108 protein-coding genes, 1 tRNA gene, 1 rRNA gene and 1 riboswitch are annotated in these 113,551 nt (G+C 44.3%); of the genes, 71 read left to right on the forward strand and 39 right to left on the reverse strand.

The window, feature by feature from the left end:
• Window positions 1-54: 54 nt before the first annotated feature.
• Window positions 55-170: ribosomal RNA gene (gene rrf / locus RJ47_RS12195) — 5S ribosomal RNA — on the forward strand.
• Between the two features lie 105 nt (window positions 171-275).
• A tRNA-Ser gene (locus RJ47_RS12200) sits at window positions 276-366 on the forward strand.
• Between the two features lie 82 nt (window positions 367-448).
• Here RJ47_RS12200 and RJ47_RS12205 read toward each other — a convergent pair.
• The 6 genes from RJ47_RS12205 to glnA all read right to left on the reverse strand — a co-directional run bounded on the left by RJ47_RS12205 (window position 449) and on the right by glnA (window position 8,762).
• The gene (locus RJ47_RS12205; RefSeq protein WP_231565954.1) at window positions 449-1,258 is read right to left on the reverse strand and encodes a substrate-binding periplasmic protein; all 810 of its coding nucleotides are present in this window, start codon (window positions 1,256-1,258) and stop codon (window positions 449-451) included.
• Between the two features lie 110 nt (window positions 1,259-1,368).
• Window positions 1,369-3,900 (reverse strand): EAL domain-containing protein, encoded by a 2,532-nt coding sequence (locus RJ47_RS12210; RefSeq protein ID WP_039484103.1) that lies wholly within the window; start codon window positions 3,898-3,900, stop codon window positions 1,369-1,371.
• A gap of 156 nt (window positions 3,901-4,056) precedes the next feature.
• Window positions 4,057-5,460 (reverse strand): nitrogen regulation protein NR(I), encoded by a 1,404-nt coding sequence (gene glnG, locus RJ47_RS12215; protein WP_038192421.1) that lies wholly within the window; start codon window positions 5,458-5,460, stop codon window positions 4,057-4,059.
• A 39-nt stretch (window positions 5,461-5,499) separates the two neighbouring features.
• Window positions 5,500-6,564, reverse strand: a complete 1,065-nt coding sequence (gene glnL / locus RJ47_RS12220; protein ID WP_005472605.1) for a nitrogen regulation protein NR(II) — start codon at window positions 6,562-6,564, stop codon at window positions 5,500-5,502.
• A gap of 91 nt (window positions 6,565-6,655) precedes the next feature.
• A complete protein-coding gene (locus RJ47_RS12225) occupies window positions 6,656-7,249 on the reverse strand; it encodes a DUF4124 domain-containing protein (RefSeq protein WP_331415748.1) in 594 nt (197 codons plus the stop codon).
• A 103-nt stretch (window positions 7,250-7,352) separates the two neighbouring features.
• Complete coding sequence (gene glnA / locus RJ47_RS12230; protein ID WP_005472535.1) at window positions 7,353-8,762, reverse strand: glutamate--ammonia ligase; 1,410 nt, start codon at window positions 8,760-8,762, stop codon at window positions 7,353-7,355.
• Between the two features lie 476 nt (window positions 8,763-9,238).
• Here glnA and typA point away from each other — a divergent pair, with 476 nt between their 5' ends.
• The gene (typA, locus tag RJ47_RS12235; protein ID WP_005472550.1) at window positions 9,239-11,068 is read left to right on the forward strand and encodes a translational GTPase TypA; all 1,830 of its coding nucleotides are present in this window, start codon (window positions 9,239-9,241) and stop codon (window positions 11,066-11,068) included.
• Window positions 11,069-11,142: 74 nt separating this feature from the next.
• On the forward strand, window positions 11,143-11,679 hold the full coding sequence (locus RJ47_RS12240) for an AAA family ATPase (RefSeq protein WP_039484107.1): 537 nt from the start codon (window positions 11,143-11,145) through the stop codon (window positions 11,677-11,679).
• A gap of 30 nt (window positions 11,680-11,709) precedes the next feature.
• On the opposite strand, the gene RJ47_RS12245 is transcribed toward RJ47_RS12240, so the two are convergent.
• Complete coding sequence (locus tag RJ47_RS12245; RefSeq protein WP_005472618.1) at window positions 11,710-12,351, reverse strand: DUF2959 domain-containing protein; 642 nt, start codon at window positions 12,349-12,351, stop codon at window positions 11,710-11,712.
• 35 nt (window positions 12,352-12,386) lie between these two features.
• Here RJ47_RS12245 and RJ47_RS12250 point away from each other — a divergent pair, with 35 nt between their 5' ends.
• The 3 genes from RJ47_RS12250 to RJ47_RS12260 all read left to right on the forward strand — a co-directional run bounded on the left by RJ47_RS12250 (window position 12,387) and on the right by RJ47_RS12260 (window position 14,742).
• The gene (locus RJ47_RS12250) at window positions 12,387-13,334 is read left to right on the forward strand and encodes a virulence factor BrkB family protein (RefSeq protein ID WP_411572129.1); all 948 of its coding nucleotides are present in this window, start codon (window positions 12,387-12,389) and stop codon (window positions 13,332-13,334) included.
• Entirely contained in the window at window positions 13,306-13,740 is a 435-nt protein-coding gene (gene dtd / locus RJ47_RS12255; RefSeq protein ID WP_038140824.1) for a D-aminoacyl-tRNA deacylase, read from the forward strand. Before RJ47_RS12250 ends, dtd begins: the two co-directional genes overlap by 29 nt.
• 66 nt (window positions 13,741-13,806) lie before the next feature.
• Entirely contained in the window at window positions 13,807-14,742 is a 936-nt protein-coding gene (locus tag RJ47_RS12260; RefSeq protein WP_005472601.1) for a bifunctional GNAT family N-acetyltransferase/hotdog fold thioesterase, read from the forward strand.
• Here RJ47_RS12260 and RJ47_RS12265 read toward each other — a convergent pair.
• The 4 genes from RJ47_RS12265 to hslR all read right to left on the reverse strand — a co-directional run bounded on the left by RJ47_RS12265 (window position 14,700) and on the right by hslR (window position 20,027).
• The gene (locus RJ47_RS12265; protein ID WP_039484109.1) at window positions 14,700-16,658 is read right to left on the reverse strand and encodes an AsmA family protein; all 1,959 of its coding nucleotides are present in this window, start codon (window positions 16,656-16,658) and stop codon (window positions 14,700-14,702) included. The genes RJ47_RS12260 and RJ47_RS12265 overlap by 43 nt on opposite strands.
• A 109-nt stretch (window positions 16,659-16,767) precedes the next feature.
• Window positions 16,768-18,399 carry a phosphoenolpyruvate carboxykinase (ATP) gene (gene pckA, locus RJ47_RS12270; protein ID WP_038140826.1) on the reverse strand — a complete coding sequence of 544 codons (1,632 nt, stop codon included), beginning with the start codon at window positions 18,397-18,399 and terminating at the stop codon, window positions 16,768-16,770.
• Window positions 18,400-18,737: 338 nt separating this feature from the next.
• Window positions 18,738-19,613 (reverse strand): Hsp33 family molecular chaperone HslO, encoded by an 876-nt coding sequence (gene hslO, locus RJ47_RS12275; RefSeq protein WP_005472509.1) that lies wholly within the window; start codon window positions 19,611-19,613, stop codon window positions 18,738-18,740.
• A gap of 27 nt (window positions 19,614-19,640) precedes the next feature.
• Window positions 19,641-20,027 (reverse strand): ribosome-associated heat shock protein Hsp15, encoded by a 387-nt coding sequence (hslR, locus tag RJ47_RS12280; RefSeq protein ID WP_005472530.1) that lies wholly within the window; start codon window positions 20,025-20,027, stop codon window positions 19,641-19,643.
• A gap of 224 nt (window positions 20,028-20,251) precedes the next feature.
• Between hslR and gspC the strand changes: the two genes are divergently transcribed.
• The 12 genes from gspC to RJ47_RS12340 are packed head-to-tail and all read left to right on the forward strand — an operon-like array spanning window position 20,252 to window position 31,486.
• The gene (gene gspC / locus RJ47_RS12285) at window positions 20,252-21,142 is read left to right on the forward strand and encodes a type II secretion system protein GspC (protein WP_052125162.1); all 891 of its coding nucleotides are present in this window, start codon (window positions 20,252-20,254) and stop codon (window positions 21,140-21,142) included.
• A gap of 38 nt (window positions 21,143-21,180) precedes the next feature.
• Window positions 21,181-23,214 (forward strand): type II secretion system secretin GspD, encoded by a 2,034-nt coding sequence (gspD, locus tag RJ47_RS12290; protein ID WP_038140828.1) that lies wholly within the window; start codon window positions 21,181-21,183, stop codon window positions 23,212-23,214.
• Window positions 23,214-24,704 carry a type II secretion system ATPase GspE gene (gspE, locus tag RJ47_RS12295; RefSeq protein WP_038192411.1) on the forward strand — a complete coding sequence of 497 codons (1,491 nt, stop codon included), beginning with the start codon at window positions 23,214-23,216 and terminating at the stop codon, window positions 24,702-24,704. The genes gspD and gspE overlap by 1 nt, the downstream gene beginning before the upstream one ends.
• Window positions 24,704-25,927: a type II secretion system inner membrane protein GspF gene (gene gspF, locus RJ47_RS12300; RefSeq protein ID WP_038140832.1), complete on the forward strand. Its 1,224-nt coding sequence runs from the start codon at window positions 24,704-24,706 to the stop codon at window positions 25,925-25,927. Before gspE ends, gspF begins: the two co-directional genes overlap by 1 nt.
• Before the next feature lie 45 nt (window positions 25,928-25,972).
• Complete coding sequence (gene gspG, locus RJ47_RS12305) at window positions 25,973-26,416, forward strand: type II secretion system major pseudopilin GspG (protein ID WP_038140834.1); 444 nt, start codon at window positions 25,973-25,975, stop codon at window positions 26,414-26,416.
• A gap of 44 nt (window positions 26,417-26,460) precedes the next feature.
• Window positions 26,461-27,048, forward strand: coding sequence for a type II secretion system minor pseudopilin GspH (gene gspH, locus RJ47_RS12310; RefSeq protein ID WP_038213288.1), 588 nt, complete (start codon window positions 26,461-26,463; stop codon window positions 27,046-27,048).
• Window positions 27,032-27,388, forward strand: a complete 357-nt coding sequence (gene gspI / locus RJ47_RS12315; protein WP_038213286.1) for a type II secretion system minor pseudopilin GspI — start codon at window positions 27,032-27,034, stop codon at window positions 27,386-27,388. Before gspH ends, gspI begins: the two co-directional genes overlap by 17 nt.
• Window positions 27,375-28,031, forward strand: coding sequence for a type II secretion system minor pseudopilin GspJ (gene gspJ, locus RJ47_RS12320; protein ID WP_038213285.1), 657 nt, complete (start codon window positions 27,375-27,377; stop codon window positions 28,029-28,031). The genes gspI and gspJ overlap by 14 nt, the downstream gene beginning before the upstream one ends.
• Window positions 28,018-29,037, forward strand: a complete 1,020-nt coding sequence (gspK, locus tag RJ47_RS12325; RefSeq protein ID WP_039484111.1) for a type II secretion system minor pseudopilin GspK — start codon at window positions 28,018-28,020, stop codon at window positions 29,035-29,037. Before gspJ ends, gspK begins: the two co-directional genes overlap by 14 nt.
• The gene (gspL, locus tag RJ47_RS12330) at window positions 29,003-30,214 is read left to right on the forward strand and encodes a type II secretion system protein GspL (protein ID WP_038213280.1); all 1,212 of its coding nucleotides are present in this window, start codon (window positions 29,003-29,005) and stop codon (window positions 30,212-30,214) included. The genes gspK and gspL overlap by 35 nt, the downstream gene beginning before the upstream one ends.
• A 9-nt stretch (window positions 30,215-30,223) precedes the next feature.
• Window positions 30,224-30,715, forward strand: coding sequence for a type II secretion system protein M (locus RJ47_RS12335; protein ID WP_005472517.1), 492 nt, complete (start codon window positions 30,224-30,226; stop codon window positions 30,713-30,715).
• 3 nt (window positions 30,716-30,718) lie between these two features.
• Complete coding sequence (locus tag RJ47_RS12340) at window positions 30,719-31,486, forward strand: type II secretion system protein N (RefSeq protein WP_039484113.1); 768 nt, start codon at window positions 30,719-30,721, stop codon at window positions 31,484-31,486.
• Window positions 31,487-31,580: 94 nt separating this feature from the next.
• On the opposite strand, the gene envZ is transcribed toward RJ47_RS12340, so the two are convergent.
• Window positions 31,581-32,888, reverse strand: a complete 1,308-nt coding sequence (envZ, locus tag RJ47_RS12345) for a two-component system sensor histidine kinase EnvZ (protein ID WP_039484115.1) — start codon at window positions 32,886-32,888, stop codon at window positions 31,581-31,583.
• A gap of 68 nt (window positions 32,889-32,956) precedes the next feature.
• Window positions 32,957-33,676, reverse strand: a complete 720-nt coding sequence (ompR, locus tag RJ47_RS12350; RefSeq protein WP_005472616.1) for a two-component system response regulator OmpR — start codon at window positions 33,674-33,676, stop codon at window positions 32,957-32,959.
• A 171-nt stretch (window positions 33,677-33,847) separates the two neighbouring features.
• On the opposite strand from ompR, the gene greB reads away from it, so the two are divergent.
• Both greB and RJ47_RS12360 read left to right on the forward strand, forming a co-directional pair.
• The gene (gene greB, locus RJ47_RS12355) at window positions 33,848-34,330 is read left to right on the forward strand and encodes a transcription elongation factor GreB (protein ID WP_005472596.1); all 483 of its coding nucleotides are present in this window, start codon (window positions 33,848-33,850) and stop codon (window positions 34,328-34,330) included.
• Between the two features lie 55 nt (window positions 34,331-34,385).
• Entirely contained in the window at window positions 34,386-36,716 is a 2,331-nt protein-coding gene (locus RJ47_RS12360) for a Tex family protein (RefSeq protein ID WP_039484117.1), read from the forward strand.
• Window positions 36,717-36,798: 82 nt separating this feature from the next.
• On the opposite strand, the gene RJ47_RS12365 is transcribed toward RJ47_RS12360, so the two are convergent.
• Both RJ47_RS12365 and bioH read right to left on the reverse strand, forming a co-directional pair.
• Window positions 36,799-37,269: a hypothetical protein gene (locus RJ47_RS12365; protein ID WP_005472607.1), complete on the reverse strand. Its 471-nt coding sequence runs from the start codon at window positions 37,267-37,269 to the stop codon at window positions 36,799-36,801.
• A gap of 117 nt (window positions 37,270-37,386) precedes the next feature.
• Window positions 37,387-38,184 (reverse strand): pimeloyl-ACP methyl ester esterase BioH, encoded by a 798-nt coding sequence (bioH, locus tag RJ47_RS12370; protein WP_039484119.1) that lies wholly within the window; start codon window positions 38,182-38,184, stop codon window positions 37,387-37,389.
• Window positions 38,185-38,415: 231 nt separating this feature from the next.
• On the opposite strand from bioH, the gene RJ47_RS12375 reads away from it, so the two are divergent.
• From RJ47_RS12375 to cysQ, 4 genes are all read left to right on the forward strand, one after another.
• Window positions 38,416-38,961: a ComF family protein gene (locus RJ47_RS12375; protein ID WP_419831537.1), complete on the forward strand. Its 546-nt coding sequence runs from the start codon at window positions 38,416-38,418 to the stop codon at window positions 38,959-38,961.
• Between the two features lie 89 nt (window positions 38,962-39,050).
• Window positions 39,051-39,638: a Fe-S biogenesis protein NfuA gene (gene nfuA, locus RJ47_RS12380; RefSeq protein ID WP_039484124.1), complete on the forward strand. Its 588-nt coding sequence runs from the start codon at window positions 39,051-39,053 to the stop codon at window positions 39,636-39,638.
• A gap of 139 nt (window positions 39,639-39,777) precedes the next feature.
• Window positions 39,778-40,326 carry an ADP compounds hydrolase NudE gene (gene nudE, locus RJ47_RS12385; protein WP_005472520.1) on the forward strand — a complete coding sequence of 183 codons (549 nt, stop codon included), beginning with the start codon at window positions 39,778-39,780 and terminating at the stop codon, window positions 40,324-40,326.
• 26 nt (window positions 40,327-40,352) lie between these two features.
• Window positions 40,353-41,180, forward strand: coding sequence for a 3'(2'),5'-bisphosphate nucleotidase CysQ (gene cysQ / locus RJ47_RS12390; protein ID WP_038192387.1), 828 nt, complete (start codon window positions 40,353-40,355; stop codon window positions 41,178-41,180).
• An 80-nt stretch (window positions 41,181-41,260) separates the two neighbouring features.
• Here the strand turns inward: cysQ and recG are convergent, their stop codons facing one another.
• The 5 genes from recG to gmk all read right to left on the reverse strand — a co-directional run bounded on the left by recG (window position 41,261) and on the right by gmk (window position 47,388).
• A complete protein-coding gene (gene recG / locus RJ47_RS12395) occupies window positions 41,261-43,339 on the reverse strand; it encodes an ATP-dependent DNA helicase RecG (RefSeq protein WP_039484126.1) in 2,079 nt (692 codons plus the stop codon).
• Between the two features lie 80 nt (window positions 43,340-43,419).
• Window positions 43,420-44,103 (reverse strand): tRNA (guanosine(18)-2'-O)-methyltransferase TrmH, encoded by a 684-nt coding sequence (gene trmH / locus RJ47_RS12400; RefSeq protein ID WP_039484127.1) that lies wholly within the window; start codon window positions 44,101-44,103, stop codon window positions 43,420-43,422.
• Between the two features lie 74 nt (window positions 44,104-44,177).
• A complete protein-coding gene (spoT, locus tag RJ47_RS12405) occupies window positions 44,178-46,298 on the reverse strand; it encodes a bifunctional GTP diphosphokinase/guanosine-3',5'-bis pyrophosphate 3'-pyrophosphohydrolase (protein ID WP_039484130.1) in 2,121 nt (706 codons plus the stop codon).
• A gap of 41 nt (window positions 46,299-46,339) precedes the next feature.
• Window positions 46,340-46,612, reverse strand: coding sequence for a DNA-directed RNA polymerase subunit omega (gene rpoZ / locus RJ47_RS12410; protein ID WP_005472463.1), 273 nt, complete (start codon window positions 46,610-46,612; stop codon window positions 46,340-46,342).
• Window positions 46,613-46,764: 152 nt separating this feature from the next.
• On the reverse strand, window positions 46,765-47,388 hold the full coding sequence (gene gmk / locus RJ47_RS12415) for a guanylate kinase (RefSeq protein ID WP_005472456.1): 624 nt from the start codon (window positions 47,386-47,388) through the stop codon (window positions 46,765-46,767).
• Between the two features lie 296 nt (window positions 47,389-47,684).
• Window positions 47,685-47,784: riboswitch (purine riboswitch) on the forward strand.
• 66 nt (window positions 47,785-47,850) lie between these two features.
• Here gmk and RJ47_RS12420 point away from each other — a divergent pair.
• Together RJ47_RS12420 and RJ47_RS12425 are read left to right on the forward strand one after the other, a co-directional pair.
• Window positions 47,851-49,221, forward strand: coding sequence for an NCS2 family permease (locus tag RJ47_RS12420; protein WP_039484132.1), 1,371 nt, complete (start codon window positions 47,851-47,853; stop codon window positions 49,219-49,221).
• 106 nt (window positions 49,222-49,327) lie between these two features.
• Window positions 49,328-49,753, forward strand: a complete 426-nt coding sequence (locus RJ47_RS12425) for a phosphate-starvation-inducible protein PsiE (RefSeq protein ID WP_038213249.1) — start codon at window positions 49,328-49,330, stop codon at window positions 49,751-49,753.
• 82 nt (window positions 49,754-49,835) lie between these two features.
• Here the strand turns inward: RJ47_RS12425 and RJ47_RS12430 are convergent, their stop codons facing one another.
• Window positions 49,836-50,702: a YicC/YloC family endoribonuclease gene (locus RJ47_RS12430; RefSeq protein ID WP_039484134.1), complete on the reverse strand. Its 867-nt coding sequence runs from the start codon at window positions 50,700-50,702 to the stop codon at window positions 49,836-49,838.
• Between the two features lie 142 nt (window positions 50,703-50,844).
• Here RJ47_RS12430 and rph point away from each other — a divergent pair, with 142 nt between their 5' ends.
• Together rph and pyrE are read left to right on the forward strand one after the other, a co-directional pair.
• On the forward strand, window positions 50,845-51,561 hold the full coding sequence (gene rph, locus RJ47_RS12435) for a ribonuclease PH (protein WP_004410877.1): 717 nt from the start codon (window positions 50,845-50,847) through the stop codon (window positions 51,559-51,561).
• A 218-nt stretch (window positions 51,562-51,779) separates the two neighbouring features.
• Window positions 51,780-52,421 carry an orotate phosphoribosyltransferase gene (gene pyrE / locus RJ47_RS12440; protein WP_005472617.1) on the forward strand — a complete coding sequence of 214 codons (642 nt, stop codon included), beginning with the start codon at window positions 51,780-51,782 and terminating at the stop codon, window positions 52,419-52,421.
• A gap of 55 nt (window positions 52,422-52,476) precedes the next feature.
• Here pyrE and RJ47_RS12445 read toward each other — a convergent pair whose 3' ends face one another.
• The 4 genes from RJ47_RS12445 to coaBC form a co-directional block, all read right to left on the reverse strand.
• The gene (locus RJ47_RS12445; RefSeq protein WP_052237948.1) at window positions 52,477-53,394 is read right to left on the reverse strand and encodes a glycosyltransferase family 9 protein; all 918 of its coding nucleotides are present in this window, start codon (window positions 53,392-53,394) and stop codon (window positions 52,477-52,479) included.
• Between the two features lie 68 nt (window positions 53,395-53,462).
• Window positions 53,463-54,419: an LpxL/LpxP family Kdo(2)-lipid IV(A) lauroyl/palmitoleoyl acyltransferase gene (lpxL, locus tag RJ47_RS12450; RefSeq protein ID WP_038213241.1), complete on the reverse strand. Its 957-nt coding sequence runs from the start codon at window positions 54,417-54,419 to the stop codon at window positions 53,463-53,465.
• 5 nt (window positions 54,420-54,424) lie between these two features.
• The gene (gene slmA, locus RJ47_RS12455; RefSeq protein ID WP_038213240.1) at window positions 54,425-55,015 is read right to left on the reverse strand and encodes a nucleoid occlusion factor SlmA; all 591 of its coding nucleotides are present in this window, start codon (window positions 55,013-55,015) and stop codon (window positions 54,425-54,427) included.
• Between the two features lie 98 nt (window positions 55,016-55,113).
• Window positions 55,114-56,313 carry a bifunctional phosphopantothenoylcysteine decarboxylase/phosphopantothenate--cysteine ligase CoaBC gene (gene coaBC / locus RJ47_RS12460; RefSeq protein WP_038213239.1) on the reverse strand — a complete coding sequence of 400 codons (1,200 nt, stop codon included), beginning with the start codon at window positions 56,311-56,313 and terminating at the stop codon, window positions 55,114-55,116.
• A 225-nt stretch (window positions 56,314-56,538) separates the two neighbouring features.
• Between coaBC and radC the strand changes: the two genes are divergently transcribed.
• The 9 genes from radC (at window position 56,539) to RJ47_RS12505 (ending at window position 64,437) form a co-directional block, all read left to right on the forward strand.
• Window positions 56,539-57,207, forward strand: a complete 669-nt coding sequence (gene radC, locus RJ47_RS12465) for a RadC family protein (protein ID WP_072016679.1) — start codon at window positions 56,539-56,541, stop codon at window positions 57,205-57,207.
• 277 nt (window positions 57,208-57,484) lie between these two features.
• Window positions 57,485-57,721 (forward strand): 50S ribosomal protein L28, encoded by a 237-nt coding sequence (gene rpmB / locus RJ47_RS12470; protein WP_004743834.1) that lies wholly within the window; start codon window positions 57,485-57,487, stop codon window positions 57,719-57,721.
• A gap of 13 nt (window positions 57,722-57,734) precedes the next feature.
• A complete protein-coding gene (gene rpmG, locus RJ47_RS12475; protein WP_004410866.1) occupies window positions 57,735-57,905 on the forward strand; it encodes a 50S ribosomal protein L33 in 171 nt (56 codons plus the stop codon).
• Window positions 57,906-58,077: 172 nt separating this feature from the next.
• Window positions 58,078-58,560 carry a hypothetical protein gene (locus tag RJ47_RS12480; RefSeq protein ID WP_039484137.1) on the forward strand — a complete coding sequence of 161 codons (483 nt, stop codon included), beginning with the start codon at window positions 58,078-58,080 and terminating at the stop codon, window positions 58,558-58,560.
• A 23-nt stretch (window positions 58,561-58,583) separates the two neighbouring features.
• Window positions 58,584-59,393, forward strand: a complete 810-nt coding sequence (gene mutM, locus RJ47_RS12485; RefSeq protein ID WP_039484140.1) for a bifunctional DNA-formamidopyrimidine glycosylase/DNA-(apurinic or apyrimidinic site) lyase — start codon at window positions 58,584-58,586, stop codon at window positions 59,391-59,393.
• 175 nt (window positions 59,394-59,568) lie between these two features.
• Window positions 59,569-60,600 carry a glycosyltransferase family 2 protein gene (locus tag RJ47_RS12490; RefSeq protein ID WP_038140872.1) on the forward strand — a complete coding sequence of 344 codons (1,032 nt, stop codon included), beginning with the start codon at window positions 59,569-59,571 and terminating at the stop codon, window positions 60,598-60,600.
• Between the two features lie 8 nt (window positions 60,601-60,608).
• On the forward strand, window positions 60,609-62,036 hold the full coding sequence (locus RJ47_RS12495) for an ArnT family glycosyltransferase (protein ID WP_039484215.1): 1,428 nt from the start codon (window positions 60,609-60,611) through the stop codon (window positions 62,034-62,036).
• Window positions 62,023-62,412: a GtrA family protein gene (locus RJ47_RS12500; RefSeq protein ID WP_038140873.1), complete on the forward strand. Its 390-nt coding sequence runs from the start codon at window positions 62,023-62,025 to the stop codon at window positions 62,410-62,412. The genes RJ47_RS12495 and RJ47_RS12500 overlap by 14 nt, the downstream gene beginning before the upstream one ends.
• 45 nt (window positions 62,413-62,457) lie before the next feature.
• Window positions 62,458-64,437, forward strand: coding sequence for an LTA synthase family protein (locus RJ47_RS12505; protein ID WP_039484217.1), 1,980 nt, complete (start codon window positions 62,458-62,460; stop codon window positions 64,435-64,437).
• 50 nt (window positions 64,438-64,487) lie between these two features.
• Here RJ47_RS12505 and coaD read toward each other — a convergent pair whose 3' ends face one another.
• The 4 genes from coaD to RJ47_RS12525 are packed head-to-tail and all read right to left on the reverse strand — an operon-like array spanning window position 64,488 to window position 67,831.
• Window positions 64,488-64,973, reverse strand: coding sequence for a pantetheine-phosphate adenylyltransferase (coaD, locus tag RJ47_RS12510; RefSeq protein ID WP_038213226.1), 486 nt, complete (start codon window positions 64,971-64,973; stop codon window positions 64,488-64,490).
• Entirely contained in the window at window positions 64,963-66,003 is a 1,041-nt protein-coding gene (locus RJ47_RS12515; RefSeq protein ID WP_039484143.1) for a glycosyltransferase family 4 protein, read from the reverse strand. The genes coaD and RJ47_RS12515 overlap by 11 nt, the downstream gene beginning before the upstream one ends.
• Window positions 66,000-66,785 (reverse strand): glycosyltransferase family 2 protein, encoded by a 786-nt coding sequence (locus RJ47_RS12520; protein ID WP_038213220.1) that lies wholly within the window; start codon window positions 66,783-66,785, stop codon window positions 66,000-66,002. Before RJ47_RS12520 ends, RJ47_RS12515 begins: the two co-directional genes overlap by 4 nt.
• Window positions 66,782-67,831, reverse strand: a complete 1,050-nt coding sequence (locus tag RJ47_RS12525; RefSeq protein ID WP_039484145.1) for a glycosyltransferase family 9 protein — start codon at window positions 67,829-67,831, stop codon at window positions 66,782-66,784. The genes RJ47_RS12520 and RJ47_RS12525 overlap by 4 nt, the downstream gene beginning before the upstream one ends.
• Window positions 67,832-67,924: 93 nt before the next feature.
• On the opposite strand from RJ47_RS12525, the gene RJ47_RS12530 reads away from it, so the two are divergent.
• Genes RJ47_RS12530 through RJ47_RS12540 form a run of 3 tightly spaced genes read left to right on the forward strand, consistent with a single transcriptional unit; the run spans window position 67,925 to window position 70,925 of the window.
• Window positions 67,925-68,314, forward strand: coding sequence for a diacylglycerol kinase (locus RJ47_RS12530; RefSeq protein ID WP_039484147.1), 390 nt, complete (start codon window positions 67,925-67,927; stop codon window positions 68,312-68,314).
• Between the two features lie 19 nt (window positions 68,315-68,333).
• Window positions 68,334-69,044: a 3-deoxy-D-manno-octulosonic acid kinase gene (locus RJ47_RS12535; RefSeq protein ID WP_156143321.1), complete on the forward strand. Its 711-nt coding sequence runs from the start codon at window positions 68,334-68,336 to the stop codon at window positions 69,042-69,044.
• A gap of 48 nt (window positions 69,045-69,092) precedes the next feature.
• Window positions 69,093-70,925: a DUF3413 domain-containing protein gene (locus RJ47_RS12540; protein ID WP_039484149.1), complete on the forward strand. Its 1,833-nt coding sequence runs from the start codon at window positions 69,093-69,095 to the stop codon at window positions 70,923-70,925.
• Between the two features lie 37 nt (window positions 70,926-70,962).
• On the opposite strand, the gene RJ47_RS12545 is transcribed toward RJ47_RS12540, so the two are convergent.
• Entirely contained in the window at window positions 70,963-72,867 is a 1,905-nt protein-coding gene (locus RJ47_RS12545) for an acyltransferase family protein (RefSeq protein ID WP_039484151.1), read from the reverse strand.
• Between the two features lie 131 nt (window positions 72,868-72,998).
• Here RJ47_RS12545 and RJ47_RS12550 point away from each other — a divergent pair, with 131 nt between their 5' ends.
• Entirely contained in the window at window positions 72,999-74,105 is a 1,107-nt protein-coding gene (locus RJ47_RS12550; protein WP_038213209.1) for a glycosyltransferase family 4 protein, read from the forward strand.
• Window positions 74,095-74,709, forward strand: a complete 615-nt coding sequence (locus tag RJ47_RS12555; protein WP_052237950.1) for a YrbL family protein — start codon at window positions 74,095-74,097, stop codon at window positions 74,707-74,709. Before RJ47_RS12550 ends, RJ47_RS12555 begins: the two co-directional genes overlap by 11 nt.
• 10 nt (window positions 74,710-74,719) lie before the next feature.
• Here RJ47_RS12555 and RJ47_RS12560 read toward each other — a convergent pair whose 3' ends face one another.
• Genes RJ47_RS12560 through rfaD form a run of 6 tightly spaced genes read right to left on the reverse strand, consistent with a single transcriptional unit; the run spans window position 74,720 to window position 81,112 of the window.
• Window positions 74,720-75,961 (reverse strand): O-antigen ligase family protein, encoded by a 1,242-nt coding sequence (locus RJ47_RS12560; RefSeq protein ID WP_197058139.1) that lies wholly within the window; start codon window positions 75,959-75,961, stop codon window positions 74,720-74,722.
• A 20-nt stretch (window positions 75,962-75,981) separates the two neighbouring features.
• Entirely contained in the window at window positions 75,982-76,896 is a 915-nt protein-coding gene (locus tag RJ47_RS12565) for a hypothetical protein (protein ID WP_072036329.1), read from the reverse strand.
• Window positions 76,880-78,136 carry a lipid IV(A) 3-deoxy-D-manno-octulosonic acid transferase gene (waaA, locus tag RJ47_RS12570; RefSeq protein WP_039484155.1) on the reverse strand — a complete coding sequence of 419 codons (1,257 nt, stop codon included), beginning with the start codon at window positions 78,134-78,136 and terminating at the stop codon, window positions 76,880-76,882. The genes RJ47_RS12565 and waaA overlap by 17 nt, the downstream gene beginning before the upstream one ends.
• The gene (gene waaF / locus RJ47_RS12575) at window positions 78,133-79,170 is read right to left on the reverse strand and encodes a lipopolysaccharide heptosyltransferase II (protein ID WP_039484158.1); all 1,038 of its coding nucleotides are present in this window, start codon (window positions 79,168-79,170) and stop codon (window positions 78,133-78,135) included. Before waaF ends, waaA begins: the two co-directional genes overlap by 4 nt.
• Window positions 79,171-79,201: 31 nt before the next feature.
• The gene (gene lpxM, locus RJ47_RS12580) at window positions 79,202-80,158 is read right to left on the reverse strand and encodes a lauroyl-Kdo(2)-lipid IV(A) myristoyltransferase (protein ID WP_197058140.1); all 957 of its coding nucleotides are present in this window, start codon (window positions 80,156-80,158) and stop codon (window positions 79,202-79,204) included.
• A gap of 12 nt (window positions 80,159-80,170) precedes the next feature.
• The gene (gene rfaD, locus RJ47_RS12585; RefSeq protein WP_039484162.1) at window positions 80,171-81,112 is read right to left on the reverse strand and encodes an ADP-glyceromanno-heptose 6-epimerase; all 942 of its coding nucleotides are present in this window, start codon (window positions 81,110-81,112) and stop codon (window positions 80,171-80,173) included.
• Window positions 81,113-81,476: 364 nt separating this feature from the next.
• Between rfaD and RJ47_RS12590 the strand changes: the two genes are divergently transcribed.
• The 16 genes from RJ47_RS12590 (at window position 81,477) to RJ47_RS12665 (ending at window position 95,699) form a co-directional block, all read left to right on the forward strand.
• Window positions 81,477-82,499 carry a hypothetical protein gene (locus RJ47_RS12590; protein WP_156143322.1) on the forward strand — a complete coding sequence of 341 codons (1,023 nt, stop codon included), beginning with the start codon at window positions 81,477-81,479 and terminating at the stop codon, window positions 82,497-82,499.
• Window positions 82,496-83,401 (forward strand): hypothetical protein, encoded by a 906-nt coding sequence (locus RJ47_RS12595; protein ID WP_039484166.1) that lies wholly within the window; start codon window positions 82,496-82,498, stop codon window positions 83,399-83,401. The genes RJ47_RS12590 and RJ47_RS12595 overlap by 4 nt, the downstream gene beginning before the upstream one ends.
• A gap of 84 nt (window positions 83,402-83,485) precedes the next feature.
• On the forward strand, window positions 83,486-84,733 hold the full coding sequence (locus RJ47_RS12600; RefSeq protein ID WP_039484168.1) for an O-antigen translocase: 1,248 nt from the start codon (window positions 83,486-83,488) through the stop codon (window positions 84,731-84,733).
• Window positions 84,734-84,875: 142 nt separating this feature from the next.
• Window positions 84,876-85,283 carry a sugar 3,4-ketoisomerase gene (locus RJ47_RS12605; protein ID WP_038213187.1) on the forward strand — a complete coding sequence of 136 codons (408 nt, stop codon included), beginning with the start codon at window positions 84,876-84,878 and terminating at the stop codon, window positions 85,281-85,283.
• Entirely contained in the window at window positions 85,276-86,004 is a 729-nt protein-coding gene (locus RJ47_RS12610) for a class I SAM-dependent methyltransferase (protein ID WP_052237951.1), read from the forward strand. Before RJ47_RS12605 ends, RJ47_RS12610 begins: the two co-directional genes overlap by 8 nt.
• Window positions 85,997-86,539: a GNAT family N-acetyltransferase gene (locus RJ47_RS12615; RefSeq protein WP_052132394.1), complete on the forward strand. Its 543-nt coding sequence runs from the start codon at window positions 85,997-85,999 to the stop codon at window positions 86,537-86,539. The genes RJ47_RS12610 and RJ47_RS12615 overlap by 8 nt, the downstream gene beginning before the upstream one ends.
• Window positions 86,536-86,940 (forward strand): VOC family protein, encoded by a 405-nt coding sequence (locus RJ47_RS12620; protein WP_039484171.1) that lies wholly within the window; start codon window positions 86,536-86,538, stop codon window positions 86,938-86,940. Before RJ47_RS12615 ends, RJ47_RS12620 begins: the two co-directional genes overlap by 4 nt.
• Window positions 86,918-88,540, forward strand: coding sequence for an HAD-IIIC family phosphatase (locus RJ47_RS20700; protein WP_052237952.1), 1,623 nt, complete (start codon window positions 86,918-86,920; stop codon window positions 88,538-88,540). The genes RJ47_RS12620 and RJ47_RS20700 overlap by 23 nt, the downstream gene beginning before the upstream one ends.
• Window positions 88,533-88,745 (forward strand): acyl carrier protein, encoded by a 213-nt coding sequence (locus RJ47_RS12630; RefSeq protein ID WP_038213182.1) that lies wholly within the window; start codon window positions 88,533-88,535, stop codon window positions 88,743-88,745. The genes RJ47_RS20700 and RJ47_RS12630 overlap by 8 nt, the downstream gene beginning before the upstream one ends.
• Window positions 88,742-89,845, forward strand: a complete 1,104-nt coding sequence (locus RJ47_RS12635) for a DegT/DnrJ/EryC1/StrS family aminotransferase (protein ID WP_039484173.1) — start codon at window positions 88,742-88,744, stop codon at window positions 89,843-89,845. The genes RJ47_RS12630 and RJ47_RS12635 overlap by 4 nt, the downstream gene beginning before the upstream one ends.
• Before the next feature lies 1 nt (window position 89,846).
• Window positions 89,847-91,235, forward strand: coding sequence for a hypothetical protein (locus RJ47_RS12640; RefSeq protein ID WP_038213177.1), 1,389 nt, complete (start codon window positions 89,847-89,849; stop codon window positions 91,233-91,235).
• A 7-nt stretch (window positions 91,236-91,242) separates the two neighbouring features.
• Window positions 91,243-92,319 (forward strand): dTDP-glucose 4,6-dehydratase, encoded by a 1,077-nt coding sequence (gene rfbB / locus RJ47_RS12645; protein WP_039484175.1) that lies wholly within the window; start codon window positions 91,243-91,245, stop codon window positions 92,317-92,319.
• Window positions 92,319-93,191, forward strand: a complete 873-nt coding sequence (gene rfbA, locus RJ47_RS12650) for a glucose-1-phosphate thymidylyltransferase RfbA (protein WP_039484177.1) — start codon at window positions 92,319-92,321, stop codon at window positions 93,189-93,191. The genes rfbB and rfbA overlap by 1 nt, the downstream gene beginning before the upstream one ends.
• A gap of 13 nt (window positions 93,192-93,204) precedes the next feature.
• Complete coding sequence (gene rfbD, locus RJ47_RS12655) at window positions 93,205-94,092, forward strand: dTDP-4-dehydrorhamnose reductase (protein WP_039484179.1); 888 nt, start codon at window positions 93,205-93,207, stop codon at window positions 94,090-94,092.
• A gap of 3 nt (window positions 94,093-94,095) precedes the next feature.
• Window positions 94,096-94,641, forward strand: a complete 546-nt coding sequence (gene rfbC / locus RJ47_RS12660; RefSeq protein WP_039484180.1) for a dTDP-4-dehydrorhamnose 3,5-epimerase — start codon at window positions 94,096-94,098, stop codon at window positions 94,639-94,641.
• Window positions 94,641-95,699 (forward strand): DUF1972 domain-containing protein, encoded by a 1,059-nt coding sequence (locus RJ47_RS12665; RefSeq protein WP_039484182.1) that lies wholly within the window; start codon window positions 94,641-94,643, stop codon window positions 95,697-95,699. Before rfbC ends, RJ47_RS12665 begins: the two co-directional genes overlap by 1 nt.
• Window positions 95,700-95,721: 22 nt before the next feature.
• Here RJ47_RS12665 and wecA read toward each other — a convergent pair whose 3' ends face one another.
• Window positions 95,722-96,765, reverse strand: coding sequence for a UDP-N-acetylglucosamine--undecaprenyl-phosphate N-acetylglucosaminephosphotransferase (gene wecA / locus RJ47_RS12670; RefSeq protein ID WP_039484184.1), 1,044 nt, complete (start codon window positions 96,763-96,765; stop codon window positions 95,722-95,724).
• Window positions 96,766-97,350: 585 nt separating this feature from the next.
• Here wecA and wecB point away from each other — a divergent pair.
• From wecB to RJ47_RS12720, 10 genes are read left to right on the forward strand one after another with little or no spacing between them, the layout of a single operon-like run.
• On the forward strand, window positions 97,351-98,481 hold the full coding sequence (gene wecB, locus RJ47_RS12675) for a non-hydrolyzing UDP-N-acetylglucosamine 2-epimerase (protein ID WP_039484185.1): 1,131 nt from the start codon (window positions 97,351-97,353) through the stop codon (window positions 98,479-98,481).
• A 37-nt stretch (window positions 98,482-98,518) separates the two neighbouring features.
• Window positions 98,519-99,850, forward strand: coding sequence for a hypothetical protein (locus tag RJ47_RS12680; RefSeq protein WP_156143323.1), 1,332 nt, complete (start codon window positions 98,519-98,521; stop codon window positions 99,848-99,850).
• A gap of 2 nt (window positions 99,851-99,852) precedes the next feature.
• Window positions 99,853-100,980, forward strand: a complete 1,128-nt coding sequence (locus RJ47_RS12685; RefSeq protein WP_039484189.1) for a glycosyltransferase family 4 protein — start codon at window positions 99,853-99,855, stop codon at window positions 100,978-100,980.
• The gene (locus RJ47_RS12690; RefSeq protein ID WP_039484191.1) at window positions 100,973-102,310 is read left to right on the forward strand and encodes an O-antigen polymerase; all 1,338 of its coding nucleotides are present in this window, start codon (window positions 100,973-100,975) and stop codon (window positions 102,308-102,310) included. The genes RJ47_RS12685 and RJ47_RS12690 overlap by 8 nt, the downstream gene beginning before the upstream one ends.
• Complete coding sequence (locus RJ47_RS12695) at window positions 102,297-103,373, forward strand: glycosyltransferase family 4 protein (RefSeq protein WP_039484193.1); 1,077 nt, start codon at window positions 102,297-102,299, stop codon at window positions 103,371-103,373. Before RJ47_RS12690 ends, RJ47_RS12695 begins: the two co-directional genes overlap by 14 nt.
• Window positions 103,370-104,671 (forward strand): hypothetical protein, encoded by a 1,302-nt coding sequence (locus RJ47_RS12700; protein WP_039484195.1) that lies wholly within the window; start codon window positions 103,370-103,372, stop codon window positions 104,669-104,671. The genes RJ47_RS12695 and RJ47_RS12700 overlap by 4 nt, the downstream gene beginning before the upstream one ends.
• The gene (locus RJ47_RS12705) at window positions 104,671-105,948 is read left to right on the forward strand and encodes a polysaccharide pyruvyl transferase family protein (protein ID WP_039484197.1); all 1,278 of its coding nucleotides are present in this window, start codon (window positions 104,671-104,673) and stop codon (window positions 105,946-105,948) included. The genes RJ47_RS12700 and RJ47_RS12705 overlap by 1 nt, the downstream gene beginning before the upstream one ends.
• 8 nt (window positions 105,949-105,956) lie before the next feature.
• Window positions 105,957-106,871 carry an NAD-dependent epimerase/dehydratase family protein gene (locus tag RJ47_RS12710; RefSeq protein ID WP_039484199.1) on the forward strand — a complete coding sequence of 305 codons (915 nt, stop codon included), beginning with the start codon at window positions 105,957-105,959 and terminating at the stop codon, window positions 106,869-106,871.
• Complete coding sequence (locus RJ47_RS12715) at window positions 106,868-107,428, forward strand: sugar transferase (protein WP_039484201.1); 561 nt, start codon at window positions 106,868-106,870, stop codon at window positions 107,426-107,428. The genes RJ47_RS12710 and RJ47_RS12715 overlap by 4 nt, the downstream gene beginning before the upstream one ends.
• Window positions 107,429-107,473: 45 nt before the next feature.
• Complete coding sequence (locus RJ47_RS12720) at window positions 107,474-109,435, forward strand: polysaccharide biosynthesis protein (RefSeq protein WP_039484202.1); 1,962 nt, start codon at window positions 107,474-107,476, stop codon at window positions 109,433-109,435.
• Window positions 109,436-109,473: 38 nt separating this feature from the next.
• Here the strand turns inward: RJ47_RS12720 and birA are convergent, their stop codons facing one another.
• Together birA and murB are read right to left on the reverse strand one after the other, a co-directional pair.
• The gene (gene birA / locus RJ47_RS12725) at window positions 109,474-110,436 is read right to left on the reverse strand and encodes a bifunctional biotin--[acetyl-CoA-carboxylase] ligase/biotin operon repressor BirA (RefSeq protein ID WP_039484203.1); all 963 of its coding nucleotides are present in this window, start codon (window positions 110,434-110,436) and stop codon (window positions 109,474-109,476) included.
• Between the two features lies 1 nt (window position 110,437).
• Window positions 110,438-111,478 carry a UDP-N-acetylmuramate dehydrogenase gene (gene murB / locus RJ47_RS12730; protein ID WP_039484204.1) on the reverse strand — a complete coding sequence of 347 codons (1,041 nt, stop codon included), beginning with the start codon at window positions 111,476-111,478 and terminating at the stop codon, window positions 110,438-110,440.
• 59 nt (window positions 111,479-111,537) lie between these two features.
• Between murB and RJ47_RS12735 the strand changes: the two genes are divergently transcribed.
• Together RJ47_RS12735 and pssA are read left to right on the forward strand one after the other, a co-directional pair.
• Window positions 111,538-111,966 (forward strand): GNAT family N-acetyltransferase, encoded by a 429-nt coding sequence (locus RJ47_RS12735; protein WP_039484206.1) that lies wholly within the window; start codon window positions 111,538-111,540, stop codon window positions 111,964-111,966.
• Window positions 111,967-112,142: 176 nt separating this feature from the next.
• Window positions 112,143-113,483 carry a CDP-diacylglycerol--serine O-phosphatidyltransferase gene (pssA, locus tag RJ47_RS12740; RefSeq protein WP_039484209.1) on the forward strand — a complete coding sequence of 447 codons (1,341 nt, stop codon included), beginning with the start codon at window positions 112,143-112,145 and terminating at the stop codon, window positions 113,481-113,483.
• Window positions 113,484-113,551: the final 68 nt, after the last annotated feature.

A 113,551-nucleotide genomic window follows, 5' to 3' on the forward strand; every position in this document is an offset into this window, starting at 1 on the left:
ACTAGAACATTGAATGTGTAAGAACGCAAACAGCTTTCCGAATTAAAGAATTTGCTTGGCGACCATAGCGATTTGGACCCACCTGATTCCATGCCGAACTCAGAAGTGAAACGAATTAGCGCCGATGGTAGTGTGGGGCTTCCCCATGTGAGAGTAGGACATCGCCAGGCTTTAAATTTATTTTCACTTTTTAAAAAGTGAAGACAAAAAGGTATCGTTACCCGTAATACGTGTAACAACATCATCAGTGTACTAATCTGACGATGACAATTTGTGGAGAGATGGCTGAGTGGTTGAAAGCACCGGTCTTGAAAACCGGCATACGTTAATAGCGTATCTAGGGTTCAAATCCCTATCTCTCCGCCACATTGAAAAGCCTCGCTAGAAATAGCGAGGCTTTTTTCATTTCATCTCTGTATAAATTAGCCTTTCTGTCATCAGTGAGTGCTCAGTAGTATTGCTTGTAGATGGCGTCTGTTTCTCCACTCTCTTTCATTTCCTTTAATATCTTTTCAATCTGGAATGCTTTGGAATCTGTACTGAGCGTTACGGGAAAGTTGGTGGGACTCAACTCTTGGCTAGGATCAAAGTGGGGATTTGGGGCTTCCGAATAGTGCTCAGATTGACGAGAAAAGCCAAGGTAGATAGGCTCCACACCACCGCAGCAGTTAGGGTGGATCTTGATATCGCTACTCTTGTTCGTCCTCAGATAGTAGAGCAATGAAGCGCGGTTATAGATATAAAAGTCGCCTCGTTTTTTCCTCAATAGATTGACTGCTTTGTCGATAGTCATTTCTGGTACAGCATAGATGCGAATGTTCTCGAGATCTCGGACAAAGTCTGGAGAGCCCAGAGATTGAAGGATTGTTGCGCCTTCTAACTCTTCCAAATGATTTATATCAGCAAAGTCAGAGCGTGATATGCCTATTTCCCCTCCGGGAAATCCGTTTTCAATGTAGTAGGTGTACAGGGCTCTATACTCGTTGTAGTTAAAGCCTGGATAGAAGTCTATTTCACCATCTTCGAGCTGTTTCAGGATACGTTTCTTGGGTCCACGAATAATTTTTAATTCACAACCTAGATGATCCGCCATGGCTTGGTAGAAGTGTTGATAAAGACCACTGTTGTCAGGGGAAGCGGAAATCAGGGGGAGCCTTTCATTCGTGCGATAACCCATTTTTAAGATGCAGGTGTCGGCAGACCATGAACTGCTAGCGTACATGAGTAATGACCACCATATCCAAGCCTTCCATTGCATGCTGTACTCCTTCAAAATTATGTTGAGGGAACACATACAGTTTAGCCAACGTTGAGGGATATGGATCGTGTAGCTCTAGTTTGAAAACTGGGAGGGGGGATTGGTCCCAGTTAACCCAAGTTAGATGGCCACTCTTGGAAAGGGACAGGGCGACTATAAAGGAACCCTTGTGCTTGATGGCAGTTTAACTGTGCAAGCATCTTAGCCTGTTCTGTTGTCTCGACCCCTTCTGCGACAATGTCGACTTTCATTCCGCGCGTCATGTTGATGACAGCGGCAACAATTGAAGTATCGAGATCGTTGGGAGTTAACTTGTTGATGAAAGTTCTGTCTATTTTGAGGCAATCAAAGGGTAATTTATGCAGGTAGGCAAGAGAACTGTAGCCTGTACCGAAGTCATCTATCGCGATTTGCACACCTAGCTCTCTAATTGCCTGCATGTTTTGAATCGTCACTGGATCGTTGTCGACGATGCGAGACTCGGTGATTTCTAAGGTTAAGTTGCTCGGATTTAAATCTGAGATAGTCAGCACTTTTTGCAATGTCTCGATGAAGTCCGGTTGTGACAGTTGGTTCACCGAAAGGTTAACGTGTAGGTGGAACTCCGTATCCCACTTGCCTTCTTTTATGCCTTTTACGGCATCGTTACACGCCTGCATCAGAATTTGCTCACCTATTTGACCGATTAACCCGCTTTCTTCCGCGATTGGAATAAAGTCGAGTGGGGAAACGAGGCCTGAGCTCGGAGACTGCCAGCGAGCGAGTGCTTCTGCGCCTAGTACTTTGCCACTGCGGATATCAACAATTGGCTGGTAGAAAGGAATAAACTCTTTGTTCTCAATAGCCTCTCTAATTTTTGATAGCATCAGAGTCCGTTTACGTGACACATCGGCCATCTCTGGGCTGTAGTAACTGATTCGAGTGAGCTCTTGTTTCGCATTGCTCAGAGCAATACTGCCGTTTCTTAGCCATAGAGTCATATTTTGGTCTGGACCTTGAGTAACGATCCCTACTGAGATGCTCACCAAAATACTCTCGTACTCCATAACAAACGGAGAAGCAAAAGCCTGCAATACTCGATTCGCCGTTAAGCTATTTTGTTCTTTGTCTTGAGGACCAGGGATGTAGATCGCGAACTCATCACCGCCAATTCGAGATAAATAGCACTCATTGGAGAATACAGACCTCAAACGCTCAGAGATGATGACGAGAAGTTGATCCCCTTTGTAGTGGCCTAAGCTGTCATTGATGTCTCTAAACTTATTTATCCCAATAAGCATGAGTGTGCCATCGAGCTTATCAAGGGTGTCACAGGTATCGATCAAACCTTCACGACTGTAGAGTTTTGTCAGTGAATCGTAGAGCAATTGCGTGCGTAGGGCTCGAAAAGAGGCTTTGAGGTTGTTGGCCATTTCATTGAAAGCAAACACCAACATACTGGTTTCGTAGATGCTTCCAGGTTTTGGCATGTGACTATCCCAGTCCCCCTTCGCTAGATGTTTAGCTGCATCAGCGGTAGAGGTAATGGGTGCGACGATGCGATTGAAGGCGATTAAGCCAATGAAGATGCCAATTAAGCTGGCCACAATCCCCAAAATCCAACTGTGTCTTTGGCTCTCGGGAAGTTTACCGAGCAGGTCTGACTCAGAGATCGCCATGCCTATTTGCCAGTTCAAACCGTACTGATCAACATAAGGGGTGAGATGATTGAAGTAACGTTCACCATTAATATCGACAGTAAAGTGCTGGGTTTCTTGTTTCTCATACAGGCCCAATGACTCTGCATACTCTGCGCTTGAGTTGACGACAGGGTTCGCACTCTCTACTGCTAATAAACGGTCACCTTTTTTGCTATAGGGGGTACCCCAAGAGACAACACTGCCACCTGTGGAGTGAGCGACCAAGCGCTTCTTGTCATCGACAATAAAAACGACGGCATTGGTGTTTTGTTGAAGTTGGTTTAAGAAAGTATTGAAGGTATCAATTTTTACGTCTGTGACGACGACTCCTTGAAACTCATCGTCATGAAATACGGGGGTGAGCGCGGAGAGCGTAATTTCTTGACGCTCATCAGCGTTGGCATAAATCGACGACCACATAGGCACTTGGCGATCCGCTACAGGAGCGTACCAAGGGCGCACTCTAGGGTCATAGCCATGAATGACCGAACGCACATCTTCACTGATTACCTGACCGCGATATATCACCAGCTTTTGCTCTGTGCGGTCATCTTGAATCATTAGGGTGTAGCCTTTGTTCGCCTCTTTGCGAAAGCCAGTATATTCGGCATTCTCGCCGCCGAATCCAATCACATCGAGGTGAGGGATCGATTGATACAGATCTCTAAAGCTTGAAAGAAGAAAATGTTCAATCTGAGTCGTATTTCCGGGGGTGTAGAGTTGGTTGTAGCCAATACTATGACTGAGAGCGAGGCTCGCTTCGAAAGGTTTGGTTAAGAACTTATTGAGCTCTAGTGTCACATTGTCAGTTAACGAAGAGAGCTGCTTATCACTGATGTCAACCACCATCTCTTCATAGCTCTTTTTCTGAACAGCGATAATCACCCCAATTGTAATAATAAAAATCATTACGAATGGGAGGACAACGGCAGTTCGGAGCGTAATCTGTGTGGTCGTTGACATACTATTAATTCTATTAATGCAATATACTGGATTCTATATTCTTTAAATACAACGAGCGAGCCATTTTTGGTGAAAAAGAGACCACTGTGTTTTTAGAAGCGAGAACTTACGAGCGCTTTTTACGCCTCTTATTTGCATTACTGAGTATATCTTTCTTTAGTAAAGCTCTTTGAGTTTCCTAGTGAGTGTGTTGCGTCCCCACCCCAAAACTTTTGCGGCATCTTGCTTATGACCGTTCGTATGTTCGAGTGCTACTTCCAAAAGTATACGTTCAAATTCAGGAAGTGCGTAAGAAAGTAACTCGGTATCTCCTTGGGTGAGCGACTTTTTTGCCCACGTCGCGAGCTGTTTTTGCCAAGTCGTGTCGCTATCAAAACCTAAATGAGGCTTCTCTTCAATCAATTCTGCAGGTAAGTCATTTGGTAAGACTTCACTACCACTTGCCATAACGGTTAGCCAACGGCAGATGTTTTCTAGCTGACGTACGTTGCCTGGCCACTCGAGGTTATTGAGGCGCTCTACCGTTGAAGGATGCAGCGTTTTTACATCGACGCCCAATTCTTCCGCGGCAAGAGCCAGAAAGTGTAAAGTGAGTTTTTCGATGTCTTGTCTGCGCTCTCGTAGAGCTGGGATTTGAATTCGAATGACGTTCAAACGGTGAAAAAGGTCTTCACGAAAATCCCCTTGATGCACCAGTTTTTCCAAGTTTTGGTGAGTCGCTGCCACAATTCTCACGTCGACTTTGATGGGAGAGTGCCCCCCCACTCGATAAAACTGACCATCAGCGAGCACACGCAGCAGTCGGGTTTGAATATCGAGTGGCATATCGCCAATTTCATCGAGAAACAGTGTTCCGCCATTGGCTTGTTCAAATCGCCCTTGTCTCACGGTATTCGCACCAGTGAACGCGCCTTTCTCATGACCGAATAACTCCGACTCGATCAAATCTTTGGGAATTGCGGCCATATTGAGTGCAATAAAGGGCTTGCTCGCTCGAGGGCTGTGTCGATGCAGTGCATGTGCGACGAGTTCTTTACCCGTCCCCGACTCGCCATTTATTAATACAGAAATTGAAGAGCGAGAGAGGCGTCCAATCGCGCGAAATACCTCCTGCATGGCCGGTGCTTCACCTATGATTTCTGGCGCACTGTAATCGCCTGTGTCGGCATTGGCTTGTTCTCGGCGTTGTTCGTGGCTGTGTGTAATCGCTCGTTCAACCAGGGTCAGTGTTTCATCAACATCGAATGGCTTTGGTAGATATTCAAATGCCCCTTTTTGGTAGGCATTCACAGCTGCATCCAAATCAGAGTGAGCAGTCATAATGATGACTGGTAAATCGGGTGATCGCTCATGGACTTGGCGTAATAACTCTATACCATCGATGCCAGGCATACGGATATCCGATACCAAAACATCGGGGCTTTCGCGCTCTAACGCCAGCAGAACGCTTTCGGCATCGGAAAAAGTATCGCATTTAATGCCTGCTGAAGAGAGGGTTTTCTCCATTACCCAGCGGATGGAACTGTCATCGTCGACCACCCAAACGTATCCTTTACTCATATTCTGGTTTCCTCACAGCAATGCAAATAGTGTGTAATATTAAATTGGCAGGTAAATTGTAAATATGGTTCTGCCTGGCCAGCTTTCGACATCAATCTTGCCTTGATGCTGATCGATCAGGTTTTGAGAAATCGATAGCCCTAAGCCTGTCCCGCCTTCTCTACCGCTGACCATCGGGTAGAAAAGGGTGTCTTGTAAATCGGCTGGAATGCCGGGGCCGTTATCCATGATCTCTATGCGAGCGGCGAGCTTGCAGCGCTGACCATGAATGTTGGCTTGATGCACTGTTCTGGTGCGGATGACGATCTTACCGTTTTCTTGGCCTTGTAGGATTTGCCCCGCGTTGCTAACGATATTGAGTAGTGCTTGCTCTATTTGATCGGCATCCATTAAGAACTCCGGTAGGCTCGGGTCGTAGTCGCGTTCGATGACGATCGATTGACCAATCTCAAGCTCGACCAGTTGGCGAACTTTTTCCAAGATTAAATGCAGATTTTCGTGCTGCTTTTTCCCTGGCTTTTGTGGCCCCAGTAGTCGGTCGACCAAATTTCTAAGGCGATCGGCTTGCTCAATAATGATTTGAGTGTATTCGGTTAATGATTGATCGGGCAGCATACGCTCCAGCAGCTGAGCCGCTCCTCTCAGACCACCAAGCGGGTTTTTGATTTCATGGGCTAAGCCTCTGACCAGCAGTTTGGCCGCTTGTTGCTGCGCATGTTGGTTGAGCTCTTGAGATAGACGTCGTTGTTGACCGATTTTGCGCATTTCCACTAACAGCATCAGTTCTCTGTGCCAGGAAATTGGGCTCACCGTGACCTCAAGCATTAAGGGTTTGCCATCGACGACAAAAGTGACGTCGCTATCGGTGATACTTTGTCCGCTTTGCAGTGGCTGAGAAAGTAACGCGAGGTCCATCGAGGCGTGTTGGATGAGCTTGGACAAAGGTTGTTCGACAATGCGTTTTGCACTTTGTGAAAACAATTGCTCCGCTGAAGGATTGGCATATTTGACTTGCAGTGTTTCATTCATCACTAAAATCGCGGTGACTTGGTGATTTAAAACAATCGTATCGAGCTCGCTACTCACAAAAAACCTCTCATCCATGAACTTAAAATGTGCATTGCACCATTGTGGTGCGACGATTCTTTCAAGTATGGCGCATGATTAGGCGTAGCAGAAGAAAAAAGTCACCAATTTACTGAGCTTTGACTGGAGAGACTGCTTTTTGCTGGCTACTGCGTAGTAGATGCACCGTTATAGGACTTGATGATGCAATAAGCTTGCCGTCTCTATAGGCTTGAATAACAAAGGTATGAGTTCCACGATCGATGTTTCTTAGTTCCCATAGAGGGCGAGTCGTAGGAGCGTGATAATTGGCACCATCCATCTGGAGTTGGAGGGTCTCATCAACAGAGAGTTTACGATTAAGTTCGGCTCGTATGGTGATCATACCGGCATTGCTACGTAAGGCTTGATCATGCTCAGGGGCGGTTATCGTGATTTCAAGGGAGGACAAGGCTGTTGGTTGGTTATCTTTTTTGTCTGACTTAGGATCAACTTTTGTTTCAGCTTCAAAAGCAGGGGGCGGGGACGGCTGATGATAGTCAGGCATTTGGATTGCTTTGACGTTTTTACCACTCGGAGTGTCACTGAAATGAATCACGCCATTGTTGTCTGTCCACGTATAGACAGTTTGAGCGAAAGCTAAGCTGGATATGGTGAGCAGTATGCTTAGAAGAGTGATCACTTTGTGCATCTTGTTCTCCGGATGGATTATCGTGGACAGCATGATACTAAAGGGTCTCGGTCAGGTGACAAATATGAAAAAGGCCCGCCTGCGAGGCGAGCCTTGAATTTGTGCAACAAAGCGTTTTGTTGCTTACGTAACCTGATTAAACAGAGTAGTAAAGTTCGAACTCTAGTGGGTGAGTTGTCATGTTCACTTTCTCTACATCTTGAGACTTAAGGTCGATGTAAGAGTCGATGAAGTCGTCCGAGAAAACACCACCAGCGGTTAGGAACTCACGGTCAGCGTCTAGACACTCTAGCGCTTCTTTTAGTGAGTAAGCCACTGTTGGGATTTCTGCTGCTTCTTCTGCAGGTAGGTCGTAAAGGTCTTTATCCATCGCTTCGCCTGGGTGGATCTTGTTCTTAATACCGTCAAGACCAGCCATTAACATTGCTGCGAAACATAGGTATGGGTTCGCTGATGGGTCACCGAAACGTAGCTCGATACGACGTGCTTTAGGGCTTGGTACCACAGGGATACGGATAGAAGCAGAACGGTTACGTGCAGAGTATGCAAGCATAACAGGCGCTTCGAAGCCAGGTACAAGACGCTTGTACGAGTTCGTTGATGCGTTAGCAAATGCGTTGATTGCTTTAGCGTGTTTGATAACACCACCGATGTAGTAAAGTGCCATTTCAGATAGGCCGCCGTACTTGTCACCCGCGAATAGGTTAACACCGTCTTTCGCTAGAGATTGGTGAACGTGCATGCCGCTACCGTTGTCGCCAACGAGTGGCTTAGGCATGAATGTCGCTGTTTTGCCGAACGCGTGAGCAACGTTATGAACAACGTACTTGTAAACCTGAATTTCATCAGCTTTAGCTGTTAGCGTGTTGAAGCGAGTAGCGATTTCGTTCTGACCCGCAGTTGCAACTTCGTGGTGGTGCGCTTCTACAACTTGGCCCATCTCTTCAAGGATTAGACACATTGCAGAGCGGATGTCTTGAGAAGAATCCACTGGTGCTACTGGGAAGTAACCACCTTTAACGCCTGGGCGGTGACCTTTGTTACCACCTTCGTAGTCAGAACCTGTGTTCCAAGCTGCTTCTACGTCGTCAATTTTGAAGAAAGAACCTGACATGTCAGTTGCGAACTTAACATCGTCAAATAGGAAGAACTCTGGCTCTGGACCAACAAGAACAGTATCAGCGATGCCAGTTGCACGTAGGTAGTCTTCAGCACGTTTAGCAATAGAACGTGGGTCACGATCGTAGCCTTGCATTGTTGCAGGCTCAAGAATGTCACAACGGATGTTTAGCGTTGCGTCTTCTGTGAATGGATCAAGAACAGCAGATGCTGCGTCAGGCATCATTACCATGTCAGATTCGTTGATACCCTTCCAGCCAGCAACTGAAGAACCATCGAACATCTTACCTTCTTCAAAGAAGTCTGCGTCCACTTGGTGAGCAGGGATAGATACGTGCTGCTCTTTACCTTTTGTATCTGTAAAACGTAGGTCAACAAACTTAACTTCGTTTTCTTGGATCAGCGATAGAACGTTTTCTACTGACATCTTGGATAACCTCCAGTGTTATTAAAGCGGTTTAGCTCGATTGGTTTCATAATCCAGCATTGATTAACTTCGTTTCAATCGTATTAATCGATGCTGAATTTAATAAAGCTAAAACCGTGCCAAAAAAATTAATCCATTAATTTCAATAAATTAGCGGGCTTGATTAAACTTGGTGCAGAAAAGTTGCACCAAAATGATCTTGTTTTGCACTAAAGTGGTGCGTTTGTATCTGTGTTGCACCAAGAGTAAACAAAATCGTACTCCATTCAGCCTAGTTTTACCCCTTATGTCAATGAGGTTTTCGCTTATCGGACAAGGAACTTGGGTGTGGTCATCAAATATCTGCTGAAAAGAAGCGGAACAGATCACATATTTCTGGGTTTTTCGCTAAAATCTGGTACATTATGGCCGTTTTTTTAATCAAATAAGTTCGCGGAGATTCTCGGCGGGCTTCTTATATCGAGTGAATCAAATCCATGGCTACTCCACAGATTGATAAATTAAGAAATATCGCGATCATCGCGCACGTTGACCACGGTAAAACTACACTGGTTGATAAACTACTACAGCAATCAGGTACTTTAGAGTCTCGCGGCGAAGCAGAAGAGCGCGTCATGGACTCGAATGACATCGAAAAAGAGCGTGGCATTACCATTCTTGCTAAGAACACAGCAATCAACTGGAATGACTACCGTATCAACATCGTAGATACTCCGGGACACGCGGACTTCGGTGGTGAAGTAGAACGTATCATGTCGATGGTAGATTCAGTACTACTTATCGTTGACGCAGTAGATGGCCCAATGCCACAAACGCGTTTCGTAACACAGAAAGCTTTTGCTCACGGTCTTAAGCCTATCGTTGTTATCAACAAGATTGACCGCCCAGGCGCGCGTCCTGATTGGGTTATGGATCAAGTCTTCGATCTATTCGATAACCTAGGTGCAACTGACGACCAGCTAGACTTTAAAGTGGTTTATGCTTCTGCACTAAACGGTTGGGCTTCTCTAGAAGAAGGCGAAACTGGCGAGAACATGGAACCTCTATTCCAAACTATCGTTGACGTTGTTGATGCGCCAAATGTTGACCTTGAAGGTCCACTGCAGATGCAAGTTTCTCAGCTAGACTACAGTTCTTACGTTGGTGTTATCGGTGTTGCGCGTGTAACTCGTGGCTCTGTTAAGCCAAACCAACAAGTAACAGTTATCGGTGCTGACGGTAAGACTCGCAACGGTAAAGTAGGCACGGTAATGGGTTACCTTGGCCTAGAACGTCACGAAGTTGAGCAAGCAAACGCGGGTGACATCATCGCAATCACTGGTCTTGGTGAGCTGAAAATCTCTGACACTATCTGTGCACAAAACGCAGTAGAAGCGCTTCCTGCATTGTCTGTAGATGAGCCAACAGTAACCATGACGTTCCAAGTAAACACGTCTCCATTCGCGGGTAAAGAAGGTAAGTTCGTAACGTCACGTAACATCCTTGAGCGTCTTGAGAAGGAACTGGTACACAACGTTGCACTACGTGTTGAGCAAACTGATGATCCAGACAAATTCCGCGTATCAGGCCGTGGTGAACTTCACCTATCTATCCTGATCGAAAACATGCGTCGTGAAGGCTTCGAGCTAGCAGTATCTCGTCCAGAAGTTATCATCAAAGAAGAAGATGGTCAGCTAATGGAACCGTTTGAAACGGTAACTATCGACGTGATGGAAGAGCACCAAGGTGGCATCATGGAGAACATCGGCCTACGTAAAGGTGAGCTGACTGACATGTCTCCAGATGGTAAAGGCCGTGTACGTATGGACTTCATCATGCCATCTCGTGGTCTGATTGGTTTCCAAACTGAATTCATGACGCTAACGTCAGGTTCTGGTCTTCTTTACCATACATTTGATCACTACGGTCCACACAAAGGCGGCGAGATCGGCCAGCGTATCAACGGTGTACTTATCTCTAACGGTATGGGTAAGGCGCTTACAAACGCACTATTCAACCTACAAGAGCGTGGCCGTATGTTCATTGGTCACGGTGTTGAAGTATACGAAGGCATGGTTGTTGGTATCCACAGCCGTGACAACGACCTAACTGTAAACGTACTGAAAGGTAAGCAGCTAACCAACGTTCGTGCATCAGGTACGGATGACGCGCAGGTTCTTACTCCGCCAATCGTGATGACGCTTGAGCAAGCTCTAGAGTTCATCGATGACGACGAACTAGTAGAAGTAACGCCGGAAAGCATTCGTATCCGTAAGAAGTTCCTAACAGAATCGGATCGTAAGCGTGCGTCTCGCGCTGCAAAATAATCTGCGTTAACAGATTAGAATCATTAAAGCCCCGAGCATTGCTTGGGGTTTTTTGTATTTGAAGGAATAACACTATGAAGCCAATTGTCATTACTGGTGGTCCAGGGGCAGGCAAAACCACCTTGCTCAACGCGCTTGGAGAATTAGGCTACGCGACGTTTGCTGAAGGTTCACGCACCTTGATTGAACAGCAAAGCCAACTCGATGAGGGGATTCTGCCTTGGACGAACTTGCCTGAGTTCGCCAACTTGTGCCTTGAGCTAATAGGAAATCAGAAGCGAGAAGCAGAGAACCACAAGGTCGCGTTCGTTGACCGCGCTATCCCAGATATTGTGGCGTATCTTCAGGTGGGGGGCTGTAAGGTCGAGCCAAGGTTTATCACTGAGAGTAGGGGATACCACCCTCAGGTACTTGCTTGTCGACCAGAAGTCTCTATCTATGTTCAAGATGAAGTGCGCCCACACAGTTTCGAAGAAGCGCTGCAAATTCATCAAACCCTAGTCGAGACTTATGCAGAGCTTGGCTATCACGTGGTGGAAGTACCTTGGGGAAGTGTGGCGGAGCGAGTGGACTTTGTTCGAATAACGTTGGGGCTTGAGAGGGAAAGCTAAAACCTCCCCACAAGGAGGAGGTGAGTCTGTTTACTTTTGGTTGAGCTTTTGCAAGAACTTGTCCGATTCCGCTATCGCGGCATTCATTTGTTTGATTGCGAACTGAATGTCTTGCTCGAGATTCGAAAACTCGCCTTGTAGGGAGCCAATCGCACTCGCATTGAGGTTATGTTTCAAATAGAGCGTATTGTCGCGCAGAGTATTTAGGACTGGCGTCATTTTCTGCTCAGCACGCTTCATCGCTTTCAGCATGGTGGCATATGACGATTTGGTGTCACGTAGCTTCTGTTCGCTCGCACGACGCAGTTTTGAGCTGGTATAGAGTTCTAACTCATCTTGCCACTCGGCAAAGAGAGCGTCGGACACATCTTCAATCGCCGCAATACGTGAACGTACATCTTCTGCTGCTTTTTCGCTGTCTTGGTATTTGTCGTTAATCTGGTTATAGACGCTTTCTAACTCGCCACCATCAAAGTTGGTGAGTGCTGAGAGCGCGTCCAGTGCACTCGTGAACTCTTGCTGTGCTTCTTGTTGTGATTTTTTGGCTTCTTCAACGCGATCCACCATAATGTCACGTTTGTGGTAGCCTACTTGTTCCATGGCTGAGTAGTAGGCGGACTGGCAGCCTGTTAGAGTAAAAATGGATAGTACCAAAGCCAGTATGTACGGCATGATTGTGTCCTTTCTTTTAGAATTACGATGTTAGGATGGCTGAGACGGTCAGGAGATACAAGTTGAAATTAGAGCAAACTCTTAAGCAAAGTCTGATTTTTGGGCAATATTTGATCGCCCGAATGGCGCATGATCGCGTCAACGTCAATGCGGGCTACCTTGCGTATATTACTTTATTGTCGATCGTACCCATGTTGACGGTGTTGTTGTCTGTTCTGTCATCGTTCTCCATTTTTGAAAACGCGGGTGACGCGATTCAAGACTTTGTGATTACCCACTTCGTCCCTGCGGCGGGTGATGCAGTGAAAGGAGCATTGCTCGAGTTTGTTTCAAATACTGGCAAGATGAGTGCGGTCGGTGGTGGCTTTCTGTTTGTGGCTGCGTTGATGTTGATCTCTAACATTGATAAGAATTTGAATTACATTTGGCGAGTCAGACGCAAGCGCAGAGCGGTGTTCTCGTTCTCGATGTATTGGATGGTACTGACTTTGGGGCCGATTCTGGTTGGAGCCAGTATTGCTGCGACCTCATACGTGACTTCGCTGAAAATTATAGAAAGTGAAGCGGTATCGGGTGTGTATAACTTATTGTTGCGCTGGTTACCGTTTTTGCTCTCCCTGTTTGCCTTTGTTGGCCTCTATCTTTTGGTTCCCAACAAAAAAGTACACATTTCTCATGCTTTAATTGGTGCTGTTGTTGCGGCCATTTTGTTTGAAGCGAGTAAGAAAGGATTTGCGGCTTACATTACCCAGTTCCCTTCGTATCAATTGATTTATGGCGCGTTAGCCGCTATCCCAATCTTGTTTGTTTGGGTCTATTTGTGCTGGCTGATTGTGCTTGTTGGCGCCGAAGTGACGGCGGCGCTCGGGGAGAAAGAGCACTGGAGCAAGCCGCAAGAAATGGTACACTCGCCTGAAAACTTAACGCAATCAACATCTAAGAAAGGAAACCACAGTGATAGCCCTGATCCAGAGAGTGAGTGAAGCCGCCGTTCGTGTCGACGGTGAAGTCGTTGGCGAAATTGAGCACGGCCTTTTGGTGCTATTGGGCGTTGAAAAAGATGACGACGAAGCAAAAGCGAAGCGTCTCATGGAGCGAGTCACTACCTACCGTGTGTTTGGTGATGACGAAGGCAAAATGAACCTCAATGTCAAACAAGTTGAGGGCAAGGTCTTAGTGGTGTCGCAGTTTACGTTGCCCGCTGATACCAAGAAGGGAACACGCGCAGGGTTTTCTCGTGGTGCTCACCCTGCAGACGCTGAGCGCTTGTACGAATACTTTGCCGATCGCTGTGCAGAGGTATTACCCACAGAGCGAGGCCAGTTTGCCGCAGATATGAAAGTGTCGCTGGTGAATGACGGACCCGTGACATTCTGGCTACAAGTTTAGCCACACTATAATGAAAGACAAAGGCTAGAAGGGAAGAGCGGCGCTCTTTCATAAAAAAGGACTTTTATGTTTAAGCTGATTACGCCAAAAACGGAAAACCAACTGAATAAGTACTATCACTTTCGTTGGCAAATGCTGCGTGAGCCTTGGCGCATGCCGCTTGGTTCAGAGCGAGATGAGTACGATCCAATGAGTCACCACCGCATGATTGTCGATGGCCGTGGGCGACCTATGGCGATTGGGCGTTTATACATCACCCCTGATAGCGAAGGTCAGATTCGCTATATGGCGGTAAAAGGTGCTCGCCGAAGCAAAGGGATGGGGTCGCTCGTGCTCGTTGCTCTTGAATCCTTGGCTCGCCAAGAAGGGGCAAAGCGCTTGGTGTGTAATGCTCGTGAAGATGCGATCGCCTTCTATGAGAAAAACGGCTTTGAGAGGCGAGGTGAGCTGACGGATGAGCGTGGCCCTGTTCGCCATCTACAGATGGTTAAACCCCTTGATCCAATGGCCAATGTCCTTCGCAAGCCGGAGTGGTGCACGGAGCTGCAAGAGCGTTGGGAAAATCAAATTCCCATCAGTGACAAAATGGGCATCAAGATTAACCAATACACGGGTTATCAGTTTGAGTGTAGTGCCCAATTAAACCCCAACCTAAACCCACACAATACGATGTTTGCTGGCTCGGCCTTTACGCTGGCGACCTTAACCGGATGGGGCATGACATGGTTATTGATGAAAGAGCGTAATCTTACCGGAGATATCGTGCTGGCAGACAGCCAGATCCGCTATCGTCATCCAGTGACCCAGAATCCAGTTGCATCGACATCTCTTGACGGCATCAGTGGAGATTTAGACCGACTCGCGTCTGGCCGCAAAGCGCGGATTGTCATTCATGTGACTATCTACAGCGGTGATGACGCCGCCGTTGAGTTCATTGGCACCTACATGCTGCTACCCAACTACAAGGCGATTTTGCCGGAAGAGTCAGACGCCTCTTCTTGATGTTGCACGCCATCAGCATGGGCTGGTGGCGCGACCTCTACCTCTTGGCAGGTTTGTTCAATTACATTGGTTAAACTGAAAATATCCGACCACAACCGCTGACATGGGGTTTGAGTGCGAAAGAGTAGCGTCGCAAATTCCGGCTTTAGCATATCAATATGCCCTGTCAGTTCGGCTTCTTCTCCTTTGGAAGAAAGGCTCAGCCGCCCTCGGTCGGCCTGAATCGAAATCGTCTCTAATGGCCATTCCTGTTCGAAACTGGTTCCACCGTCGGCGCTCTTTGCTTTGAGCGTGGTTTGATGCAGTTGCAGTTTGGCATCGCCGGACAGGCTATGAGCAAACATGGCGTAATCACCAGATAAACCGGATAGATCAAGCTCAACTTCTGCCATCCCTTGCAGGTGAAATGGCAGCTGTGCATCAAACAGTGGTAAGTCGGCAGGTACGCCATCGGCATGCAGGGTTAGCCTCCACGGAGCGCTGATGCTGCTACGATCCCACTGGCCATTGGCTTCGATGTAGCCAGCCTGAAGCGGGAAGAAGGCGCGCTCCAGATTCAGGTTCCCTTGCTCAGCTTGCATCTCCACAACCAACTGAGTGCTCAATAGGTTATCTAGGCTGGCGTTACTAGCGCTTAGCTCAATCTTGCCGTTCAGTAACCCCGTTTGCTGGGGATTGATGAACTCAAGGTCACGCCCTTCGATACTCAGTCCTGATACCTGCCAATAGGGGCGTTTTTCCACTTGAATAAATTGACTGTTACGCACGTCGAGCTCTTTGATGGTCAGAGAGTTGAGCGATAAAGCCAGCGCCTTTAACTCGCTGCTCATTTGAGGCAGGTCTTCAAGCCACTTCACGCCAGAGGCTCTGAGTTCATCAAGCGCAATGCGTTCTTGGGATAGTTTGCCTTTAAATTGCAGCCAGCCTTGTTTGAAGTCGGCGTTAAACAGCTCAACGTTAATGTCATTTTGCCCAAATCCAAGCTCGGCCGTTGGGTTAATAAACCTTAACTCTTGGTGAGTGAGCAGTTCGGCATCAAACGAGAAGTAGCCATTTTCCTGCTGCCAAAGCGACTGATTGAGATAAAGATTCTCGATTGAGGCATCCAACTGTTCAAAATGCCAACCTTGGTAGTTAACGTTGCTTCGCAGTATATCAAGGCTGTTGATGTGGTAGACCGGAAACTCTAGAGAGTTCAATGTGTTGATCAGTTTTGTGGCCGGGGCAACGCTGTCGAGATTGAGATCAAAAATCGTCACATTGATGAGTGACCAGCCTTGTTGAAATTGCTCTGCTTGACCAGAGAACTCAGCACCATGCCATTTGAATGATGCGCCATAGAGAGTGCTGTTCTGAGGTTTGTATTGAGCATCAACCAAGACGTCGTTCAGGGCTTCGCCACGAACATAAAGCTGTTTTGCTGAAAATTGAATATCGCCAAAGGGCAGGGCCTGATTGTTTTGCTTCCATTCAGGATTCTCGACCTGCAAATTGACCTCTCTCGCTGACCATTGGTCCGAAGTAAGATCGACATGCTGAAGCGCCACTTGGCGAAGGGTAATGCCGTCCAGCATCGAAGCGTAATTGTGGCTAAGGTCGAGTGTTGCGCCTTCAACGAGTAATGAATCGAAAGCGAGCTTGCCATTTTGCCAGAACGACTGACTGAGCCATACGGTCAGCTTTGGAATGCGTGCTTGTTGTTGTTCTCGTTCGACAACTACATCTTGTAGAGAAAGCTGGAGTGGTGGTGTGTAGGTAACTTGCTGGGTATTTACTCGGTAGGGGGTGAGTTGCTCCAACAAATAGCTAACCACTTGCGGCGCGTGGCGTGTCTGCAGTATGGCAAACAACGATAGCAACGAAAGGCAAATTAGGCTTATCAGGATGATGGTGGTCAGTATCAGCGGTTTCTTCACAGCACGTATTCCCTCGCTTTAGTGCTGTTAGCTTGAAACATTTTTGACCATCAGGCAACAAAAAGCCCCTCAAAAGAGGGGCTTAGATTACGATTTGATGTCGATATCACTAATCAAGCTGAGGGCCAGCTGCGACTAATGATTTACCTTCATCGTTGTCGGTGTACTTATCAAAGTTATTGATAAAGCGGCTCGCAAGATCTTTTGCCTTACTTTCCCATTGAAGTGGGTCAGTGTAAGTATCGCGAGGGTCGAGAATGGTTGGATCCACATCGTGTAGCGCGGTTGGCACTTCTAGGTTGAAGATCGGAATGTGCTTCGTTTCCGCTTCTTCGATAGAGCCATCTAGGATTGCGTCAATGATGCCGCGCGTATCTTGGATAGAGATACGTTTACCGCTGCCGTTCCAGCCCGTGTTGACAAGGTACGCTTCTGCGCCTGCCGCTTCCATACGCTTAACCAATACTTCAGCGTATTTGGTTGGGTGCAGTGTCAGGAATGCCGCGCCAAAACATGCTGAGAACGTTGGTGTTGGCTCTGTAATACCACGCTCAGTGCCCGCCAGTTTTGCGGTAAAGCCTGATAGGAAGTGGTACTTAGTTTGTTCCGGAGTCAGTTTCGATACTGGTGGAAGTACACCAAACGCATCTGCTGATAGGAAGATAACCTTGTTAGCATGGCCTGCTTTAGACACCGGCTTCACAATGTTCTCAATGTGCTCGATTGGGTAAGAGACACGCGTGTTCTCTGTTTTAGAACCGTCATCAAAGTCAATAGAACCATCATTACGTACGGTGACGTTTTCTAGCAGCGCATCACGGCGAATCGCGTTGTAGATGTCCGGCTCAGCTTCTTTCGAGAGCTTGATTGTCTTCGCATAACAACCGCCTTCGAAGTTGAAGATACCGTCGTCGTCCCAGCCGTGCTCATCGTCGCCGATTAACTCACGTTTAGGGTCTGTCGATAGGGTTGTTTTACCCGTACCAGAAAGGCCAAAGAAGATCGCCACATCGCCGTTTTCTTTGCACTTGTTCGCACTACAGTGCATTGACGCGATCCCTTTAAGTGGCAGGAAGTAGTTCATCATGGCGAACATACCTTTCTTCATCTCGCCGCCATACCAAGTACCGCCGATTAACTGCATGCGCTCAGTTAAGTTAAACACGGTGAAGTTTTCAGAGTTCAGACCGTGCTCTTTCCACTTCTGGTTGGTGCATTTCGCGCCATTCATGACCACGAAGTCAGGTTCAAACGTTGCAAGCTCTTCTTCTGAAGGACGGATGAACATGTTTTTCACGAAGTGCGCTTGCCATGCCACCTCGGTGATAACACGAATGCTCAAACGAGTATCAGGGTTTGCACCACAGTAACCGTCAATGACAAACACGCGCTTACCAGAAAGCTGGTTGGTCACGAGCTCTTTAAGATCATTCCATACCGCTTGATCGATTGGCTTGTTGTCATTTTTAACGGCGTCAGAGGTCCACCACATATGCTCTTCTGTGGTTGCGTCTTTGACGATGTACTTATCTTTCGGTGAGCGGCCAGTAAAAATACCGGTATCAACTGCAACAGCGCCTAATTCGGTAACTACACCTTTTTCGTAGCCTTCCAGATCAGCACGAGTCTCTTCTTCGAACAACATTTCGTAGCTTGGGTTACGAACAACCTCTTTTACGTTTTGCAGCCCATGTTTAGTAAGATCAATTGTTGCAGCCTTTGTATGTTCCATAACGGTCATAGGTGCTCCTTATCGGAATATTTGTAGGGATTTTGTAAGAATTTTTGTAATTTTTATCTGCTCACCATGCTAGCAATGGGCTTGCGAGAAAACAGGGATATAGCTCAAAAAATATCCATGATTTTCGTGGGGTTTTAAGCGACTCATCACATATTGGCTGGGATAGTTTATCGTGTGCGCAAAGCATTGCGCTAGGGCAAAAGAATTAATAATTGATTAAAATTAACCAGTTGTTTTATTACAGTTCAGGCTAGGTGTAGCGGGCTTTTGATCACAAAAAGGCCTGCGTGGTGCAGGCCTTTTGATAGGAAAATTACGTGCTTGATAAGCTATGAAAATTAATGCAGGGTTTTATTGCCCGAATTTGCTTCAATAAATAGCTCAGAGACCTCTGCTTCGTCATACGTATATGTCGTGCCGCAGTAATCACAATGTAAAGAAATTGAACCAAGCTCGGCTAAAATGTCGTTCACTTCTGCTCGATCGATCGTCACGATCGCGGCACCGCTGCGTTCACGTGAACAGCCACAGTGGAATTCAACAGGTTGTGGTTCAAATAGACGAACTTTCTCCTGGTTGTATAAACGATATAGCAGCTCATTGGCTTCAAGCGTGAACAACTCTTCGTTTTTGACGGTGTCCGTCAACTGCTCGAGGTGCTCAAAGTCCTCTGGTGAACCTGTACCGTCTGGCATTACCTGAATAAGCATACCTGCAGCGTGCTTCTTGCCGTCGATCTCGCCATTGCGGATCCAAATGCGCGTTTTAAGCTGCTCAGAGTTGGCGAAGTAACCTTCTAGGATTTCTGCCAGATTGTCGCCTTCTAGCGCAACAATACCTTGGTATCGCTCACCTTTTTTCGGCTCAATCGTAATGACAAGATAACCTTTACCCATCATGTCATGGATTGACGCGTCTTCAGCGATGTCACCTTCCCAGCGTGCAACGCCACGGATCTTTTGGTCGTGATCACCGTTGATAACCGCCAGTGATACCGGTCCATCACCTTGAAGTTGCATGGTAATGGAACCTTCGAACTTTAGTGTTGCCGTAAGAAGGGTCGTTGAAACGAGTAGCTCACCAAGCAGCTTTTGCAGTGCAGCTGGGTATTCCTTGCTAGAAATAATACGTTGGTATGCTTCATCCAATTGTACCAACTCACCACGTACAGAGAGATCTTCGAAAAGGTAGCGGTTTAATACGTTGTTTGACATGGAGTGGTTTCCTCGTACGTATGGTACTTACTGATGTTTAAACTTGATGATGTCGCGACGCTGTTTCTTATCGGGGCGACGATCAGGGCTAGGATTGTGAGCATGAAGTTTTCGCTGCATGGCGTTTTCTTCACGCTTATTTACGCTTTCGGCGGTTTCACTGTATAGGGTTTGAGCTTCTGGGGCGCCACGGCGTTGATCAGAAATCTTTTCTATTACAACGGTTTTCTCTTCGTGACCTTGACGAAGGGTAATGATGGCACCGAGTTCAACAGCCTTACTCGGCTTGCTTCGTTGGCCATTATAGTGAACTTTGCCGCCATCGACCATATTTCGAGCAATGGAGCGAGTCTTATAAAAGCGCGCGGCCCAAAGCCATTTATCGAGTCTGACTGCTTCTGTTTGGGAACCCATTGGGAATAGTGACCTCTAAGGATGGTGGATGTGGATGCCAATATGTTGAAGTAACAATGGTGACATGCCGCCCATTTTTCAAGCGAGAGTTGCAAAAATGTCTTTTGCAAGGCTGTACAAATAGAGTAAACGGTTTAGCTTGTTTCATATTTTGGTACAATGATTGGCTGCCCTTTTGATTATCGGGCGCCATTTTTACTCAGCGCAAACGAGAAGGATATTCAGTGAAGCAACAAGGCGTAAGCGCACTTTATAAGTTGGGCGAGTCAGTAAAAGAAGTTCAAGTGCAGCAGCGTATTAGCTTTACCTTAATGACGTTGTTGCTCGCGTTGAGTGCGTGGATTTTAGGACAACTGATTTGGCAACCTTTAGTGTCTGATAGCGTGACTAAATGGCAACCTGTCCTCGCCTCGTCTGGGAAGCCTACCGCCTCACAAACCGTCAACTTGTCAGAGCTGCAGAATAGTCACTTATTCGGTGAATATCAGGAGCAACGTCAAGTTGTTACACAACCAAAAGTCGAAGATGCTCCGAAAAGCCGTTTGAATGTGGTATTGGTGGGCGTGGTTCAGAGTACAAACTCTAATAAGAGCCTCGCGGTGATCGCCAATCGAGGCAAGCAAGCCACCTACGGGATTGGCGAAGTTATAGAAGGCACGCGAGCGAAATTATACCAAGTACAGGTTGACCGTGTGATTATCGACAATGCTGGTCGCAACGAGACGGTCATGTTGGAAGGCTTGAAGTACACCAAACCCCAGCCGACACCAGACACTTCACCTGTTCGTCAACCTGCTCAAGTCTCAGAGCAAAAACTCGAGCAGATACGCCAAGAAATCCAACAGGACGCGAAGCAAATCTTCCAATATGTCCGAATGTCACAGGTGAAGCGAGATGGCGACGTCTTGGGCTACCGACTGACACCGGGTAAAGATAAAGCGCTGTTTGACTCTGTCGGTTTAAAACCGGGTGATGTCGCGACACAAATAAATGGATTGGATTTAAAAGACTCAGCGGCGATGGGAGAGATTTTCCAAACCATCTCTGACATGACTGAGTTGACTCTCACGGTTGAGCGAGATGGCCAACCCTACGAGATATACATTGAATTATAAAACAGCGTTGGCTTTGTTCATCGCATGAGGAGTAACGAGTGAACCATTGGCTCAAGAAAAGCGCATGGCTTTTAGCAGGAAGCTTACTGACCGCACCTAGCTTAGTCACGGCGAACGAAAACACGTTCAGTGCCAGCTTCAAAGGCACAGACATTCAAGAATTCATCAATATTGTTGGCCGTAACCTAGATAAAACCATCATTGTTGACCCTTCCGTTCGCGGCAAAGTTGACGTGCGTAGTTACGATATGTTGACGGAAGAGCAATACTACAGCTTCTTCCTCAATGTATTGGAAGTGTATGGTTATGCCGTGGTTGAAATGGACAACGGCGTTGTTAAGGTCGTTAAGTCGAAAGACGCCAAAACTTCTGCGATTCCAGTGGTGGGCGACGGCTCGGTAAAAGGCGATGAAGTCGTGACGCGAGTGGTCGCGGTGCGCAACGTTTCTGTCCGTGAGCTTTCTCCTCTATTACGCCAGTTAAACGACAATGCCGGTGCGGGTAACGTCGTGCACTACGATCCGGCAAACATCATCTTGATTACTGGCCGTGCTGCGGTTGTGAACCGTTTGGCTGACATCATCAAGCGTGTCGACCAAGCGGGTGACAAAGAGATCGAAGTGGTTGATCTTGATAACGCATCAGCCGCTGAAATGGTGCGAATCGTTGAAGCACTTAATAAAACCAATGACAGCAAAAACACCCCTGCTTTTCTACAGCCTAAACTTGTGGCTGACGACCGAACAAACTCAATCCTCATCTCTGGTGACCCTCAAGTGCGCCAGCGTTTACGTAAGTTGATCAAGCAGCTTGATGTAGAAATGGCATCGAAAGGCAACAATCGCGTTGTGTATCTAAAATATGCCAAAGCAGAAGAATTGGTTGATGTGCTAAAAGGCGTGTCAGACAACCTTCAAGCTGAAAAGTCCGCGGGAAGCAAGAGCAGTTCAAGTGCCAAGCGTGGTGAAGTGATGATCGCAGCGCACCCAGATACCAATGCGTTAGTACTGACTGCGCCGCCAGATATCATGAATGCACTTCAAGATGTGATTTCTCAGCTAGATATTCGCCGAGCTCAGGTATTGATTGAGGCACTTATTGTTGAGATGGCAGAAGGTGACGGTATTAATCTTGGCGTGCAATGGGGTTCGTTAGAGACGGGTGCCATGATTCAGTATGGCAACGCAGGCGCACCGATTGGCAAAGTGATGGTCGGTCTAGAAGAAGCTAAGGACACTGAGACCACGAAAGCGGTTTACAACTCTGATGGTGATTTCCTTCGAAATGAGACCACGACAGAAAAAGGTGATTACTCGACATTAGCTGCGGCCTTGGCTGGCGTAAACGGCGCAGCGGTGAGCTTAGTGATGGGTGACTGGACGGCGTTGATCAGTGCCGTGTCGACTGATTCAAACTCAAACATCCTGTCCTCTCCAAGCATTACTGTTATGGATAATGGTGAAGCGTCGTTCATTGTTGGTGAGGAAGTACCTGTACTTACAGGCTCTACCGCCGGCTCAAGCAATGACAACCCATTCCAAACGGTTGATCGTAAGGAAGTGGGCATCAAGCTTAAAGTGGTTCCACAAATCAATGAAGGTAACTCTGTTCAGCTTAACATTGAGCAAGAAGTTTCTAACGTCTTGAGCCCTAATGGTGCAGTGGATGTTCGTTTTGCTAAACGTCAGTTGAACACGTCGGTGATGGTGAATGACGGCCAAATGATTGTGCTGGGTGGATTGATTGACGAGCGAGCGTTAGAAAGTGAATCAAAAGTGCCGTTGCTTGGCGATATCCCTGTGCTAGGGCATTTGTTTAAGTCGACCAGCACTCAGGTTGAAAAGAAAAACCTCATGGTATTTATCAAGCCAACCATCATTCGCGATGGCATGACGGCCGATGGTATTACCCAGCGTAAGTACAACTTCATCCGAGCGGAACAGCTCTATAAAGCCGACCAAGGTTTGAAATTGATGGATGATGGTCATATTCCAGTACTGCCGAAATATGGGGATGACATTCGCCACCCTGCCGAAATCCAAGCATTCGTTGATCAAATGGAAACCAACTAATGACTATGGAAGCGGTAACCACGGTGCGTCGTTTGCCTTTCAGCTTCGCTAATCGTTTTAAATTGGTTCTAGAGCCAAGCGAGCGCGGGGCAGTACTCTATTACATTGCGCCTCTCGCAGTGCCAGCGCTGCTTGAAGTGCAGCGCGTGGCTGGGCAAAACATCACCCTAGAAGAGCTCACGAAAGAGGCGTTCGAACACAAGCTCACGCAGGCGTATCAGCGTGACTCGTCGGAAGCTCGCCAGTTAATGGAAGACATTGGTGCCGACAATGACGATTTCTTCTCGCTTGCAGAAGACCTTCCTCAAGATGAAGACTTGCTCGAGTCAGAAGACGATGCGCCAATCATCAAGTTGATCAACGCGATGTTGGGTGAGGCCATCAAAGAAGGCGCCTCTGATATTCATATTGAGACGTTTGAAAAGAGCCTAGCGATTCGATTCCGTGTTGATGGCGTGCTTCGTGACGTCTTGTCTCCAAGCCGTAAGCTGTCGCCCCTATTGGTTTCTCGTGTGAAGGTCATGGCTAAACTGGATATTGCAGAAAAACGCGTGCCACAAGACGGCCGTATTTCGCTGCGTATCGGTGGCCGAGCGGTGGATGTGCGTGTTTCAACCATGCCTTCATCCCATGGTGAACGCGTGGTAATGCGTCTGCTAGATAAAAACGCGACCCGCTTAGATTTACACAGCTTGGGCATGACAGAGCGCAACCATGATCACTTCCGGACCATGATTGCGCGACCGCACGGCATCATTTTGGTGACCGGTCCAACTGGCTCGGGTAAGTCGACAACCTTGTACGCAGGCTTACAAGAGCTCAACAGCAACGAGCGAAATATCCTGACTGTCGAAGATCCGATTGAATTTGATATCGATGGAATTGGTCAAACGCAGGTCAACCCGAAGGTCGATATGACCTTTGCTCGCGGTTTGCGTGCTATTTTGCGTCAAGACCCAGATGTGGTGATGGTCGGAGAGATTCGTGACTTAGAAACGGCGCAAATCGCAGTCCAAGCCTCGTTGACAGGTCACTTAGTGATGTCGACGCTGCACACCAATACTGCGGTAGGTGCCATTACACGTCTTCGTGATATGGGCATTGAACCCTTCCTGATTTCTTCTTCATTACTTGGCGTGCTGGCTCAGCGACTAGTCAGAACGTTGTGCTCGGACTGTAAAGAGCCTTATGAAGCAGACAAAGAGACTAAAAAGCTGTTTGGCCTGAAGAAGAAAGAGGACCTGACTCTCTATCGCCCATGTGGTTGTGAGACGTGTAACTACAAAGGTTATCGCGGACGTACCGGCATCCATGAACTCTTGGTGGTGAACGAGCAAGTCCAAGAATTGATTCATGGCGAAGCGGGTGAACAAGCGATTGAAAAAGCGATTCGTGAGGACGTGCCGAGTATTCGTGAAGACGGTTTATCCAAAGTACGCAATGGGATCACCTCTCTTGAAGAAGTGATGCGAGTGACTAAGGAAGGGTAATGGCAGCATTTGAGTATAAGGCTCTCAATGCCAAAGGTAAGACTCAGAAAGGCGTGATCGAAGGCGATAACGCCCGTCAGGTCCGTGCTCGTCTTAAAGAGCAAGGGCTGGTGCCGGTTGAGGTGAACGAAACTCGTCAGAAAGCCAAGAAGCAGAGTAGCCAACCGAGCCTGAGTTTTAAGCGTGGTATCAGTACGCCGGATTTAGCGCTGATCACTCGTCAACTTGCGACCCTAGTTCAATCCGGTATGCCGCTGGAAGAGTGCTTGAAGGCGGTTTCTGAGCAATCCGAGAAGCCACGTATTCGCACCATGTTGCTCGCGGTACGCTCAAAAGTGGTGGAAGGTTATACCTTAGCCGACAGCTTAGCGGACTACCCGCATATCTTTGACGAGCTGTTTCGTTCGATGGTTCAAGCGGGCGAAAAATCAGGTCACCTTGATGGCGTACTGGAGCGTCTAGCTGACTATGCGGAAAATCGTCAGAAGCTGCGCTCAAAGTTGCAGCAAGCGATGATTTATCCGGTAGTGCTGGTGGTGTTTGCTGTTGGTATCGTGGCGTTCTTGCTTGCGGCAGTGGTGCCAAAAATCGTCGGTCAGTTTGTGCAAATGGGCCAAGAGTTGCCTCAATCAACGCAGTTTTTGTTGGCGTCCAGTGATTTTATTCAGCATTGGGGCTTGCAACTGCTGCTTGCGATTATCGTCTTGGTTTACGCGATCAAGATGATGCTGCGCTCGCCAAACGTGCGATTGAATTGGGATCGCCGTGTCGTCCGTTTGCCTCTGATTGGTAAAATATCACGCGGGCTCAACACCTCTCGATTTGCGCGAACGCTCTCTATTTGTACCTCGAGCGCAATCCCGATTCTGGATGGGATGAAAGTGGCGGTGGATGTTATGTCCAACCATTTTGTTAAACAGCAAGTGATGTTGGCGCGAGATAATGTCCGTGAAGGGGCAAGTTTGCGCAAAGCTCTCGATCAGACCAAGTTGTTCCCACCGATGATGCTGCATATGATTGCCAGTGGTGAGCAAAGTGGTGAACTGGAAGGGATGCTGACCCGTGCAGCGGACAACCAAGACGCTAACTTCGAGTCGACCATCAATATTGCTTTAGGAATTTTCACCCCTGCGTTGATTGCTTTGATGGCGGGGTTAGTACTGTTCATTGTGATGGCGACCTTGATGCCAATCCTAGAAATGAACAACTTAATGAGTGGATAACGTAGAGGACACTCGTGTACCTCAGATTTTGGTTTGGAGAAAATAATGAAAAATAGAACTAAGAAACAGTCTGGCTTTACCTTACTGGAAGTCATGGTTGTTGTTGTTATCTTAGGCATTCTGGCGAGCTTTGTTGTGCCTAACTTGTTGGGCAACAAAGAGAAAGCCGATCAACAAAAAGCGATCACGGATATCGTGGCATTGGAAAATGCGCTAGACATGTACAAGCTTGATAACAGCGTGTACCCGAACACCGACCAAGGGTTGGATGCACTAGTCACCAAACCATCTAGCCCAGAGCCACGCAACTATCGCGATGGTGGTTACATCAAGCGCCTACCGACAGACCCTTGGGGTAACGACTACCAATACCTAAGCCCGGGTGACAAAGGGTCAGTGGACATCTTCACGCTAGGTGCTGATGGTCAAGAAGGCGGTGAAGGTGCCAATGCTGATATTGGTAACTGGAACATTCAAGACTTCCAGTAACCACTAATCTTTGCAAAGGGGGCAGCCAACTGCTCCCGATTCTTATGCTCAGCCGTAAAGGGTTTACCCTCATTGAGATCTTATTAGTACTTGTGCTGCTTTCAGTTGCATCGGTCGCTGTCATCTCAACATTACCGCAGAAAAGCTCAGACGAAGCGAAAAGTCAGGCGCTCTCCCTTTATCATCGCTTACAACTTCTCAATGAGGAGGCGATTTTGAGTGGCCGAGATTACGGTGTGCGCTTTGACGAAAAACGCTCGAGTTACCTTTTAATGGCACTTGAGAGCGAAGGTTGGAAAAAACTCGACGATGAACAGATTCCGGAACAAGCACAACTACCAGATTCACTGGCGATGCTCCTTGAGTTAGGTGGAAACAGTTGGAAAGACGAAGATCGACTTTTCAAGCCAGGTAGCCTGTTTGATGAGGAGATGTTTGCCGATGTTGAAGAAGAGAAAAAGCTCAAGCCGCCGCAAGTGTTTATTATGTCGAGCGGAGAAGTGACCCCATTTTCTATTGCCATTTATCCTCAAGAGCGAAGTGTCGAAAAGGATGCATGGCGAGTAGTGGCAAAAGAAAATGGCCAAATCATTGTTCTAGCCCCGGGAGAGAGCGATGAAGAAGATCAATAAAGGTTTCACCTTATTAGAGGTGTTGGTTGCACTGGCGATTTTCGCCACCGCTGCCATCGCTACGATTCGTTCAGTGAGTCAGCACATTAATACGCTCAGCTACCTAGAGGAAAAAACCTTCGCTTCAATGGTGGTGGATAATCAAATGGCGAAAGTGATCTTGTCGGGTCGCAAACCCACCAAGAAACAAGGAAGCGAAGAGTTGGCTGGTCGAGAGTGGTTCTGGACAATCGAGCCTGTTTCGACAACTGGTGATTTACTGCAGGCTTTTGATGTCAGTGTGTCAGACAAAAAAGGTGGCGCCTCCATCGTGACGGTAAGAAGCTATGTCGCCAAATAAGCGTTTCCAGCGCCGCCAGCAAGGCTTTACCCTTATTGAGGTTTTGGTTGCGATAGCTATTTTCGCCAGCTTGAGTGTCGGTGCGTATCAAGTGCTAAACCAAGTTCAGCGCAGTAATGAGCTCTCTTTGGAGCGCAGTGAGCGGCTAAAAACCTTGCAGCGCGCCTTGGTCTTTATGAACAATGACTTTCGCCAAATGGCTCTCAGACAAACACGCACCCAAGGTGAGGTGCCGTCATCACAGCTTGTTCACTGGCAAGATTATCTGCTCGACTCAGACACCAAAGGGGTGATGTTTGCCCGTAGTGGCTGGCATAACCCACAGCAGCAGTTTCCTCGTGGAGAGGTAACCAAAGTGGGGTATCGAATCAAAGATGAACAACTTGAGCGTGTGTGGTGGCGATACCCTGACACACCAGCAGGGCAAGCGCCTGTGGTGATGCCATTGATTGATAAGGTCGAGAGTTTTGATTTGCGCTTTTTTGATGGTCAAAACTGGCAACAAACGTGGGAAAAGAAAAACGCTCTGCCTCAAGCCATCACGGTCATTTTGGAGCTTAAGGATTACGGGCGCATTGAGCGAATTTATCTCACCAATGGTGGAGAGTTGACGCCGACCGGAGGTACCGATGAGTCGAGTTAAGCCTCAGCGCGGTGTTGCCTTGATCGTGGTGTTACTCCTTCTGGCGGTTATGGTCAGTATTGCCGCGAGTATGGCCGATCGCCTATTTGGTCAGTTTAAGCGAGCTACCAATCAAATTAATTACCAGCAAGCCTACTGGTACAGCATTGGTGTCGAAGCCTTGGCTAAGGTCGGTATTGAGCAGAGCTACAAAGATGCGGACACCATCAACCTGTCACAGCCTTGGGCGCTTGAAGAGCAGACTTACCCACTTGATTACGGCACCCTAAAGGGGCGATTGGTGGATCAGCAGGCTTGTTTTAATCTCAACGCCTTAGTGGATGCGAAGCAAGATGCTGGCTCAGATAAAGTGCCGTATCTAGTCGAGAGCCTACAGAACCTGATGGAACAGTTAGACGTTGAGAATTACCAAGCAGAAGCGGTTGCCCAGTCCGTATGGGAATTTGTTGACCGAAATACCACGGTTAACTCCGTTTCTGGCGTGGAAGACAGCTACTACGAGTCAATGACGCCTGCCTACTTAGCGGCTAACGGCTTACTGGCAGACAGTTCTGAATTGCGCGCAATCCACCAAGTCTCTGGCGAGGTGATGAAGACCTTAGCGCCTTACGTTTGCGCCATACCCACGACGGAGTTTCGATTGAACGTCAATACCGTTCGCCCAGAGCAAGCAGAACTCCTGAGTGCGTTATTCCAGCCCCACATCAGTGTCGACCAAGCCAAGCAGGTATTGGAAGATCGACCGTTTGACGGCTGGGCAAGCGTCGAAGACTTTTTGAATGAAGGTGCGTTTGCAAGTATCAAACAAGAAACATTGAAACCCATCAAAGGTTACCTATCGGTTGATAGTAAATATTTTGAAATGGATGCAGAAATACTAGTAGGGGATTCGCGAGTGCGGATTCGTAGCCTGCTATTTAGTGATAATCGAGAAACTGCCACGGTAATTAGCCGTCGCTTTGGAGGTATCGGTGAGCGAGTTTCTGATCGTTCGACTGAGCAATAATACCAACGCCGCCATTCAATGGTTGGTTTGGGCTGAGCAGCAAAAGGAAGTGATCGCGAGCGGAGAGCTGGCGAGTTGGGAGCATCTCTCTGATCTGACCGATTATGCTGACAACCGTCGCACCATTGTGCTGCTATCGACGGCGAGCATTGTTTTGACTGAGGTTGAAATTCCCGCGGGTGGCAGCCGCCAATTTGAAGCCATGCTGCCATTTATTGTTGAAGATGAATTGGCTCAAGATGTAGAGCAGCTTCACTTTACCATTTTGGGCAAACAGGCTGGTCACGCTCAAGTGTGTGCGGTTGAAAAAAGTTGGTTGAAGCAGATTCTTCATGGGTTGGCTGAGGCAGGCTGTCAAGTCCAAAAGGTGATGCCTGACGTGCTGGCGCTACCAACGCAAGAGGGCATCAGCGCGGTTGAGTTAGACGACATGTGGCTACTGAAAAAAGGGCCGCATCAAGGCCTTGCTATTCACTCAGATTGGCTAGGCATGGTGGCGCAATCGGACTGGGTTAAACAGCAAGATGACTACTTGCCGTTAACCGCGTACTCAACGTTGCCTGAGCTTACCTTAGCTGACGGGCAAGAGTGGCACAATGGTGAGCCAACGCTCGTGATGCAGATGCTGGCGCAAGAAGCGGTTGGCAGCAAAATTACGTTGCTGACAGGTGAGTTTAAGGCAAAGTCTTCGCTAGTCCGTTATTGGAAGGTGTGGCAAAAGGTGGCGGTCGCGGCTGTGGTTCTTATGGCGGTGGTGATGGTCGACAACCTGCTGCAGATTCAACGCTATGAAGCGCAAGCTGCCGCTTATCGCGCCGAGAGTGAACGCATTTTTCGCCAGTCTTTACCGGGAAAAAACAAGATTCCAACGGTGAGTTATCTCAAACGAGAAATGGATCGCGAAGCCAAGCGATTGTCTGGCGGGAGTGTCGATGAATCCATCTTAACTTGGATGACGGGTTTCCCGGCACTACTAAAACAAGTACCTGGTTTGACGTTAACGAGCTTTAAGTTTGACGGTGCTCGTAAAGAAGTTCGAATTCAAGCACAAAGCAAAGACTTCCAAACGTTTGAAAAAGCGCGGGAGTTGTTTGCAAGTAAATATCAGGTGGAGCAAGGTCAGTTGAATCGTTCAGGCACATTGGTGAACGGTTCTTACGTACTGAAGCCATTATAAGGAGCGCACATGAACGCATTATTAGCCCCGCTCCAAACTTGGTGGAGCAAAATAACCCCACGCGAGCAGCGTTTAGTGATGATCTGCTCGGCGTTTATCGCATTGGGTAGCCTTTATTGGGGCGTGATTCAGCCCGTGTCTGAACGCGCAGAGGCTGCGCAAATGCGTATCCAAAGTGAAAAGCAGTTGCTGTCTTGGGTAAAAGAGAAAGCAGATGAGATCAGCCAGTTGCGCAGCCAGACGGGTAAAGTCGTTTCTGGTCAGCCTCTCAATCAAGCCGTATCTTCGTCCGCTCGTCGCTACAAGGTGGAACTGGTTCGAGTCCAGCCTCGTGGTGAACAGTTGCAAGTGTGGATTGCGCCGATGCCTTTTAACCAGTTTGTTGAATGGATTACGGCCTTGCAGGAAGATCACGGTATTTTGGTTAGCTTCCTTGATATCGACAAAGGCGATCGCGAAGGGATGGTGGAAGTGAAGCGTTTACAGTTGACCAAGGGGTAATGTGTGAAAAAAGTAATCTTACTCACTTTGTTACTGGTTGTGATTTTTGTCACCAGTGCGGTTGTACACCTTCCAGCGCAGTTGGTTGTGAAATACGCACCACTCCCGAGCGCTTTGCAGTTAAATGGCGTTGAAGGAACGCTATGGAATGGCCGCGCGCAGAGCGTGAGCTGGCAACGAGATAACTTTGGTCAAGTTCAGTGGCAGTTCCAACCAAGCAAGTTATTCTCAGGGAAAGCGGAAGCACAAATCCGTTTTGGTCGTGGCAGCGATATGCAGCTGACGGGTAGAGGTGTTGTTGGTTACCGTTTGTCGGGCGCCTATGCAGAGAACCTCATTGCCTCTTTGCCTGTTGAGCAGGTGCTAGCATTCGCACCTCGTTTGCCGATTCCGCTCGAGTTAACTGGGCAAGTTGAGCTTAGTGTGAAACACCTGACTTACGCAGCGCCGTATTGCCAAACAGCAGAAGGCAGTGTGGTGTGGAACACGGACACAATTGGCACGCCAGTGGAAGATCTGCAAGTCGGCCCGATTGTGGCGAATTTCACCTGCAGTGATAGCACCGTTACCATCAAAGGGGACCAACGCAGTTCTCAGGTTGAAAGTGCCGCCGAAGTGGTTGTTCAGCCAAATCACAATTACCAAAGCAGCGCTTGGTTTAAGCCGGGAGAAGAGTTCCCAGCGGCGTTTCGTGAGCAGTTAAGTTGGTTACCTACGCCCGACGGGCAGGGGAGATATCGCTTCAACTATAATGGACGCTTAAGACTCTAAATCTCATCAACAACAAAGGCCGCGTGAACAGCGGCCTTTTCTTATGCTCTCGAAAAGCGTATCAGGTCAGAGCGTGACATGAGCACCTGAAAAACTATTTCATAACAGGAAAGCTGATTTGTACTTTTAACCCACCGCCGCTGCGGTTGTTTACAATGACGGAGCCGTTGTGCTGGCTAACGATGCGCTTCACTATCGCTAAACCTAAGCCCGTCCCTTCACTTCCGCGTGCCGTGTCGCCTCGTGTAAAGGGTTCAAACAGTTTACCGATCTGGCTTTGTTCAATACCGGGCCCGTTATCTTCTACGCAGACCCAAACCAGTTTGCTGTCGGCAGTAATACCTGTGCTCACCTTGACCCATCCGTTGCCATAACGCAGAGCGTTCACCACCAAGTTGCTTACCGCGCGCTTAATAGCAATCGGGCTTCCGAGGGTTTCTTTCATCGGCTGGTAGAGCTGCGTTTCTATTTGCACTTCATAACCGCCTTCCGATGAGGCGACATCATCTGCAATGTCGTTCAAATCGACCTCAATAAACGACTGTTTGTTTACAGGTTTAAGGTAGTCCATAAATTGACTGATGATTTCATTACATTCTTCGGTATCGCCAATGATGCCCTCGGCCAGATAACTGTCTTCTGGCGACATCATTTCTGTTGCGAGGCGAATGCGAGTTAGCGGCGTTCGAAGGTCATGGCTGATCCCCGCCATCAGCAGTGCGCGATCTTCTTCGAGCGCTTGAATGCCTTTCGACATTTGGTTAAAGGCTCGAGTCACCGAACGAATTTCTGACGCGCCTTTTTCAGGAATCGGAGGGGGTATTTCTCCTCGGCCGACGCCTTTCGCTGCCCGTTCAAGCGCGATAAGAGGGCGATTTTGCAATCGGATAAACAGCCAGCCTCCGGCAATGATCAGCAATGCCATAATTAAGCTATTGCGAAACAGCGGCGTAAAGTCTTCCTCTTGCAGTTCTGATAAAGGAATGCGCAACAAGGAGCCGGGAAGGGAGTCTATTTTCATCCACAAGACGTAGCTTTCCGAGCCCAGCATCATGCGTACATCGGTAGGAGAGCCAAGTTCGTTGCTCATCTCTTCACTCATGAGATCGATACTTACCGCGTGGTAATACTCATCGGCGATGGCGCTATCTTCCGCGTGAATGGTGACACCTAGTTGCTCTAATACTCGACGGCGTAGAGGTGCATCCAGCGCCAGTTCATCCTCAAGATTGGCAGAGTCATCAAGCATTAAGTTGATTTCGTGGCTGAGGATTTTATTGAACTGCTGCAAGCTCGGCATGAGGGCGTAGTTAAACACCGCATAGTAGGAATAAATTTGGCTAGCGATCAGCAGTGTAAGGAAAATGACGATAGATTGAGTAAATGAGCTGCGAATACGCATATCAACAACCTTGCTAGTAGGAAAACAAAAAGTGCGAGACAATGTCTCGCACTTTAGCAGAATTCAAATTAGGCTTCTTTGCCATCGGGGACAAAAACGTAACCTAGCCCCCAAACGGTTTGAATATAACGCGGCTTGCTTGGGTCGACCTCAAGCATACGACGTAGGCGCGAGATTTGGACGTCGATGGAGCGCTCCATCGCAGAGTATTCTCGGCCGCGCGCCATGTTCATCAATTTATCTCGAGACATTGGCTCACGCGCATTGGTGACCAGTGCTTTGAGTACTGCAAACTCACCGGAAGTCAGTGGCATCGCTTCTTCTCCGCGGAACATTTCACGTGTCCCTAGGTTTAAACGAAAATCGCCAAACTCGACCACCGACTCTTCACTGCTTGGTGCGCCTGGCAGCTCTGTCGTTTGGCGACGCAAAACCGCTTTAATGCGCGCCAGCAACTCGCGAGGGTTAAATGGTTTTGGCAGGTAATCATCGGCACCCACTTCAAGACCGACGATACGATCCACTTCGTCCCCTTTGGCTGTAAGCATCAGGATTGGCAGCATGTTATTTGCATTGCGCAGGCGGCGACAAATCGATAAGCCATCTTCACCCGGAAGCATCAAATCGAGCACCATAAGGTGAAAGTTTTCACGGGTCAGTAGTCGGTCCATCTGCTCGCTATTGGCAACGCTGCGTACCTGGAATCCCTGCTCAGACAAGTAACGCTCTAGCAGTGCACGCAGGCGTGCATCGTCATCAACGACTAAAATCTTGTAATTTTCTTGCATGTAGTGATTCCACCTATCAAATACGCTTAGCGCTCAGGACCGGGCTCAGTTGCCCTTTTTTAACCGTCAAAATGTAACACTGTTCTGACTAAAGTGGCGCAAAGAATTGTTAACGTTTATTTCCTTTTTAGCTAATGTATACGTCATATTCAATTCAATATCGTCAGAAACATGAAAACAAACCTAATTACGCGTGAAGGCTTTGATCGACTTAAGAAAGAACTCGATTTTCTGTGGAAAGAAGAACGCCCAGAGGTGACGAAGAAAGTGACGTGGGCCGCCAGCCTAGGCGATCGCAGTGAGAACGCAGATTACCAGTACAACAAGAAGCGTCTGCGTGAAATCGACCGTCGTGTTCGATATTTACGTAAGCGTTTGGAACAAGTCAAAGTGGTGGATTATTCGCCTCAGCAAGAAGGCAAAGTCTTCTTTGGCGCTTGGGTGGAGATTGAAAACGAAGATGGCGATGTAAAGTCGTTTCGAATCGTTGGCCCTGATGAAATCTATGGCGATGCGAAAGGCTATATTTCTATCGACTCGCCAATGGCGCGTGCGTTGCTTAAAAAAGAAGTAGACGACGAGTTTAGCGTTAAAACGCCAGACGGCTTCAAAGATTGGTTTGTCAATCGTATCGACTACAAGGCGTCACTTTAGATTTTGCCTGCCTGCCCCCATATAGACCCGAAACATAAAGAAAGAGATTCAACGGATGAGCCAAGCTATCTGTCATATGATTGCTCAAGAACTGAATGTTCGTACTGAGCAAGTTACTGCTGCTGTTAACTTGATTGATGATGGCAACACAGTCCCATTTATTGCTCGTTACCGTAAAGAGGTGACGGGTGGGTTGGATGATACCCAACTGCGTAATCTAGATAGCCGTTTATCTTACCTGCGTGAACTGGATGACCGTCGTCAGACGATTCTCAAGTCGATTCAAGAACAGGGTAAATTGAGTGCGGAACTTGAAGCGGAAATCAATCAAGCGGACAGCAAAACTCGCCTTGAAGATTTATACCTGCCTTACAAGCCTAAACGCCGTACTAAAGGCCAAATCGCGATTGAAGCGGGTCTAGAGCCTTTGGCGGATAAGCTATGGAATGAACCGCAAACCGACCCAGATAGTGAAGCTGAGCGCTACATCTCTGCTGACAAAGGCGTGGCAGATGCCAAAGCGGCGCTCGACGGTGCCCGCGCGATCATCATGGAGCGTATTGCAGAAGACGCCAACCTGCTAGAAAAAATTCGCCATCACCTTAATCGCAATGCTGAGCTGGTGGCTCGTGTGGTTGAAGGCAAGGAGCGTGAAGGCGAGAAGTTTAAAGACTATTTTGAGCACAACGAAGCCTTGAGCAAAGTCCCTTCGCACCGCGCTTTAGCCATGCTACGCGGCCGTAACGAAGGCTTCCTTACTTTGTCGATGAATGCGGATCCTGAGCAAGAAGAGGGCGTTCGCCAATCGTACTGCGAAACCATCATCGCGGATCATTACGGCATTTCATTGAGTAGTGCGCCGGCGGATGGCTGGCGTAAACAGGTCATTAGTTGGGCATGGCGCATCAAGGTTTCAATGCATATGGAAACCGAGTTGATGGGCGCTATGAAAGAGCGCGCTGAAATTGAAGCGATTGAAGTGTTTGCTACCAACTTAAAAGACTTGTTGATGGCAGCGCCTGCTGGCCCGCGTGCAACTCTGGGTCTTGACCCTGGTTTGCGTACTGGGTCGAAGATTGCGGTGGTGGACTCGACAGGTAAAGTTCTTGCCACTGAAACCATCTACCCACATCCACCGCAAAATCAGTATGACAAATCTGCCCAAGTGGTCGCCGCTATGGTTAAGCAATTTAATGTTGATCTGATTGCGATTGGTAATGGTACCGCTTCGCGTGAAACAGACAGTTTTGTGGCTGATCTTATTAAGCGCAATAATCTCAAAGTGCAGAAGATCATGGTCAGCGAAGCGGGCGCATCGGTTTACTCTGCGTCTGAGCTTGCTGCGAAAGAGTTCCCAAATCTAGACGTGTCATTGCGCGGCGCAGTATCGATTGCTCGTCGTCTCCAAGACCCTCTAGCAGAGCTGGTTAAAATTGACCCGAAATCAATCGGTGTCGGCCAATACCAACATGATGTTAGCCAATCAATGCTGGCAAAACGTCTTGATGCGGTGGTTGAAGATTGTGTAAACGCGGTGGGTGTGGATGTGAACACCGCCTCTCCAGCACTACTGACTCGCGTGGCGGGGCTCTCTAGCACTATCGCGCAAAACATCGTGGATTACCGCGATGAGCATGGCCGTTTTGAAGCACGCACCACATTGAAGAAGGTCGCTCGTCTTGGGCCTAAAGCGTTTGAGCAGTGTGCGGGCTTCTTAAGAATTATGGATGGCAAAAATCCGCTTGATGCCTCTTCGGTTCACCCAGAAGCGTACCCTGTGGTGAAAGCGATCGCAGAGAAAAACAGTAAAGATGTGAAATCTCTGATTGGCGATACTCAATTCTTACGCGGTTTACATGCGGTTGATTACACAGATGATAGCTTTGGTTTACCAACGGTAACGGACATCATCAAAGAGCTCGACAAGCCAGGTCGAGATCCGCGTCCTGAGTTTAAAACTGCGACCTTTGCTGAAGGGGTGAACTCTATATCCGATTTGGAGCCGGGGATGGTGCTGGAAGGGGTGGTGTCCAATGTGGCGAATTTCGGTGCATTCGTGGATATTGGCGTCCATCAAGATGGCTTAGTGCATATTTCGGCACTGACCGACAAGTACGTTGCTGACCCTCGTGAAGTGGTTAAAGCGGGCGACATTGTTAAAGTGAAAGTGATGGAAGTGGACGTGCAGCGTAAGCGCATTGGTCTTTCGATGCGTTTAACGGATGAGCCGGGGCAAGACAATCGAGCGCAACGTTCATCGGCGCCTCGTGGTCAGCAGCGCCAAACGCACAACAAGTCTGGCGGTCAACGTCGCCGTGATGAGTCAAGTGGCAACAGCGCAATGGGGGGCGCATTTGCAGCGGCCTTTGCTAAGGCGAAGCGCTAACCGATAAGCTCAGATTTAAAAACAAATCCCCGTCCTTTCAGGAGCGGGGATTTTTTTCGGTATTTCCTAACTGATGTAGGTACTACAACACCGCTATGACATCAGAAGGCGTATTGGGAGCAACGGCGTGACCATAGTGAAACTTAATCACGGTTCGTCGTTTTTCCATTTTGCCCTCTGTTATCGCCGCATCGATGATGCGTTTGGGTAACCGAAAGCGCATTGCGTAGCCTTTGCCTTGAGTTTCACTGTAGCTATTCAGGGCAAGCAGTTGAAAGATTCGCTCGAGTGTATCTTGCGGGGCTTCCTGAATCGCAACACCCACCTCATCTTGCTCTCCCGCATCGTAGCCTGGATGCTCCGCAGGATCCCAAGAAGATTGTTTGCGCCGCTTATCGTCTGCTTTGACTTGTCGCTCTGCATTACTTTTAGCCAATGCAATCGTCGCTGGGACAGGTTCGCGCACTTTATTGTCGCGTGCTGTCTGCTCCGTTTGAACATTCACCGATGGGGCGATTAGCGGCACACTTACGTTAGTAGGTGATACGAGCATCGCTTTACCTCCTCACGCCCAGCCCGTACTGATAACGCGTTGTGGCGCTATTTTCTTGGCTTGCTTATTTATCGACCAATGGAGTCAAAAATTTAGCGTATCGAGTGTAATAAATTGTTATTTCTCACTGATGAAGCGACTAACTTGCTGACAAAACTCATGAAGTTCTGTCATGAAGGGGGCGTGAGATGACGCGCCAAACATATAACTCTCACTCAGAGGCATGATTTTATCGACATCGCTCGCCACTTTAGCAGGTACCAGGCCATCCAATCGTCCGTACAGACGTAAGGTCGGGATTTCGATACTAGAGAGCAGATCGCGATAATCGATGTCTGCCAGCAAGTTTAAGCCCGCGAGCAATGACTTAGGGTTGGGCGTTGGTCGTGATAATACCGCTTTTTTTAGGGCTTTCACGTCCTGACGTGCTGAGGGGCTCCCCATCGCTTGAAGTGCCATAAACCGCTCAATCGTCAGTTGAAAATCTTCGACCAATTGCTCTGTGAATGCTGACAATACGTTGGGTTGAATGCCTCGCCACGGACGTTCTGCGGCAAATTTTGGAGAGCTAGCAACGGTAATCAGCTTGGTAACTCGCTCTGGGTGATGCGCGGTGATGTGTGTTGCGAGCAAACCACCCAGTGACCAGCCCAACCAAACGGCTTGCTGCGGGGCGTCGGTAAGGACCAGTTCAGCCATCTGTTCAATGGAATCAAAATGGTGCTGGTGGCTATGACCAAAACCAGGCAGGTCGACGACATGGACGCGATAGCACTGGCTGAGCTCTTCCACGGCCTGATGCCAAACTGCGCCGTTCATCCCCCAACCGTGGAGTAACACCAAATCTTGGCCTTCGCCAGAACTTTGCCAATGCAGAGACGTTGTTGTGCTCTCAGTCTGTACCACTTTTCTCATCCTTTTGCTGTGCTCAATCGGGCCACAATAGCACGACGTATTGCCGACAAATCGTGCAGAAAGGCTATGTTATCGCATTGGAGAAAGAAGTACATAACAGACCTGTTGCCTGTGCAATGTGAGGTGTGTGGCCTCAGGGTTGTCGGTGAGCAAAAGCTCTCTTGGTTGTGCGAGCATTGTTTGGCGTACTTTGCGCCTCAACCTCGGTGTCAGCGGTGCGGGTTGCCAACGGTGTCTGACGTTCTTGAGTGTGGTCGCTGTTTAACATCACCGCCACTTTGGTCAAAACTGTACTGCGTGGGTGACTATCAAGCGCCCTTGTCTCGCTATGTTCATCAACTTAAATACGAGCGTCAGTTTTGGGTGGCGGAAAAACTAGCAGAACTGTTCGTTCCAACAGTGAGTGACCCTGCACCTCTTATTACGTCGGTGCCCTTACATTGGCGACGTCATGGTCATCGTGGTTTCAATCAAAGTGAGTTATTGGCGATGGCGATTGCTCGTCAACTGAAGGTGTTGTATTCCCCTCTCTTTAAGCGAGTCCGCGCGACATCCCCTCAGCAGGGGAAAAATCGTCAGCAGCGTATGGCGAACTTGCATCAAGTTTTTACACTCAAAGGTGGGGGGGCAGCAAAACGTGTTGCGATTGTTGATGATGTTCTCACCACAGGCAGTACGGTGCATCATTTATGCAAATTACTGCTTGATGCGGGCGTCGAAAGCGTTGATATTTACACGATATGCCGTACTCCTGAACCAGCAGATAAGAGCGACTAGACGAGTTTTCGTCGTCAAGGGCTAGATCTTGGCAAAATCAGGAGTAGAATGGTGACCAAATATCCTACAAATTTACTCAGGTATTCGTCGTGTCAAATCCTATTACAATTACAGAAAATGCACAGTCGCATTTTGCTAATCTTCTGAGCCAACAGCCAGAAGGTACTAACATTCGTGTATTCGTTGTGAACCCAGGAACTCAAAACGCAGAGTGTGGCGTTTCTTACTGCCCACCGGAAGCGGTTGAGTCAACGGATACTGAGCTGACATACGAGCACTTTTCTGCGTTCGTTGATGAACTTAGCCTGCCGTTTCTTGAAGACGCTGAAATCGACTTTGTGACAGACAAAATGGGCTCTCAGCTGACGTTGAAAGCACCGAATGCCAAGATGCGTAAAGTGTCTGACGACGCACCTTTGGTAGAGCGCGTTGAGTATGTGATTCAAACTCAAGTGAACCCTCAGCTTGCAGGTCACGGTGGCCACGTTAACTTGGTGGAAATCACTGAAGAAGGCATTGCTATCGTCGCGTTTGGTGGTGGTTGTAACGGCTGTTCAATGGTTGATGTGACACTAAAAGAAGGCATCGAAAAAGAGCTCCTTCAACAGTTTGAAGGTGAGCTAACGGCTGTCCGTGATGCAACAGAGCACGATCGTGGTGAGCACTCTTACTACTAATATCGTGTGGTGCATGAGCGTTCATGTTTAACCATATGCAATACAAAGGGTTGACGGAAAAGTCAGCCCTTTTTTTGATTTCAAACGAGAGCAATTTCTCATATATTAATAGCTTCATCTTATGCTAAGGAGCGCGTTCATGGCGAAACGGAACCCACCAGAAATTCTGGCTAAACAAGCCGTTGCACAATCACGATTGTTTACCATTGAGGCGATGGATTTGCGTTTTAGTAACGGTGAAGAACGCACTTATGAGCGTATGAAGCCCAGTGGTCGCAATGCCGTCATGATGGTGCCTGTGACAGAGCAGGGTGATTTACTCTTGGTGCGAGAGTATGCTGCGGGAACCGAGCGTTACGAGTTGGGGTTCCCTAAAGGTCTGATTGACCCAGGAGAAACGCCGTTTGACGCGGCTGATCGAGAGCTTAAAGAAGAGATCGGTTTTGGCGCACGTAAGCTGACGCCACTGAAAGATGTGGTCTTAGCACCGTCTTATTTCTCCAGCAAAATGACCCTGTTTATTGCAGAGGATCTATACTCAGAACAGTTAGAGGGTGATGAGCCAGAGCCGCTAGAGATCATTCGTTGGCCTCTTGCGCAAGCCGAAGAGCTCCTCACTCATCTCGATTTTTGCGAAGCGCGCAGTATTACCGCGTTGCTACTCGCTCTGCGTACCTTAAAACCATAAATAAAGCAGAGTGATAAGGATGGATTATGCCAATGACAGAAGACCTTTCCCATCATTTGCCTGCAGTGATTGAAGTCGCCCGTTCAGCCGGGCAGCTTATTCTCGATATCTATGAGAAAAAAGAGTATCAAGAGTACACAAAAAGTGATGAGACCCCCGTTACCAGTGCTGACATCGCGGCACACAAACTGATTGTTGAGAAACTGTCAGAACTGACGCCTGATATTCCTGTGTTATCGGAAGAGGCGGCGGATATTAGTTTGGAGCAGCGCTCACAATGGAGTCGCTATTGGTTGGTGGACCCGCTGGATGGCACTCAAGAGTTCATTGCACGCAGTGGGGACTTTGCGACCATTATTGCCTTGGTTGAAGACAACAAACCTGTGATGGGTGTGGTGTACGGCCCCGTTTCTGGGGTCACGTATTATGCCTATCAAGGAAAAGGGGCTTGGAAAATCCCTGACATGAGTGAGAGTGTGAGCATCAATACGCATCAGCATGATGGACAGGCGCACCCTATTGCCATTGCGATTAGCCGTCGTCAGGACATTAATCGCATTACAAACCGTATGAGCAGTGCGTGGAATTACGACCTGGTTCCTTTGGGCTCGGCGGCGCTAAAAGCGTGTTTGGTTGCGGAAGGAGCGGTGGATTGCTACCTTCGTTTGGGCCCCACTGGGGAGTGGGACACCGCGGCGACGCAGTGCATTGTGGAAGAAGCCGGAGGTCGAATCCTCAGTACACAACTTGCGCCACTCTCATACAACGAGCGTGAGTCACTGGAAAACCCAAACTTTATCGTCTTGGGTGATGAAACCTTACCTTGGGACGAGATTCTTAAGGTCAAAGATTAGCGGCTAGCGCGAAAGCAAAAGGAGACACTTGTTAAGAGTGGCTCCTTTTTTGTTTCTTCGTATCTGGTATCGCTTTCTTGCTACGCTTTGGAGTACACGTCCCTATCACCTAACCAGCGGTCAATAATCGCTGCAGCGTTGTCGGGGTAATGATCGTGTATATGGCGAGCGATACGTTGCACTTCAGGGATTAAGCGTTGATCGCGCACTAAGTCTGCAATCTTAAAATCCGCCATGCCCGTTTGTTTGGTGCCTAATAACTCACCTGGGCCTCGAATCTCTAAATCACGCTGTGCAATCACAAAGCCATCGTTACTTTCACGTAGCACGGCTAGGCGCTTTTGCGCGGTTTTCGATAGGGGTGAATGGTAGAGCAGCACACAATGGCTGGCAACGCTGCCTCGACCTACACGACCACGCAGCTGGTGCAACTGCGCCAAACCCAAGCGCTCGGGGTTTTCGATGATCATCAAGCTAGAGTTAGGCACATCAACGCCAACTTCAATGACCGTTGTGGCAACCAGCAGGTGCAGTTTGTTGTCTTTGAAATCCTGCATCACAGCTTGTTTCTCTGCCGGCTTCATGCGGCCGTGGACCAAGCCAATCTTCACGTCTGGCAATTTACGTTGTAGCTCCTCGGCGGTATCAGCAGCAGCTTGAGCCTCTAACACCTCAGATTCATCAATTAATGTGCACACCCAATACGCTTGCTTACCCTCGTTGAGGCAGGCATTTCTGACTCGCTCAACAATATCGTCTCGTTTTGTATCGGGAATGGCGACGGTTTGAATTGGCGTCCTGCCTGGTGGGAGCTCGTCAATGACTGAGGTTTCTAGATCCGCATAAGCGGTCATCGCCAAGGTGCGCGGGATCGGTGTCGCTGTCATGATCAACTGGTGTGGGTAGGTCCCTTGTTTTTCGCCTTTTTCACGCAGTTCAAGACGTTGATGAACACCAAATCGGTGTTGTTCATCAATGATGACTAACGCGAGATGATCAAAAGCAACATGTTCTTGAAAGAGCGCGTGAGTGCCGACCACCATTTGCGCTTCGCCGCTGGCAATGCGAGCTAACTCGGCCTCTTTGGCTTTGCCTTTTAGTTTGCCCGCCAGCCAGCCAACCTTGATGCCCATGGGTTCAAACCAGTTAGCAAAGTTGATTGCGTGCTGCTCTGCGAGAAGCTCAGTTGGCGCCATAAGAGCGACTTGATAGCCGTGCTCAAGAGCGCGCACTGCAGCTAAAGCAGCGACTAAGGTTTTACCTGAGCCAACGTCGCCTTGCACCAAGCGCATCATCGGGTGGGGCTTAGCCAAATCTTGTTCTATCTCGCCCACGACTCGTGCTTGAGCATTGGTTGGCGTGAACGGCAATTGGTTGAGCAGTTGCTGTTTGAGTTTATGTGACTCACCCAGAGGTAGCGCTGCGTCTTGTTGGCCCTTACTGCGAACCGACAGCATCGAGAGATTTTGTGCCAGTAGCTCTTCCATGATCAGGCGAATTTGCGCTGGATTCTTCCCTTCATCAAATTGGTCTAAATCCATGTTGGGTGGTGGGCGATGAATGGTATGTAGCGCCTGCCCGAGTGTGATTTGGTGATCGTATAACCCTGCAGGAAGCAGCTCTTGCACGGCTGATTTATCCAGTAGTGCCAAAGCTTGCTCTGTCAGATTACGCAGAGTGATCTGGCGTAATCCTTCTGTGGTTGGGTAGACCGGCGTCAGTGTTTCCTCAACGTCGGTTTTCTGATTTGGGGCGTAAAACTTGTAGTCTGGATGGACAATCTCTAAACCAAAGCCACCGCGTTTGACTTCTCCATAAGCATGAACAGTTTTGCCTTCTGCGAAATTGTTCTTCATTGCAGCGGTAAAGTTGAAAAAGCGCAGCGTAATCGTGCCGTTGCCATCGCTCAGTTTCACTGTCAGCATTTTTCGCTTACCGAACAGCGTATCGACGGCCATTACTTTGCCTTGGACCGCCGCCCATAGGCCCGCATGCAGTTTGGCGATTGGGTAGATTCGAGTCCGGTCTTCGTAGCGCAGTGGAAGATGGAAAAGCAAGTCTTGGACGGAGTGAAGCCCAACTTTTGCCAGTTTCTCAGCCACTTTTGCTCCCACACCGGTGAGAGAAGTTAATGGAATCGCAGATAGCAGTTGGGACATAGCAAGGCTCGGTCAGTCATTCAATCTAATCTAGATAGTTAACCACCGAGCTGTGTTTTTGTACAGGGATTTTTGGCTGGTTACTTCTTCTGCATTTCAGCCCACCAAGACTCATCGGCGACGATTTGGCCTTGGTCATCGAGCGGTGGGTAGGCCAGGCCTTTGCGTTTGGCGACTTTCGCCAGAACAGGATGACCGCGTTCAAATAGGGTTCGATGGATGACTTCTTCAGGAATGGCGCTGACTTCGTTGTCGTACATACCTGCGGCTTCACGTTGGCGCTGCGCTTCATACAGGATGACCGCGCTTGCCACAGAGACGTTGAGTGATTGAACCATGCCAATCATAGGGATGATGATATCTTGATCGGCCAGTTGTTTCGCTTGCTCGGATGCGCCCGTCTTTTCGCTGCCTAAAATGATCGCGGTCGGTTTGGTGTAATCAATCTCGCGAAAATCGACTGCGGTTTCGGACAAGTTGGTCACAAGGACTTGCATGCCTTGTGCTTTCAGCTCATTGATGGCGTCTTCGATAGAGTCATGGGTTTCAACGTCGACCCAATTGCGCGCGCCTGCTGAAGTATGGCTGAGTGTGCGCATTTCATTTGGCCAGACCGCATGGACTTTATGAACTCCCGTAGCATCGGCAGTGCGAATAACGGCAGAAACATTGTTTGGCTTATGCACTTCTTCCAAGCAGAGTGTGAGGTCTGCTTGGCGAGCTTTAAGGACTTCTTGGATTCGGTTGTAGCGTTCTAAATTCATAACAATTACTTACTTACAAAAATGTCCCTGAAACCAGTGGCTTCAAGGACATTTAGATTCAACGAGTGAGTTGATTAATTCTTACGACGGCGAACCTTGAGTGTCTGCGGCATAGCTTTAATCTTGCGCATGATGCCAGCAAGGTGAACACGATCTTTGGTGGTCAGCAGTACCGTCACGGTATAGAGTCGGCCGTCTCGCTCTTCGGTCGACAAACCATGAATGTTGGACCCTGTCTTGGAGATAACATTGGTTAGCTCTGCCAGTGCACCTTGACGATTTTGCACATCGACTCTTAATTCAGTAATGAACTCTTGGTCGTATTCGGCAGACCATTCTACCGCCATGTACTTGTCAGGCTCTTTTTGGTAGCCGCGCACGTTAGGACAGGTTTCACGGTGAACCACTAAGCCGCGACCTGGAGAGACATGGGCAATGATGTGGTCATCTGGAATTGGGTGACAACAGTTAGCGAAAGTGAGGAGTAAACCTTCTGCTCCACGGATCGGCAGTTTTTTCTTCGAGTTGTCATCGGGTCCTGCGACCTCGGTGAGTTCATCTGCATCACCGAGTAGGCGGCGTGCAATGACAATACTCATCAATTCGCCTAAGCCAATATCGGCCAGCAAATCATCAATCGATGCGACTTTCAGATCGCTGAGGACGTGAGCGATGTTCTCTTCGCTAATGTCTGAAAGCGACAATTCACCCAGTGCGTGGTTGAGCAGACGACGACCCAGTGTGATGGACTCTTCGCGGCGCATGGTTTTCAGTACTTGACGAATTTTGGTACGAGCACGCGATGTCACGACATAGTTGAGCCATGCTGCGTTCGGACGAGCGCCCGGCGCGCTAATGATCTCGATGGTCTGACCGTTTTTCAGTGCTTTGCTCAAAGGGTAAGGGTTGCGGTCAACGCGCGCGCCCACACAGGTGTTACCCACATCGGTATGCACGGCGTAAGCAAAATCAACGGCGGTTGCACCGACGGGCAGTTCTACAATTCGACCTTTTGGCGTGAAGACGTAAATCTCATCAGGGAAGAGATCGGATTTTACGTTTTCGATGAACTCAAAGGAGTTGCCTGCACTTTGTTGAAGCTCGAGTAGGCTCTGCATCCAACGCTGCGCTTTGACCTGAGCCGTTGTACCAGAGCGATCGCCGTTGCCTTTATATGACCAGTGCGCAGCGACACCTTTGTCCGCCATTTGGTCCATGTCTTCGGTACGGATTTGTACTTCAACAGGCACGCCATGAGGGCCAACCATTGAGGTGTGCAGAGATTGGTAGCCGTTAGCCTTAGGCACGGCGATGTAATCTTTCATGCGACCTGGACGCGGCTTGTACAAACTGTGTACTTGACCTAACACTCGGTAACAGGTGTCTGCGCTTTCTACGACGACCCGGAACGCGTAAATATCCATAATGGTATGGAAGCGTTGCTCTTTGGTCTTCATCTTGTTGTAGATGGAGAACAAGTTCTTTTCGCGACCAAACACGCGAGCCTTGAGACCAACTTCTTCTAGTCGACCTTCAATCTCAGTGTGAATGCGCTGAATCATCTCTTTTCGGTTACCACGAGCCGCCTTAACCACCTCTTTGAGGACGCGATAGCGATTAGGGTAGAGGGCTTCAAAGCCAAGCTCTTCTAGCTCAGTTTTGATGTTGTGAATACCGAGGCGGTGAGCCAAAGGAGAGTAAATTTCGAGAGTTTCGCGGGCGATTCGACGCTTTTTGTCTGGACGAAGTGCACCTAACGTACGCATGTTGTGTGTACGGTCTGCAAGCTTAATGAGGATAACGCGGATGTCTTGCACCATGGCAAGGACCATCTTACGAAAGTTCTCGGCTTGAGCCTCTTTGCGATCACGAAATTTAAGCTTATCCAGCTTAGATACACCATCCACTAGTTCAGCAACGGTATTGCCAAATTGCGCTTCCAACTCTTCTTTGGTGACTTCGGTGTCTTCAATCACATCGTGGAGAAGTGCCGCTTGGAGAGTCTCAATATCAAGGCGCATTTCAGCCAAAATACGAGCAACAGCAACGGGGTGGATAATGTACGGTTCACCGCTAGAGCGGGTTTGCCCTTCATGGGCGTCTTTCGCTACCACATAAGATTGACGCAGAGCCTCAATTTGAGGCTCTGTTAGGTATTCTTGGGCAACGTCTTTGAGGCTATCGAATAGATACAAACTTTAGGCCCGAAAAGATAGTTGTAGTGAAGAGAGTCAGATTAGCGGTTGTGAGCGATGCTGCTTACTGCTGCTAATTCTGCTGCTTCTTGCTCTTGCTGTTCCTGACGCTCACGAGCATCTAGGATCTCTTTAGTGATAAGGCTTTCTTCGATTTCGCGTAGAGCGATAACCGTTGGCTTATCGTTCTCTTCTGGCACTAGTGAATCTTTACCGCCAGTTTGCATTTGACGAGCGCGGCGAGCCGCAATGAGAACTAGGTCGAAACGGTTGCCAACTTTTTCAACAGCGTCTTGAACAGTTACGCGTGCCATGAGGACTCCAAATAGTTAACTAAAATTTTGTATGACGAGAAATTATACAGGCTGACGGTTCCTAGTGTCTAGACTTATGTATCTAGCCAAGCTAGGAAAGATCATCAAAAGATCCTCAGATCGTTTGTCGGTTCAGCCTGCAAAAATAGAAATTACTCTGCTAACAGAGCGTCAAGCATGCCTTTATATTTAGCAGCTTGCTTGTCTTGCTTCAATCTTTCTGCACGGATGATGGCTTTGAAGTCCATAAGGGCATTGTCAAAATCATCATTAACGATCACGTAGTCGTACTCGTTGTAGTGTGAAATTTCTGATTTGGCTTCAGCCATGCGTTTGGCAATGACGGCCTCGCTATCTTGGCCTCGAGCATTCAAACGACGCTCAAGTTCACCATTTGATGGTGGCAAAATAAATAGGCTTTTCGCTTGTGGCATTTGCTCACGGATTTGGCGTGCGCCTTGCCAGTCGATGTCTAGGAATACGTCGATGCCTTTATCTAGGTTCTCTTCAATCCAAATACGTGATGTACCGTAGTAGTTACCGAATACTTCGGCATACTCAAGGAAGGCGCCTTGCTCAATCAGCTCTTCAAAGTGTTCTTTCTGCACGAAATGGTAATGAACACCATCTTGCTCCCCAGGGCGCATGCCGCGAGTCGTATGCGATACAGACACCTTCATTGCGTAAGTAGGGTTGGTTTCTAGCATTGCTGAAATCAAGCTCGATTTTCCCGCGCCGCTTGGTGCAGATACGATATAAAGAGTGCCTTTGCCCATAGGTACAATTCCACGTTTGGTTTGATGTTATCGATGAGAAAGTATCGACGTATTTTAAAGATAGCACTGACCGTACTTGATCGCCGAGATGGTGAAAATTAGGTCAGAAAAATGGAGGCGAAGAGTAGCACAAATCGTCAATTTAGAACAACTACAACCCATCTTAGTGTGAACATCAGAACGGGGCTTGTGCTTCGGTGAGTGACTTACGGGAATTATTGATCGATAGCAAACGTTTGCTTGGTTTTGTGATTTCTATCAGAAAGGCGTTGAGTTTTTACTCGGGATTCGTACAATTCGCGCAAACGATTAAATGCTGTATATGTCTAGTGAATTGGATTAGACGTTTCTACCACCGAGCCTATCTTGGTGACTACAGTTTTTGTCTTGATGGTGGCAAGTCTATCCGCTCATTCAGCATTTGATACCGATAACGTCTATTCAATCATTTAAGGTTTCCTTGTGAGTCTCGATACTGCCATCAAAGCCCAAAACAATCCGGGTATTCTTGAGTCCATCTTTAAGATTTCAGCGCGTAAAACCACGGTCAGCACCGAGCTGTATGCGGGTTTTATTACTTTCCTCGCCATGAGCTACATTCTGGCCGTGAACCCTGCGATTCTAGGTGGGATTCCAGGCATGGATAAAGGCGCAGTTTTTACGGCGACAGCATTGGCTGCTGCCGCTGCGACACTCATAATGGGAATTTGGGGTAACTACCCAGTGATGCTTGCGCCAGGCATGAGCATGAATGGCTTTTTCAAAGGCATGTTGCTGAGCGGCTCTGTGGCTTTGGTATGGAATGAAGCCCTGTTTGGTATCTTTTTGTCAGGCGTGCTGTATTTGCTGCTTTCTCTGACCAATATTCGTAAGTCGTTGATTGAATCCATTCCTGAAGATCTGAAAAACGCGATTACGGTGTCGTTGGGGCTCTTTATTGCTTTCTTGGGTTTAAAAAACGCTGGCATCATCGTTGACAACAAGTTTGTTCTGGTGGGGATGGGCGATATTGCTAACCCTCAAGTGATCATTGCTTATATCAGTATATTTATCGCCCTTGGCTGCATGATCCGCGATATTAAGTTAGCGACTTTTATCTCTTTCGTGTCTGCCATTGTGCTGACGGTGATCGCTGATATGGTGATGGGCACGAATAATGCGCCACTGCCTGAGCAAATCATTACCGCGCCACCAAGTATGTCTGGCAGCTTTGGTGCGATTTTCGACCTGTCTGGGTTAACTACAGAGAAGATGTTTGATTTACTGTTTATTGTGGTGATCTTCCTGATTGTCGACTTCTTTGATGGTATGAGTACCATCGTTGGTGTTGGCCGGGATGCGGGCATCATCGACAAAGATGGCAAGGTGCCCAATGCACGTTCGGCACTGGTCGCCGATGCCGGCGGTACTGTGATTGGTTCAGTCTTGGGTACGACATCCATTACCGCTTTTTCTGAGTCAGGCATCGCCTCTTCCCAAGGTGCCAAAACAGGTCTGGCTGCGGTAGTGGTTGCAGGCTTGTTCCTCGTATCGCTATTCCTATATCCGCTGTTCTCTATCTTCTCAGCTGCGATGGTTGCGCCAGCGATGGTTGTGGTCGGTATCTACATGATTGGCCGTCTTGGTCAAATTCAATGGGAGAAGAAAGAGTCACGCATTGCGGCCTTCTTTACCATTATGTTTACCGTATTGAGCTTTTCACCAGCGAACGGCATGGCGATGGGCTTTATTAGCTACGCGTTCTCAATGGTAGTGGCGGGTAAAGGCAAAGAAGTACACCCTGTCATCTATGTTTTAGGTGCTGTGTTCTTAAGTTATCTGATTCTGCTTTAATCGCAGTTCGACTTATTGCTAATGGCTCTACATCGGTAGGGCCATTTTTTATTTCTTACGCCGTGTTACACTGAGGCCACTATCATATGGCAATGGAATCAAGGATATGCCATCTCATTTACCTCAGGGTTTTAGCCGCCCATTTCTTAAGATTTTTCATGCGTTAGAAGCGTTGCTCTTGGTCGCCATCACGTTAGCCACCCTGTTTGCGATGGTGGAAGAGTTCATCCATGTCTTTGAACAGAAGAGGGTGCTACTGACGGATATTCTATTGATGTTTATCTACTTAGAAGTACTCGCCATGGTGCAGCAGTTTGTGATGAACGGAAAAATCCCCGTGCGTTACCCCATCTATATTGCGATGATGGCCATTGCTCGTTACATCACTCTAGGTATGAAAGAGATGGATGCGATGTTGGTGGTTTGGCTGTCAGTAGCGGCATTTATTCTTGCCGCAGCCACGCTACTGATTCGTGTTGGTCACCATTACTGGCCATATGTTGATAGAAATACGCTGGAAAAAGATGAATAACCGGCGGAGTGATAAAGGTTAAAAAGAAAGGGGCGATAGATATCGCCCCTTTTTACGTCTCTTGAGATGTCACCGACAGTGACTATTCAATATTTTGGATCTGCTCACGCATTTGCTCAATCAGAACTTTCAGCTCAACACCAGATGCGGTGATGTCTGTGCTGATTGACTTAGAAGCCAGTGTGTTTGACTCGCGGTTAAACTCTTGCATCATAAAGTCTAAACGGCGACCGACCGCGCCACCTTTCTTCAAGATATTAGTGGTTTCTTTGACATGAGAGTCTAGGCGATCAAGCTCTTCAGCAACGTCTGATTTTTGTGCTAGTAGAATCAGTTCTTGTTCAACGCGTGAAGAGTCTAATTCAACTTTTGCGTCTTCAAGCTTAGTGAACAGACGCTCACGTTGCCATTCTAGAATCTCAGGCATGCGCGCACGCACTTTCACCACTTCTTCTGTGATGGCATCTAAGCGCTGAACGATAAGCGCTTTCATGTTTTCGCCTTCACGGCCACGCGCTTCGATAAACTCGCTAAGCGCAGCATCAAAAGCGGCCAGCAAATCTTTATTGACGGCGTCCATGTCTTGCTCTGGTGTTTCCATCACACCTGGCCAGTTCATGATTTGGAATGGGTTAAGACGGCTCTCATCACCAGACAATGCCATTACCTGATTTGCCGCGCTGATGACTTGTTTCGCCAAGTCTTCGTTGATGGTCAATTCGCCTTTTGCTGCTGGGTTGGCTTCAAAACGGAGCGCACATTCAACCTTACCGCGAGCAAGGCGCTTGCGAAAACGCTCACGCAATACTGGCTCTAGGCCGCGGAATTGCTCTGGCAAGCGGAAGTAGGTTTCCAGGTAGCGTTGGTTAACACTACGAATTTCCCATACGGCGCTGCCCCAATCGCCTTTTGCTTCTTTACGAGCATAAGCCGTCATACTGTAGATCATCGAATTTTCCTGTTTAATCATCTTTGAAAATAACGCGAGGCAATAGTAGCACAGATCTGAGACGGATAGCTTTGAAGAGCAAACTTCGCTATAATCCTGCTCCAACCAAAAACGTCTCCCCCTTCATATAAGGTAGATGCCAATGCGTCCAAACGATCGCAAGGCGGATCAAGTTCGCCCAATCAAAATTACTCGTAACTACACAGCTTATGCAGAAGGTTCTGTATTGGTCGAATTCGGCAATACAAAAGTACTTTGTAATGCGACCGTTGAAGAGAACGTTCCGCGCTGGCTAAAAGGTCAGGGTAAGGGCTGGGTAACCGCTGAATACGGCATGCTTCCACGCTCTACACATTCGCGTATGCGTCGTGAAGCGGCAAGCGGCAAGCAAGGTGGTCGTACGATGGAAATCCAACGTCTGATTGCTCGTAGCTTACGCGCGGTAGTTGACCTAGAAGCGATGGGCGAAATCATGGTGACGGTAGACTGTGATGTAATCCAAGCGGATGGCGGTACGCGTACTGCGTCTATCTCTGGTGCGAGCGTTGCGATGGCAGATGCATTCCAACACTTAGTAGAGAAAGGCAAGCTAAAAGCGAACCCAATGAAAGGCCATGTAGCTGCCGTTTCTGTGGGCATTCTAGGCGAAGACATTCTTTGTGACCTTGAGTACACAGAAGATTCAGCAGCCGATACCGACATGAACGTAGTGATGACTGAAGATGGTCGCATGATTGAAGTTCAAGGTACGGCAGAGGGCGAACCGTTCACCCACGCTGAGCTGATGAAGTTGCTGGAGTCGGCGACCAAAGGTATTACCGAGATCGTCGCGGCGCAGAAGGCGGCGTTAGAAAATTAATTTTTAGATAGCTCCCAATTGGGGGCTATTTTTTTATTTTCGTCATAGATAGCATTGCAGCGTTGTTAACTGCACGCTTTCCACCTAATCACATAGGTTCCCTATGCTCATAGGGCTGAAAGCGCTTGTTGCCTAGCTGCCAAGCCATCTATTTAGAAAATGTTTCTTTATGTTATGAACCGTCTAGAAAACTAGACCTTTTATTTAGAGAGAAAGTAATGAAAGCATACCAGCGTGAATTTATTGAGTTTGCACTAGAGAAAGAAGTCCTAAAATTTGGCGAGTTTACCTTAAAGTCTGGCCGTAAGAGTCCGTACTTCTTTAACGCTGGTCTTTTCAATACGGGTCGTGACTTAGCGCGTCTAGGTCGCTTCTACGCAGCAGCGCTAGCGGATTCTGGCATTGAGTTTGATGTGCTATTTGGCCCTGCGTACAAAGGCATCCCAATTGCGACGACGACAGCGGTTGCACTAGCGGATCACCACGATGTAGATACGCCATATTGCTTTAACCGTAAAGAAGCGAAAGATCACGGTGAAGGTGGCAACCTAGTGGGTAGCGCACTGGAAGGTCGTATCATGCTGGTGGATGACGTGATTACTGCGGGTACGGCAATCCGTGAGTCAATGGAAATCATCCAAGCAAATGGTGCAGACCTAGCGGGTGTTTTGGTTGCGATTGACCGCCAAGAGAAAGGCAAAGGTGAGCTGTCTGCAATCCAAGAAGTTGAGCGTGACTTTGGCTGTGCAATTATCTCAATTGTTAGCCTAACTGACTTAGTGACCTTCCTAGAAGAGAAAGGCACTGACGCAGAGCACCTAGAGGCAGTCAAAGCCTACCGCGCTGAGTACGGCATCTAAGTTGTTGAACCACTGGTAAGACTAAAAAGGCATCCTGTTGGATGCCTTTTTTGTTTTAACTAAGAGTTAATAGTTGTGTATGGGCTAGTCGATACACTTTATCCACGCTGATTGCGTCGATGGACTTCTTTTGCTCTGGTGGCGTGACAGTCCACGAGTGTTCATGGCTATAGAACCATTCCTGCATTGTTTTGTAGGGTGAGTTTTTCTCATTACTCCATCCCCAAACTGTGATAACCGGAGTTCCAACCATCTGGAAAATATGTCCGGGGCCACAATCATTGGTCACAGATAAGCAAGACGTCTTCGCGATGTTTATCAATTCTGGGACGCTCGGGCAAACATAGATATTTACGTCTTTCCTATTCATTTTTTTAGGGATATCCTTCTCTAGTACCGCCTCGTCGGGCCCGAGAATGATATTCACGCGATGGATGGTATCCGATGTTTTGGTTAGCTTGTCTGCAAGTTCCAAGTAATTGTTTATTGGCCACTTCTTGAAGTCACCTGCACCTCCACAAGGCAGTAAGGTAAGCGCGTCTAATCGACCATCTTCATTACTTTCTGTCAGTGTGCCAATGACTTCCGGTATAAAATTTGTGCCATGTACATTGTTTAAAAGTGATAGATGAGAGTTGGCAATGTACTGCAAGCCTTTAGAGATTTTAAAATGCTTGTCATAAAAAAAACGATGGTAGCTCTTGTCGCTGTGACCATAGGTTTTCTTGGTTTTACACAGCGCCATCGCTAAGTGCACTTTTTCTGAGCCGGAGTACAAGTTATAAATGTGGGTGTAATTATGCTTGTTTAACTGGCTGACAATCTTTGGCAGATTAAATGATTTATAGTTAACAAATTCATCGACAACACCCAGTGACGCAAAGTGTTTGCTGTTTTCCACTTTTGTCCATATTGATACCTTGGCATCAGGATAGACGGTTTTTAAACACGTGAGAAAAGGAATTTGCGTCATTACGTTTCCGAAGTGACGACGACTCGGAACAAATACGGCAATATTAGTCATACACTGTAATAGATAGCTTAAGTTAAGTTTTTATAGCGAACACCTTTTTCCAAAGATGCGTCCTGCATGGTTTTAAATCGTTTGTGTACCCACATCCATTGATCGAGTCCTCTTAAGATGACTTTCTCGATGGCTTGGTTCATCACAATTGCTGCACCTTCCGCATCCTTGCGCGGAAACGCAGCGCTAAACTCATCATCAACTTGAAGAGTATAGCTTGCTCCTTTTCTAAAGCTTGATGCTGTCACGACCGCGCATTTACTGGCATCTATGAGTACGCCAGTGCCAGATGTGGTACACGCATCTTCTACTGCAAAGAAAGGGACGAAAACGGAGTTACGACGGCCATAATCATGATCGGGCAAATACCACAAGCGGTCGCCTCTGCGTAATATTTTCAGCATACCTTTTACGTTCTTACGGTCTACCATTTTATTACCGCAACGTGTTCTTCCCCAGGTTTGGATAAAATCATACGCGGGGTTGTCATGTGGTCGATAAACGCCATATCCGGGTGCAAAGGTAGCGAATGCTCGGGCGGTTATTTCCAAATTAAGCGCATGTGTGCAAACAACTAAGACCCCTTTTTTGTTCTGATCCAACTCTATGATTGGTTCAATGTTTTGAAATTTGATAAGACGCTTGAAACGCCATTCAGGCCAAAACCATGCAATACCCGTCTCTATTAATGCCATGCCGGTATTTTTAAGGTTCTCTTCGGCCAGTTGCTCTCGCTCGGACTTATCCATTTCTGGAAATGCCAGCTCTAAGTTACGTCTAACAATGGCAACACGTTTTTTCGCAAACCTTGGTGCCAGTGAGCCAATACCACGACCGATGGCTAACAAGAGTCGGTATGGAAGCACAGTGACGACGAACGCGAGTAGGCCAAAGCTAAGCCAAACCCCCCAAAACTTAGGCAATAAAAAGTGTTTAGAGAATTGAGGTGAATAGGTCGTATTATCTTGATTCATAGTGGTTACTTAATCTGCGCACTAAGTAGTGCCCAATATTCTTCGAAATTAGCCGTCGGCTGATATTTAAAGTCAGAGCGAACAAAGCGATTCAAACTGCCCTCGACCTGACCTAGCAATTGAGCCGCCAAGATTTTTTCATCGACAGGGAAAGATTTACCTTCGCGTAGTTTTCTTTCACGAAGGATCTGACGCAATGACGTTTCGATACGCTCGTAGAGTTGGTTAATGCGCTCACGTAGTCGTTCGTTTTCAAACATCAGTGCGTGACCAGAGAGAATTCGACTTAAACCAGGGTTGCGCTCTGAGAAGGCTAAAATCAGCTGGAGTACAAGGCGAATGCGGGTTAGCGTGTCTTTTTCTTCATCTAAAATACGGTTGATACGCGACATTAAAGACTCTTCGATAAATTCGATGAGACCTTCAAACATGCGTGCTTTGCTAGGAAAGTGGCGATACAACGCAGCTTCAGAGACTCCCACCTGCTTGGCGAGTTTTGCCGTTGTGATGCGAGACGCGCCTTCATTGGACTCCAGCATCTCTGCAAGTGCCTGTAAAATTTCTTCTCGGCGGTTGGTTTTTCTTGTGCCTGCCATGAATACTTTCCTTTTTTACCCGTACTGAATAACGACTATAGGCTCGCCTAAACGAGCCTAAAGTCAAACAACCTTTGTGAAATGCTTTATTTTTTTGCTTATAGCTTGCCAGCGATGGTCATCATAATTTGACGAGCAATGAGCTGTTTGCTGGCAAGAGTAAGTGATTGCTCACCATCTTTCCAGTATACGGTGATTGCGTTATCGTTGCTATTAAAGCCTTGGCCTTCAAGCGAGACATCGTTAGCACAAATCATATCCAAATTCTTCTTGGCGAGTTTTGTGCGTGCGTAATGAGCGACGTCTTGTGTTTCTGCTGCAAAACCAACCGTAAACGGGCGAGATACTTCGAGCGCAGCTACCGACGCAATAATGTCTGGGTTTTTCACCATAGTGACGGTCATTTTGTCACTGTCATCGGTTTTTTTGATTTTCTGCTCAGCGATACTGTCAGGTCGATAATCAGCAACCGCTGCGCAGCCAATAAAGATATCGTGCTTGGTCGCTTGCGTCATTGCTGCCGTATGCATAGCTAGGGCGCTGTCTACGTTAATACGCTCAACGCCAAATGGGGTAGGTAAAGCAACGGGCCCTGCGATCAGGGTGACATTGGCGCCAAGTTGTTGCGCAGCCTGTGCTAGAGCAAAGCCCATTTTCCCTGAGCTATGATTGGAAATGTAGCGTACAGGATCAATCGCCTCTCGAGTTGGTCCGGCGGTAATCACAACAGATTTGCCCTCTAAAGGCTTGTCTGAGAAAAACTGCTCACAATGCTCAACCAGCTGCATGGGTTCTAACATGCGACCTGGACCGACATCACCACACGCTTGTTCACCCGCCGCTGGGCCCCAAATTGCCATACCACGACGTTGTAAGGTCGCGATGTTTTCTTGAGTTGCGATGTTTAAGTACATCTGTTGATTCATGGCCGGAGAGACAGCAATCGGTGCGTCGGTCGCTAAAACCAGTGTCGTTAGCAGGTCATTCCCCATGCCAGCAGACATACGAGCGATGAGATCCGCCGTTGCAGGTGCCAGCAAGACTAAGTCAGCCCATTTGGCGAGCTCAATGTGACCCATCGATGCTTCAGCCGCAGGGTCGAGTAAGCTGTCTGAGACGGGACGCCCAGAGACCGCCTGCATGGTCAGCGGAGTAATAAACTCTTTGGCTGCCTTGGTCATAACGACTTGTACTTCGGCTCCGCGCTCGATAAGACGACGAGTGAGCTCTGCACATTTATACGCCGCGATTCCGCCGCTGATGCCCAGTAGGATCTTTTTTCCCGCTAATGTTTGCATGAGGATCTCCGTAAATTTTGCTGCGCGATAAGATAACACGCCTCATGTTTATGTGCCTAGTGAGTGATTGGTGCACAATGTGGTACTGGTCACCAATACTACGACTTAGTGAGTAGTGACCGAAGGTGGGGAGTTTATATTGCCTCGCATTGACGATTATTGATCAGGATCTGTGGATGGTTTTACGAAACTCTGTAGCTCTGTTTTGTTATTGCCGAGCCAGTTATGCGATCCCTACCTTCTGAATCTATGCCGCGAGAGAAGTTGATTTCTCATGGCCCCCACGCTTTGACCGATGCGGAGTTACTCGCCATTTTTCTGCGAACAGGCACTAAAGGAATGAATGTTATTGAGCTATCGGACTTTTTGCTCAAAGATTTTGGCTCGCTACGTAAGTTGTTTGGCGCAAGCAAAGAGGAGTTTTGCCAACACAAGGGGTTGGGCACGGCGAAGTACGTTCAGTTACAGGCGGTGTTAGAGTTAACGCAGCGCTATCTATCTGAAACTTTGCAGAGAGGCGATGCATTAACCAGCCCTGAGCAAACCAAACTTTACTTATCAGGGCTGCTTAGAGATAAGCAAAGGGAAGAGTTTTATGTTCTCTATTTAGACAATCAGCATCGCGTTATTGTTGGAGAGTCGCTATTTCAAGGGACAATCGACGCAGCATCAGTTTATCCAAGAGAGGTGGTCAAACGCGCATTGGAGCACAATGCCGCAGCTTTGATTCTAGCCCACAATCACCCGTCAGGCGTTGCGGAGCCTAGCCAGAGCGACCGACGTATTACCCGGCGAATCAGTGACGCTTTGGCGCTGGTGGACGTTCGAATCCTGGACCATTTTGTCGTTGGTGATGGGGAGATTGTTTCCTTCGCAGAACGTGGTTGGATTTAAATCACATTTTTAGTTGTGAGTTCGCTGAATTCTGCTACAATCGCCCGACATTTTTTAGCACATAAATCAGCTCTGCCTAAAAAAGATCACGAAAACCTGTAAAAAGGATCTGTTCGGGTCTTGAGCAATGCTACTCAAGTTAGTATAATGCGCGACCTTTGATAGCCTTGTATGGGTTTCCATAGCGGTATAAGACCTCGACATTCTTCTTAGAGAACTAGAGAGGTTCGGCCACCAAGGTTGATATCGAGCTGAAACGATTTTGGAGAAGACATTCATGTCACGAGTATGCCAAGTAACTGGTAAGCGTCCAGTAACGGGTAACAACCGTTCACACGCACGCAATGCTACTAAGCGTCGTTTTCTGCCGAACCTACAAACTCATCGTTTCTGGGTAGAGAGCGAAAAACGTTTTGTTAAACTACGTCTATCTGCTAAAGGTATGCGTATCATCGACAAGAAAGGCATCGATGCTGTTCTTGTTGATATCCGTGCAAACGGCGTAAACGTTTAAGAGGAAATAGACAATGGCAAAGAAAGGCGTACGTGAGAAAATCCGTCTAGTATCTTCTGCAGGTACTGGTCACTTCTACACGACTGATAAGAACAAGCGTAACATGCCAGGCAAATTTGAGATCAAAAAGTTTGATCCAGTAGTTCGCCAGCACGTTATGTACAAAGAAGCGAAAATCAAGTAATTGATGCTTTTTTGAACTTCCCTCGGGAAGCGTGAATAGAAACCCAACCATAGCAATGTGGTTGGGTTTTTTATTATCTGCTGTTTGCTGATGGTAAGGAAAGCCGGCATCTCGCCTGATCCCCTCTTTTCTGCTATTTTTGAGTCAATTAACAGCAGAGAGCAAAAATAAAATGCGAGTTTCCCCTTCACGGCGCAGACGCTGGAACAATATTCTTATTCTGGGCATCATTGCATTTATTGGTTTGCTCAACTTACCTACGTTGATTAAAACCTACCTTATCGATGAGCCAGTGGTCGTAAGTTCACACCCTTATTTACTTAACCCTTCAGCAGACTTGCAAGCCTTACACTTTTCCAATTGGTCACTAGAGAAAAGCCAAGGTGAATGGAGAAGCTCTGTAGTTAGTGCTATCCCCCCGCAGGAGCTAGCGCAGCGTTGGCAAGGGTTGATTGGCACAGAAATTAGCCAAGATAACTTCGACAGTTTGAAGCCTCAGTTGAGTCAACCTCAATCCATTGAAGTGTGGTATGTCGATCAGGAAGAACCACAAAGGATCACGTATTATCAGACACCACAGTTTTGGCTGCTCAAAAGCTGGCAAGATAAGTGGATAGCCATTTCCGTTGATACTCGTTACCTTATGCCTGAGTAAAAGAGAACCCACTAGGAACTACAATGCCTGAATTACCAGAAGTCGAAGTGAGCCGAATGGGGATATCCCCACATCTTGTTGGAGAGACAATAGCAAAGCTGACTTTTCGCACACCTAAGCTTCGTTGGGACATCCCTCAAGAGTTGAAACAGCTAGAAGGTCAGCAGATCCGTAGCATTACCCGTCGAGCGAAATACCTTCTTATTGAAACGAATGCAGGATCAGCGATCGTTCACTTGGGCATGTCTGGCTCACTGCGAGTGCTGGATGCAGAGATCAAGCCGGGTAAACATGATCATGTGGATCTAAAGCTCACCAATGGAAAGGTACTGCGTTATAACGATCCAAGACGTTTTGGGGCATGGCTTTGGACGGAAGATGGTCATCACACTGTTCTTGAAAATGCAGGTCCTGAGCCGTTAACCGATGAGTTTAACGCAGACTACATTGCGTCAAAGGCGGTCAATAAGAAAGTGTCGGTAAAACAGTTCATTATGGACAATAAAGTGGTGGTTGGCGTGGGTAACATCTATGCCAATGAATCACTATTTAGTGCCAGAATCCATCCCACCAAGCCTGCTGGCAAGTTAACGAATAAGCAGTGGGCTTTGCTTGTGGTGGAGATAAAACAGGTTCTGGATACTGCCATTAAGCAAGGCGGGACCACACTTAAGGATTTTGCTCAAGCGGATGGTAAGCCCGGTTACTTCGCCCAAGAACTGCAAGTATACGGTAAGAAAGGGGAACCTTGCCCGGTTTGTGGTGGTCCAATCGAAGAGCTAAAAATAGGACAGCGGAATACCTTCTTTTGTCAGCAATGCCAGAAAAAGTAGAATAGAATCCGTTGCTTTTCGTAACGTTTTTAACGCCATTCAGACAAGGTTCATTTACTTTCGCCTATCCTAGGCTTGGGCGAATAGTGTAGAATATAGCCCCTTTTTGTGGTGAGTTGTGAGCAGTCACTGACACAACTCATCTATAGTGAAATTCGTACATAAGGTACCCTCCATGACAGAGCTTTCATCTGCGGTAACTTGCCCACATTGTGGACCATCAACAGAGAGTCAATCTGATGTCTTACTCTCTGTCCTTGTTCCTTATTTTAATGAAGAGGAAGTATTACCGGCTTTTCATGAAAGGCTAATGCCCGTATTGGATAGCATCGATGGATTGTGTGAGGTCATCTACATTGATGATGGCAGTAGTGACAAGAGTCAGAGCATTGTGGCTGGTTTTGAAAGCGAGAACAGCAACATCATCAGCCTGAATCTGAGTCGCAACTTTGGTAAAGAAGCCGCCATGAGTGCGGGTCTAGAGTATAGCCGTGGCCAGGTTGTCACTATCTTGGACGCGGATTTGCAAGATCCACCAGAATTGTTGCCAGAAATGCTTGAGAAATGGCGTGAAGGCTATGACGTTGTGAACATGCAGCGTAAAGAGCGTCATGGCGAGACTTGGTTTAAGCAAAAATCGGCGGCATGGTTCTATCGCGTCATGAATTCAGTATCGCAGATGGATGTCCCAGAGAACGTTGGTGATTTCCGTTTGCTAAGCCGCCGTGTTGTGGAACACATTAACCAGCTGCCAGAGCGTAATCGCTATATGAAAGGGCTGTTTTCATGGCCTGGTTTCAATACGATAACATTGCAATTTGAGCGAGACCCTCGCCTGGTGGGGGAAACCAAGTGGAATTACCTTAAGCTGATTGGTTTGGCGATTGACGGGATTTCATCTTTCTCTATTCGCCCATTGCGCCTTGCAACGCTGCTTGGTGCATTGATGGCGGTCGTGGCCTTCTTATACGGCTTTATCATTATTTGTAAAACCATTTTCTTGGGCGAACCCGTTGTCGGTTACCCATCAATGATGGTTGTTCAGCTTGGTTTAGGCGGTATTCAATTACTCTGTATTGGTCTAATGGGTGAGTACATTGGGCGAATTTTCATTGAAACCAAACGCCGACCACTTTACATCGTTCAATCGAACATTGAGAAAAAAGCGCAAGCATCACTGCAGAAAGATCAACCTGAGGAAAAATAACAGTGAATATTAAGATCACCGCCAAGCACCTATGGGGCTTATTGGCTGTCGCGTTACTTTTACGTCTGATTTCTTTGGGGCTTTATCCATTAATGGATACAACCGAAGCGCGTTATGGCGAAATGGCGCGACTTATGGTGGAAACAGGTAACTGGCTGACACCTCAGTTTGATTATGGTGTCCCTTTCTGGGGCAAACCGCCACTGTTCACTTGGATGAGTGCGACTGGCGTTGAGTTATTCGGCTTAAGTGAGTTCTCTTTGCGCGCACCACACTGGCTTGCCGCTGTTTTTGTTATCGCTTTAATCGGTTACATGGCTAAGCGTGAAGGCTTTAACTGGCTAGTTGCGTCTATTGTACTTGCGACGTGTGGTATTTTCTCAATTGCTGCTGGCGCGGTCATGACTGACATGGCATTAACGCTTGGTATGACGATGGCAATGGTCGGTTTTTACTACTGCTGGTTAGAAAAAGAGAAGGGCGGTATTAAGGATCATTGGGCCTATTTTGCCTTTGTTGGTCTAGCGATTGGTCTGCTTGCAAAAGGCCCTGTTGTGATTGTTATCATGGGCTTAGCCGTATTCCCATGGCTAGTTTTACAGCACGGTTTTATTGGTGCGTTTGTCCAACTATGGCAACGTTTCCCTATCGTTAAGGGCGTATTACTGATGCTCGCGATCGCGATGCCTTGGTACATTTTGGCTGAACGTGCAACACCAGGCTTCATTGATTATTTCATTGTGGGTGAGCACTTTAAGCGCTTTGTTGTCAGTGGTTGGGAGGGTGACCTGTACGGTAGTGCCCATGATGAGCCACGAGGCATGATCTGGTTATTCTGGCTGCAAAGTGCGGCGCCTTGGTCAATCGCGCTGCCGATTCTGGCGTGGTTCCGTCGTGCTCGCATTAAAGAGACCAATCAATCGAACAAAGGGCTGTTCTCGTTCGCGATTTTTTGGCTAATCTCGCCACTGCTGATGTTTACAATGTCAGGTAACATTCTTCCTGCATACGTGCTTCCTGGTATCCCTGCATTGGGGCTTCTTGCTGCGATCATGGTGATGGAAAAAGATTGGAAGTGGTTCAGTGTGGTGTCTCTGATTCTGCCTATAGTGCTATTCATTGCACTTATCCTGCTCAATACAGGGATGGAAAATAACAAGAGCGATCGTGCTTTCTATCAGGCGCAGACTGAGCAGCTAGATACCTACTATGCTCTGAGTCGTCCTTTCTCTGGACAATATTACAGCTTTGGTAAGGCTATTAAAGCTGAGAAACCAACAGAGATAGAAGCAACCGACTTTTACCTTATTGGTCGTGATAATCACGTTGGTGCCTTCATTAATTACCCTGGGTTTGATTGTCAGGTTGAGCTCGCACCAGTGAAATCACGCCGCAAAATGTACCGTTGTAGTACAGTGACAAATGAAACTAATTAAGTTTGCTTTTGTTGGAGGTATCGGCTTTGTTGTCGATACCTCTATTTTCACCTTATGCCTCCATGCGTTTGAATGGCCTTTGATGACGTCTCGCTTTATCGCATTCTTCTGCGCAGCGACGTCGACTTGGTTAGGTAATCGCTATCTGACTTTCTCTGCAACTTCGCAGCATGGTTCTAAACGTAAGCAATGGTTGAAGTTTATGACTTCAGCCTGTATTTCCGCTATTCCCAACTTCATTACCTTTAAGCTGTCATTAGAATTTTTCGGCAGCGAAGGGATATGGGCTTATGTTGCATTAGTGCTGGGTATTTTAGTGGGGATGATCAGTAACTATTTACTCAGCGATAAGTGGGTATTTAAGGCCAAATCTTAATTGAGTCTGCCTATGCGTAGACTCAATCAATTCTACTGGGACATTATGGTATCTTTTCAGCATAACTACCGATCTCTGATCCGCATTATTCTTTGGGTGAATTTAGCTGCGATTGCTTTGCTGGCTTTATCTCGTGGCTTATTTTTCACGTTGGCCGTAGAGCCTGAACGGTTAGCGGGCTTAAGTGCGGATGTTGGCCGTGCGTTTTGGGTCGGTGCTCGTTTTGATGCCAAGGTTGTCTTTATCGGCTTTGCACCTGCATTGCTTGCTGGTTTGCTGCTGGCTAAAACTCGTCTATTTACTTGGTGGCAGAAAATTACGCCTTGGTATGCCGCTCTGATCTTCTTCCTGCTGTGTAGCTTCTCGATTGGTAATTATTACTACTATGTCACTTACGGCAGTTACATCGATGTATTTGTCTTTGGATTGTTTGACGATGACACTAAAGCCGTACTCGACAATGCATGGCAAGACTACCCAATACTACGTTCATTCTTTACAGCAGTTTTAGCGGCTGTGCTTGGCTTTTTATTTACTAAAAAGTTAATCCAGCGCTCAGAATCTTGGCAATGGTCTCCGCGCCATTGGGCATTGACGACAGTGTCAGTGGTGCTAACCATAGTGGTGTATGTGATTGTCGCTCGCGGCTCTATTGGTAGTTTGCCGCTTAAACGCTATCACGCCAACGTTTCTCAGTATAAGCCGCTGAATGTGATTACACCGAACGCGTTTATGGCCTTAAGCTGGGCTAACGGCGATTATAAGAAACAAGCTAAGTTTGAGCCAATTTCACAACAAGCGGTGACGGAGCAGATGATTAAGGTGCTTGGTCAGCCAACGCCTGAATATCACACCGATAAAAATGATTACCTAGCCGATAACCCTCCTCATGTAGTGATGGCGTTAATGGAAGGCATGGGTACCAATGTACTGATCGAAGATGACCCAAAGCACAACGATCTATTGGGCAGCTTGCGTCAAGCCTTTGATGAAGACTTTGTTTTTGAACGCTTTATGGCAGGGACTACAGCGACTATCGACAGTATAGTAATGATGCTGCTTCACAGTGATGTGCCGACTATTAGCCATACCGGCGCGCAAAAAATTGCGCTGCCAAGCTCTGCGGTATTGCCGTATAAACGTGCTGGATATGATGTGGTGTTTGTTTACGGTGGTAACAGCATGTGGCGCAATTTGGCGAATTATCTGCCACTGCAAGGCTTCGATACTGTATATGATGAGAACAGTATTAAGACCGCGTTCCCTGAAGCGAAAGAGCATGCCGATACTTGGGGCGTGGCGGATGAGTTCACCTTTAAGTTTGCTCGTAAGTTGTTGGATGAAGCGACCAAACCGACGCTGATTTACATTATGACGGTGACCAACCACTCACCATATCGCCCGCCTAGTGACTATCAGCCTAAGGTGACTCGCATCAGTGAGCGTTTATTGGATGTGGTCGGCAGTGTTGCAGGTCAAGAGACTAAGTTATTGCAGGTGTATCAGTATGCCAATGATTCATTGGGCCAATTTATTGCGGGCATCAAACAGTCTAACTTGGCTGACCACACGCTAATCGCCGCTTCCGGAGATCACCGAGTTCGCTCTATTTCAACCAAGAACCTCAACGAGTTTGCGGTCAGCTTTGCTGTACCATTCTATTTGTATGTGCCCGATGTGATTCTTGAGCACAGTCAGTTCCAGTATCAACCAGAGAGAATAGGCTCGCATCGAGACATCTTTCCAACCTTGTACCATTTCAGCTTGTCAGATCAGAATTACATTAGCTTAGGTGGTGAGAACTTGTTGTCAGTAGATGGAGTCAGTAACCGAGGTTATAACAAGGTACGCAGCATTAACCAATGGGGTGCGTATGACAATGACAGTTCAGCGAGGTTGTACGCTTGGGACAACGGGGTAATGACGCAGACAGAGCCAACGAATAACCCTGAGCCTAACTGGGCTAAAGAGTACCATAAGCTGCAGAATTACTATTTACGCTCTCAAATCGTAGGTGAGCAGTAGCTAACGTCCTAAGTTGAATAAAAAATAGTGAGGTTAACCTCACTATTTTTTTATGCGTGTTTTTTATCTTTCAGTGCTTCTGCCACGGCGACAGGAACGAGGTCGGTGACGTTTCCACCGTGCAGTGCAACTTCTCTGACAATGGTCGATGATAGGAAAGCGTATTCATCGGAGGGAGTTAAGAAGATACTTTCTAAGCTTGGAAGCAGTTTCTTGTACATACTGGTTAAGCCAAATTCGTACTCGAAGTCGACCGTGGTTCTTAAGCCTCGGATCAGTATGTTGGCATTCACTTCTTTTGCGAAGTCCACCATCAGGCCACTAAACCCTTCTACGGTGACGTTACTGAGGTGTTGAGTCACCTCTTTGGCGAGAGCAACGCGCTCTTCTAACGTAAACATGGTGTTCTTGCTTGGACTTGCGGCAACAGCAATAACAACTTCACCAAACATTGCGGATGCTCGCTCGATGATATCAAGGTGCCCGTTGGTAATGGGATCAAATGTTCCAGGATAGATGACTTTCTTAAACGCCATGGTTGCTGACCTTCTGGTAAATTTTTTGATACTGGATGGCAGTGTGCTCAATATCGAACTGGGCTAATTTTTGCTTGCCACCTAAGTGTAAGGTGTCGCGTAGCGATGAACTCTCAGCGATCTGAATGATACTGTGAGCAAGTGCGTTTGCGTCACCAGGCTCGACTAATAGCCCGGAGTGATTGTGTTCGATGATGTCTGGGATTCCGCCCGCATTAGAGCCAATCACCACAAGCTTGGCATTGATGGCTTCTAAAATAACAGAGCCTAGCCCTTCAGAGTATGACGGGTGAATCAATAAATCGGCAGCGGCAAACCAGTTGCCCATATTGGTCTGTTTACCTTCAAAGCTGATATTGGCCAACCCTTTGGCTTGCTGTTCTAATGCTTCACGTTCCTTGCCGTCACCTAAAATCGCGATATGAATATCAGGATGAGTGCTGGCTATCAGTTTTGCGGCTTCAATGGTGACGTCATGACCTTTATGAGCCAGCAAGTTGGCTGCTTGAATCACTAAGAACTTGCCCTTGAATTGTTTTTTGATTAGCTGCACATCGGCGTCATTAAACGGGTAACTGACAGGGGAGCTTGGAATAATTTCCGTCTCTTGGTCTGGGTGTCTCAGGAGCACTTGCTTGTTGATTTTACGACTCAGTCCAACGACTGTTGACGCATTCTCATAGGCGATTTTAGATAACCACTTATCTTTCAGTGGGTTGTCAATTCTGCGAGTAACGATGTATGGGATGTGATGCATTTTCGACTGAATTAAAGCCCAGTAAATCGCTCGACCTTCATGCACGTGGATAAGCTGGCACGCTGACGTGACGTCTTTGCTATGACTTTTAAGAAAGTGGCTGCTTGGCACTAGCTTGCAATCGAGTTGCGCTACTTCTGTATAAAGAGGGCTTTTAGGATTAGCTACCACGGTGAGCTGGTAGCCCATGGTGAGTTGCTGCTTTATTAACTCCAGCGTTTGTCTTTCTCCACCACTAAAGCCAGAGGCTAGATTCACATGACATATATTCATGATTGCTTGTCACTTTTCTGTTTGGTGTAATCGCGGATCCACAGGTCTGCGTAACGAGTGAAGGTGGTATTGGCGCTTAAAATAGCCAGTAATAGTCCGTGTCGACCATCTAAAAAGCCACGCTTAAGTATGTACATTTTGAAAAAGCGGAAAAACCCATGCAGTATCGCACTGGTTATTCCCACCTTCTTTTTACCCTCACGTTGGTCTGCCCAAGACTTCATATACAGTGCGGTTTTATTTGTGTATTGGCTTAGGGAGTCAAACGTGTAGTGGAGTAAATCACCATTTAGATGTTTGCGTGTAAAGTCATCCGGCACTTCGACACTTTCATGGACTAAGGCTGAGTTATATTGCACTTCGTTGCGTCGGTATAAGCGCACAATGGTGTCTGGATACCAACCTGAGTGGCGAATAAACTTGCCTAACGCATGACTTAGGCGGTTAAGCGTATAAACCGTTTTGTGTGGATTTTGCTTGAGGACATCGAGGATCGAGGCTTTTAGCTCATCGCTGACTCGCTCATCCGCATCTAGCGGGAGCACCCAGTCCGTGGTTAAGTAGGATTGCGCCAGTTGACGCTGCTTGCCAAAGCCTTGCCAGTCAGTATTGGTGTAAAACTTATCGGTAAACTGGCGCGCAATGGTTTCAGTGTCATCACTGCTACCAGAATCGAGTACGACAATTTCATCGACCCACTCTTTGACGGTCTCTAAGCATGAGGCTAAGTGTTTAGATTCATTTTTGACGATCATTAAAACGCCAATCGTAGCTTTGCTCATGACTGTTTACCTTTCAGTAGTGGTTCAAGTTTAGCCGTCACCATCTCTAACGAGATTGACGCCATGATGTGCTCGCCTTTCACTCGGGTACTCCAAGGCAGTTGTTCTGCTGGCTTACCTTGCTGTTGTTCAACAAAAGTCTCGTAGACACTCACCACAGATTGAATGCTGTGATAAGGCCCTGTGCGCTTAGGATTGCTGTGGCCATATAATCCAACCACAGGGGTTCCTTGGGTCGTTGCTATGTGGGCTGGGCCTGAATCAGGCGCCACAACGGCATGAGACTGTTTTAATACTGCAGCCAATTGCTTCAATGATGTTTGACCAATTAGGTTGAGTGGTGCACTACTGCATAGCGCTTCAATGCTCTGACCTAAGCGGATTTCTCTTTCTGCCGGAGAGCCACAAAGGACGACTTGATAGCCTTGTGCATCCAACCAATCGGCTAGCTCTGCGTATCGCTCGGTTAGCCAATTGCGTTCATCTTTACTGGCCGCGGGGCTAATAGCGACCGTTGGCTTTCCAGCTAAATGTTGCGTCGCGAACCCGATATCTTGCTCGGAGATGGGTAAATGCCAAGTTGGCTCTGAGCGAGGCACACCGAGGTATTCGATGAATGAATAGAAGCTATCGAGCACGTGTTGTGAGGTGGTATCGGTGATCTTTTTATTGGTAAATAACCACTGTGCTTCTTTGGCGCGTTTGAAACTAAAACCTACTTTATAGGTTGCTTTTATTCCTAGCGTTAGCAAGCTAGCCCGGAGTGCTAACTGCATATGCACGAGGGCATCAAATTTACGCTGGTTGAGCTGAGACCAAACCGATTGCATTCCTTTTAGGCCCGCTTTTTTATCAAACACAATCAGTTCGATGTTTTCTAGCCCATCAAGAAGTTGCGCTTCTACTTTACCCACAATCCACGTAATTTTTGTTTGTGGCCATTGTCGTTGCACAGCTTGAATTGCTGCTACTGCGTGACAGGTATCCCCAATCGCGGATAATCGCAGAAAACATAGAGATGCTGGTGGAGAGGTAAACAGAGGCATAAAAGGAGCTCAAGTGTTTTAAGTGGTTAGAATTATGCAGACAACGCCAAGAAATGTAAAATAGCCCAATTAATGAAATTGATAAGGTAAGCAATGAATCCACAACTTAATGGCAAGCCTGGCGCTACGGGGCTAACACGCATAGTTAATGCAACAGGGTATTCGATTCAAGGGCTAAAAGCGGCATTTAAGCATGAAGCTGCGATTCGTCAGGAAGTGGCATTGCTAGCGATTGCCATTGTTGCTTTGATTTGGCTTTCGCTGCCGGTGATTGAGACGATATTAATGCTTGCGAGTGTTGTGTTGATATTGGTTGTCGAATTAATCAATTCAGCCATAGAGGCGGTAGTTGACCGAGTGGGCACTGAAAGGCATGAGCTAAGTGGCAGAGCAAAAGATATTGGCTCAGCAGCGGTATTGGTTGCGCTGAGCTTAGCTGCGTTTACTTGGGGCTACATCCTATATCATCACTTTGTTAGTTAGGTCAGCGATAGGGTAAGTTGTGATTAGAGAATATCAAACGAAGAACCAAGTTGTTTGGTTTGACGAACAGTTACTCCGTGAAGACCCGAGCCAAGCGTTTGATGTCGACTTTTGGCAGCAAAATGATGCCATAATTGGCAGCGCGGAAGGACGGGGGACGACCTGGTTTATTCAAACTCAAACCATGCAGGCGGCGCTTCGTCATTATCGACGCGGTGGTCTGTTTGGTAAGTTGGTTTCAGACAGTTATTGGTTTACAGGTTGGCAAGAGACGCGCAGCTACGCCGAATTTCAGCTGTTAAAGACATTAGCCGACGCTGGGGTTCATGTGCCTAAGCCTATTGCGGCTAGAGCAATTACGTCTGGGTTAACTTACAGAGCTGATTTGATCAGTGAAAAGATTGCTCATGCGGAAGACCTCGTTGGTATTTTGCAGCGCCGAGAGATGTCCGCTGAGGAGTACTATCGTGTGGGTGTTGAGATCGCCAAAATGCATCACGCGCAAGTGAACCATACAGACCTCAATATCCATAACCTGTTGCTTGACCGAGATGGCCAAGTTTGGATCATCGATTTTGATAAATGTTACCATCAAGACGGAACTGACTGGCAACAAAACAATCTAGATAGATTGCTGCGTTCATTTGTAAAAGAAAAAAACAAACGCTCGATTCATTGGCAGGAAGCTCATTTTAGCCCTCTATTGGAAGGCTACCAGCAGTATAAATAAACAACAAAATGTTGTTATCAGTAATCACTACCGTTACTAGGATAAAGAATGCCTTTTAAACAAAAACTTCATGCTCATGGTTGGCTGATTTTATTTAACGCCTTGTTCGCGATTGGTATTGCAAGTCGCTACTTTGCGTTTTTGCCAGAATTCCCAAGCGATGCTTTAGGCATTAGTTTTATTGTTGCAGGTACCGTTAGCCAAATGACGCTGCTGGCTGCGCTGATAGGCTTAATCAGTTTGCCGGCTCTGTTTTTACCTAAGAGAGCAAGAAACATCACCCAAGCTTTGGTTGCTTCGCTTGGTATTGCCGTTCTTTTCATTGATACCATCGTTTATGCGCAATATCGTTTTCATATCAACGCGGTGGTGCTTGAGCTGGTATTGTCTGGTCAAGTAGTGAGCTTCCCATTGGTCACTTGGGTGACTGTGATCGGCTCTGTAATGGCTCTTCTAGTGGGTCAGTGGTGGCTGATCCGGTGGTTGGAAAGTGGTGCTTCAATTCGCAATATGAAGTTAGGCCGAAAGTTTGCTCTACTAACATTTTTGGCGACCTTTATGACAAATGGCATTCATATTTGGGCGGTGGCACATGCGTACCAACCAGTCACAATGGTTAAGCGCTATCTTCCGGTGTTTTACCCTGCGACAGCGAATAGCTTCATGGAAAAGCGAGGCTGGTTAGACAAGGAGGCGATCGAGCAGCAAAAAGCGATGCGTTTGAAACCAAAAAGCGACCTGAGTTATCCGCTTAGCCCTATGGAGTTTAAGGAGATCGAACCGGTCAATATTGTGTTGATTACCATCGATTCTTGGAGGGCCGATACCTTCAACGCAGATAACACGCCATATATGTGGGAGTATGCTCAAAACGGTGCGATTTTCCAAGATCACCTAGCAACAGGCAATGCGACACGTACCGGTATCTTTGGCCTGTTTTATGGTCTGCCGGGTACTTATTGGCATGGTTTTGTGGCTAACCACCGTTCACCGGTGTTAATTGATAGGCTGCAGCAGCTAGATTATCAATTGGGACTGTTCTCTGCCGCGAAGCTCACCAGTCCAGAATTCCATCAGACTGTGTTTGCCAATGTTCCTAATCTGCGAGTGACATCAGAGGGTAATTCGCCTTCAGCCCGCGATAAACGGTTAACAGATGACTGGATGGAGTGGTATGACAAACGCGATAAGTCTAAGCCTGCGTTTTCATTCCTATTCTATGATGCGCCACATGGCTATGACTTCCCAAGGGACTTTGAGCCTAAGTATGAGCCAATGATTCCTCGTGTTGATTACCTTGAATTAAACAACAACAGTGATCAGCAAAAGTTCTTTAATCGCTACAAAACGTCAGTTCGCTACGTCGATACTCAAGCTAAGCGAGTGCTTGATAAGTTAAAAGAGTCAGGTGATTTAGAGAATACTCTGGTGATCATTACCGGTGATCACAGCCAAGAAATGAACGACAACAAACAAAACTTCTGGGGGCACAACGGTAACTTTACCCGTGCTCAAATCCAAGTACCATTTGCGATGTTTGGCCCAGGTGTCGAGAAGAATCAATTGGCTGAAAATACGACTTATACAACCTCACATGAAGATTTGGCGCCGACGTTAATGCAGCATTACCTCGGTTCAGTCAGTGATGTAGATAGCTACTCAACTGGCGTGGATTTGTTTGGTAGTCAGGTGCACCGCGATTGGATCATGAGTTCCAGTTACAGCGCCTATGCGATTATCTACGACGATACAATTATTGAAGTAAACGGAGCAGGCCAGTCACAAATTCTTGATAGCACTTATCGCCCGAAAAAAGGTGAGAGTATGAACTATCAATATGTGCAGGAAGCTTTGGAAAAAATCAGTCGATTTAGAAAGTAAGTTAATGCAAAAGAGCCTCTCATCGAGAGGCTCTTTTTTATGGCTGTAGGCTGAGAATTTGTTCAGCAATTTGGTCTGTTGCTAGTAAACCTGGGTGGTCGTCATCAAAGTAAAGAGGGATAGAGTCTCTTACGGCATAGCAAAGATTTTCATCACAGAACAAGTCTTTGACTTCGATGACATGCAAGTCCTTCAGTGAGGCTAGCGTTGCCATGAAGTCTAGGAAGCGTTGGTTTCTCTGTTGGTAGTAGTCAATATTCATAGATACTATGTTATCTAATGGCTGCCCTTTCAAATAGCTGCGGTCAACAAAGCTTTTAATGCTTTTACCCATTTCAGGTACAGGCATCATGAGGTAGACCTGCTTACCGTTCGAAGTCAGTATATCGATCATTTCTCTAAGAGACTTCAATATCTCTGCTCGCCTTGCGTCAGAATATCTATTTGGCAGTTCAGGGTACGTTTCTTCATTTTGACCGTAAAGGTGGTCCGAATATCGATAAGCGATGACGACATCTTTAATCTTAGGATTGGCGATGACATGTTCTACCACTTCTGTCGTCCATATCGCACAAGGGCTGAACTCTGCAGGTTGGCTGTATGAAGGTGGACAAGCAGAAAATGTGTATTGAGCCAAACCGTCATTTTCTTCGGATAGCTTTTTGGCAAGAGAGTACGCAATCTCTGAACCGTGACTGTCTCCAATGAGAGCCCAGCTTGGGTCATCGTTAAATAGACGGCATGCATCCTCAGGCTGGTTGTTATTGTATCTACTAATGTGGCATTTGCTTCGAGTAGGGTGCATCTGCACTTTTTTGTCTAGCTGAGCGTAGATACTGGTTAACTCATTGCCCAAACTGCTTCGAGATGGAAACCCATCGTGTTCTGCGATGAACTTAGTGACTGCCACAAGGGCTAGGATCATCCATAGAGGCTTGCATTTGAGCAATAGGTGCTTAACGGACTTAATATCGCGTCTGAAGCGAAGTTGTTCTATGGTGTGATAGCTAATTGCACCGAGGATAAAGCTGAGCGCGATACCAATCAGGATCCAAGTCGGCGTATGGAGATTGAGCTTATAAAAAAGGACAACAACCGGCCAATGCCAAAGATAAATTGAGTAAGAGTAAAGTCCGGTTCTTTGGATGATTGGCACTGTGAGCAATTTGCTGTTTTGATTACTCCATAAAATGATTAGAGCACCTAAAGTTGGCATTAATGTCAGTGCGCTCGGCCAAGCGCTGTTGTGGTCAATAATAAATGCAGAAACGAGCACCAATATCCAGCCAGGAATAGAAGAAGAGACTCTTTTAGGCTTGTAGAATACAGCCCAAGAGCCTAACAGCATCTCCCATGCTCTAGCCGTTAGTAAAAAGTAACCATCTGTATTTCCCACGTAAGCCAGATAACAGCAGTAACCTAAACTCAGCACTAAGAGTATGTTAATTGCTAAGGGTAAGTATTGTCTTGAGCTGATTTTAGCAATAGCAAGAATAATGACTGGGTATAGAAGGTAAAATTGCCACTCAATGGAAAGAGACCAAGTATGGAGTAACCATTTCTCTTTGGACGCGGCAGCAAAATACCCGGCTTCATCTAAGTAGGTGCTATTGGACGTAAATACGGCACTGTATCGAATGTGTTTTGCGAGGGTTTCAAACTCATCTCCCGCAAAATAGAACCAGCCAACTATCAGTAGTGAAACACATAGCAGTGCTAATGGCGGAACGATTCGATTGAGTCGAGCAACATAGAACTCAATGATGCCTTTAGGCTTATCCTGCCGACCCAGCAAAATTGTTGTCATCAGGAAGCCTGATATAACGAAGAAGACGTCTACCCCGATAAACCCACCAGGTAGCCAAGCTGCATTGAAATGATAAATGACAACCGAGAGTACAGCCAAGGCTCTTAATGCATTGATATCTTGTCTAAAATTCATAGCTTCTCTATGGGGGTATTAGCGAGATGGTATTTCTGACATTTTGTCCGATACCTGTATTTGAGGTATATTTGAGTCGGCCAGATAGATAGCGTTTTCGCTTAGAATAATTAAATTGGGGCACATTATAGATGAAAATTGCGCTTGTTCATATGAGACACGCTGAGACGGGGGGAACGGAGTTGTTCCTAAATCAGTTGTCGAGATACCTCGCGGAGAAAGGTGAAGAGGTGACAATCATCTGCCGTACTCACGTTGCCCCTTCCCACCCTAATATTAAGTTCGTTAAGCTCAATAGCTTCACTATTGGTAAGGCGCATCGTATTTGGAAGTTTGCCAAAGACGTCGAAAAGCACATAGCACAGAACCAGTATGATTTCGTCTATGGCTTAGGAAAAACGTGGACTCATGACATGCTGCGTATTGGTGGCGGTACACATGTACATTTTGTGGAGTCGATGAAAAAGGGCAAGCTAAAGCTCAAAGATAGAGCCGCGATTGCTATAGAGCGAAAAGCCATGGCGAAGGGGGCGTATAAGCACGTTGTCGCTAACTCCCACAAAAGTGCTGAGGAAATACATGAAGCTTATCAAGTGCCTAAAGAGAAGATTTCCGTAATTCACAACTTCGTTGATACAACTCGCTTTGATAAAGAGCGAGTGATAGAGCGTTCTAAACAGCTAGAGAAAGACATTGGCTTAGACCGAAGCAAACCGGTTTACTTATTTTTGGGCTCTGGCTACGAGCGTAAAGGATTAAAAAAGGCGATTAAAGCCCTTTCTATGCTTGAGTTTAAAGCGACGTTATTGATTGTTGGCCGTGAAAATCACGAAGCCGATTATAAGTCTTATGCTGACGAGCTAGGAGTATTGGCGCAGTGTAAGTTTTTAGGCGTGCAATCCGAAGCGGAGCTTTTCTTCGCTATGGCAGATTGCTATGTGTTGCCGACCTTGTATGAACCTTTCGGTTTTACAGCTATCGAGGCGCTATCTTGTGGTATTCCTGTGATCACAACCGAAAACTGTGGTGCCAAAGAAGTATTAAGGCCAGAAATCTCTACGGTGGTTAGTTCAGAGGTCAATCCGAGTGACATCGCACAAGCGATGAAACACTGGGTAAATGTGGAAGATAAAGTCGAACTCACACGTCAATGTCGTAGCCTAGCCTTAACTTTGGATGTCGAAGCGGTGATGGAGCAAAACTACCAACAGATTTTGGATGTCTACAATGCGAACTAGTGGTGATCAGCAGAGCTATGACTTTTCCGATTGGGAAGTGATCGGGAAAGGTACTGAACGTGTGTGCTATAAGCATCCGGATGATCCGCGTCGCTGTGTCAAGCTCAGTCCTAAATCTAACAGCAAGCAGACACACCGAGAGATTCGTTATCTTAACTTTCTAAAAAAAAGAGGGGTTCCATTCACCTTTATTCCTGAATTTTACCAGGTGGTAGAAACGAAAGATTTTATCGGTATGGAAGTTGAACTGGTATCAAACAGAGATGCTACTCGCGCGTTAAACTTAGAGCACTACTTGATGGCTCATCATAGCCCAGTAGATATCGAAGCATTTAAACAAGCTCTAGAAGAGCTCAAAGCCTACTTGCTTGAGTTTAATGTTATCCCTTGCGATCTCCTGCTGAGCAACATGCTGGTGGTTGAAGAAGATGAAGGAATAAGAGTGAGGCTTATCGACGGTTATGGCGCTGCCGAGTTTATTCCTTTTTCGAACTACATACCGGTGGTAGGCAGAAGAAAGATACAAAGAAAGTGGGATAAATTTATCAATAATATTATCGAGCCATGTATTGCTCGGATAAAAGAAGAGGCTAGCAAATGCTAGCCTCTTCTTTTTATGTCTCTTTTTTTCGTTGTAGGGTATAGAGTCCACCTAAGACAATGGTGTGGGCGTAAAGACCAAGACCTTTGTGGTTGAAAGATTCGAAAAAATTGATTATTAGCCAAAATAGTAAGAAGTAGACTAGAAGGCTAATTGCTAATTTTTCTCCACTATTTACTATGTTGTTTATAAGGTGTTTGTAAAAATAAATATAGAATAGTAATCCTATCAACCCATAAGCGACTAGAATTTCAAAATACGAGCTATGTAAATGTCCAAACCTCACTAGATCTGTACCTTTAAATATTTGAGCTTCTCTAATTACATAAGATATAGAGTTAAAGTCAGTGCCTAGGATAGGATGCTCTATAAACCATTTACTTGCTTCTATCCATGACAATAGTCTAAAGGTAACACTCAGAATAGGAATGCCAGTTAAATCTCCAGAGAGAACAGCATCTATAACATAAGATTCTTTTAGTAACCTTTCTTTAATTGATGGGACTTGAAAGAATATTATAATGAATGCACTGAGAGTTAGGTAAAAAAGGGCAATTTTTTTGTAATTGGATTTTTTGTATGTTATCAGAGGTGTTAAAAATGCAATAACTACAAAAGCCAGCCAGACTTGTCTTGCTTGAGTGGCATAAATTGAAAATAAGCAAAATAGGATGATGGTGCACGCTAATGCCCAGTATGCTTTTGGGGTTTGCGATGTTATATCATTAGATATGTCTTTTATTATGTATAGAGTCAGGAGTGCAACTACAGTTGCAAGCATTGCCGTGAACTGGGCATTATGCATACCATAATCAATCCTTTCGCCTAATAATCCTAGATGAATACTTCCATTAAGATAATTGTCATAGAGAGCAGTTAATACAAAACTTACTATTAAGCTAGAATATAGTAAGAGCCTTCTTTCTTTTGTATTGTTTATCCATAGTGCGAATAATACAAACATGAATATTGATGATAAGGGGTTTAGATTAGGTCGTGACTTCGCGATATCAGGGACGACGATTAATGAGTTAATCCAACTTGTAACCTGAATTAAAATTGCAACTAATATTATCCAAAATATCTTCTTATCAAAACTCTTAAAGTTGAAATATAGATATGGCAAACTACCAAAAATTATGATGTTTTTAAGTATGTCACTAATACCAAGCCTAGGCAGCGCGGTCAAAGTATATAAAATACAGACAGCAAACATAAACAAACTGTAGCGCTGGGAGTTTACAAAACTATCCATCTTGCTCTTGTTAATTACGGTCATTTTCGGAACTCAATGTTGAGGTTTTTTATTAAATCGTTGGCTTGTTTATCATTGTGGCTTAGATTTACATTGTGCTTGTTTAAACCAATGTCTTGATGGTCTTCAAGGTGACAGAAGCGAGATGCGAAGTTTCTGTCATCCATAATTTTAACTCGTTTAATTCCCATAGAGTAGCAAATAAGGTTAATCCAAATATCATCGGCATTTGGACAAAGCTCTAAGAACTGCTGCTTATTTTTAGCTTCATTGGGTAATAGCCCCACGGGGAACAAGGTACCAGCACCAGTTGTTAAAAAGGTGTTTTCGCTATTGCTTTCAAATGAACACTCTTTCGACCACGATTTATAAGGTTGCAGCTCTCCTTGAACAACGTTCATTTCGTGGGAGCGAATGCCGACAATGGCGTTAGGCACTAGAGCGTGCTCTTTTAGCAATAACTCTATTAGATCATATGGATATAGGAGGTCATCATCGACGGTGATGATATTGGCCTCTGGTAGCAGTTCCACAGTGGGTATCAGCTTCTTATAAGAACGATAGTTGGGGCAGAACCTAACTTCGAGCCCTCTTTTCTGCTGACGCTTAAGTATTTCAGGGATGCTACTTTGAGTAAATTCTTCTTCGTCTAACCAGAGGATTATACGGTTGGCTTGAATGCTTTGTTCCCCTAATGATTCAATGACTAAATGAACATCATGAATTCTTTTGGAGTAAGTAGTTAAGCTAACAACTAACTCTGGAGTCGTGCCGTCACTCTTTTCTTGTGTCAACGGGTGATTACTGTGCAGCGTTTTGTTTTGCAGATATTGTGAACGCACTGCAGTGGCAATGGTCCTATCGACTTTTCGCATTTGGCGCTGAGCTTCATTTTTTTTGCGTAGGGACTTTTTAAAGCTATTGAATATTTTCATAAGTAATATGCTTAAGAGTATCTTGAATTGGGCTCGTAGCTGTGAACGCAGACTTATCAATAGTACGCGGGTTGCTTATCAGATTCAAAATTGATGGCGCAAGTTGCTGTTTTTCGTTTACGACTTCCACTGCTTGCTTGGCCGACAACGTCTCGACAATATGTTGGAAGTTATAATAACTTGGCCCAGTAATTGTGGGAATACCAAGAGCGATGGGTTCAAGTACATTGTGACCACCGACTTTTTTGCCCACGAAGCTGCCTCCCATAAAGCAAATATCTGCTGAAGCGAGTAAAGTCATCATTTCACCCATTGTATCAGCGAGATAAACTTCTATCTTACCCGTTGGTAAAGGCGTTAGGCTTCGTCGAGATGTCGTGAAGTTATTCTCAAGACATAGCTCATAGACCGAATCAAATCGCTCGGGATGACGAGGGACTAAGATAAGTAGCGCATTTGGGTAGCTTTCTATTATTTCTTGATGAGCTAAGAGCGCTAATTCATCTTCGCCTTTGTGTGTGCTTGCCGCTATCCAAACGGGTCTGTTGTAACCCAGCGTATCACGGAGTTGTTGTCCAGATTCTAAATCTTGCTCAGAAGCTTGAATATCTTGCTTGATTGATCCTGTGATATGCAGTTTGCTTGCGTTAACACCTAATGAGGCAAATCGATTTGCGTCCGCTTCTGTTTGGCACAACACTTTTGATAAATTGTTGCTTATTTGATTGAACAGTGGCCTTATTCGGGCGTAGTTTTGTCTCGATTTTTCAGACAGGCGGGCGTTGACTATAGTGATAGGGACACCTGCTTTCGCCACCGCATGGAGAGTATTTGGCCAGAGTTCAGTTTCAATAATCAGCAGTTGAGAAGGCTTAATTGCTTTGATAAACCCGTTAACAGCAAAATCAAAGTCTAAGGGCATGTAGCGGTGATCAACTAGCTCTCCAAGCTTTGCGATTTGTTCTGCTCCAGTACTGGTGGTCGTTGTGACTATGATTGGCTGTTCTGGCTGTTGTTTTTTAAGTGCTTTTATCAGGGGCGTGGCGGCAAGGGATTCTCCTACCGAGACAGCATGAATCCAGATAGGGCTCTTTTTGTTATTGAGAGCAGGAGTGATACCGAAATGCTCTTTCCATCTAGAACCAAATTTGGGCTTGTTTGGCCTACTTCGGTACAGGCTAAAGAGCAAAAAGGGCGCTACGATGACTAAAAGTAGAGTGTAGAGCGCTCTCAGTATCATAGTTTATTCCGTAACAGTTGCGTGACTTGTTCTGGGTCGAGTTCTTTCAAGCATTTAAGGTGACCGAGTGGACATTCGCGCTTAAAACAAGGACGGCACGCAATATCGGTACTTACAATATCCACTTTTTGTGCAAGCGGTGGTGTATATTTAGGTGATGTTGAGCCGTATATTCCGACGACGTGACAGCCGACAGCGGCAGCGACATGCATTAAGCCAGAATCATTACTGACGACACTTTGACATGCACCAAGTAGGTCAACCGCCTCAATTAATGAAGTTTTTCCCGCGAGATCAAAACACGAATCCTGCTGAGCAGCAGATAAGCTTTCTTTGATGGCTAAAGTGGTCGGTTGATCTTTTGCTGAGCCGAACAACCATACCTGATAGCCTTGATCTATCATACTCGCAGCGACTGCAGCATAGTGCTCAGTCGGCCATTGCTTAGCAGGGCCAAATTCAGCTCCAGGACAAAGACCTAAAATAGGTTTGGTTTTATCCATGCCAAACTTCAAAATGGCGTCTGATTGCGCTTGCTTGTCAATGGTTAAGCACGGTTTTGGTAGTGACTCCATTCCACCAAGTGATGATGAGTCCTTCATCGCTGATTTTGGATGCGCCAAAGCCACGTAGCGTTCGACCATGTATTGAAACGACTTCTTGTTTGGACGTAAGTCGTTCAAAAGCCCATAACGCATCTCGCCTTTCCACCCAGTACGTGCTGGGATGTTTGCAAACCAAGGGATCAGAGCTGATTTTACGGAATTAGGTAGCACGAATGCTTTCGTGTATCGCTGGTCGATTAGTGACTTGCCTAGGTTACGTCGCCCTGAAAAGTTGAATTCACCGTGGCCAAAAGGCATTTCAATCGCTTGATTCACTTCAGGCATTCGCTCAAGGATTGGCTTACACCAACCTGGAGCAATAACATCAATGATTGAGTCAGGATATTGCTGTTTTAGGGTAGTGTATAGCGTTTGTGACATCACCATATCACCGACCCAAGAAGGGCCAATAATGAGTATTTTTTCCACTTGTAATCTCTGATTATACTTAGCTGGCAAACTAGCGTAATTCTCTATACATGTTACGGCCATCTGGTTGAGATCTCAGTAGGCGCAGTATCCACATATATTGATTTGGCTGTTTCTCTACAAAGTACTCGATGGCTTTATTCATACCTCGAGCATCGTCTGAGTCAGTTTCTTGAAGCTCTAAAGCTGGTAGAAACTCAATGGTGTATTTGCCTGTTAATGGATCCAGTGAGGCAAAAGTTGGTATCACTTTGGACTTGGACAGTTTAGCCAGTTTTGTGAGCCCCGGCAGCGTTGCTTTGGTCGTCGCAAAAAAATCAACAAACTCACTGATATCAGGGCCGTGGTCTTGGTCTGGAAGATAGTACCCCAAATAACCTTCTTTAATGGACTTAATAAAAGGTTTAATTCCACCAGAGCGTTCATATACACGGCCACCGTATTGCACACGTTGTCGGTGCATGAGCCAGTCACTTACAGGGTTCTTCTGTTTCTTTGCCATGGCCGATACTGGCAGTCCTTTCGAAGCAAGCAGTACGGCTGGAATGTCAATCGCCCAAGAGTGAGGAATCAATAGAATGACGTTTTCGTCTTGATCAGTGTAGTCAGTTAGGTAGTGCTCATTAATTAATGTGCACTGCTTCTGTAGCCACGTTGGGGAGCGTAGAGTCAGTAGTCCAAAGCGCATCATAAATACGCCTGCGGTAAGCAGTGTCTGGTAGACCAACTGTTCTCTCTCTTGCTCAGTTTTCTCAGGGAAGCAGAGAGTTAAGTTGACGCGGATGTTATGCACTGCTCCTTTACGCTTATTAACTAAGCGAGAAGCGACCTGGTGCGCGATCCATTTGTGTACTTTTACTGGAAGCAAAGAAAGCGGAAGAGAGAGCAACACTCCCAGCCAAGTTCCCCAGTATTTAGGAGCAAGGAAACCCCACTCAAAGGTGGGGTTATAGGCTTTCGGATCAAAATCGTTACGTGGTTTACTCACAATACGTTGCTACTATTTGTTGATGATTGCCATGTACTCGGCGACACCTTGAGCAACAGGTTTGAAAGTATGGTTGCAGCCTGCAGCTCGAAGTTTGGTTAAATCAGCTTGAGTGTATTCTTGATAGGCACCTTTCAGATGCTCAGGGAATGGAATAGTTTCCACCTCGCCTTTGCCATGATAAGCGATAACCGCTTTCGCAACTTCTTCAAAGGATTCTGCGTTACCTGTACCTAGGTTGAAAATACCAGAGACGCCGTTTTGCAAGAACCATAGGTTTACCTCAGCAACGTCACCCACGTAAACAAAATCACGTTTGAATTGTTCACTGCCTGCAAACAACTTTGGATTCTCACCCGCGTTCATTTGGTTGTTCAGATGAAATGCTACGGAAGCCATTGAGCCTTTATGTTGCTCACGAGGCCCGTAAACGTTGAAGTAGCGGAAACCTGTGATTTGAGAAAGCGTCTCGCCATGCTCTTCAGCATCTTGCCAGATTCGACGAACATAGTTGTCAAATTGCTGCTTAGAGTAGCCGTATACATTGAGTGCCCCTTCATATTCTTTTTCTTCAATGAAGGTATCTGTCTCACCATAGGTCGCAGCTGAAGAAGCGTATAGGAAAGGAATTTCACGCTCTAAACAGTAGTGAAGCAGCTCTTTGGAGTACTCATAGTTGTTGAGCATCATGTACTTGCCGTCCCACTCCGTCGTAGCAGAGCAAGCACCTTCGTGGAAAATTGCCTCGATAGGGCCAAAGCTCTCGCCTGACATGATTTGTACTAAAAAGTCATCACGATCCATGTAATCTGCGATGTCTAGATCAACAAGGTTCTGAAATTTCTTACCATTTTTTAAGTGATCAACAACTAAAATGTCGTTTATACCTTGTTCATTCAGTGCCTTGATGATGTTGCTGCCAATCATGCCAGCGCCGCCAGTTACGATGATCATAGATAACCTTATTTGAGATAAATGGGACCGGGTGAGTATAACATGCTCAACAGCCAAGGGGCTAGAAGGCTAAGGTCAAAGTATCATTCGATGCGAATGGCAAGTTGAGGTATAATTTGTTCGATTTAAGAAGAGTAAAACTATCAAGTTATTATACATACAACACGTTAAGTAGCACTTTGGAAAGCTTGAACCAAGGGCGGTAGCGTGCAAAATTGTCGCAATTTTTGTGTTAAACGGGGTCTCGATAGATAGTGTTGTAGTGACACATCCTTAACATTGGAGCATAAGTCAGGTGAGTGTCAATGTCGATTATGATCGGGTTGTTAAATGTCGAAGGTATAGAAAAAGCTGGAAGAGGTTGGTGCATAGCTTAGTTTTTTCATATAGCTATGACTTGCATTCAATAGGTCTTGGTGAAGTTGTATTTTTTGACACCACCAGATTAAAGAGTAGGCATGACTATGAACTTATGGCTGATAATTTTTCTGGGCAATTATATAAAAATGTGAAAGGTTCTGGTTCTATATCTATAAGATACAGCCTAGACATTAAGTCGGTTTTTAAAAAAACACTACTTATATTTAATCTATATAATAAATATAAGTATAATATATACGATGCAGTTCAAATCTCTCAACTTATAATGTTGAATAATCTGATAGGCACATTACCCACTCAGTTAAAAAAAGCTATTACATTTTGTGATGCGCATCCAGAAGATAACTTAATTGCTCAATCATTAAAATCGAGGTCAATCAATACCTATACTTTGCAACATGGTTATTATGTTTTAAATGATGAAAGCATAAATAGCGAAGTTTACCTTAATTTTGTTTCTGATTATATGTTGTGTTGGGGGGAGTCTTCAGTCGATAATATAACGCTGATGGGGCTGGAACGTAATAAGCTAATTAAATTTGGCTGTTTTAAGAAAAACAATAATTTGAATGTGAGTTTAAAGAAAAATAGAGTAACACTGTTCCTAAATGGTACCCATAGTTCAGAAGATAACTATCAACTTGTCTCTCTATATAGTCAAATAAAAAATCAGGATAAAGATATCGAGGTTAAGATAAGAAGACACCCTGACGATAATAATAACTACGGCCTTGAAGAAGACGCCTTTGATAAATTGTCTTTGATAGAATCGATGAGTCTTACCTGTTACTCAGTTATTCTTAGTAGTGGGACTTTTGTAGATTTGTATCTAAATAACATTCCATTTTCAATTTTAAAAACAGAAAAAATGCCAAATGAATTCAAGACCCTAAGGCAATGTGGGTCAGTAACAGAGATTTTGTCACACATTAATCAAAGAATCTTTGTAAGTGTTGAAGATGCTAGATTGATTGAGAAAAAAACTGATTGGGGAGTTCTGAAGTGAATAATGTTTATATTTGGGGGTGGTATAGTGATTATGATCTAAGTTCATTTGATGAGCTAGTAAAAGAATCATGCACAATTAATAATATCTCAATATCTAAGTTTGGTAGGCTTCTATTACGTATCCCTTATATTAGGGGGTATTATATGGATCTTATAAAGAAAAAGTTTAACAACCTATCAGACAACGATAATACTTTGTTTCTAAGTGATGATATTCTGTATTATGATGATTTGTTAAAGAGTTTGGTTGAATCTAACTGTAAGATTATAATTCTAATAAGAAATAAAATAAATGCCAACCATAAAGTAAATCTAATTTTAGCTAGGCAAGCTACAGATAAAATATACACCTTCGATGAAGGAGATGCAGATAAATACAACATTGAGTTTATCGAGCAATATCTACCTGTAACTTACTCTAATATTAAAAATGAAAATAAAAATAGCAAGGATAAAATTGCTTACTTTATTGGCTTGGATAAAGGACGAAAGGATAGTTTAGAGGAACTATCGATAAACCTTAAAAAAGAGGGAGTTATATGTAACTTTACTCTTGTTAGAAAAAGCTTGGTTCGTCGTTTTTTTGGCAAAAGTGATGGGATTTCTTATCAAGAAAATATAGAAAATGTCTTTGAGAGTGATTTCTTAGTGGAAATAAATTCGAAGGGGCAAGATGGACTAACTTTAAGAGCTTTGGAATCTGTTTTTTATAAGAAGAAATTGATTACAAATAATAGGAATATTTGTAACTTTGATTTCTATAATCCACAAAATATTTATGTATTAAATGATGACTTTAAAGTCCCAAAGAGCTTTATTTTGAGTGAATATGACGAAAGTGCTCATCTTGATTTGGACCGACATCTTGCTTCAAAAGTGTACTTACGTCTAATGGCATAGCTACAAAAATGACTAATAACCAGAAGCTATGCCGTTGGTAGAAGCATGAAAATCATTATATTTCAATAAATTAAGATATGTATTTTGAATTTAATTAAGACATCCATACTTTCATTTGTCGCTACCGCTATTAAAATTTTAGCCGGTTTGATCATCAATAAGGCTGTTTCCATTTTCATTGGTCCCGCTGGTTTGGCTGCGATAGGTCAATTTCAAAATGCCTTAGGTATTATTCAGACGTTTGCAAAGGGTGGGATAAATTCAGGTGTTACGAAGTATACGGCTGAATACAATGATGATATGGATAGTCGTCGTGCTTTATGGAGTACTTCATTAAAGCTAACTCTCATCTGCACGGCACCAATAAGTATAGTTCTTATATTTTTTGCGTCCTATTTTTCTGAGTATGTTTTTAAAACAAATAGTTATTCTTACGTATTTGTGGTTTTTGGTTTTACATTAGTACTGTTCTCAATTAATCAACTTCTTCTTTCTATATTGAATGGATTAAAGGAAATTAGAACATTTATATCTATAAATATAATTCAGAGTGTCTATAGTTTAATATTTACAACATTGTTAATTGTGTACTTTAAGTTAGATGGTGCTTTGGTTGCCATGGTAACAAACCAATCAATCATATTTCTTATTGTTTTATGGAAGTTGAGAGAACATAAAACAATAATAGTTGATAATTTCAATAGCCACTTTGATACTGAACAATCTAAAAAGCTATTAAGCTACTCATTAATGGCTTTAATTTCCGCCTTTACTGTACCTGTTTCTTTGATGATTGTCCGTGACTACATAGGAGAAAATGTATCATGGGATGCAGCGGGTTACTGGCAGGCGATGACATATATATCGACGATGTACCTAATGGTCATAACTACAGCTCTTTCAACGTACTATTTACCGCGGCTTTCGGAGATTAAGGAAAAAAATGAGCTGAGAGTAGAGCTAAAGAAAGGTTACTTGGTGCTACTACCTATTGTCATTGTCTTATCAGGTTTAGTCTATGTACTGAAGGACTTTGTTATATGGGCATTGTTTACTGAGGACTTCAAAGCGATGAGAGAACTCTTTCGGTGGCAATTGATAGGGGATGTTTTTAAAATTTCATCTTGGTTAGTCGCCTACCTAATGCTGGCCAAAGCACTGACAAAAATGTTCATCATTACAGAAATTGTCTTCGCTTTCAGCTTTGCATTACTCTCTTTGTTGCTTGTAGACAAGTTCGGGGTTGTGGGTGCGACATATGCTTACGCTCTTAACTACTTTATGTACTTGATTTGTATGACTATCCTTATGAGGAAACATGTTTTTGATTGAGGTTTTATAACGGCTGATGGTTTTAGCTTTGTTACCCAAAGTTGACTACTAGATGTACTAATTAATAGCAAGTAGTATTAGTGATTGGGCAGAAGTAAAACGTGTTTGGAACATAACTACTTGATTTGTTTTACGGTGAAGAATGAGTTTAATAAAAACGCTAGAGTTCAATGTACTTGGTGATGACCGGGGTAGTCTTATCTCCCTTGAGCAGAATAAGAATATTCCTTTTGATATCAAACGTATTTACTATATTTTTGACACACAACAAGATGTAAGTCGTGGTTTTCATGCACATAGAAACCTCCAACAAGTCGCTGTATGTGTAAAAGGGTCTTGCCGTTTTACCTTGGATGATGGCCAAACTAGAGAGTCAATATTGATGGACTCTCCAAATGTTGGATTGTATATAGATAACCATAAATGGCGCGAAATGCATGATTTTTCTGAAGATTGCGTGCTAATTGTGTTAGCTAGTGATTATTATGAAGAGGCGGATTACATTCGCGATTATGATGAGTTTTTAAAGGAAGTGGTGAAAAATGCGTGATATTGAAGAAATCGCTAAAAACTATGATTCAATGCATGATGACTGGAGAGATCTAGAAGAAGCTGTTCGCTTCAAGGAGTTCTCGAACCTTACTTCACTTTGTTCAGATAAACATCGTTCAGTAATCGAGTTTGGATTGGGTGATGGCGTTTTCACCTCGATGCTTTGCGAGCATTTTGAGCGAGTGACAGCAGTTGATGCCGCACAAACAACGATAGATATTCTTGCTGATCGACTATCGTATGAAAACGTTACGTTTGCTCAAAGCTATATTGAAGAGTTTGAGTCTGATGACAAGTTTGATGTGATTGTCATGAGCCATATTTTGGAGCACTTAACTGACCCCGTATTGGCATTAAAGAAGGTTAAGAGCTTGATGCATAAGGATACAATCTTATACATCTCAGTTCCTAACGCTAACTCTCTACATCGATTAGCTGCGGTCAAAATGGGTCTGTTGGAGACGCCTGATACACTAAATGAACGTGATGTTGAACTTGGACATCAGATAGTTTTCTATCCTAGTAATTTTAAAGAAACAGTATCAGATGCTGGGTTGAAGATAAGTAAGTTTGGTGGTGTTATGATTAAGCCTTTAGCAAATAGTCAAATATCTAATGACTGGAATAGAAAAATGATCGATGGATTTATTGCTTTAGGGGATGATTTACCAGAGTTATGCGGTGACATATTTATAGTGGCGAAGTTATCTAATGACTGAGGTATATAAGGGAAAATGTGTATCGTTAAAGCCTGTAGAAATAAATGATGCAGAGTTTATTGTTGCACTCAGAACCCAAGAAAACAATGCAGAGTTTATTAATAAAACGTCTAGCTCTTTAAATGATCAAATAGCTTGGATGAAAAATGAATCTCAAGACTCTTCAAGTTACTACTTTATTATTTTAAATAGTTGTTCAGAGCCGATTGGAACTATATCACTATACAATGTAAAAGATGAATGTGGTGAGTTCGGCCGTTGGATATGTAATGGTAGTGCGCTAGAAAGTTTAGAGTCTGCTTTATTAATTCATCAATTTGCCTTTGATACGTTAGAGTTATCAGAAGTTTACACTAGAACCTTGGCTGATAACCAGAAGGTCGTCAGCTTTCATAGAAAGTTTGGTGCTAGTGTGCCAAAGAACCCTGCTTTTGAGCCGGAGTATAATAAAGATATTTACCGCGGAGTCGTGAGTATCGATATGTTTCCTAGCATTAAATCTCGTTGTCTTAAAATGATCGAGGTGTTTCTATGAAAATTCACCACTTTGGTTACCTAACTACATCAATCGAAGATAGTGTTAAAGAATTTAGTTCTTTAGGGTATGTAGAATTCGATAAGTTGTATTTTGACGAGATTCGAGGAATTAACATTCAATTTATTCGTTCTACATCAGGTGAATTGATTGAGTTGATTGAGTCTGCTTCTGAAAAATCAATTGTCAAAGGAATGTTGTCGAAGAGCAAAAATAGCATTTATCATATTTGTTATTTTACAGATGATATTCAAGACAAGATAGCCACACTATCAGAGCAAGGGTTTGTTTTAATTTCGCCCCCTCAGCCTGCGATTGCGTTAGGAAACTGCAATGTGGCTTTCCTTTTATCTAAACACGCTGGAATGGTAGAGTTATATGAAAGTTGTCACACTGAGTAACTTCTCTTCGGGTTTCTTGGCTCGATTTATTTCAGGTAAGATTGACTGTGAAATAGTTGATTCTGAGTATAATCAATACATGCAGTTGATTAGTATACCAACGAGCTCTCTATACAAACAAGGGCATGATGTTGCGTTGCTAATTTTAGACTACAGTACACTATTGCAATCGATGTCCTTAGATGAAGTTCAAGGTTTGTTACTGGATTTAGTTGAGAGCTATGCTGAGAATAGTCAGGGTGTTGGTACTTTACTAGTTAGTAATGCGTTTATTCCTCGAGGAATCACAAGTACAAATAGTGATGGTATTTATTACCAAAGTAAAATAGCCCAGAGAACGATTAACGATCATATTGAGCATATCGTTTCTAAAAATAGTAATGTTCATATTTTTGATTTGTTGTCTATTTACGAAGAGTATGGTTACTACTCTCTTACAGATAATAGCATTCAAATATTTAGCGATAATCCATTTTCTAAGCACGGTCTTGAGTTGATTTCTGATGAAATTTCAGATTGTATTGGCTCCTTATTATCAAGTAGAAAAAAGTGTCTTGTTTTAGATTTTGACAACACGCTATGGGGAGGAATTGCTGGAGAAGATGCATTAGGTGTAAATGTTGGTTCAGATAGGCTTGGTGAACAATTCCTTCAATTCCAATTAGAGATAAAAAAACTAAAAGACAAAGGTGTTTTGCTAGCAGCATGTTCAAAAAATAATTTGGAAGATGCCAAGCTAATATTTGATAAGCACCCAAATATGGTTTTGGAATGGGATGACTTTATCGTGCATAAAGTTAACTGGGAGCGTAAAGATATCAATGTGTTGGAAATTGCCAATGAGTTAAACATTGGTGACGATAGTTTGGTTTTTATTGATGATTCTCCCTCAGAGCGTCAATTAGTTAAGGAAGGAACCAAAGCCATTGTTCCCGAGTTTCCGAAAGATATGGATTTGCTTAGATTCATATCTCTGATTGATAGAAAATACTTTTCATCAAGCTTATTAACTTCTGAAGATAAAGTTAAACATCGTCAGTATCTGGAGAATATCCAAAGAACTGAAGAGAAGAAAAAATTTAGGGACTTGGACTCTTTTATTAATGGTCTTGATATGAAGCTGCATATCAAGATTAATGATGAAGATGACCTAGAACGAGCATTCCAGCTAGCGCAGAAAACAAACCAATTTAACTTCACGACTAAGCGCTATAGCAAAAATGATCTTCTCAATTTTATCAAGAGTAAAACTGCAGATGTTGTAACTTGTCGAGTTGAAGATAAATTTGGTGATTATGGTGTAACAGCTCTTATGGTGGTTTTTAGAGAAGGAAACTCCTACCACATCGATAATTTTTTAATGAGTTGTAGAGTCCTAGGTAAAAAAGTTGAGAATGTACTGTTTAATTGGTTTGTGACTAATATCTATGATGGTGAAAAACTAACCTTAACATACAGGCCTACACTTAAAAATCAGCAGTTAGAGAAAAAATACTTAGAACTAGGATTTGATATTACTTCAGAATCTGAATTGGAAACTACTTATTCTTTCAAAGGGATTGAAGATCTTAACTTATCTATAGAGGTGAATTTTGAATAAATTAATTGAAGTTATGACACGAGTTTTAGGTGTTGATGTAGACATTGATTCTTCTATGGAAACTATAGATGAATGGGATTCTTTTAATCATGTGATGCTTATGATAGAGCTTAAGTCAGAATTTAACCTCGATGTTAGCCAAGAAGATTTTTCTCGATTAACCTCTGTTAAGGACATCATGAATATTCTGAGCGATAAGGTATGATTCCGTTTTTAGATTTAAAAGAAATTAATCAACAGTACCATCAAGATTTAAAAGACGCATGTTCACGAGTCATTGATTCCGGTTGGTACATCATGGGTAATGAACTGGATAAATTTGAGCAAGAATTTGCTGAGTATTGCGGTTCTAAGTACTGTATTGGTGTTGCGAACGGTTTAGATGCACTTATCTTAACTTTAAGGGCTTGGAAAGAGTTAGGTAAATTGGAGGATGGCGATGAAGTTATTGTTCCATCAAATACCTATATTGCTTCAATTCTAGCTATTTCAGAGAATAATTTAACACCTGTACTTGTCGAGCCAAATGCTAAGACCTTCAATTTAGCAGCGGAAGGCATCAAGAGTGCGATTACTGAGCGTACAAAAGCAATTCTTCCTGTGCACTTGTATGGCCAAATATCTCCGATGGATGAGATTGTGAGCATCGCTAATGAACACAATTTATTAATCTTGGAGGATTGTGCTCAATCACACGGTGCACTTCTTGATGGAAAGAAAGCAGGTACTTGGGGTGATGCTGGTGCGTTCAGCTTCTATCCTGGGAAAAACTTGGGCGCTTTGGGTGATGCCGGTGCGATTACAACAGATAATGAAGAGTTGTTTGAAGTACTCACTGCTTTACGAAACTATGGCTCACACGAAAAGTACAAGAATAAGTATAAAGGTGTGAATAGTCGTCTTGATGAGATTCAAGCTGCGATGCTACGTGTTAAGTTAAAGCACTTGGATCGAGAGACAAAAGCAAGGCAAGCAGTGGCGCAACAATATTTGGAGGGGATTAGCAACCCTCTAATTGAGTTACCACTTGTAAGCTATGCGGAAGGTCATGTTTGGCATTTGTTTGTAATTAAGACCAAATATCGTGAAAAATTACAAAAGTACCTAAGTGATAATGGTATTCAAACCTTAATTCATTACCCTATAGCGCCGCATAAGCAACTTGCTTATTCTGAGTGGAACGAGCTACATCTTCCTATTAGTGAAGAGTTACATAAGGATGTATTGAGTTTGCCTATTAGTTCGGTACTAGAGACTGGGGATGTAAGGATTTGCGTCGAGTTAATCAATAAGTTTTCTAATTGATATGAAGATTTTAGACTTTCCAAATTTAGCTATTGCTGAAACTGATCTAGAGTCGAAAATTAATATAGCTGAGTTATATGCTAAACTGGTTGTAAAATACCCAATTTATGAAGCCATTGATTTTGAAAATAGGCTGATTGAAGACTTTTCACATGTTCTGGTTAATTTTAATAAGAGGGAAACAAATAGGAATATATGTCATGTTATAACGACGCCTTACCTAACTGGCGGACATACAAGGTTATGCGAAAAGTTATCAATGATGGAGAATGAAGATTCTTCATTGCTGGTTACAGGAACTTATGAAGAAGAAGTAATTCACCGGTTATCTTCATTTTTCTCCAAAATTAAATGCATAAACGAAAAGTCATTGATATTGTCAATTATAAAAATGATGGATTTTATGTCTGCCTATTCAAAATTGGTTTTACACATACATCCTGATGATATTAAAACTGTTATAGCAGTAGGACTTTTGAGAAAAGTAAACCCAGAAATTAAAGTCTTATTCGTTAATCATGCAGACCATTTATTTTCTTATGGTCGATCAGTTATAGATATTATGTTAGATATATCCTATCGAGGATACTGTATCGATTCTAGCTTAGAAAATAAAAAATATGTTAATAGCTTTCTAGGGATTCCTGTTGAAGTTAATAAAAGACCTGTATTCAATGATAATATTAAAAATATAATCATTGCAGGCTCGTCTTATAAAATGAAGCCAAACAAAAGAACTTCAATTCAGCGTGAGATTAATAAACTTTTTAGTCTAAATAAAGAATATAATTTAAACGTTATAGGTGCAAAGGCTACAGATTACTGGTGGTGGCCTTTAAAAATTAAATTTCCAAGTCGAATAAAAATAAGCAAATCCCTTCCATATAATAAATATATGGATATGGTTAAAAAGTGTGATACTTGTATTGATACTTCCCCAATTGGGGGAGGAACAGCATTTGTTGAAATGTACTTAAACTCCTTGAGGCCTGTTGCTATATACGCTGACGCTTGTGGTTATACGCCACTTGATGCTGTAAGGAAAAATACATTACTCGAGTCCATAAATAGTCATCAATCTTCGTCTAGTAGCTTGTTTAACGCAGTTTTACGTGTACATAAGAGCTCTTTTGTAAAAGAACGGTACCTTAGTGCATTGAATATGAAGTGTCATAGTATTGACCCATCATTAGTGACTTCTCGAAATGATATGAATTTGTTTATTAAACAGGGAAAATTTGACTACAATTTCTCCGATTTTGGAAAGTTGATGTCAATTAAATCACTTAGTGGTGTAGTCAAATTAAAGTTCATCATTCAGAACTATTCATTTGTCAAATTGCCCTTTAAGTTAGGTATAAAACTTAGCAAAGCATTTATTAATAAGTAGGTAAATAGTGAAAATCTTAATCACAGGCGGTGCAGGCTTTATCGGCTCGGCAGTTGTTCGCCACATCATTGAAAATACAGCAGACACTGTTATCAACCTTGATAAACTTACTTATGCTGGCAATCTCGAGTCGTTAACGGCTGTAGAGAATAGTGAACGCTATGTCTTTGAGCACGTTGATATCTGCAATCGAGCTGAGCTGGATAGAGTTTTTCATGAGCACAAGCCTGAAGCAGTGATGCACTTAGCTGCTGAATCGCATGTCGACCGCTCTATTGACGGTCCTGCTGCATTTATTGAGACTAATATTGTTGGAACATACACCTTACTAGAAGCGACTCGTCATTATTGGAATGAGTTACCTCAAGAGAAGCAGCAGGCTTTTCGTTTTCATCATATCTCTACAGATGAAGTTTATGGTGACTTAGAAGGTACAGATGATCTGTTCACAGAAACGACATCTTATGAGCCATCTAGTCCATACTCTGCTTCTAAAGCGTCATCAGATCACTTAGTGCGTGCTTGGTTACGTACCTATGGCTTACCAACGATCGTCACGAACTGTTCTAATAACTATGGTCCATATCATTTCCCTGAAAAGCTAATACCATTGATGATTTTGAATGCCTTAGATGGTAAAGCCTTGCCAGTGTATGGTGATGGTATGCAGATCCGCGATTGGCTATTTGTAGAAGATCACGCGCGTGCACTTTACAAAGTTGTCACTGAAGGTGAGGTCGGTGAAACGTATAATATTGGCGGCCATAATGAAAAAGCTAATATTGAAGTCGTTAAGACCATTTGTTCATTGCTAGAAGAGTTGGTGCCAACTAAACCAGAAGGCGTTGACCAATATCTAGATTTGATTACTTACGTAACCGATCGCCCTGGCCATGACGTTCGTTATGCGATTGATGCGTCCAAAATTGAACGTGAATTAGGCTGGAAACCAGAAGAAACGTTTGAGTCGGGTATCCGAAAAACGGTTGAGTGGTATTTAAACAACAAACAGTGGTGGTCACGTGTTCTAGATGGTTCATATGCCGGTGAGCGTTTAGGGATCTCAAATACGGAGAAATCATAATGAAGGGCATCGTTTTAGCTGGAGGCTCAGGCACTCGTTTGTACCCACTTACAAGGGGGGTATCAAAGCAGCTGTTACCAATATACGACAAGCCAATGGTTTTCTATCCTATTTCAACACTGATGCTGGCTGGGATTAAAGATATCTTAATCATCACCACTCCAGAAGATAATGCGGGCTTTAAACGTTTACTGGGAGACGGCTCAGATTTTGGTATCAACCTCGAATACGCGATTCAACCAAGCCCTGATGGCTTAGCCCAAGCTTTTCTTATTGGCGAAGAGTTTATCGGTGAGGATTCGGTATGCTTGGTGCTTGGTGATAACATATTTTATGGCCAATCATTTAGCCAGCAACTGACCCGTGCGTGCGAGCTCACTTCTCAAGGATTGGCGACTGTATTTGGCTATCAAGTAAAAGACCCAGAACGTTTTGGTGTTGTTGAGTTTGATGACCAGATGAAAGCGATTTCTATCGAAGAAAAACCGCTTACGCCGAAATCAAACTACGCAGTCACTGGTTTGTACTTTTATGATAATCGCGTAGTTGATATGGCTAAACAAGTTAAGCCTTCAGCTCGCGGAGAGTTAGAGATCACCACGTTAAATGAAATGTACCTCAATGATGGAACTCTTAATGTGGAGCTTCTTGGAAGAGGGTTTGCTTGGCTAGATACGGGTACTCATGAAAGTTTGCATGAGGCCTCTTCATTTGTTCAAACAATTGAAAATGTTCAAGGTTTGAAAGTGGCTTGTCTGGAAGAAATCGCGTGGCGCAACGGCTGGCTTTCATCAGAGCAGATTTTAGATATCGCGAAACCTATGATGAAAAATGAATACGGACAGTACTTAGCGCGCTTAGTGGCTAATTAACGAGGTTGTGGCGATGAAAATCTTAGTTACAGGCAGTAAAGGCCAATTAGGGCAGAGCTTAGTTCGACTGCTTGAGGCACGTAACGATGTAGAGTTTATAGCGCTAGATCGCGATAAGTTAGATATTACTAATAAGCAAGAGGTCGACAGTGTTGTTGTCGCTTTTTCGCCTGATGTTGTCATTAATGCAGCAGCATATACGGCTGTAGATAAAGCAGAAAGTGAAACCCAACTAGCTGCCGCGATCAATCGTGATGGACCGTCGTTTCTAGCAGAAGCAGCACAAAAGGTAGGGGCGGCACTGCTGCATATTTCTACCGACTACGTTTTTGATGGAAAAAACGCTGAGCCTTATTCGGAGCAAGATCAAACGGCTCCTCAGAGTGTATATGGTCAAACCAAACTCGAAGGTGAGCTGGCGGTTGCTAGTGCTTGCGAGCGGCATATCATTTTGCGCACTGCGTGGGTGTTTAGTGAGTATGGCAATAATTTTGTAAAGACCATGCTGAGATTGGCTGAAACGCACGACAACCTCAATATTGTTGGTGATCAGCTGGGTGGCCCAACATATGCGCTGGACATCGCCAAAGCGCTGGTGTTGATAAGCGACCAGATCACGACTGGTAGAGATGTGGAATATGGCACCTACCATTTCTCTGGACTGCCTCATGTGAGTTGGTATGAATTTGCGCGTGCGATTTTTTCTGCTGCAGAAAAACAAACGTTAATTGCAAAGCAACCAGTCTTGAAATCAATCACGACAGCAGAGTATCCCACTGCGGCAACGCGCCCTGCGAACTCTAAGCTAAATGTCCAAAAGATCTTTAATCATTTTGAAATTGAAGCGAGCGATTGGCAACGAGCTTTAAACGATTTATCAGCCTACCAAAACAACGGTTAATTCATGAAAGTAATAGATACAGCCATTCCTGACGTAAAAATCATCGAGCCTACCGTGTTTGGTGATGAGCGTGGTTTCTTTATGGAGACGTGGAATCAACAGCGTTTTGAGGAGCTTGTGACTAAGCGTAAAACTCCTTTTGTGCAAGATAATCATTCGAAATCAAGGCAAGGTATCCTCCGCGGTTTGCATTATCAGACTGAGAATACTCAAGGGAAACTCGTGCGAGTTATTTCCGGAGAGGTCTTTGATGTCGCCGTTGATATTCGAAAAGGCTCAGAGACCTTTGGCCAGTGGGTGGGCGTGTATTTATCCGCTGAGAATAGACGTCAGTTATGGGTTCCAGAAGGCTTTGCTCATGGGTTTTATGTAACCAGTGAAGAAGCTGAATTTGTTTACAAGTGTACTGACTACTATAACCCTAAAGCCGAACACTCAATCATTTGGAATGATCCAAATATCGGCATTGAATGGCCAATCACAATCGAGCCTAGCCTTAGTGAAAAGGACTCAACCGCCCCACTCATGTCTGACCAGGTACTGCTGTAATGAAGAAAATTGCAGTGGTAGGTACCGTCGGGATCCCCGCGTGTTACGGTGGGTTTGAATCATTAGTTGAAAACTTAACTCAATATCGTTCTGATCATATCGAGTACCAGGTCTTCTGTTCCAGTAAATCCTATGAAGAGCAATTAGCATCTCACAATGGTGCTGAGCTGATCTATTTGCCGTTAAATGCAAACGGTGTCCAAAGTATACCTTATGACATCCTATCGCTGATTAAGTGCTGGAAAACCAAACCCGATACCGTCTTAATCTTGGGCGTTTCAGGCTGTTGTTTTTTGCCGATTTTTAAATTGTTCTCTAAAGCCAAAGTGATCACCAATATCGATGGGCTGGAATGGAAACGGGACAAATGGGGTAAGTGGGCACGAAAGTTCTTGAAGTTGTCGGAGTCTATTGCGGTTAAGTATTCTGATGTCGTTGTCACTGACAATAAAGCGATTGGTGACTACGTGACTTCAGAGTACGCTAAACCCAATCTCACGATTGCGTATGGTGGAGATCATGCCCTACGTCCATCGATGGATAACCAAGTACCAGTTTGTGATGACTTTGCGTTTGGTTTGTGTCGAATAGAGCCAGAAAACAACGTTCATCTTATTCTTGAAGCCTTTTCTAAAGTTGAAAAAAGGCTCAAGTTTGTTGGTAATTGGCAAGCTAGTGCGTTCGGTCGAGAGCTTAAAAGTAAATATGCTCAATATGACAATATAGAGCTGATAGAGCCGATTTATGATTTAGATGAGTTATATAAACTGAGAAAAAGCTGCTCTTTGTATTTACACGGCCATTCGGCAGGTGGAACCAACCCATCTTTAGTTGAAATGATGCATTTTGGAGTGCCAATATTCGCATTTGACTGCAGCTTTAACCGCTATAGTACAGATAATAAAGCTGATTATTTCGCAGACAGTTCTATTCTAGTGAGCATGTTACAAAACTTGGACTCAAATAGATTAAGCGAAAATGGCAAACTGATGGAAACGATAGCGAATAAACGTTATACATGGAAAGAAATCACTCGGCTTTATGAACAAGCCTACTAGATAAAAAATAGGGGGTATTCCCCTATTTTTTTTGTGAAATTTTTCCTATCTTGGCTAATAGATAGCTATAGATGGCAAAACATACCAAAAATAGATAAAACATAATAAACTCAGATACGCCATAAATTTCGCTAATAATACCAACGGCAGTGAATGTTGAAGCCAAGCTGCAAATCGCAAGTAATGTGCTGGTTGAACTTAACCCGAGCCTTTGGAATAAATGGTGTAAGTGTTCTCTGTCTGGCTTAAATGGAGAATCCCCGCGTCGAATACGTCGAATCATAATAGCTGTCATATCCATTAGCGGTACAGCGATAAGCCATAGGGCGGTTACAGGTCTTAGTGGTGGGTTGGTGCCATTTTGGCTTGAGAGTAATAGAAACCAAATCACCGTAAAGCCAATCAGCATGCTGCCAGCATCACCCATAAATACTTTGCGTCTGACGCCAAAGAAGCCCAAGTTAAGCATAATATAGGGCAGCATAATCACGATCATGACCATACAAAGGTAGGCAATATTCATTTGCCCATCATAGGCCAACATAATCCCAAGGCCGCCAAATGTTACTATCGATAAGCCTCCTAACAACCCATCAATACCATCCACCATGTTGAATGCGTTAATCGCACCGATTACCGCGAGAATGGTCACTATGTATCCAAACCAACCTAGTGTGATGATCTCGCCTGTACCAAACATATCCCCGATAGTAGCGAGTTCAATATTGCCGAGCATCATCATTGCAACGGATAGAACCGCTTGAACAGCAAAGCGAATCTTAAAGTTAATATCAAACCGGTCATCCAATGCGCCAACCGTGACGAGAACAATGATACACCCACCATACAGCGTCGCATGCGGGATAATGCTTGGATTATTGAACAGAAAGTAGAGCAAAGAGATGCAAATGCTAATGCCACCAACTAAAGGAATGCTACCAGTGTGCAGTTTGCGTTCATTGGGTTTGTCTACCAACCCTATGCTTCTTGCTGCCTTTCTCATGACGAAAATGGTAGTTAGGGAAAAGAAAAACAGAAAAGAGAGATCGATAAAAGGTATCAGCATATCCAAGGCTATAAACAGGTGGGATAGGCCAACATTCTAAAGGATAAGCTACAGAAGATAAAGAAACGCCATGGAAGTCTATCGGTCGAGATTCGCGTGCAAATATTTAGAGTTACTACTCAAAAGTAACCAAATTTGTCGGTGCGTAAAGTTAGTATAGATGGCAGAGTATTATTCTAAAATTTGGCAAGCTTATTGTTATTTTTGAAAGTAAAAATGGAAGTTTATGTGACTCATATTGCAAGATGCACTTAAACGGTCACGAATACCATATCTCATTGCAATGACACTGCTAGTCGCCTTTTAATTAGTATAGATAATTCTGTATACTATCGCGAAATTAGGATTCTACTTACAACTTGGATGTTCTGTTATCTGCTTTTAGGAGTCAAACCTAAGGGCGGTAGCGTGTCTAAATTCTTGCAATAAGTTCGAATATTGTAAGCCTCTTTTTGAATCTCAACCAGATATGTAGATAAATCTATTGTTTACATAGGGCTTAAACTTGCGTTGAACAATGGGTGGTTTACGTACATTGAAGAGTATTTATAACCCTATTCCTCTATTCTTTTTATATGAGTTGTTATGACTAAGAAAAAAATCCTTACGGTTTTTGGTACGCGTCCAGAAGCCATCAAAATGGCACCTCTTGTTCGTGCACTTGCAAAAGACGAACGATTCGAAGCAAAGTGCTGTGTGACAGCTCAACACCGTGAAATGCTTGACCAAGTACTTGATCTGTTTGAGATAACGCCAGATTATGATTTGAACTTGATGAAGGCAGGACAATCACTTAATGACGTTACCGCACGTATCTTGTTGGAGCTCAAACCTGTGCTACAAGAGTTTAAGCCGGATGTGGTTCTTGTTCATGGTGATACAGCCACTACTTTTGCCGCGAGCCTTGCTGCTTATTACGAGCAAATTGAAGTTGGTCATGTAGAAGCTGGATTACGCACTGGCAACATCTATTCGCCTTGGCCTGAAGAGGCAAACCGCAAGTTAACTGGTGCGCTTGCAAAGTATCATTTTGCGCCAACTGAAACTTCTCAAAATAACCTAATAAAAGAAAACATCAACCCAGCGGAGATTTGTATCACCGGCAACACAGTGATTGATGCGTTACTTATGGTGAAAGACAAGATCTACAATGATGCCGTATTGAACGCTCAGCTCGCGGCACAGTTCCCAATGCTGGAAGAAGATAAAAAGTTGATTTTGGTCACCGGACATCGCCGTGAAAGCTTTGGTGGTGGGTTCGAGCGCATTTGTGAGGCGCTGGCACGCACAGCAAAAGAGAACCCTGATGCGCAAATCCTATACCCAGTTCACTTGAACCCAAACGTAAAGGAGCCAGTAAATCGCATTTTATCCAACGTAGATAACGTGCATCTTATCGAGCCTCAGCAATACCTTCCGTTTATCTACTTGATGAGTCGCGCGTACATTATTTTAACCGATTCGGGCGGCATTCAGGAGGAAGCTCCATCACTAGGAAAGCCAGTACTTGTAATGCGAAATTCTACTGAGCGACCTGAAGCAGTCGAAGCGGGCACTGTAAAGCTTGTCGGGACAGATGTAACGAAAATTACAGAGAGTCTTGATTTGTTACTAGACGATCAAGATGAATATAAAAAAATGAGTTTTTCCCATAACCCATATGGTGATGGGAAAGCAAGTCAACGTATTATTAACGCTATTTTAAATAATGACTAATATAAAAAAAAAGGTATTGACGGACATTCTAAGAGCTATGGCTAGTAATGCTCTTAGTATATTCGCTTCTGCATTTATAATATTAGTCTTACCAAAGTTTATTGGCTTAGAAGAATATAGCTACTGGCAGTTATACATCTTTTATTCATCTTATGTCGGTTTCTTGCATTTAGGTTGGAGTGATGGCTTTTATTTGAATAATGGAGGAAAGAATTTTGACTCGATAAATAAGGAGAGAACTTCCTCTAATTATTATTCGTTCATACTATTCCAGATTTTCTTAGCTGTAAGCATAATTATCATATCTACAACGTTAAGTGATAATTATGCTCAAGTTACTTTTTACATTGCAGTTTGTTTACTGTTAACTAATATTAGAAGTTATAGTCAATTTCTATTACAAGCGACAAGCAGGATAAAAGAATACTCAAGTATCATTATTATTGAAAAAGTAACTTTAGTAATTGGTGTAACGATAGTATTGTTGTTTTATGATGTTAAGTTTGAAATGATTATCTTAGTTGATCTTCTTTCTCGACTTGTCGCTTTGACTATTTCTTCTTATAGATGTAAAAGTATACTTTTTTATGAAAATGTAAACTGCGCAACTTTAATACTTGGGTTTGAAGACACAAAAAAGTTTATATACTCAGGATTTAAGTTAATGTTTTCATTCATTTGTAGTTTACTTATATTTGGTGTAGTCAGGTATATGATTGAAGCCAAATGGGGAATTTTGGCTTTCGGGGAAGTCTCACTAACATTAAGCTTAGCTACATTATTTGTAGTATTCATAAACTCTATCAGTATAGTATTATTCCCGGCTTTAAGAAACATCAACGAAAAACTAAGGAAAGAAGTATATATAAAAATAAGGTTTTACCTTTTTATGTTTTTGCTGATTCTTTGTAATTTATATTTTCCATTATATAGCATAATGTCACTTTGGTTACCTAATTTCAATAACGCGCTGCAATATCTTCCTTTAGTTTTTCCAATAATGCTATTTGAAACTAAAACATCAATATTGACAAACTCTTACATGAAAGCTTTAAGAAAGGAGTCAGATTTACTTAAAGTAAACATATTCACTTTGATTTTATCAATTGTATTTAGTTCGATGATATATATATATAGTGATAGTTTAGAAAACTGTTTGATACTATTAGTTATTGTGTCATTTACTAAATATGTGGTCTCAGATTATCTTTTGTCAAAGAATATGAAAGCTATAGAGTATAAATATTGGATTTTTGATTTTTTATTTGTAGTTACATTTATGACATTAGCTAATAGTAATTATGAATATGTATATACAATGTTAACATTGCCACTTCTCCCATTATTAATATATAAGATTATCAAGTAAATATGAAAAAAGTATTATTTGTAGCTACGATTGATCAGCATATTAGACATTTTCATATACCATATCTCCGGTGGTTCAAAAGTAAAAACTTTCAAGTGTCTGTGGCCTCAAATGGAAATGAAAATGTTCCATATGTTGATGTTAAATATGAAGTTTCTTTTGAAAGAAGTCCATGGTCATATAATAATTTTATAGCTTTCTTGAAATTGAAGAAATTATTGAAAGAAAATAAATACGAAATTATTCACACGCATACACCGGTTGCGAGTATATTAGTCAGATTAGCTAACTTTATGACCGGGAAAAGGTCCAAAATAATATACACAGCTCATGGATTTCATTTTTATAAAGGAGCAAAAATTTTCAACTGGTTAATCTATTATCCAGTTGAAAAATTATTATCATTTCAAACAGATACCCTTATTACAATTAATGACGAAGATTACAATGCCACTATTCGTAATAAATTTGGTTGTAAAAACGTCTATTTAGTTGATGGTGTTGGTATAAACTTAGATAAATATAGATGTCCAACTGATAAAGAAAAATTAAGACTGCGTGAAATGAATAATTTAAGTGAAAATGAATTCGTTTTGATATATGTGGGAGAGCTTAGTAAAAGAAAGAATCAAAAGTTATTGTTGGAATCGATAGCAAAATTAACGACTCGAATTGATAACTTAAAACTATTATTAGTAGGTAAAGGTAATGAAGAAACTAATTTGCGTAAACAATGTACATTATTGAATTTAGATAATATTGTAGAATTTTTAGGTTATCGAAATGATGTTAGTGATCTCATGAAATTATCTGACCTTTCAGTTTCTACTGCTTTACAAGAAGGGTTGCCAGTCAATATTATGGAGTCGCTATCCAGTGGGTTACCTTGTGTCGTTACAAATTGCCGTGGGAATCGTGATATCATAAATGATGGTGTTAATGGCTTTGTCGTTGAAGATTATGATTCGGAATTATTTTCAGATAGAGTTTTTAAAATTTACAATGACAAATCTACTTATAAGAAAATGAAGTTTAACGCAATAAAATCAGTTGAAAAATACTCAGATAAAGAAGTGTTAAAAGTGATGGGTAATATTTATTCTGAGTGTTTAGGTAACAAAAGTGAATAGATCAAAAATATTAGCAATATTAATTCTAGTATGCTTGATCTGTAATGTTAACTACCTAGACTCTTTAGCAGGATGGCTTATATTCATATCACAAATTATGATAATAGGTGGTGTTTTCATATGTTACAATAAGATACGTGATATATTTAGTCCTATAGTCATAACTTATGTTGGTATGTTAATACCTTTTTCTATAAAAGGTATGTATATACTAGAGGTTGATAAGTTTCCAAAAGACGATCTTGTTCTACCATTATTTTACTATTTGATTTTTATATTTTTCTTCACATTAGCATTGATAATTAAAAATAAAAAAATAATACTGATTACTTATAAAAATCTATCTAATAGAGTTGTTGTTAGTTCTACTTTAATTATCAGATCATTTGTTTTGGTAACTATTGGTATTGCGGTTTATGCTACTAAAATGGGAACGCTTAATCCAGTAGAGTTAATATCTAATGTACTAGCTAATCGTATTGATATGCAAAACTCCGGTGGCTTATATGTTCAAACATTCGTATTATTAATTTTGCAAACCTCCTTGTTTATAAATGCGGTTATGTATTTTAAAACAAAAAATAGGCTCTTACTACTTTCTACTTTTATTATATTGGTTATTAACTTTCTTGTGACATTTACGTTGGGAGGAAGAGGAATGATTATAGTGCCAATATTAATGTTATTTTTTTATAAATACAAAATTACCGGTCGTTCAGATTGGATAAGAATAATATCATTTGTATTTGTATTTATAATATTTTCTGGTTGGTATGGAATGTACCGAGATGGAGTGACATCCGTTAATAATACTATCGTTATTTCTGATGTACTGGGTAATATATTAGATAGGTATGTACAGTTTGATAATTTTATTCGTGTCGTAAAAAATCCAGTAGATTACTATATCGGTCAGTCATTTGTAGATTTTCTTTCATCTCCAATTCCGAGAAGCATTTTCCCAGATAAGCCATACAATTTTAATTCACAGATGACACAGATATATCACCCAGCACAAGCTGAAAGATTTCTCGTGACTGATTTTACTATGTTAAGTGAGTTACTTTTGAATTTTGGTATTGTAGGTATAGTTGTAGGGTCATTTTTATTTGGAAGACTGATATCCTACTTAAACTTTGCTTATAACTACTTTAATACAAACGATTTTTTCTTATTTTGGTATCCTTTCTTTATGTTGAAACCTATGAGTTATTTATATGGCGGCTTGATTAATTCTACAGTTAATATGATGGTTATATTAGAAGTACCCATACTTGTAATGTTATGGTTAGTTTATTCAACAAAAAAAAGTGGTTATGAAAAAATATAAAGTATTATATCTTATATTAAATGGCTCACCATATGGCGGTTCTGAAAAGCATGTGGTTGATATTGTTAATAATATATATGATAAAGGTATAGATGCAAAATTAATTTATTCTGACGGAAACTCTCTTATCGAGGGTATAAAGGATAAAGGTATTGCTACTCCCATGGGACGTGGTTTTATTGACTTTTTCAAAATACTAAAAATAGTTAGAGACGAGAAGCCAGATATAATACATGCTCATGCAGCTAGAGCGCTAATCTTCGCTCGCATACTTAAGCTTCTTTTAAAAAAATTTACCGGTCAAAAAATTAAATTGGTTTCTACCTCGCATGGACTTTGGGTGCCTTCCGGTAAAAAAAAATTACAGTTACACCGATTACTCCACGTGTTTAAGGGGCAAGATGATTTGACTTTGGCTGTTTCTAATTATTCTAGGTCTGAGTTAATTGATCAAGGCTATAATAAAGATAGAGTTAAATGTATTTATAATGGGATTGACTTTAGTAACTTCAATTCGTCCAGAAATATTAAACGTAAAGTTAAAAACGTCATATTCGTAGGGCGCTTGACTGAACAGAAAGGCGTATCTCACCTAATGGACCTGATTGATAGGGAGTCATTAAACGAGGATGAAGTTAAGTTTGAGATATACGGTTCAGGGCATTTGGATGCATATATAGATGATTACATAAGAGCCAAAAAATTAACTAATGTTAATGTTAAAGGTCATACTGATAGTATTAACGATGTGTTCTTAAAGGCGGATGTATTAATCGCACCATCTATGGATGAAGGACTTCCTTATACATTAGTTGAAGCTATTAACTGTGGACTTCCTGTTGTTAGTACTGTGGTTGGAGGCATTCCTGAAATTGTGGAAAATGGGAAAAATGGATTTTTAGTCAAGCCTGGTGATAGAGATGATTTTTACCGAGCATTTTCTAAAATTAAGAAAGAAAATATAGAGAGTATGTCTAGAGAGTCAATTCGAATTTCACAAAAATTTTCACTTAGCACGATGGTTGATAGTATTGTATACGAATATGAAGAGTGCTTGAAATGAAGAAAAATATAGTTGTGTTTATGTATAACTTTCCACCTATTGGTGCTGGAAGAGGTATAGCATGGAATAAATTTTGTTCTCATTTATCTAATGAATATAATGTTAATTTAATAACTATTGAACCAAGCGAAAATGATCCAATATATAACGAATCAAAGCTTGATGATATAAAGGATGACTTTGCGATTCATAGAACATCGCCTGGTTTTTTGTACAGAAAAATGTATCCATCAAAAGTAAAACTTGATGAAAGTTCAGATACTATTGACTATGAAAAAAAAGTTTTGAACAAAAGTTTTGTCAAAAAAATATACAAATCGGTTGTTCGCTCTTGTATATTCCCAGATAGAATGATTTTTTGGAATAAAAGTGCGGAAAATAAATTTCTAGAAATAAATCGTGTTGATAAAGTTGATCTTATAGTAACAGTAGGCTTTCCGTTTTCAACGCATCTACTTGGATATAAATTAAAAAGAAAGTTTGGCATGAAATGGATCATGGATTATGGAGATCCATGGTCATTCAATCCGTCGTCTGAAACGGTTCCGCACTTTCGCCGTTGGTTAGATCGTATTGTTGAATCAAAGATTATTAGATCTAGTGATCATATAACGGTTACTACAGATACAACCAAACAAGCTTTTGAATCTAAATTTAAAAAATTACCGGATGTTAGTGTGGTAAAGCAGGGTGTTGATTACGAGATGTTTCGCGCCAATCGAGATGCTGAAAATAAAAAATCAGAGACTTTGAATTTATTCTATTCTGGCATCTTTTACAAAGATATTCGTAATCCCGAGAATTTTTTTCATGCAATATCAAAAGTACAAAATATTCCTGTCAAAGTTAATATAATAATTGCGGGGCACATGGAAGATTATGTTCTTAATATGGTTAAATCGATATCATTCCCTGATTGTATAAATGTTCAATTTATTGGAAATATAAGGTTCGATCAAGTGGTTAATTATCAAAGTAATTCTGATGGTTTGCTTTTTTTTGGTAATAAAGGTGCTCTCCAGGTTCCGGGTAAGATTTATGAATATTTAGCGTCTAGAACCCCCATATTTTCAGTGTCATATCAATATGACGCAGTTTCAGACATGATTGAATTTTATGAGCGTGGAGAAACTTCGCTCAATAGTGAAAACTGTATAAAAGACAGCTTCGAACGTTTTGTTATTAACCTGAATGACAAAATTGATTATTATAGCAATGAAGAAATTGAAGAATTTGATTGGGCTTATATTTCCAATGAAATGAATAATATAGTAAATGCTGTTGTTGGAGATAAATAATGTGTAAGTTAGTAATTACTAATGGTTGGTCAGATCTTAATTCTGGTGATAGTGCGATAGTAATGAGTGTAATTCAACGATTTTATATGGAATATGGAGATAAACTTTCCGTAACTGTTCTATCAGAACTTAACGAGGTCAATGAGTTTTATAGTGATAGTATTGATAAAATTATAGAGGTTTTTCCTAGTATATCTATAAAACTTATACCCTCTCCATTCAAAAAAACTTATAATGATAGTTTTTTTGATAAAATGTCAGAAATTGCTAGTTTTTTTAAAAATTTGTCACTAATACCTTTTAGCCGTTCCTCAAAGAATGATTATATTAGGGAAATACGTTTGGCTGATGTGGTTGTTTCTAAAGGTGGACACTTTATACATGATCGAAGAGGGCTTCATAGTGTTGTTCATCTTATAAAGTGTTTATATCCAATAATTATCTCCAAACATCTTGGTGTGAAATATTCACTATTAGCTCAGTCCTATGGGCCTTTTTATCAAGATACACTTCTTTCGAAGTTTAACACCGCATTAGTCAGAACGGTATTGAATAATTCTGAAGGTTTATCTGTGCGTGAGTCTGTATCTATAGGCGCATTAGAGTTAATTGGTGTTGATAAAAGTAAGACTTATTCTACAAGTGATTATGCATTTTTGATGAATGATATCACTTTGAAAAATTGTAGAGAATTTGATTATGACAATTTCTTTGTCGTTACTTTAAGGCAACATGATTTTAAAAATGAAAATGGCGAACAAGCATACCTAGAATCAATGCGGAATTTATGTATAAGTATTTATGAAAAATATTCTCTTTCCCCATTGATTGTACCTCACGTAAAAGGGCCAAATAGTTTTGAAAATGATATAATAATAACTAAGAAATTTGAGTCACTACTTGAAGGAAAGTATAAAAATATTTTTAAGTTTGAATACGAACATATGCATGCAATTGAGTTTATGCAGTTGTATTCTAAAGCAAAAATATTGATTGGTACTCGTTTCCATTCTGTCATATTTGCACTTTGTTCTTCTGTTCCTTCTTTCGCTATCTCGTATTCTGGTTATAAAGCTAACATCATGAAGCAATTTTCTATGGATGATTTCATGATGAACATTGATGATGTTAATCACGAAAACTTAGATGCTCTAGAAAAAAGGATATTTACCTTAATCGATAATAACGATTTTTTCCGTGGAAAAATTAAAAATAGAATGGAACACGTTCGTAGGGAGATAATTGAAGACCCTGCTTTTAGCAATTTGAAAAAATAGGTGTTTTTGTGCTAGGTATTACAGGTGGAAGTGGCTTTGTTGGAACGTCTCTTATCAAGTTAATTCAAGAAAGGAATATTTCATATAGATCTTTTGTCAGAAAACCGTGTCCGAACAAGTCTAGTTATACAGTTGGTGATATCTCTGCTGATACAAACTGGCATGAGGGCTTATCGAAAATCTCAGTTTTGATACATTTAGCTTCGGTGGCTCATGGTAACGCTCAATCGGTATTAGATTACGAAAAAGTTAACTTTTTGGGGACATTAAATTTAGCTATACAAGCTGCTGAGGCCGGAGTTAAACGATTTATATTTATTAGTTCTATTGGAGTTTTGGGTAATTCATCTTTCAATGAAAAATTTACCGAAGAAAGTATACCAAATCCCAATAATCATTATACGAAGTCAAAGTTCGAGGCGGAAAAGGCATTGCTTGAATTGTCGCTATCAACTAATATGGAGGTCGTTATTATTCGTCCCCCATTAGTATATGGAAAAAAAGCTCCCGGTAATTTTGGTTTGCTACAAAAACTTGTCGGCTACTTTCCTATATTACCTTTTGGTTCAATTAATAATAAGAGAAACGTTATATCTGTTGATAATTTAGTTGATTTCATACTTGTTTGTGCATATCACCCTAAAGCTTCAAATAAGACTTTTTTAATCGCTGAATCTGAACCTTTGTCTATTAAAGATATTACGAATAATATAGCAGAGGCAAAAAATAAAAAAATAATTCAGTTACCCGTTCCAAAATGGCTTATGATTTATGTTGGCAAGTTATTAGGGCAATCTTCTCTGGTTGAACAAATTATTGGAAACTTAGAAATTGATTCCACATTAGCAAATACGACTTTAAATTGGAAACAAAAATATACAATGAGGGAGTCTTTGTTGGTGGACGAAAAGGTGAATAAATGACTCGTGTAATAGACTTTATAGCATCACTCTTTGGGTTGCTTTTCTTATGGCCAATATTACTCATTGTTACTATCATTGGTCTATTTGATACTGGCTCTCCTATTTTTGTGCAAGAGCGTGTTGGCCGTAATAAAAAACCATTCAAACTTATCAAGTTTCGTACCATGTCGGTTGAGACAAAATCGGTTGCTAGTCATTTAGCGAGTGATGCCTCCATCACAAAGCTGGGTGGATTTTTGCGTAAAACTAAAATTGACGAGCTACCGCAATTAATAAATGTTGTGAAAGGCGAAATGAGTCTAGTTGGTCCTCGCCCTAATTTGTTTAACCAAGAAGAGTTGATTCGAGAGCGTGATGCACAAGGCGTGTACGATGTTTTACCGGGAGTAACTGGGTTAGCTCAAGTGCAGAACATTGATATGTCTACACCAGAACTTCTGGCTAAGACAGATAAAAAAATGATAGATACGCTGACATTAAAGGATTATTTCAAGTATATCTTGATGACAGCGACTGGTAGTGGCTCAGGTGATGCCGTAAACTCAAAAGACAAATAAAGAATAATGAGTAACGTTAGTGTTGCTTCACGCTCAGGGAAAATTATGGCTAGGCTTGAATACATTTGGAATTTGCCGCGTTTCAGCAAGCGGCTGATCAGCATACTCATTGATAGTATCTTTATCGTTACTTCATTCTATATCGCTTACTGGACTCGGCTAGGAACAATCACGGCCGCTCAAGACCAGTTAACCTATTATGTGTTAGCTGGTACGACGATTGTTTCGATCATTGCTTTCACTCGTTTAGGGCTTTACAGAGCGGTACTACGCTACCTAACGTTCCATGCCTTAGCTGTAGTTGGCGTGTGTAGTGTTATATCAGCGTTGTCAGTTGCTGTGTTCTCGTTTTATCTAGATGCCTCAATTCCTCGCTCTGTTCCGATTATTTATGGTGCTTTTCTTTGTTTACTTTGTGGTGGCGCTCGAATGATCATTCGATCTTTGGTTGCCCAGGCGAATAACAAGAGCAAGAAGAAAGTACTGATATATGGAGCTGGATCAGCAGGTCGTCAGCTCGCATTAGCGTTGCGCTCATCAGAGTCTCACCACGTTGTTGGCTTTATTGATCAGGATAAAACCATTGTGGGTACGATGATTATGGGGCTCAATGTTTACGATGCCCTCATAACAGAGAATATTGTGGAAAAGTATAATGTGGGGCAAGTTTTACTCGCGATTCCAAGTGCTTCAAGAGCCAAGCGCAAGCAAATACTCGGTTCTTTGATGCATTTATCTGCAGAGGTATTAACCATTCCGAATATGGAAGATATCGTTGAAGGGCGAGCTAAAATTGATGAGCTTAAAGATGTCGAAGTAGAAGACCTTCTTGGCCGAGATCCTGTATCACCGCAACAGTCGTTGATGGAAGCAAACATCAAAGGTAAAGTTGTAATGGTGACAGGTGCTGGAGGATCGATAGGTTCTGAGCTTTGCCGACAAATTATTAGGCAGAAACCTAAAGCCCTTGTTCTGTTTGAGTTGTCTGAGTTTGGCTTGTACAAAATAGACAGAGAGCTAAATAACCTAGTTGAAAGGGAAGGCCTATCTTTACAGGTGATTCCATTGCTTGGTTCTGTTCAACGAATCAATCGCTTAGCGACAACCATGAAAAGCTTCAATGTACAAACCGTTTACCACGCTGCAGCCTATAAACATGTCCCACTCGTTGAGTACAATGTGGTTGAAGGGGTCCGTAATAATGTTTTCGGTACTTACTATGCGGCGAAAGCTGCGATCGAAGCGAAGGTTGAGTCGTTTGTGTTGATTTCAACCGATAAAGCGGTGCGTCCAACGAATGTTATGGGTGCAACTAAGCGTGTATCAGAGCTTGGCCTTCAGGCTTTAGCCATGCAACAAAACGCGTTAGAGAATGGTACTCGCTTTTGTATGGTGCGTTTCGGTAATGTGTTGGGTTCATCTGGTTCGGTGATACCTTTGTTCAAAAAGCAAATTGCTGCGGGTGGCCCAGTTACTGTTACACATGAGGATATTATTCGCTACTTTATGACCATTCCTGAAGCCGCGCAATTGGTGATTCAAGCGGGAGCCATGGGCAAAGGCGGTGATGTCTTTGTCCTTGATATGGGAGAGCCAGTGCGGATCGCTGATCTTGCGCGAAATCTCATTCAGCTCTCTGGTTTGGAGGTCAAAGACAGTGACAACCCGTATGGTGATATTGCTATAGAGTTTTCTGGCCTAAGACCTGGTGAAAAGCTGTATGAAGAGCTGCTTATCGGTGATAACGTACAAGAAACCGCACACCCTAGAATTATGACCGCGCAAGAAACCTATCTGCCGATTGATGACTATTTAGAGCTATTAGAAAAGCTCGACCACGCTTGTCACAATTTCAATCATGAAGAAATTAGGCGTTTACTCCTTGAGGCACCGACGGGCTTTAACCCATCGGATGAAATAGGGGATTTGGTCTGGAAGCAGTTAAGTGAAAATCAATCAGGTCAAATGGTGGAGCTCAATGCAGAGTTGAAAGCATTGGTTCATTAAGTTGATTAGAGCGAGCCGAAAGGGCTCGCTTTCTTGTATCAGGGCTGAGCTCTCAAAGAAATCTCCCCGCCAATAAAACTTTCAAGCCCATTATCCGTTTCTAATAGCACGGCACCTTGCTCGTTGATACCACGGCAAATACCAGTGATTTCACGGGGGCCCATAATGAGTTTGATTGGGCGGTCTAAGAAATTGTCTAGGCGATTCCAGCGGGTTACGAAACCCTGCATCCCCTTGAGTTCATAGTCAGTGAGGGCTTGGTGTAGCGTGTTGATCAGCGTTATCGCGAGCTCGTTTCGGTCAAGTGTTCCCGTGTTCGCAACATCCTTGAGGCTAGCCCAAGGTTGGGTGATGCCTGCGGTTTTCTCAGGCATCTTCAGGTTCATGCCCATACCGATCACCAAGTTAGCTGCCGCCCCCGCTTGGCCCGACATTTCTACCAAAATGCCAGCTAGCTTCTTGTCTTGGTAATAGAGGTCATTCGGCCATTTGAGTTTTACTCCCTCTAGGCCAAGTTCTTCCAGCGCCTCGACTATCGCCACTCCGACAACCAAACTAAGCCCCATAGCCGCCGCCATTCCGGCATCTAGCCGCCAGTACATCGACATATACAAGTTAGCACCAAAAGGGGATACCCACTCGCGGCCACGACGTCCTCTCCCTTTAGCTTGGTACTCTGCAAGGCAAACCGCTCCTGACTGCAAGCTGTCTGCCCTATCTAAGAGATACTGATTGGTAGAGTCAATGACGGGAATAAGCTCGACCAAATCCCCAAACTGCGCTTGAAGTGTTTGTTCATCTAACAGTTGCATGGGCTCAGCAAGTTGATAGCCTTTTCCCTGCACTCGATAAACGTCTACGCCCCACGCCTGAATGCCTTTAATGTGTTTACTGATTGCTGCGCGAGAGACGCCAAGCATAGTGCCGAGCTCTTCCCCTGAATGGAATCCACCTTGAGCAAGTGCGCGCAATATGGCCAGTTTGATGGAGTGTTCTTTCATGTCAGGCCTCTATGATCTTGTGTAAGTACGTTTCGCTGGTGTGATCCATAAAGCGAACTTCATGCTCTAGTTCGACGTCAAATTTGGCTGACACGCAGGCGCGTACCTTCTCTGCAAGGTTGACGACGTCGGTGGCGCTTGCTGAACCTCGGTTGACTAACACAAGTGCTTGGTTGGGGTGGACTTGTGCTCCGCCGACCTTGGTGCCTTTTAAGTGGCATTGATCTATCAACCAACCAGCCGCGAGTTTCATACCGCTTTCTGCCGGATAGGCGATGAGATTAGGGAATCGAAGTTTAAGCGCTGAGTATTGCTCATGCGATATGATAGGGTTTTTGAAGAAGCTACCTGCGTTCCCCGTTATAGCTGGGTCAGGCAGCTTTTCCATCCTTACCTGACAAACGGTCGAGTAAATCTGTTGAGCTGTAACAGCCTCTGCATCAAATTGTTGCAACGGGCCATAGCTGATATTTGGCTGCCAATCTTTAGCGAGTTTGAGGCCAACAGCAATAATGACCGCTTTTTGATAAAGCTGATGCTTGAAAATTGAGTCTCGATAGCCAAATTGACATTGCTCAGCCGTCATTCGATGTACCTTAAATGTCTCTAAGCAAAGAATATCGACATATTCACAGATGTCTTTCAGCTCAACGCCATAGGCGCCAATATTTTGGATAGGAGCACTGCCCGCGCATCCTGGAATCAGTGCTAGGTTTTCTAACCCATTGTAGCCTTGCTCGACCGACCATTCGACCAGTGCTGGCCAGTCTTCGCCGGCGCTTACGTGCAAGTGCCAGTGATGCTCGCTTTCGTTGACCTTTTTGCCCATCAAGCGGTTCACCACCACAACACCATGAAACGGCTGAGTGAAAAGCATATTGCTGCCTTTCCCAAGCATTAGTTTCGGTAGGTCTTGCCATTCAGGTGTCTGATACGCCTCGATGATATCCTCGATAGAGTGGGCTTCGACCAAATAGTCGCAGGTCTGAGAGATAGAAAAAGTATGGTACGCCGAGAGGTCGGCTTGAGTCTGAATTTGCATCACTATTATCGAGTCAACTAAACTGCGCACATTCTACCTTAAAAACGGATTAGGCGATAATGAGCAGCTTAACCATCGATGTGTTAGACCCGATAAAACTGCCACTTGTGGCGAGGCTATACAAGCAGTATTACCCTTCTGGCAAAGCAAAGAAAGATGAACTGACAATAGTGGGATATTGGGAGCAGCAACTTGCTGCTGTTGTTCGCTTTCGTTCCATTGAGCAGTATCGCTTACTGACGGGGATGCTGGTGGTGCCGGACCAAAGAGAGAAAGGGCTTGGTCATCAACTGATGGCTTATTGTCAAGATAAGGTGCTCACAGACCTTGATTACTGCTTTGCTTACCAGCATCTGGAATCATTCTACGCGCAGCATGGGTTTGTTATGGTCGAGGAAAGTGCATTACCCAATGCGCTTAGACAGCTCTTTATTCGTTACTCAACCAGTGGCAAAAAATTGGTGGCGATGCATTATCAAACGTCATGAATAAGGCTTTGATGTTTATCAATGCAGGCTAATTTGCCAAAGGGTGTTTCATGATGCTGTGAGCTAAGGACAATTCTTACTCAGTCAAGATACAATCTGGGGCGGCAAATCTAGGTATTTTCTACCATATTTTGCTAATATCGCTCTCCACTTTAAGTAAAGGTATTACATCCAACATGATGACCAATAGGAATATATTCGAAAAACTGCCCACTCTGGCGCAAGATCCGGCTCAGTTTGAGACGCTCTACGCGGCGAGAGACTTTAGAACTCGTCTTATTGAGGCGATTCAAAAGGCAAGTAAGCGAATCTACCTTGTCGCGCTCTATCTTGAGGATGACGAAGCTGGCCGAGAAATCTTAACGGAGCTTTATGAAGCGAAACAGCGCAACCCAGGCTTGGATATTGCGGTGTGTGTCGACTGGCACCGAGCTCAGCGTGGGTTGATTGGTGCGGCGCCTGGTGAAACCAATGCCTCTATGTACAAAGCGTTCGCCGATAAGTACCCGCACAAAGTGCCTGTTTATGGTGTCCCTGTTCGTGGTAGAGAAGTGTTTGGCGTGCTTCATCTAAAAGGGTTTATCATCGATGACCAAGTTATCTACAGCGGCGCCAGCTTAAATAACATTTACTTAAACTACAAAGAACGTTACCGCTTCGATCGTTACCACGTGCTAGGTAATAAAGCGCTGGCTGACAGCATGGTCGATTTAGTGCAGAAAGAGATGATCGCGCACCCAGCGGTTAATGATCTTGCTTGTCCTACCAAGCCAGAGACGAAAGAGATCAAAGCGCAAATTCGTCAGCTTCGTGGTTCTTTAGCGAAGGCGAGCTACCAATTTACACCTGAGTCGGTCTCTGCCGATCAGGTCGCAGTGACCCCTATCGTGGGTGTTGGGAAAAAGCGCAATAAACTCAATCAAGGCATTAACCAATTGCTCGCCTTGGCAAAGGATGAGATCTTCATTTGTACGCCATACTTTAACTTTCCGCGCAGTGTCGCCAAAGAAGTCAAAAAAGCGATTAAGCGCGGAGTGAAGGTGACGATTGTCGTCGGTGATAAAACCGCTAATGACTTTTATATTGCCCCTGACCAAGAGTTTAAAACCATCGGTGGTTTGCCGTACTTGTACGAGCGTAACTTGCGTCAGTTTGCAAAAGCGAACGAGGCCAATATTGCGAGCCGCAAACTCTCTATCCATCTTTGGAAACACGATGAAAACAGCTACCACTTGAAAGGCATTTGGGTTGATAAGCGCTATATGCTGATTACCGGTAATAACCTGAACCCGCGTGCGTGGAAGCTAGATCTAGAAAACGCGATTCTAATTCAAGATAACTACCATCATTTAACCGAACAGTTTGAGCAAGAAGTGACGAATATTCTTCAACATACGCATTTGATTTGCACGTATAAGCAGTTGGAGAAGTTTGAGAATTACCCAGAACCAGTACAAAAGCTGATGCGTAAGATTACGCGTGTAAAAGCCGACCGAGTGTTAAAGCAGATTTTGTAGAAGAGATAAAAGCATAAAACTAGATAGAGAAAGGGCAGCGTGTTAGCGCTAATGCCGATCAGTTAAAC

The sequence above is a fragment of the Vibrio sinaloensis genome (genome assembly GCF_000808535.1).
Taxonomy (GTDB): domain Bacteria; phylum Pseudomonadota; class Gammaproteobacteria; order Enterobacterales; family Vibrionaceae; genus Vibrio; species Vibrio sinaloensis_D.

Excerpts from the sequence above, each read along its gene's own strand:
- RJ47_RS12360 (WP_039484117.1), top strand. The coding sequence starts at position 34,386 with ATGAGCCAAGCTATCTGTCATATGATTGCTCAAGAACTGAATGTTCGT.
- RJ47_RS12720 (WP_039484202.1), top strand. The coding sequence starts at position 107,474 with ATGGCTAGGCTTGAATACATTTGGAATTTGCCGCGTTTCAGCAAGCGG.
- bioH (WP_039484119.1), bottom strand. The coding sequence starts at position 38,184 with ATGAGAAAAGTGGTACAGACTGAGAGCACAACAACGTCTCTGCATTGG.
- RJ47_RS12505 (WP_039484217.1), top strand. The coding sequence starts at position 62,458 with ATGGTATCTTTTCAGCATAACTACCGATCTCTGATCCGCATTATTCTT.
- radC (WP_072016679.1), top strand. The coding sequence starts at position 56,539 with ATGCGATCCCTACCTTCTGAATCTATGCCGCGAGAGAAGTTGATTTCT.
- RJ47_RS12685 (WP_039484189.1), top strand. The coding sequence starts at position 99,853 with ATGAAAAAAGTATTATTTGTAGCTACGATTGATCAGCATATTAGACAT.
- ompR (WP_005472616.1), bottom strand. The coding sequence starts at position 33,676 with ATGCAAGAAAATTACAAGATTTTAGTCGTTGATGACGATGCACGCCTG.
- birA (WP_039484203.1), bottom strand. The coding sequence starts at position 110,436 with ATGAAAGAACACTCCATCAAACTGGCCATATTGCGCGCACTTGCTCAA.
- RJ47_RS12445 (WP_052237948.1), bottom strand. The coding sequence starts at position 53,394 with ATGACGCAAATTCCTTTTCTCACGTGTTTAAAAACCGTCTATCCTGAT.
- wecA (WP_039484184.1), bottom strand. The coding sequence starts at position 96,765 with ATGCTGATACCTTTTATCGATCTCTCTTTTCTGTTTTTCTTTTCCCTA.
- rpmB (WP_004743834.1), top strand. The coding sequence starts at position 57,485 with ATGTCACGAGTATGCCAAGTAACTGGTAAGCGTCCAGTAACGGGTAAC.
- waaA (WP_039484155.1), bottom strand. The coding sequence starts at position 78,136 with ATGATACTGAGAGCGCTCTACACTCTACTTTTAGTCATCGTAGCGCCC.
- gspG (WP_038140834.1), top strand. The coding sequence starts at position 25,973 with ATGAAAAATAGAACTAAGAAACAGTCTGGCTTTACCTTACTGGAAGTC.
- RJ47_RS12530 (WP_039484147.1), top strand. The coding sequence starts at position 67,925 with ATGAATCCACAACTTAATGGCAAGCCTGGCGCTACGGGGCTAACACGC.
- hslO (WP_005472509.1), bottom strand. The coding sequence starts at position 19,613 with ATGTCAAACAACGTATTAAACCGCTACCTTTTCGAAGATCTCTCTGTA.
- slmA (WP_038213240.1), bottom strand. The coding sequence starts at position 55,015 with ATGGCAGGCACAAGAAAAACCAACCGCCGAGAAGAAATTTTACAGGCA.
- glnA (WP_005472535.1), bottom strand. The coding sequence starts at position 8,762 with ATGTCAGTAGAAAACGTTCTATCGCTGATCCAAGAAAACGAAGTTAAG.
- RJ47_RS12735 (WP_039484206.1), top strand. The coding sequence starts at position 111,538 with ATGAGCAGCTTAACCATCGATGTGTTAGACCCGATAAAACTGCCACTT.
- glnG (WP_038192421.1), bottom strand. The coding sequence starts at position 5,460 with ATGAGTAAAGGATACGTTTGGGTGGTCGACGATGACAGTTCCATCCGC.
- RJ47_RS12715 (WP_039484201.1), top strand. The coding sequence starts at position 106,868 with ATGACTCGTGTAATAGACTTTATAGCATCACTCTTTGGGTTGCTTTTC.
- wecB (WP_039484185.1), top strand. The coding sequence starts at position 97,351 with ATGACTAAGAAAAAAATCCTTACGGTTTTTGGTACGCGTCCAGAAGCC.
- rpmG (WP_004410866.1), top strand. The coding sequence starts at position 57,735 with ATGGCAAAGAAAGGCGTACGTGAGAAAATCCGTCTAGTATCTTCTGCA.
- RJ47_RS12640 (WP_038213177.1), top strand. The coding sequence starts at position 89,847 with ATGAAGATTTTAGACTTTCCAAATTTAGCTATTGCTGAAACTGATCTA.
- RJ47_RS12705 (WP_039484197.1), top strand. The coding sequence starts at position 104,671 with ATGTGTAAGTTAGTAATTACTAATGGTTGGTCAGATCTTAATTCTGGT.
- gspJ (WP_038213285.1), top strand. The coding sequence starts at position 27,375 with ATGTCGCCAAATAAGCGTTTCCAGCGCCGCCAGCAAGGCTTTACCCTT.
- gspF (WP_038140832.1), top strand. The coding sequence starts at position 24,704 with ATGGCAGCATTTGAGTATAAGGCTCTCAATGCCAAAGGTAAGACTCAG.
- envZ (WP_039484115.1), bottom strand. The coding sequence starts at position 32,888 with ATGCGTATTCGCAGCTCATTTACTCAATCTATCGTCATTTTCCTTACA.
- glnL (WP_005472605.1), bottom strand. The coding sequence starts at position 6,564 with ATGGATGAGAGGTTTTTTGTGAGTAGCGAGCTCGATACGATTGTTTTA.
- pyrE (WP_005472617.1), top strand. The coding sequence starts at position 51,780 with ATGAAAGCATACCAGCGTGAATTTATTGAGTTTGCACTAGAGAAAGAA.
- RJ47_RS12605 (WP_038213187.1), top strand. The coding sequence starts at position 84,876 with ATGAGTTTAATAAAAACGCTAGAGTTCAATGTACTTGGTGATGACCGG.
- RJ47_RS12560 (WP_197058139.1), bottom strand. The coding sequence starts at position 75,961 with ATGGATAGTTTTGTAAACTCCCAGCGCTACAGTTTGTTTATGTTTGCT.
- hslR (WP_005472530.1), bottom strand. The coding sequence starts at position 20,027 with ATGGGTTCCCAAACAGAAGCAGTCAGACTCGATAAATGGCTTTGGGCC.
- rph (WP_004410877.1), top strand. The coding sequence starts at position 50,845 with ATGCGTCCAAACGATCGCAAGGCGGATCAAGTTCGCCCAATCAAAATT.
- RJ47_RS12680 (WP_156143323.1), top strand. The coding sequence starts at position 98,519 with ATGGCTAGTAATGCTCTTAGTATATTCGCTTCTGCATTTATAATATTA.
- RJ47_RS12550 (WP_038213209.1), top strand. The coding sequence starts at position 72,999 with ATGAAAATTGCGCTTGTTCATATGAGACACGCTGAGACGGGGGGAACG.
- RJ47_RS12620 (WP_039484171.1), top strand. The coding sequence starts at position 86,536 with ATGAAAATTCACCACTTTGGTTACCTAACTACATCAATCGAAGATAGT.
- recG (WP_039484126.1), bottom strand. The coding sequence starts at position 43,339 with ATGTCCCAACTGCTATCTGCGATTCCATTAACTTCTCTCACCGGTGTG.
- greB (WP_005472596.1), top strand. The coding sequence starts at position 33,848 with ATGAAAACAAACCTAATTACGCGTGAAGGCTTTGATCGACTTAAGAAA.
- rfaD (WP_039484162.1), bottom strand. The coding sequence starts at position 81,112 with ATGATCATCGTAACTGGCGGCGCTGGCATGATTGGCAGCAACATCATC.
- gspI (WP_038213286.1), top strand. The coding sequence starts at position 27,032 with ATGAAGAAGATCAATAAAGGTTTCACCTTATTAGAGGTGTTGGTTGCA.
- RJ47_RS12335 (WP_005472517.1), top strand. The coding sequence starts at position 30,224 with ATGAACGCATTATTAGCCCCGCTCCAAACTTGGTGGAGCAAAATAACC.
- rfbC (WP_039484180.1), top strand. The coding sequence starts at position 94,096 with ATGAAAGTAATAGATACAGCCATTCCTGACGTAAAAATCATCGAGCCT.
- rpoZ (WP_005472463.1), bottom strand. The coding sequence starts at position 46,612 with ATGGCACGCGTAACTGTTCAAGACGCTGTTGAAAAAGTTGGCAACCGT.
- rfbA (WP_039484177.1), top strand. The coding sequence starts at position 92,319 with ATGAAGGGCATCGTTTTAGCTGGAGGCTCAGGCACTCGTTTGTACCCA.
- RJ47_RS12665 (WP_039484182.1), top strand. The coding sequence starts at position 94,641 with ATGAAGAAAATTGCAGTGGTAGGTACCGTCGGGATCCCCGCGTGTTAC.
- trmH (WP_039484127.1), bottom strand. The coding sequence starts at position 44,103 with ATGAATTTAGAACGCTACAACCGAATCCAAGAAGTCCTTAAAGCTCGC.
- typA (WP_005472550.1), top strand. The coding sequence starts at position 9,239 with ATGGCTACTCCACAGATTGATAAATTAAGAAATATCGCGATCATCGCG.
- pssA (WP_039484209.1), top strand. The coding sequence starts at position 112,143 with ATGATGACCAATAGGAATATATTCGAAAAACTGCCCACTCTGGCGCAA.
- RJ47_RS20700 (WP_052237952.1), top strand. The coding sequence starts at position 86,918 with ATGAAAGTTGTCACACTGAGTAACTTCTCTTCGGGTTTCTTGGCTCGA.
- RJ47_RS12250 (WP_411572129.1), top strand. The coding sequence starts at position 12,387 with ATGGCTGAGACGGTCAGGAGATACAAGTTGAAATTAGAGCAAACTCTT.
- RJ47_RS12260 (WP_005472601.1), top strand. The coding sequence starts at position 13,807 with ATGTTTAAGCTGATTACGCCAAAAACGGAAAACCAACTGAATAAGTAC.
- nudE (WP_005472520.1), top strand. The coding sequence starts at position 39,778 with ATGGCGAAACGGAACCCACCAGAAATTCTGGCTAAACAAGCCGTTGCA.
- RJ47_RS12615 (WP_052132394.1), top strand. The coding sequence starts at position 85,997 with ATGACTGAGGTATATAAGGGAAAATGTGTATCGTTAAAGCCTGTAGAA.
- RJ47_RS12245 (WP_005472618.1), bottom strand. The coding sequence starts at position 12,351 with ATGCCGTACATACTGGCTTTGGTACTATCCATTTTTACTCTAACAGGC.
- RJ47_RS12500 (WP_038140873.1), top strand. The coding sequence starts at position 62,023 with ATGAAACTAATTAAGTTTGCTTTTGTTGGAGGTATCGGCTTTGTTGTC.
- RJ47_RS12240 (WP_039484107.1), top strand. The coding sequence starts at position 11,143 with ATGAAGCCAATTGTCATTACTGGTGGTCCAGGGGCAGGCAAAACCACC.
- RJ47_RS12520 (WP_038213220.1), bottom strand. The coding sequence starts at position 66,785 with ATGAGCAAAGCTACGATTGGCGTTTTAATGATCGTCAAAAATGAATCT.
- RJ47_RS12540 (WP_039484149.1), top strand. The coding sequence starts at position 69,093 with ATGCCTTTTAAACAAAAACTTCATGCTCATGGTTGGCTGATTTTATTT.
- RJ47_RS12490 (WP_038140872.1), top strand. The coding sequence starts at position 59,569 with ATGACAGAGCTTTCATCTGCGGTAACTTGCCCACATTGTGGACCATCA.
- RJ47_RS12565 (WP_072036329.1), bottom strand. The coding sequence starts at position 76,896 with ATGAAAATATTCAATAGCTTTAAAAAGTCCCTACGCAAAAAAAATGAA.
- pckA (WP_038140826.1), bottom strand. The coding sequence starts at position 18,399 with ATGACCGTTATGGAACATACAAAGGCTGCAACAATTGATCTTACTAAA.
- RJ47_RS12205 (WP_231565954.1), bottom strand. The coding sequence starts at position 1,258 with ATGCAATGGAAGGCTTGGATATGGTGGTCATTACTCATGTACGCTAGC.
- RJ47_RS12695 (WP_039484193.1), top strand. The coding sequence starts at position 102,297 with ATGAAAAAATATAAAGTATTATATCTTATATTAAATGGCTCACCATAT.
- gspH (WP_038213288.1), top strand. The coding sequence starts at position 26,461 with ATGCTCAGCCGTAAAGGGTTTACCCTCATTGAGATCTTATTAGTACTT.
- coaBC (WP_038213239.1), bottom strand. The coding sequence starts at position 56,313 with ATGCAAACATTAGCGGGAAAAAAGATCCTACTGGGCATCAGCGGCGGA.
- RJ47_RS12545 (WP_039484151.1), bottom strand. The coding sequence starts at position 72,867 with ATGAATTTTAGACAAGATATCAATGCATTAAGAGCCTTGGCTGTACTC.
- RJ47_RS12425 (WP_038213249.1), top strand. The coding sequence starts at position 49,328 with ATGCCATCTCATTTACCTCAGGGTTTTAGCCGCCCATTTCTTAAGATT.
- RJ47_RS12555 (WP_052237950.1), top strand. The coding sequence starts at position 74,095 with ATGCGAACTAGTGGTGATCAGCAGAGCTATGACTTTTCCGATTGGGAA.
- mutM (WP_039484140.1), top strand. The coding sequence starts at position 58,584 with ATGCCTGAATTACCAGAAGTCGAAGTGAGCCGAATGGGGATATCCCCA.
- gspK (WP_039484111.1), top strand. The coding sequence starts at position 28,018 with ATGAGTCGAGTTAAGCCTCAGCGCGGTGTTGCCTTGATCGTGGTGTTA.
- RJ47_RS12210 (WP_039484103.1), bottom strand. The coding sequence starts at position 3,900 with ATGTCAACGACCACACAGATTACGCTCCGAACTGCCGTTGTCCTCCCA.
- coaD (WP_038213226.1), bottom strand. The coding sequence starts at position 64,973 with ATGGCGTTTAAGAAAGTCATCTATCCTGGAACATTTGATCCCATTACC.
- RJ47_RS12515 (WP_039484143.1), bottom strand. The coding sequence starts at position 66,003 with ATGAATATATGTCATGTGAATCTAGCCTCTGGCTTTAGTGGTGGAGAA.
- RJ47_RS12525 (WP_039484145.1), bottom strand. The coding sequence starts at position 67,831 with ATGCCTCTGTTTACCTCTCCACCAGCATCTCTATGTTTTCTGCGATTA.
- gspE (WP_038192411.1), top strand. The coding sequence starts at position 23,214 with ATGACTATGGAAGCGGTAACCACGGTGCGTCGTTTGCCTTTCAGCTTC.
- RJ47_RS12365 (WP_005472607.1), bottom strand. The coding sequence starts at position 37,269 with ATGCTCGTATCACCTACTAACGTAAGTGTGCCGCTAATCGCCCCATCG.
- rfbD (WP_039484179.1), top strand. The coding sequence starts at position 93,205 with ATGAAAATCTTAGTTACAGGCAGTAAAGGCCAATTAGGGCAGAGCTTA.
- RJ47_RS12610 (WP_052237951.1), top strand. The coding sequence starts at position 85,276 with ATGCGTGATATTGAAGAAATCGCTAAAAACTATGATTCAATGCATGAT.
- RJ47_RS12635 (WP_039484173.1), top strand. The coding sequence starts at position 88,742 with ATGATTCCGTTTTTAGATTTAAAAGAAATTAATCAACAGTACCATCAA.
- RJ47_RS12430 (WP_039484134.1), bottom strand. The coding sequence starts at position 50,702 with ATGATCTACAGTATGACGGCTTATGCTCGTAAAGAAGCAAAAGGCGAT.
- lpxL (WP_038213241.1), bottom strand. The coding sequence starts at position 54,419 with ATGAATCAAGATAATACGACCTATTCACCTCAATTCTCTAAACACTTT.
- RJ47_RS12225 (WP_331415748.1), bottom strand. The coding sequence starts at position 7,249 with ATGCTGTCCACGATAATCCATCCGGAGAACAAGATGCACAAAGTGATC.
- RJ47_RS12700 (WP_039484195.1), top strand. The coding sequence starts at position 103,370 with ATGAAGAAAAATATAGTTGTGTTTATGTATAACTTTCCACCTATTGGT.
- cysQ (WP_038192387.1), top strand. The coding sequence starts at position 40,353 with ATGCCAATGACAGAAGACCTTTCCCATCATTTGCCTGCAGTGATTGAA.
- murB (WP_039484204.1), bottom strand. The coding sequence starts at position 111,478 with ATGCAAATTCAGACTCAAGCCGACCTCTCGGCGTACCATACTTTTTCT.
- RJ47_RS12480 (WP_039484137.1), top strand. The coding sequence starts at position 58,078 with ATGCGAGTTTCCCCTTCACGGCGCAGACGCTGGAACAATATTCTTATT.
- gmk (WP_005472456.1), bottom strand. The coding sequence starts at position 47,388 with ATGGGCAAAGGCACTCTTTATATCGTATCTGCACCAAGCGGCGCGGGA.